This is a genomic window from Streptomonospora sp. PA3 (assembly GCF_009728995.1).
Classification (GTDB): domain Bacteria; phylum Actinomycetota; class Actinomycetes; order Streptosporangiales; family Streptosporangiaceae; genus Streptomonospora.
The window spans coordinates 230686-346028 of the sequence record NZ_VTZW01000008.1 but is presented as its reverse complement, the minus strand read 5'-3'; the positions used below and the strand labels follow the sequence as shown (position 1 = coordinate 346028).

The 115343-nt window shown below is 72.2% G+C and carries 96 protein-coding genes (2 of these 96 only partly in view); 53 read left to right on the top strand and 43 right to left on the bottom strand.

Annotation, left to right across the window (positions count from 1 at the left end; all coding sequences use genetic code 11):
- The 3 genes in view from FZ103_RS07385 to FZ103_RS07375 are tightly spaced (each overlapping or abutting the next) and all read left to right on the top strand, a layout consistent with a single transcriptional unit that may run on beyond the window.
- Window positions 1-204, top strand: the end of a protein-coding gene (locus tag FZ103_RS07385; RefSeq protein ID WP_186355960.1) for an ABC transporter permease. 687 nt of this gene lie to the left of the window's left edge; the window shows 204 of its 891 coding nt (coding positions 688-891); its start codon lies beyond the left edge, outside the window; its stop codon occupies window positions 202-204.
- Window positions 201-1430: an ABC transporter ATP-binding protein gene (locus FZ103_RS07380; RefSeq protein ID WP_186355959.1), complete on the top strand. Its 1230-nt coding sequence runs from the start codon at window positions 201-203 to the stop codon at window positions 1428-1430. Before FZ103_RS07385 ends, FZ103_RS07380 begins: the two co-directional genes overlap by 4 nt.
- Window positions 1430-2458, top strand: a complete 1029-nt coding sequence (locus FZ103_RS07375) for an ABC transporter ATP-binding protein (protein WP_155999833.1) — start codon at window positions 1430-1432, stop codon at window positions 2456-2458. The genes FZ103_RS07380 and FZ103_RS07375 overlap by 1 nt, the downstream gene beginning before the upstream one ends.
- 25 nt (window positions 2459-2483) lie before the next feature.
- On the opposite strand, the gene FZ103_RS07370 is transcribed toward FZ103_RS07375, so the two are convergent.
- On the bottom strand, window positions 2484-3755 hold the full coding sequence (locus tag FZ103_RS07370; protein WP_155999831.1) for a cytochrome P450: 1272 nt from the start codon (window positions 3753-3755) through the stop codon (window positions 2484-2486).
- A 453-nt stretch (window positions 3756-4208) separates the two neighbouring features.
- Here FZ103_RS07370 and FZ103_RS07365 point away from each other — a divergent pair, with 453 nt between their 5' ends.
- Window positions 4209-4799, top strand: coding sequence for a hypothetical protein (locus FZ103_RS07365; protein WP_343233422.1), 591 nt, complete (start codon window positions 4209-4211; stop codon window positions 4797-4799).
- A 78-nt stretch (window positions 4800-4877) separates the two neighbouring features.
- Here the strand turns inward: FZ103_RS07365 and FZ103_RS07360 are convergent, their stop codons facing one another.
- Window positions 4878-5075 (bottom strand): hypothetical protein, encoded by a 198-nt coding sequence (locus FZ103_RS07360; RefSeq protein ID WP_155999827.1) that lies wholly within the window; start codon window positions 5073-5075, stop codon window positions 4878-4880.
- A 114-nt stretch (window positions 5076-5189) separates the two neighbouring features.
- On the opposite strand from FZ103_RS07360, the gene map reads away from it, so the two are divergent.
- From map to npdG, 7 genes are all read left to right on the top strand, one after another.
- Window positions 5190-6041 (top strand): type I methionyl aminopeptidase, encoded by an 852-nt coding sequence (map, locus tag FZ103_RS07355; protein WP_155999825.1) that lies wholly within the window; start codon window positions 5190-5192, stop codon window positions 6039-6041.
- A gap of 41 nt (window positions 6042-6082) precedes the next feature.
- Entirely contained in the window at window positions 6083-6916 is an 834-nt protein-coding gene (locus FZ103_RS07350) for a M55 family metallopeptidase (protein ID WP_186355958.1), read from the top strand.
- Window positions 6917-6980: 64 nt separating this feature from the next.
- Window positions 6981-8378 carry a M20/M25/M40 family metallo-hydrolase gene (locus FZ103_RS07345; RefSeq protein ID WP_155999823.1) on the top strand — a complete coding sequence of 466 codons (1398 nt, stop codon included), beginning with the start codon at window positions 6981-6983 and terminating at the stop codon, window positions 8376-8378.
- A 119-nt stretch (window positions 8379-8497) separates the two neighbouring features.
- Window positions 8498-10507, top strand: coding sequence for a prolyl oligopeptidase family serine peptidase (locus FZ103_RS25995; RefSeq protein WP_186355957.1), 2010 nt, complete (start codon window positions 8498-8500; stop codon window positions 10505-10507).
- Window positions 10504-11472 carry an LD-carboxypeptidase gene (locus FZ103_RS07335; RefSeq protein ID WP_186355956.1) on the top strand — a complete coding sequence of 323 codons (969 nt, stop codon included), beginning with the start codon at window positions 10504-10506 and terminating at the stop codon, window positions 11470-11472. Before FZ103_RS25995 ends, FZ103_RS07335 begins: the two co-directional genes overlap by 4 nt.
- Before the next feature lie 775 nt (window positions 11473-12247).
- Window positions 12248-12619 (top strand): peptidoglycan-binding protein, encoded by a 372-nt coding sequence (locus FZ103_RS07330; RefSeq protein ID WP_155999821.1) that lies wholly within the window; start codon window positions 12248-12250, stop codon window positions 12617-12619.
- A gap of 144 nt (window positions 12620-12763) precedes the next feature.
- Window positions 12764-13450: an NADPH-dependent F420 reductase gene (npdG, locus tag FZ103_RS07325; RefSeq protein ID WP_155999819.1), complete on the top strand. Its 687-nt coding sequence runs from the start codon at window positions 12764-12766 to the stop codon at window positions 13448-13450.
- 118 nt (window positions 13451-13568) lie between these two features.
- Here the strand turns inward: npdG and FZ103_RS07320 are convergent, their stop codons facing one another.
- Together FZ103_RS07320 and panB are read right to left on the bottom strand one after the other, a co-directional pair.
- Entirely contained in the window at window positions 13569-14606 is a 1038-nt protein-coding gene (locus FZ103_RS07320; RefSeq protein ID WP_155999817.1) for an LLM class F420-dependent oxidoreductase, read from the bottom strand.
- A gap of 189 nt (window positions 14607-14795) precedes the next feature.
- Window positions 14796-15638, bottom strand: a complete 843-nt coding sequence (gene panB / locus FZ103_RS07315; protein WP_155999815.1) for a 3-methyl-2-oxobutanoate hydroxymethyltransferase — start codon at window positions 15636-15638, stop codon at window positions 14796-14798.
- A gap of 648 nt (window positions 15639-16286) precedes the next feature.
- Between panB and FZ103_RS07310 the strand changes: the two genes are divergently transcribed.
- Entirely contained in the window at window positions 16287-17009 is a 723-nt protein-coding gene (locus tag FZ103_RS07310) for a response regulator transcription factor (RefSeq protein ID WP_186355955.1), read from the top strand.
- 49 nt (window positions 17010-17058) lie between these two features.
- On the opposite strand, the gene glnA (FZ103_RS07305) is transcribed toward FZ103_RS07310, so the two are convergent.
- Window positions 17059-18420: a type I glutamate--ammonia ligase gene (glnA, locus tag FZ103_RS07305; RefSeq protein ID WP_186355954.1), complete on the bottom strand. Its 1362-nt coding sequence runs from the start codon at window positions 18418-18420 to the stop codon at window positions 17059-17061.
- A 227-nt stretch (window positions 18421-18647) separates the two neighbouring features.
- Here glnA (FZ103_RS07305) and FZ103_RS07300 point away from each other — a divergent pair, with 227 nt between their 5' ends.
- Window positions 18648-20426: an NAD+ synthase gene (locus tag FZ103_RS07300; RefSeq protein WP_186355953.1), complete on the top strand. Its 1779-nt coding sequence runs from the start codon at window positions 18648-18650 to the stop codon at window positions 20424-20426.
- A gap of 130 nt (window positions 20427-20556) precedes the next feature.
- Here the strand turns inward: FZ103_RS07300 and FZ103_RS07295 are convergent, their stop codons facing one another.
- Together FZ103_RS07295 and FZ103_RS07290 are read right to left on the bottom strand one after the other, a co-directional pair.
- Window positions 20557-23535, bottom strand: coding sequence for an AAA family ATPase (locus FZ103_RS07295; protein ID WP_343233421.1), 2979 nt, complete (start codon window positions 23533-23535; stop codon window positions 20557-20559).
- Window positions 23536-23664: 129 nt separating this feature from the next.
- On the bottom strand, window positions 23665-23946 hold the full coding sequence (locus tag FZ103_RS07290) for a hypothetical protein (protein ID WP_155999811.1): 282 nt from the start codon (window positions 23944-23946) through the stop codon (window positions 23665-23667).
- A gap of 1023 nt (window positions 23947-24969) precedes the next feature.
- On the opposite strand from FZ103_RS07290, the gene FZ103_RS07285 reads away from it, so the two are divergent.
- Entirely contained in the window at window positions 24970-25785 is an 816-nt protein-coding gene (locus FZ103_RS07285; protein ID WP_155999809.1) for a hypothetical protein, read from the top strand.
- 34 nt (window positions 25786-25819) lie between these two features.
- Here FZ103_RS07285 and FZ103_RS07280 read toward each other — a convergent pair whose 3' ends face one another.
- On the bottom strand, window positions 25820-26350 hold the full coding sequence (locus FZ103_RS07280; RefSeq protein ID WP_343233420.1) for a TetR family transcriptional regulator: 531 nt from the start codon (window positions 26348-26350) through the stop codon (window positions 25820-25822).
- Between the two features lie 29 nt (window positions 26351-26379).
- Window positions 26380-26703, bottom strand: coding sequence for a multidrug efflux SMR transporter (locus FZ103_RS07275; protein WP_155999807.1), 324 nt, complete (start codon window positions 26701-26703; stop codon window positions 26380-26382).
- Window positions 26704-26896: 193 nt separating this feature from the next.
- Between FZ103_RS07275 and FZ103_RS07270 the strand changes: the two genes are divergently transcribed.
- Both FZ103_RS07270 and FZ103_RS07265 read left to right on the top strand, forming a co-directional pair.
- A complete protein-coding gene (locus tag FZ103_RS07270; RefSeq protein ID WP_156000075.1) occupies window positions 26897-29908 on the top strand; it encodes a bifunctional [glutamine synthetase] adenylyltransferase/[glutamine synthetase]-adenylyl-L-tyrosine phosphorylase in 3012 nt (1003 codons plus the stop codon).
- A gap of 62 nt (window positions 29909-29970) precedes the next feature.
- The gene (locus FZ103_RS07265) at window positions 29971-31275 is read left to right on the top strand and encodes a transposase (RefSeq protein ID WP_394350083.1); all 1305 of its coding nucleotides are present in this window, start codon (window positions 29971-29973) and stop codon (window positions 31273-31275) included.
- A 58-nt stretch (window positions 31276-31333) separates the two neighbouring features.
- On the opposite strand, the gene FZ103_RS07260 is transcribed toward FZ103_RS07265, so the two are convergent.
- The 3 genes from FZ103_RS07260 to glnA (FZ103_RS07250) form a co-directional block, all read right to left on the bottom strand.
- Entirely contained in the window at window positions 31334-31672 is a 339-nt protein-coding gene (locus FZ103_RS07260) for a hypothetical protein (protein ID WP_155999805.1), read from the bottom strand.
- A gap of 113 nt (window positions 31673-31785) precedes the next feature.
- Window positions 31786-32049, bottom strand: coding sequence for a hypothetical protein (locus tag FZ103_RS07255; RefSeq protein WP_186355951.1), 264 nt, complete (start codon window positions 32047-32049; stop codon window positions 31786-31788).
- A gap of 257 nt (window positions 32050-32306) precedes the next feature.
- Window positions 32307-33731, bottom strand: coding sequence for a type I glutamate--ammonia ligase (glnA, locus tag FZ103_RS07250; protein ID WP_155999803.1), 1425 nt, complete (start codon window positions 33729-33731; stop codon window positions 32307-32309).
- A 360-nt stretch (window positions 33732-34091) separates the two neighbouring features.
- Here glnA (FZ103_RS07250) and FZ103_RS07245 point away from each other — a divergent pair, with 360 nt between their 5' ends.
- Entirely contained in the window at window positions 34092-34538 is a 447-nt protein-coding gene (locus FZ103_RS07245) for an RDD family protein (RefSeq protein WP_155999801.1), read from the top strand.
- A 93-nt stretch (window positions 34539-34631) separates the two neighbouring features.
- Here the strand turns inward: FZ103_RS07245 and FZ103_RS07240 are convergent, their stop codons facing one another.
- From FZ103_RS07240 to FZ103_RS07200, 9 genes are all read right to left on the bottom strand, one after another.
- Window positions 34632-35378, bottom strand: a complete 747-nt coding sequence (locus FZ103_RS07240; RefSeq protein ID WP_155999799.1) for a DUF4191 domain-containing protein — start codon at window positions 35376-35378, stop codon at window positions 34632-34634.
- Window positions 35379-35707: 329 nt separating this feature from the next.
- The gene (gene lipA, locus FZ103_RS07235; RefSeq protein ID WP_155999797.1) at window positions 35708-36649 is read right to left on the bottom strand and encodes a lipoyl synthase; all 942 of its coding nucleotides are present in this window, start codon (window positions 36647-36649) and stop codon (window positions 35708-35710) included.
- Window positions 36650-36706: 57 nt separating this feature from the next.
- Window positions 36707-37417 (bottom strand): lipoyl(octanoyl) transferase LipB, encoded by a 711-nt coding sequence (gene lipB / locus FZ103_RS07230; RefSeq protein WP_155999795.1) that lies wholly within the window; start codon window positions 37415-37417, stop codon window positions 36707-36709.
- 28 nt (window positions 37418-37445) lie between these two features.
- Window positions 37446-38333, bottom strand: coding sequence for a TIGR01777 family oxidoreductase (locus FZ103_RS07225; RefSeq protein ID WP_155999793.1), 888 nt, complete (start codon window positions 38331-38333; stop codon window positions 37446-37448).
- A gap of 323 nt (window positions 38334-38656) precedes the next feature.
- Complete coding sequence (gene sucB, locus FZ103_RS07220) at window positions 38657-40156, bottom strand: 2-oxoglutarate dehydrogenase, E2 component, dihydrolipoamide succinyltransferase (RefSeq protein WP_394350082.1); 1500 nt, start codon at window positions 40154-40156, stop codon at window positions 38657-38659.
- A gap of 75 nt (window positions 40157-40231) precedes the next feature.
- Complete coding sequence (lpdA, locus tag FZ103_RS07215; RefSeq protein ID WP_186355950.1) at window positions 40232-41608, bottom strand: dihydrolipoyl dehydrogenase; 1377 nt, start codon at window positions 41606-41608, stop codon at window positions 40232-40234.
- A 138-nt stretch (window positions 41609-41746) separates the two neighbouring features.
- Complete coding sequence (locus FZ103_RS07210; RefSeq protein ID WP_186355949.1) at window positions 41747-43264, bottom strand: leucyl aminopeptidase; 1518 nt, start codon at window positions 43262-43264, stop codon at window positions 41747-41749.
- A gap of 502 nt (window positions 43265-43766) precedes the next feature.
- A complete protein-coding gene (locus tag FZ103_RS07205; RefSeq protein WP_156000070.1) occupies window positions 43767-44519 on the bottom strand; it encodes an adenosylcobinamide-GDP ribazoletransferase in 753 nt (250 codons plus the stop codon).
- Between the two features lie 302 nt (window positions 44520-44821).
- Complete coding sequence (locus tag FZ103_RS07200) at window positions 44822-45865, bottom strand: bifunctional adenosylcobinamide kinase/adenosylcobinamide-phosphate guanylyltransferase (RefSeq protein ID WP_186356013.1); 1044 nt, start codon at window positions 45863-45865, stop codon at window positions 44822-44824.
- 322 nt (window positions 45866-46187) lie between these two features.
- On the opposite strand from FZ103_RS07200, the gene FZ103_RS07195 reads away from it, so the two are divergent.
- Window positions 46188-46394 (top strand): hypothetical protein, encoded by a 207-nt coding sequence (locus tag FZ103_RS07195; protein ID WP_155999789.1) that lies wholly within the window; start codon window positions 46188-46190, stop codon window positions 46392-46394.
- A gap of 106 nt (window positions 46395-46500) precedes the next feature.
- Here FZ103_RS07195 and FZ103_RS07190 read toward each other — a convergent pair whose 3' ends face one another.
- Both FZ103_RS07190 and FZ103_RS07185 read right to left on the bottom strand, forming a co-directional pair.
- Complete coding sequence (locus FZ103_RS07190; protein WP_155999787.1) at window positions 46501-47499, bottom strand: aldo/keto reductase family protein; 999 nt, start codon at window positions 47497-47499, stop codon at window positions 46501-46503.
- A gap of 84 nt (window positions 47500-47583) precedes the next feature.
- Entirely contained in the window at window positions 47584-48213 is a 630-nt protein-coding gene (locus FZ103_RS07185) for a DUF3043 domain-containing protein (protein WP_186355948.1), read from the bottom strand.
- A gap of 142 nt (window positions 48214-48355) precedes the next feature.
- On the opposite strand from FZ103_RS07185, the gene FZ103_RS07180 reads away from it, so the two are divergent.
- The 7 genes from FZ103_RS07180 (at window position 48356) to FZ103_RS07150 (ending at window position 54541) form a co-directional block, all read left to right on the top strand.
- Window positions 48356-49177: a PspA/IM30 family protein gene (locus FZ103_RS07180; RefSeq protein WP_394350081.1), complete on the top strand. Its 822-nt coding sequence runs from the start codon at window positions 48356-48358 to the stop codon at window positions 49175-49177.
- On the top strand, window positions 49174-49458 hold the full coding sequence (locus FZ103_RS07175) for a hypothetical protein (protein WP_155999783.1): 285 nt from the start codon (window positions 49174-49176) through the stop codon (window positions 49456-49458). The genes FZ103_RS07180 and FZ103_RS07175 overlap by 4 nt, the downstream gene beginning before the upstream one ends.
- Before the next feature lie 276 nt (window positions 49459-49734).
- Window positions 49735-50652 (top strand): zinc metalloprotease HtpX, encoded by a 918-nt coding sequence (gene htpX / locus FZ103_RS07170; RefSeq protein WP_186355947.1) that lies wholly within the window; start codon window positions 49735-49737, stop codon window positions 50650-50652.
- 91 nt (window positions 50653-50743) lie between these two features.
- On the top strand, window positions 50744-51343 hold the full coding sequence (locus FZ103_RS07165) for a hypothetical protein (RefSeq protein WP_155999781.1): 600 nt from the start codon (window positions 50744-50746) through the stop codon (window positions 51341-51343).
- Window positions 51344-51416: 73 nt separating this feature from the next.
- The gene (locus FZ103_RS07160) at window positions 51417-52571 is read left to right on the top strand and encodes a glycerate kinase (RefSeq protein ID WP_186355946.1); all 1155 of its coding nucleotides are present in this window, start codon (window positions 51417-51419) and stop codon (window positions 52569-52571) included.
- A 219-nt stretch (window positions 52572-52790) separates the two neighbouring features.
- Window positions 52791-53141 (top strand): iron-sulfur cluster assembly accessory protein, encoded by a 351-nt coding sequence (locus FZ103_RS07155; protein ID WP_155999779.1) that lies wholly within the window; start codon window positions 52791-52793, stop codon window positions 53139-53141.
- Between the two features lie 425 nt (window positions 53142-53566).
- Window positions 53567-54541, top strand: a complete 975-nt coding sequence (locus FZ103_RS07150) for a carbohydrate kinase family protein (protein ID WP_186355945.1) — start codon at window positions 53567-53569, stop codon at window positions 54539-54541.
- Window positions 54542-54768: 227 nt separating this feature from the next.
- Here FZ103_RS07150 and FZ103_RS07145 read toward each other — a convergent pair whose 3' ends face one another.
- The gene (locus FZ103_RS07145) at window positions 54769-55611 is read right to left on the bottom strand and encodes a DUF2470 domain-containing protein (RefSeq protein ID WP_155999775.1); all 843 of its coding nucleotides are present in this window, start codon (window positions 55609-55611) and stop codon (window positions 54769-54771) included.
- Between the two features lie 74 nt (window positions 55612-55685).
- Here FZ103_RS07145 and rpsD point away from each other — a divergent pair, with 74 nt between their 5' ends.
- Complete coding sequence (rpsD, locus tag FZ103_RS07140; RefSeq protein ID WP_155999773.1) at window positions 55686-56297, top strand: 30S ribosomal protein S4; 612 nt, start codon at window positions 55686-55688, stop codon at window positions 56295-56297.
- Window positions 56298-56400: 103 nt separating this feature from the next.
- On the opposite strand, the gene FZ103_RS07135 is transcribed toward rpsD, so the two are convergent.
- A complete protein-coding gene (locus FZ103_RS07135; RefSeq protein WP_155999771.1) occupies window positions 56401-56637 on the bottom strand; it encodes a sulfurtransferase TusA family protein in 237 nt (78 codons plus the stop codon).
- Window positions 56638-57143: 506 nt separating this feature from the next.
- On the opposite strand from FZ103_RS07135, the gene coxB reads away from it, so the two are divergent.
- The 4 genes from coxB to FZ103_RS07115 all read left to right on the top strand — a co-directional run bounded on the left by coxB (window position 57144) and on the right by FZ103_RS07115 (window position 61679).
- Complete coding sequence (coxB, locus tag FZ103_RS07130; RefSeq protein WP_186356012.1) at window positions 57144-58016, top strand: cytochrome c oxidase subunit II; 873 nt, start codon at window positions 57144-57146, stop codon at window positions 58014-58016.
- On the top strand, window positions 58016-59689 hold the full coding sequence (gene ctaD, locus FZ103_RS07125) for a cytochrome c oxidase subunit I (RefSeq protein ID WP_155999769.1): 1674 nt from the start codon (window positions 58016-58018) through the stop codon (window positions 59687-59689). The genes coxB and ctaD overlap by 1 nt, the downstream gene beginning before the upstream one ends.
- 15 nt (window positions 59690-59704) lie before the next feature.
- Window positions 59705-60130 (top strand): cytochrome c oxidase subunit 4, encoded by a 426-nt coding sequence (locus FZ103_RS07120; protein WP_155999767.1) that lies wholly within the window; start codon window positions 59705-59707, stop codon window positions 60128-60130.
- A 229-nt stretch (window positions 60131-60359) separates the two neighbouring features.
- A complete protein-coding gene (locus FZ103_RS07115) occupies window positions 60360-61679 on the top strand; it encodes an Ig-like domain-containing protein (RefSeq protein ID WP_186355944.1) in 1320 nt (439 codons plus the stop codon).
- A gap of 386 nt (window positions 61680-62065) precedes the next feature.
- On the opposite strand, the gene FZ103_RS07110 is transcribed toward FZ103_RS07115, so the two are convergent.
- Genes FZ103_RS07110 through FZ103_RS07095 form a run of 4 tightly spaced genes read right to left on the bottom strand, consistent with a single transcriptional unit; the run spans window position 62066 to window position 66367 of the window.
- The gene (locus FZ103_RS07110) at window positions 62066-63733 is read right to left on the bottom strand and encodes a cytochrome bc complex cytochrome b subunit (RefSeq protein ID WP_155999765.1); all 1668 of its coding nucleotides are present in this window, start codon (window positions 63731-63733) and stop codon (window positions 62066-62068) included.
- A 3-nt stretch (window positions 63734-63736) separates the two neighbouring features.
- A complete protein-coding gene (locus FZ103_RS07105; RefSeq protein WP_155999763.1) occupies window positions 63737-64867 on the bottom strand; it encodes a ubiquinol-cytochrome c reductase iron-sulfur subunit in 1131 nt (376 codons plus the stop codon).
- Window positions 64860-65795 (bottom strand): cytochrome c, encoded by a 936-nt coding sequence (locus FZ103_RS07100; RefSeq protein WP_186355943.1) that lies wholly within the window; start codon window positions 65793-65795, stop codon window positions 64860-64862. The genes FZ103_RS07105 and FZ103_RS07100 overlap by 8 nt, the downstream gene beginning before the upstream one ends.
- A gap of 17 nt (window positions 65796-65812) precedes the next feature.
- The gene (locus tag FZ103_RS07095; RefSeq protein WP_394350085.1) at window positions 65813-66367 is read right to left on the bottom strand and encodes a heme-copper oxidase subunit III; all 555 of its coding nucleotides are present in this window, start codon (window positions 66365-66367) and stop codon (window positions 65813-65815) included.
- 438 nt (window positions 66368-66805) lie between these two features.
- On the opposite strand from FZ103_RS07095, the gene FZ103_RS07090 reads away from it, so the two are divergent.
- The 3 genes from FZ103_RS07090 (at window position 66806) to FZ103_RS07080 (ending at window position 69204) form a co-directional block, all read left to right on the top strand.
- Window positions 66806-67246: a hypothetical protein gene (locus FZ103_RS07090; RefSeq protein ID WP_155999761.1), complete on the top strand. Its 441-nt coding sequence runs from the start codon at window positions 66806-66808 to the stop codon at window positions 67244-67246.
- Window positions 67247-67753: 507 nt separating this feature from the next.
- The gene (gene trpD, locus FZ103_RS07085) at window positions 67754-68821 is read left to right on the top strand and encodes an anthranilate phosphoribosyltransferase (protein ID WP_343233419.1); all 1068 of its coding nucleotides are present in this window, start codon (window positions 67754-67756) and stop codon (window positions 68819-68821) included.
- Window positions 68822-68988: 167 nt separating this feature from the next.
- Window positions 68989-69204, top strand: coding sequence for a hypothetical protein (locus tag FZ103_RS07080; protein ID WP_186355941.1), 216 nt, complete (start codon window positions 68989-68991; stop codon window positions 69202-69204).
- Between the two features lie 101 nt (window positions 69205-69305).
- On the opposite strand, the gene FZ103_RS07075 is transcribed toward FZ103_RS07080, so the two are convergent.
- Window positions 69306-71294: a DUF262 domain-containing protein gene (locus FZ103_RS07075; protein WP_155999757.1), complete on the bottom strand. Its 1989-nt coding sequence runs from the start codon at window positions 71292-71294 to the stop codon at window positions 69306-69308.
- 19 nt (window positions 71295-71313) lie between these two features.
- Window positions 71314-74739, bottom strand: coding sequence for a Swt1 family HEPN domain-containing protein (locus tag FZ103_RS07070; RefSeq protein ID WP_155999755.1), 3426 nt, complete (start codon window positions 74737-74739; stop codon window positions 71314-71316).
- 193 nt (window positions 74740-74932) lie between these two features.
- On the opposite strand from FZ103_RS07070, the gene FZ103_RS07065 reads away from it, so the two are divergent.
- The 4 genes from FZ103_RS07065 (at window position 74933) to FZ103_RS07050 (ending at window position 79947) form a co-directional block, all read left to right on the top strand.
- A complete protein-coding gene (locus tag FZ103_RS07065; protein ID WP_155999753.1) occupies window positions 74933-76297 on the top strand; it encodes a hypothetical protein in 1365 nt (454 codons plus the stop codon).
- A gap of 316 nt (window positions 76298-76613) precedes the next feature.
- Window positions 76614-77573, top strand: a complete 960-nt coding sequence (locus tag FZ103_RS07060) for a hypothetical protein (protein WP_155999751.1) — start codon at window positions 76614-76616, stop codon at window positions 77571-77573.
- On the top strand, window positions 77570-78754 hold the full coding sequence (locus tag FZ103_RS07055) for a hypothetical protein (RefSeq protein ID WP_155999750.1): 1185 nt from the start codon (window positions 77570-77572) through the stop codon (window positions 78752-78754). Before FZ103_RS07060 ends, FZ103_RS07055 begins: the two co-directional genes overlap by 4 nt.
- Entirely contained in the window at window positions 78751-79947 is a 1197-nt protein-coding gene (locus FZ103_RS07050) for a hypothetical protein (protein WP_155999748.1), read from the top strand. Before FZ103_RS07055 ends, FZ103_RS07050 begins: the two co-directional genes overlap by 4 nt.
- Here FZ103_RS07050 and FZ103_RS07045 read toward each other — a convergent pair.
- Complete coding sequence (locus tag FZ103_RS07045; RefSeq protein WP_155999746.1) at window positions 79901-80320, bottom strand: hypothetical protein; 420 nt, start codon at window positions 80318-80320, stop codon at window positions 79901-79903. The genes FZ103_RS07050 and FZ103_RS07045 overlap by 47 nt on opposite strands.
- A 189-nt stretch (window positions 80321-80509) precedes the next feature.
- On the opposite strand from FZ103_RS07045, the gene FZ103_RS07040 reads away from it, so the two are divergent.
- Together FZ103_RS07040 and FZ103_RS07035 are read left to right on the top strand one after the other, a co-directional pair.
- On the top strand, window positions 80510-81331 hold the full coding sequence (locus FZ103_RS07040) for a helix-turn-helix transcriptional regulator (RefSeq protein WP_186355940.1): 822 nt from the start codon (window positions 80510-80512) through the stop codon (window positions 81329-81331).
- Entirely contained in the window at window positions 81318-81500 is a 183-nt protein-coding gene (locus tag FZ103_RS07035) for a DUF397 domain-containing protein (RefSeq protein ID WP_155999742.1), read from the top strand. The genes FZ103_RS07040 and FZ103_RS07035 overlap by 14 nt, the downstream gene beginning before the upstream one ends.
- A 43-nt stretch (window positions 81501-81543) precedes the next feature.
- Here FZ103_RS07035 and FZ103_RS07030 read toward each other — a convergent pair whose 3' ends face one another.
- From FZ103_RS07030 to FZ103_RS07010, 5 genes are all read right to left on the bottom strand, one after another.
- Entirely contained in the window at window positions 81544-84408 is a 2865-nt protein-coding gene (locus FZ103_RS07030) for a DUF1156 domain-containing protein (protein ID WP_222936542.1), read from the bottom strand.
- Window positions 84405-87935 carry a helicase-related protein gene (locus FZ103_RS07025; protein WP_155999740.1) on the bottom strand — a complete coding sequence of 1177 codons (3531 nt, stop codon included), beginning with the start codon at window positions 87933-87935 and terminating at the stop codon, window positions 84405-84407. Before FZ103_RS07025 ends, FZ103_RS07030 begins: the two co-directional genes overlap by 4 nt.
- A 203-nt stretch (window positions 87936-88138) precedes the next feature.
- Window positions 88139-88417, bottom strand: coding sequence for an Lrp/AsnC ligand binding domain-containing protein (locus tag FZ103_RS07020; RefSeq protein ID WP_186355939.1), 279 nt, complete (start codon window positions 88415-88417; stop codon window positions 88139-88141).
- Between the two features lie 55 nt (window positions 88418-88472).
- Window positions 88473-89234, bottom strand: coding sequence for a rhomboid family intramembrane serine protease (locus FZ103_RS07015; protein WP_155999738.1), 762 nt, complete (start codon window positions 89232-89234; stop codon window positions 88473-88475).
- Window positions 89235-89292: 58 nt separating this feature from the next.
- Entirely contained in the window at window positions 89293-91041 is a 1749-nt protein-coding gene (locus tag FZ103_RS07010; RefSeq protein WP_186355938.1) for a DEDD exonuclease domain-containing protein, read from the bottom strand.
- Window positions 91042-91450: 409 nt separating this feature from the next.
- Here FZ103_RS07010 and FZ103_RS07005 point away from each other — a divergent pair, with 409 nt between their 5' ends.
- From FZ103_RS07005 to FZ103_RS06985, 5 genes are all read left to right on the top strand, one after another.
- On the top strand, window positions 91451-92851 hold the full coding sequence (locus FZ103_RS07005) for an NYN domain-containing protein (RefSeq protein WP_155999736.1): 1401 nt from the start codon (window positions 91451-91453) through the stop codon (window positions 92849-92851).
- 330 nt (window positions 92852-93181) lie between these two features.
- Window positions 93182-94177, top strand: a complete 996-nt coding sequence (locus FZ103_RS07000) for an NlpC/P60 family protein (protein WP_155999734.1) — start codon at window positions 93182-93184, stop codon at window positions 94175-94177.
- Window positions 94178-94661: 484 nt separating this feature from the next.
- Window positions 94662-95669, top strand: a complete 1008-nt coding sequence (locus tag FZ103_RS06995) for an NlpC/P60 family protein (RefSeq protein ID WP_186355937.1) — start codon at window positions 94662-94664, stop codon at window positions 95667-95669.
- 137 nt (window positions 95670-95806) lie between these two features.
- Window positions 95807-96070 carry a hypothetical protein gene (locus FZ103_RS06990; protein WP_155999732.1) on the top strand — a complete coding sequence of 88 codons (264 nt, stop codon included), beginning with the start codon at window positions 95807-95809 and terminating at the stop codon, window positions 96068-96070.
- A 199-nt stretch (window positions 96071-96269) separates the two neighbouring features.
- Window positions 96270-97421, top strand: a complete 1152-nt coding sequence (locus FZ103_RS06985; protein ID WP_186355936.1) for a glycosyltransferase family 4 protein — start codon at window positions 96270-96272, stop codon at window positions 97419-97421.
- A 180-nt stretch (window positions 97422-97601) separates the two neighbouring features.
- On the opposite strand, the gene FZ103_RS06980 is transcribed toward FZ103_RS06985, so the two are convergent.
- Entirely contained in the window at window positions 97602-99398 is a 1797-nt protein-coding gene (locus FZ103_RS06980) for a long-chain fatty acid--CoA ligase (protein WP_186356010.1), read from the bottom strand.
- Between the two features lie 237 nt (window positions 99399-99635).
- Between FZ103_RS06980 and FZ103_RS06975 the strand changes: the two genes are divergently transcribed.
- The 3 genes from FZ103_RS06975 to FZ103_RS06965 all read left to right on the top strand — a co-directional run bounded on the left by FZ103_RS06975 (window position 99636) and on the right by FZ103_RS06965 (window position 101956).
- Entirely contained in the window at window positions 99636-100073 is a 438-nt protein-coding gene (locus FZ103_RS06975) for a hypothetical protein (RefSeq protein ID WP_155999728.1), read from the top strand.
- A gap of 116 nt (window positions 100074-100189) precedes the next feature.
- The gene (locus FZ103_RS06970; RefSeq protein WP_155999726.1) at window positions 100190-101140 is read left to right on the top strand and encodes an ROK family glucokinase; all 951 of its coding nucleotides are present in this window, start codon (window positions 100190-100192) and stop codon (window positions 101138-101140) included.
- Window positions 101141-101218: 78 nt separating this feature from the next.
- Window positions 101219-101956, top strand: a complete 738-nt coding sequence (locus FZ103_RS06965) for an endonuclease/exonuclease/phosphatase family protein (protein ID WP_186355935.1) — start codon at window positions 101219-101221, stop codon at window positions 101954-101956.
- Between the two features lie 133 nt (window positions 101957-102089).
- On the opposite strand, the gene FZ103_RS06960 is transcribed toward FZ103_RS06965, so the two are convergent.
- Together FZ103_RS06960 and FZ103_RS06955 are read right to left on the bottom strand one after the other, a co-directional pair.
- A complete protein-coding gene (locus FZ103_RS06960) occupies window positions 102090-103973 on the bottom strand; it encodes a carbohydrate-binding module family 20 domain-containing protein (RefSeq protein WP_155999724.1) in 1884 nt (627 codons plus the stop codon).
- A 706-nt stretch (window positions 103974-104679) separates the two neighbouring features.
- Window positions 104680-105588 carry a lysophospholipid acyltransferase family protein gene (locus FZ103_RS06955; RefSeq protein WP_186355934.1) on the bottom strand — a complete coding sequence of 303 codons (909 nt, stop codon included), beginning with the start codon at window positions 105586-105588 and terminating at the stop codon, window positions 104680-104682.
- A gap of 317 nt (window positions 105589-105905) precedes the next feature.
- Here FZ103_RS06955 and FZ103_RS06950 point away from each other — a divergent pair, with 317 nt between their 5' ends.
- The 5 genes from FZ103_RS06950 to FZ103_RS06930 all read left to right on the top strand — a co-directional run bounded on the left by FZ103_RS06950 (window position 105906) and on the right by FZ103_RS06930 (window position 111389).
- Window positions 105906-106673: a carboxylesterase gene (locus FZ103_RS06950; RefSeq protein WP_155999722.1), complete on the top strand. Its 768-nt coding sequence runs from the start codon at window positions 105906-105908 to the stop codon at window positions 106671-106673.
- Window positions 106670-107515 carry a hypothetical protein gene (locus FZ103_RS06945; RefSeq protein ID WP_155999720.1) on the top strand — a complete coding sequence of 282 codons (846 nt, stop codon included), beginning with the start codon at window positions 106670-106672 and terminating at the stop codon, window positions 107513-107515. Before FZ103_RS06950 ends, FZ103_RS06945 begins: the two co-directional genes overlap by 4 nt.
- A gap of 124 nt (window positions 107516-107639) precedes the next feature.
- A complete protein-coding gene (gene macS, locus FZ103_RS06940) occupies window positions 107640-108902 on the top strand; it encodes a MacS family sensor histidine kinase (protein ID WP_186355933.1) in 1263 nt (420 codons plus the stop codon).
- A 149-nt stretch (window positions 108903-109051) separates the two neighbouring features.
- Window positions 109052-109681, top strand: coding sequence for a TetR family transcriptional regulator (locus FZ103_RS06935; RefSeq protein WP_155999719.1), 630 nt, complete (start codon window positions 109052-109054; stop codon window positions 109679-109681).
- A gap of 139 nt (window positions 109682-109820) precedes the next feature.
- Window positions 109821-111389: an FAD-dependent monooxygenase gene (locus tag FZ103_RS06930; RefSeq protein ID WP_155999717.1), complete on the top strand. Its 1569-nt coding sequence runs from the start codon at window positions 109821-109823 to the stop codon at window positions 111387-111389.
- A 21-nt stretch (window positions 111390-111410) separates the two neighbouring features.
- On the opposite strand, the gene FZ103_RS06925 is transcribed toward FZ103_RS06930, so the two are convergent.
- Window positions 111411-112013: a molybdopterin-dependent oxidoreductase gene (locus tag FZ103_RS06925; RefSeq protein WP_155999716.1), complete on the bottom strand. Its 603-nt coding sequence runs from the start codon at window positions 112011-112013 to the stop codon at window positions 111411-111413.
- A 335-nt stretch (window positions 112014-112348) separates the two neighbouring features.
- Here FZ103_RS06925 and aroF point away from each other — a divergent pair, with 335 nt between their 5' ends.
- Window positions 112349-113389: a 3-deoxy-7-phosphoheptulonate synthase gene (gene aroF / locus FZ103_RS06920; protein ID WP_155999714.1), complete on the top strand. Its 1041-nt coding sequence runs from the start codon at window positions 112349-112351 to the stop codon at window positions 113387-113389.
- A 99-nt stretch (window positions 113390-113488) separates the two neighbouring features.
- Here the strand turns inward: aroF and thiI are convergent, their stop codons facing one another.
- Both thiI and FZ103_RS06910 read right to left on the bottom strand, forming a co-directional pair.
- Window positions 113489-114763, bottom strand: a complete 1275-nt coding sequence (gene thiI, locus FZ103_RS06915) for a tRNA uracil 4-sulfurtransferase ThiI (protein ID WP_186355932.1) — start codon at window positions 114761-114763, stop codon at window positions 113489-113491.
- A gap of 196 nt (window positions 114764-114959) precedes the next feature.
- Window positions 114960-115343 carry the 3' end of a 6-phosphofructokinase gene (locus tag FZ103_RS06910; protein ID WP_155999712.1) on the bottom strand. Its footprint extends 642 nt past the window's final position, so 384 of the gene's 1026 nt are visible here — the last part of the coding sequence; the start codon falls outside the window, past its right edge — the gene reads right to left on this strand; the stop codon is at window positions 114960-114962.

The following is a 115343-nucleotide window of genomic DNA, read 5'->3' as shown; positions in this document are numbered from 1 at the left end:
GCCTTCCTCGGGCTGGGCGATCCCGGCACGATCTCCTGGGGCGGCATCATCCAGGAGGCGCGCAACGCCGGGGCGATCAGTTCGGGGATCTGGTGGTACATGGTCCCGCCGGGGATCGCCATCGCCGTGGTCGCCCTGTCCTTCACCATGTGCGGGCGCGCCCTCGAAGGCGTGCTCAACCCCCGCCTGCGGGAGCGCCCATGAAACCCACACGGCCGACGAACCCCGGCGCGGCGGGCGAGCCGTCCGCGGACGTGCGGGAGACCGGCCCGCCCGGGGGCGGCGCGGAGCGGCCCGGTGCGGCCGGGCCGGGCGGCGCCGCCGGAAGCGCCGAGCACTACCTGGAGGTCGCCGACCTCAGCGTCGCCTACCGCACCGCCGGCGGCGAGATCCCCGCCGTGCGCGGGGTCTCCTTCGGCCTGGAACCGGGCAGCAAGCTCGGCGTCGCCGGCGAGTCGGGATGCGGCAAGTCCACCGTCGCCCTCGCCCTGCTGCGGCTGCTGCCGGCCTCGGCGCGCATCAGCGGGCGGGTGCTGCTGGAGGGCGAGGACGTGCTGGCCATGCGGTGGGGCCGGCTGCGCGCCGTGCGCTGGGCGGGGGCCTCGATCGTCTTCCAGGGGGCGATGCACTCGCTCAACCCCGTGCACCGCATCGGCGACCAGATCGCCGAGCCCCTGCTGCTGCACGACCGCGCCGGGCCCGCGCAGGCGCGGGCCCGGGTGGCCGAACTGCTGGAGCAGGTGGGCCTGCCCGCCTGGCGGGCGCGCTCTTATCCCCACGAGCTCTCCGGCGGCCAGCGCCAGCGGGCCATGATCGCCATGGCGCTGGCGTGCCGGCCGCGGCTGATCATCGCCGACGAGCCCACGACCGCGCTGGATGTGATGATCCAGGCGCAGATCCTGCGGCTCATCGACGAGCTGGTCACCGACCTGGGCATCAGCATGCTGATGATCAGCCACGACCTGACGGTGCTGGCCGACACCTGCGACCGGCTCGCCGTCATGTACGCCGGGCGCATCGTCGAGGAGGGCCCGGCCGACGACGTCTTCGCCGCCGCGCGCCACCCCTACGGCGCGGCGCTGAGCGCGGCGTTCCCCCGCGTGGGCGACCCGTCCTCCCGCCGCGCGCCGCGCGGGCTGCCCGGCGACCCGCCGGACCCGGCGGCGCTGCCCTCCGGCTGCGCCTTCCGCCCGCGCTGCCCCGAGGTCCAGGAGCGCTGCGCCGAGGTCGACCCGGTCCTGTGGCCCGCCGGACCGCGGCGCAGCGCCGCGTGCGTGCGGGTGCTCTCGCCCGAGCAGGCCCGGGCGGCCGGTGTGCCGCCCGCGCCTGCCGAGGAGGCCGGGACCGGTCCGGCGGCGGAGGGGGAGCCGCGGGCGGATCGCGATCCGCAGGCGGCCGCCCGGCCGCAGCCCCAACCCGAGGAGATGTGATGAGCGCTCCCGCCGACGCCCCCCGCGACACCGGGGCGCCCGCCGCTCCCGTCCTGGGCGCCGCCGGCCTGCGGGTCGCCTTCGCCGGGCGCGCCGGACGCGGCACGGCGCGCGCCGTCGACGGCGTCGACCTGGACATCGGCGCCGGGGAGATCGTCGCGCTGGTGGGCGAGTCCGGCTGCGGCAAGTCCACCCTGGCCCGAGCGCTGCTGGGGCTGGTGCGGCCCACGGAGGGCCGGGTGGTCTTCCGCGGGCGCGCCCTGGGTCACCGTCCCCGCGAGCTCAAGGAGCTGCGCAGGCGCGTGCAGCTGGTCCTGCAGGACCCCACCGGCGCGCTGAACCCCCGCCACACCGTCTACGACGCGGTCGCCGAGGGCCGGCGCATCCACAGCGGCAGCACCGCCGACGAACAGGAGCACGTCGCCGAGGCGCTGGCGCGCGCGGGCCTGCGCCCGCCCGAGCGGTTCTTCCTGCGCTACCCCCACGAGCTCTCCGGCGGCCAGCGGCAGCGGGTGGCCATCGCCGGAGCGCTGGTCCTGCAGCCCGAGGTCATCGTCGCCGACGAGCCCGTGGCGTCCCTGGACGCGTCGGTGCGCGGGGAGATCCTCCAACTGCTGCTGCGCCTGCGCGACGACTACGGCCTGGCGGCCCTGGTGGTGACCCACGATCTCGGCCTGGCCTGGAACATCGCCGACCGCGCCGCGGTGATGTACCTGGGCCGCGTGGTGGAGACGGGCCCGGTCGAGGACGTGCTCTCGGCACCGCGCCACCCCTACACCAGGGCGCTGCTGTCGGTGCTGCCCGAGTCCGGCTCCGGCGAACCCCAGGTGCTCGCGGGCGAACCCCCCGACCCCACCCGCATCCCCGGCGGCTGCCGCTTCCACGTGCGCTGCCCGGTCCTGGCGTCGGGCGCCGCGGCCGCAGCGGGGGTGGCCGAGCGCTGCCGCGGCGAGGAGCCGGGCATGCTCAGCGGGTCGGGCGCAGCCCAGGTCGCCTGCCACTGGGCGCACGCGCCCGAACGGGTGTGAGCGGGCCGGCCCGGCCCGCTGCCGCTCACCGGGACGGGACCCGGATGACGCAACCGCTGCGCGGCAGGGCCGGCAGGCGCTTCATGTCGACGGCCATGTCCTGGCGCGGCACCTCGTAGCGCAGCCGCGCCAGTCGGCGCGAGACCGCGGCGATGAGAGCGACCGCGATCGGCTCGCCGGGGCAGCGGTGGTGCAGGCCGGGGTCGCCGGCGCCCTGGGGGACGAAGCCGTAGCGGTCCCACTCCCAGCCGCGGAAGCGCTCGGGTCGGAACTCCTCGGGCTCGGACCACAGCGCGGGGTCGTGGTCGATGCCGTAGAGGTCGAGCAGGACCCTGCGGCCGCGGCCGATGCGCTGGCCGCGCAGCACCATGTCGTGGCGGGCGCGGGCGGCCACGAGCGGGAAGAACGGGTAGAAGCGCCGCACCTCCTGGGCGAACAGCTCCGCCTGCGCCCGGCCGTCGGGGTCCCCGTCCGCGCCGCAGCCGTCCTCCGCGGCGATCGCGCGCGCCCAGTGGGGGTGGTGGTGCAGCGCATGGGCGGCGAAGGCGAGGAAGACCGCGACCGCCACCGTCGGCCGCAGCACGTTGAGCAGCTCCACCGCCGCGGTGTGCTCGTCCAGCAGCCTGCCCTCGGGGTCGCGGTGCCAGGCGACGGCGTAGGCGGCGGTGTCCTCGGGCGGTTTGATGCGGCCGGTGCGGATGCGGGTGACCACGTCGGCGGCCCACCGGTCGGCCGCGCGCCGGGCCAGCCGGGACCGCCAGTGGCGGGGGCCCACGCGGCCGGCGCCGTCGTAGAGGGCGGTGAGCTGGGCGGTGCGCCGCCGGGCGTCGGCGGTGACCAGCGGTACCCCGGCCCAGGCGCACACCGCGCGCGTCAGCATCCCGCGGAACTCGTCATAGAGGACGACCCGGCCGCGGTCCCGCCACGCGAGCGCCGCACGGTCGAACTCCCGCTCGGTCAGCGCCGCCAGCTCGGCGACCCGGTCCGGCGCCATGAGGGAGATGAACAGGCGCTTGCGGTGCCGGTGGGCGCTGCCGTCCAGGCCCTGGACGCCGCCCCGGCCGAAGAGCGTCTTGGTGATGCGGGCGGGCGCCGCACCGCGGCGCGAGAAGTGGCTCTGGTCCTGGAAGACCGCCGCGGCCTGCGGCCCGGTGACGCACACGGTCGGCTGCAGCAGCAGCCGGGTGGCGAAGGCGTCGGTGCCGCGGCGCCGGCAGCGGCGCGAGACGAACCGGTAGGGGTCGCGCAGCAGGGCCGCCGTCCGGTCCCACAGAGCGCCGTCCGACCTGGGAGCCATACTCCTCCCTCCACGCCGTCCGCCCGAGAGGCCGTGCGGCTCGGCGTCCGCGTGCCGAGGCCGTCGCGACGGCGACGGCGATGTGCCCGGTCCCGGCCGCGCCGCCGCCACCCGTCCGGCTACCCCCGCCCGGACAGGGAAAACCGCACGAGCGGGCCGAAGGGGTGCGGCGCCGTCTGGACTGACGAGCGAGGGAGCGAGGAACGAGCGACTGAGCGAGGAGGGAAGACGGCGCGTCGAAGCACCCCGAAGGCCCGCGGAGAACACAGTGCGGGCCGAAGGGGTGCGGCGCCGTCTGGACTGACGAGCGAGGGAGCGAGGAGGGAAGGCGGCGTGTCGAAGCACCCCGCAGGTCCGCGGAGAACACAGTGCGGGCTGGTGCGGCGCGTCGAAGCGCTCCGAAGCCCGCGGGAAAACGCGGCGCCGGGCGGCCGGATGAGGCACCATGGGAGCGTGGACGCCCAACACGTAGCTCTCTTGCGCGAACTGCTGGCCTCGACACCGTGGCTGGAGCGCACCGAGGACTTCGCCAAAGCTCTCCGCCGTACGCGCGACCCCGGCGGGCTCATGCTGATCGGCACGCCCGAGGACGAACCCTGGCACCTGGCCGCGCATCTCGACGACGAGGCGCGCTACAGCGGCCTGCCCCAGCTCGCGCCCAGCCTGGTGCGCTGGCAACCGCCGCCCGACGCCCCCGACCACCTGCGCATCGGCCTTGACCGGCTGGAGCAGGCGCGGCGCGGCGAGACCCTGTTCGTGGTGAACTCCGAGGAGCAGGCGCCGGTCCCGCTGCTGGAACGCGTCGACGACGCCCGCCGCACCGGCGCGACCGTCCTCTCCCTGGACCAGGGCGACCGCGAGCTGACGTCGCTGGCCCACGACTCCATCAGCCTGCGCCCCGATCGCGAGCCGCTCACCTTCGAAGGGCTGCAGCACCTGGTCAGCAGTGCCGCCGGGCAGGCCGGGGCCGACCGCAAACCGGGGCTGCGCGAGCGGCTATCGCGGTTCCTCGACGTGGTCAGCGGCCCGCGGGTGCTCGACTGATCCGCCGGCGCCGTTGCGCGCCCGGGGGCTCCGCGGCGCCGCCGAGCCCCCGGGCGCCGACAGGTCGCCGCGGGGCTGCTATTCGCGGTCCTGCTCGTCCCAGGCCTCGTTGCGTTCGGCGACGATGTTCAGCGCTGCGGCGGCCGTGGCCTCGTCGGGGTAGGGGCCGAGCCGGTACTTGCCCGGGCACCCCGGCCCCTGCTCGGGCTTGCTGTGTCTGAGGCAATACCACCACTGCCGGTCCTCATCCGGGGTGGTGTGCTCCCGGTCGCTCATGGTCGGCTCCTGCTGATTCGTCCGGCTTTGCTTGCCTGCTTCCCGGCTCTTACCCGCGTGTCGGCATCCCGACGCGGATCGGCGCCCGCCACCCGCGAAGTAGAATGAGCAGACATGACTACTCCGCTTGTTCCCGGGCGGGTCTCGCCGCCCCGATCGGTCCCCTCCCACATCGCGCGTCCGGAGTACGTCGGCAAGAAGCGCCCGCTCGAAGGCGTGCTCGGTGACGTGCAGACGCCCGAGACCATCGAGGCCATGCGCGTGGCCGGGCGGATCGCGGCCCAGGCGCTGCGCGAGGTGGGCGAGCACGTGGCGCCCGGCGTGACCACCGACGAACTCGACCGCATCGGCCACGAGTTCCTGTGCGACCACGGAGCCTACCCCAGCACCCTGGGCTACAAGGGTTATCCGAAGTCGCTGTGCTCCTCGCTGAACGAGGTCATCTGCCACGGCATCCCCGACGACACCGTGATCGCCGACGGCGACATCGTCAACATCGACATCACCGCCTACATCGGCGGCGTGCACGGCGACACCAACGCCACGTTCCTGGCGGGCGACGCCGACGAGGAGTCCCGGCTGCTGGTGGAGCGCACCCGCGAGGCCACCATGCGCGCCATCAAGGCCTGCCGCCCCGGGCGCCAGCTCAGCGTCATCGGCCGGGTCATCGAGTCCTACGCCAAGCGTTTCGGCTACGGCGTGGTGCGCGACTTCACCGGGCACGGCGTCGGCCCGGAGTTCCACTCCGGCCTGGTGGTGCCGCACTACGACGACCCGCGGGCGACCACGGTGATGCAGCCCGGCATGACCTTCACCATCGAGCCGATGATCACTCTGGGCACCATCGACTACGAGGTCTGGGACGACGGCTGGACCGCCGTCACCGCCGACCGCAAGCGCACCGCCCAGTTCGAGCACACTCTGGTCATCACCGACGACGGCGCCGAGATCCTGACCCTGCCCTAGCGGGCGGCAGGCGGGCGGAGCAGGCGAGGGGAGCGGACGCGGTGCGGATCCTGATCTCGGCCGACATGGAGGGCGCCACCGGCGTCACCTGGCCCGCCGACGTCACGCCGGGCACCGAGCAGTGGCAGCGCTGCCGTGCCATGTTCACCTCCGACGTCAACGCCGCCGTCTCCGGGTTCTTCGCCGGCGGCGCGACCGAGGTGCTGGTCAACGAGGCGCACGCGACGATGCGCAACCTGCTGCTGGAGCGCCTGGACGAGCGCGCCGCCATGATCACCGGGCGGCACAAGGATTTGTCGATGGTCGAGGGCCTCCAGCGCGGCGACGTCGACGGCGTGGCGTTCCTCGGCTACCACAGCGGCGCCGGCGCCGAAGGCGTCCTCGCCCACACCTACCTGCCCAACTCGGTCACCGGAGTGTGGCTGGAGGGCGAGCCCGCCGACGAAGGGCGCCTCAACTCCTACGTCGCGGCCGAGTACGGCGCCCCCGTCCTGCTGGTCACCGGCGACGACCGCGCCTGCATCGACGCCGCGGCCTACGCGCCCGACGCCCACACCGTCGCGGTCAAGCAGTACGTCTCGCGCTATGCTGCCCTGTGCCGCCCGCCCGGCGCGACCGCCGCCGACATCTCCGAGGCCGCCGAGGCCGCGGCGGCCGAGGCCGGGCGAATCGAACCCGAGCACCGCGGCCCCCTCACCGTGGAGGTCGAGGTCGACGCGGCCCACCTGGCAGGCGCGGCCGCCCTGGTACCCGGTGTCGAGGCCGTCGGCCCCCGGCGTGTCCGCTATACCTCGCCCACGGCCTTTGAGATGATCCGCTGCTTCAAGGCCGTCACCACCCTCATCGGCAACGCGGTCGAGGCCGACTACGGCTGAGCGGGGCGGGGCCGACGGCATCCGGCGAGCCGGCCAGCGGACCGGCGGGCACAGACGGGAAGGCATGCACGAGGCAGAGCGCACCGGCACGGCATCGGACACCGCGGCGGCCCTGGAAACGGGGGAGGGGCTCGACCGGCTGGACGAAGAGGCGGTGCGGTTCACCTCCGAGCTGATCCGCATCGACACCACCAACCGCGGCGGCGGCGACGGCCGCGAGCGGCCCGCCGCCGAGTACGCCGCCGAGCGCCTGTCGGACGCGGGCCTTGCGCCGCGCCTGCTGGAGTCGGCGCCCGGGCGCGCCAACGTGGTCGCCCGCATCCCCGGAACCGACCCCGATGCCCCCGCCCTGCTCGTCCACGGCCACCTCGACGTGGTGCCGGCCGAGCCGAGCCGGTGGAGCCGGCCCCCGTTCAGCGGCGAGGTCGCCGACGGCCTGGTCTGGGGCCGCGGCGCCGTGGACATGAAGGGCACCGTCGCGATGGTGCTCGCGCTGGTGCGGTTCTGGGCGCGCGGCGGACTGCGGCCGCGCCGCGACATCGTCGTCGCGTTCACCGCCGACGAGGAGGACAGCGCCGCCTACGGCGCCGAATGGCTGGCCCGCGAGCACGCCGAGCTGTTCGCGGGCTGTACAGAGGCCGTGGGCGAGTCCGGGGGCCACACCGTGCACGCCCGGGCCGCCGACGGCACGCCCGTGCGGATCTACCCCGTCGGCGCGGGCGAGCGGGGCACCGCCTGGCTGCGGCTGAGCGCCCGCGGTACGGCCGGGCACGGCTCCAAGACCAACACCGACAACGCCGTCAGCGCCCTGGCCGCGGCGGTGGCCCGCATCGGCGCCCACACCTGGCCCGTGCGGCTCACCCCCGTCACCCGCGCCGCCCTCGACGGCGTCGCCGCCGCGCTGGGGGTGGACGCTCCCGCCGCCGGTTTCGACCCCCAGCGCGACACCGACGCGCTGATCGACGGTTTCGGCGCCGCCGCCGAACTGGTGCGCCCCACCGTCCGCTGCAGCAGCGCGCCCACCGTGCTGGAGGCGGGCGGCAAGGTCAACGTCGTCCCCGACCGGGCGAGCGCCGGGATCGACGGCCGGGTGCTGCCCGGCGCCGAAGAGGAGTTCGCCGCGACTCTGGACGAGCTCACCGGCGACCGGGTGCAGTGGGAGTACCAGCACCGCTCCCGGCCGCTGCAGTCGCCGGTGGACGCGCCCGTCTTCGCCGCGATGCGCGAGGCGCTGCTGGCGTTCGACCCCGGCGCCCACGTCGTGCCCGTGTGCCTGACGGGCGGCACCGATGCCAAGCAGTTCGCCGAGCTGGGCATCGCCGGCTACGGCTTCTCGCCGCTGCGGCTTCCGCCCGGCCTGGACCACGGGGCGCTCTTCCACGGCGTCGACGAGCGCATCCCCGTCGAGGCGCTGCGCTTCGGCGCGCGGGTGCTCGACCGCTTCCTGCGCGGTCCGAGCTGACCCCCCACCCGCGCTCGGCCCCCCGCGGCCGCGCCCGGGCGCACGTCCCGCCATCGCCTACGCACCGCACCCGCGTGCGCAGACATCCGCCACCGAGTCGACGAGGAAGGCCCACGGCAGTGAACGACGGCCCCACCTGCGGATCCTGGCCCTCACCCATCAGCGCCGAGAGCGTGGCCGACCACGCCGGGGCGCCGAACTGGCCCGCCGCGCTGGGCGACGACGTGTGGTGGACCGAACCCCGCCCCGCCGAGGGCGGCCGGGTGACGCTCTGCCGCACCCGGCTGGACGACCCGGCCGCGCGCCCGCGCGGCGAGCTGCCCGCACCCTGGAACGCGCGCAGCCGCGTCCACGAGTACGGCGGCCGCCCCTACGCGCTGCTGCCCGCGCCGACCGGCACGGCGGTCGCCTTCACCGAGTTCGCCGACCAGCGCCTGTACCTCTGGCACCCGGGCGGCGAGCCGGTACCGCTGACCCCCGAACCCGAGCGGCCCGGCGCTCTGCGCTACGCCGAGCCGGTCCTCTCGCCCGAGGGCCGCGAGATCTGGTGCGTCCGCGAGCACCACACCGGCCCGGCCCCAACCGACCTGCGCCGGGCGGTCGTCGCGGTACCCCTGGACGGCTCGGCCGCCGACGACCCCGAGGCCGTGCGCGAGATCGCCGCCGGCCACCGGTTCCTCGCCTGCCCGCGCGTCTCCCCCAACGGCCGCCACCTCTCCTGGATCGGCTGGGATCACCCGGACATGCCCTGGGACAGCACGGTGCTGCACGTGGCCGAGCTGGGGCCGGAGGGACGCGTCGCAGACGCCCCGCAGACCGTCGCCGGCGGCCCCGGCGTCTCCGTCGTCCAGGCCGAGTGGGCCGAGCCCGACACGCTGTACTTCGTCGCCGACTCCGGCGGCTGGTGGAACCCCTACCGCATCACCGCCGCCGGCGGATCCTGGAGCGAGCCGCAGCCCGCGGCCGCCGCCGAGGAGGAGTTCGGCGGCCCCCTCTGGCAGCTCGGCTACACCTGGCTGGCCGTGCCGCCGCGCGGCCCCCTCGCCGCCGTGCACGGGCGAGCGACCACGGCGCTGGGCCGCATCGACCCCGGAACCGGCACGATCGCCGACGCCGACACCCCCCACACCGAGTGGTGGGGCCGGCTGGTCGCAGGCGGCTCCGGCGGCGACACCCTGATCGGCCTGGCCGCCTCCGGCGACATCGCCCCCGAGATCGTCGCCGTGGGCCCCGGCGGCTCCTGGCGCTCGCTGAGCGCCCCGGACCGCCACCGCACCGGGGGCGCCGGGGGCGACACCGACGCCGGCCACCTCCCCGTGCCGCGGCCGCGGGTTTTCACCGGACCGGACGGCCGCGAGATCCACGCCAACCTGTACCCGCCGCGAAATCCGCGGGCCCGGCCCGCTTCGGGCGAGCTTCCGCCGTACGCGGTCTGGGCGCACGGCGGGCCCACCGGGCGCGCGCCGATGATCCGCGACCCGGAGATCGCCTACTTCACCAGCCGCGGGATCGGGGTGGTGGAGGTCAACTACGGCGGCTCCACCGGGTTCGGCCGCGCCTACCGCGAACGCCTCCGCGGCAACTGGGGCGTGGTCGACGTCGAGGACTGCGTGGCCGCCGCCCGCGCGCTGGCGGCCGAAGGTCTCGCGGACCCCGGCCGCATCGCCGTCCGCGGCGGCAGCGCCGGCGGGTGGACCGCCGCCGCGGCGCTCGCTTTCACCGACGTCTTCGCCTGCGCCGCCATCCTGTATCCGATCGTCGACCTCGCGGGCTGGCGCACCGGCGAGACCCACGACTTCGAATCGCAGTATCTGGAAAGCCTCGTGGGCCCCTGGCCCGAGGCCGCCCAGCGCTACGCCGACCGCTCGCCCGTCAACCGCGCCGCCGACATCAGGGCGCCCTTCGTGCTGATGCAGGGCCTGGAAGACGAGATCTGCCCGCCCGCCCAGGCCGAGCGGTTCCTGGCGCGGGTGAGCGGCGTCCCGCACGCCTACCTCGCCTTCGAGGGCGAGCAGCACGGCTTCCGCCGCAAGGAGACCATCCAGCGGGCGCTGGAGGCCGAGCTGTCGCTGTACGCCCAGGTCTTCGGGTTCTCCGCGGACGCGCCGACGCTGGAGCTGCGCCCGTGACGGCCCGCCCCGGAACACGCGGGCCGCGGCTGCGGCCCGGCGACGCCGTCGGAGTCGTCGCCCCCTGCAGCCCCGTCGCCGGGGAGCTGCTGGATGCGGGACTGGACGTCCTGCGCGGGTGGGGACTGGAGGTCGTGGAGGGAGAGCACCTGCGCGGGCACCACCCCCGGCTGCCCTACCTGGCCGGCACCGACGCCGACCGCGCGGCCGACCTCCAGCGGGCCTGGCTGGACCCGCGCACCGCGGCGGTGTTCTGCGCGCGCGGCGGCGACGGCGCGCACCGCGTCCTGGACCATCTGGACTTCGCCGAACTGCGGCGCGCGCCCGCCAAGACGCTCGTGGGATTCAGCGACGTCACCGCGCTCCACGAGGCCTTCGCGGTGGAGCTGGGCGCCGCCACGCTGCACGCCCCGGTGCTGGCGCTGGAGTCGTTCACCGAGGACACCCGGGCGACCGAGCACCTGCACACCACCCTGTTCGAGCCCGAGCGGGCGACCGTCCTCACCGCGCCCGGCGGGGAAGCCGCCGAGACCCTCGTGCCGGGGACGGCGCGGGGGGTGACCATGGGCGGCAACCTCAGCGTGCTCAACGACAGCCTGGCCGCGCCGCACAGCCGCCCCTCGGCCCGCGGCGGCCTGCTGCTGCTGGAGGACGTGAACGAGGACGTGTCCCGGATCGACAGGATGCTCACCCAACTGCTGCGCAGCGGTTGGCTGGAGGGCGTCGCGGGCGTGCTGCTGGGGTCGTGGCAGGGCTGCACCCCCGATGCGGCCACCGTGCGCACGCTGATGCTGGAGCGCCTGGCCCCGCTGGGCGTTCCGGTGGTGGGCGAGTTCGGCTTCGGCCACCGCCCCGCCCAGATCACCGTCCCCCTGGGCGCCCCCGCCACCGTGGACGCCGATGCCCGCACGCTGACGCTGGACAGGCCGGCCCTGGGCCCGCCCGTCACCCGCCACCGCCCCTGACGGAGGCGCTGATGCGCCGCGTCCTTTTCCGCCCGTCACCCGCCACCGCCCCTGACGGAGGTCGCGCGGAAAAGGCCCGCGCCGACAGCCGTCCAGGGGGTGGGCTGCGGCAGCGGGGCTGGGTTGCGCGAAGCGCTGTGCGCCGGCTTGCCGCCGAGCGCACGGCGCACTTTTGTGCTGGAGGCCCGCCACCGGTGGTGCGGCTCCATCTGAGAAGGCCTGCGTGCGCTCGGCGGCAAGCTGCGACCGCGCTTCGCGAGGCGCGCCCATTGCCGCAGCCTCGGTGGTGGCTGCTCCGGGTGGGGTCCGGTTGGTTCCTGGGAAGCGGTGCCCCTGCTGTTCTCGAACACGCTGATGTCCAGTTCGAGTGGTCGGTCACCACAGGAGGTTGCGGCAATGGGGCTGGGTTGCGCGCAGCGCTGACGCCGGCTTGCCGCCGAGCGCACGGCGCACTTTTGTGCTGGAGGCCCGCCATCGATGGTGCGGCTCCATCTGGGAAGGACCGCGTGCGCTCGGCGGCAAGCAAGCAGGTGACGCGCAGCGTCTCCGTTGGGGTGGCGGCGGGCTGACGGGCGGGCCGCGCTTCGCGAGGCGCGCCGATCGTCGGGGGTGATGCGGGACCTCCGGCGGAGGGCGGTGCGGTTCGGATCGACCTTCGTGCCAACCGGATCCCGAACCCGCGCATGATGTCCGCCAACCCCGGGGATGCCGATACTGGAGGCGAGCACACGGGTGTCACCAGGAGACACCGAGTCACCCGGGTGAGGAGGCCGGCATGGTCCCGACCGCACTGCAACTCCACCGGCGCCGGCGGCAGGCCGCCGGGCGCATATCCGCCGGTTCCGCCATCGGCCGTTTCGGGCCCCGCCGCCTGCTGTCGGCCGTGCTGCCGGCACTCCAGGCGGCGATCGACGCCCGGGGCCTGGTGCCCGAGCCCGACCCCGGGCGGGTACGCGCGATGCTCATCGAGATCGGCGAACTCGACCCCGCCGCTCCGCCGCAGGAGCGCCGCCGAGCGCTCGCGGCCTTCCAGCGCGCCAACGGGCTGCCCGACGACGGGGTCGCCGACGGCCGCACGGTCTCCATGCTCTCCCGCGCCTGGCGGGAGTGCCGCGAGCTGCGCGAGACCGGGATCGGGGACTGCTGACCGCGCACCGCGCCCGCGGCGGCCGTCCCCGCCCGGCCCGCACCGCCCCGCCGGAGGAGGCGGTCTCCGCCCGCCGCCGCGGAGTGACCCGCCGGACACCGCGTCGGGCTCGGGATGGCGGCGGTCGCCTGGGATGATCGGGACATGGCAGAGCAGAGATCCCCACACGACCTTCCCGACGTCTCCGGCCTGTCCGTCGCGGTGCTCGGCGGCACCGGCGACCAGGGCCGCGGCCTCGCGCTGCGGCTGGCGATGGCCGGGCACCGGGTGGTCATCGGCTCGCGCAGCCGCGAGCGGGCCGAAGGCGCCGCCGGCGAGCTGGGCGAGGGACTTCCGGTCAGCGGCGCCGAGAACGCCGAAGCCGCCCGCGGCTGCGACGTCGTCATCGTGGCGGTGCCCTGGGACGGCCACCGCGCGCTGCTGGAGTCGCTCGCGGCCGACCTGGCGGGCAAGCTCGTGGTCGACTGCGTGAACCCGCTGGGCTTCGACGGCAAGGGCCCCTACGCGCTGGACGTGGAGGAGGGCAGCGCCGCCCAGCAGGCCGAGGCGCTGCTGCCCGACAGCCGCGTGGTCGCGGCCTTCCACCACGTCTCGGCGGTGGTGCTGCTCGATCCCGAGATCGACCACGTCGACCTGGACGTCCTGGTGCTCGGCGACGACCGCGAGGCCACCGACACCGTGCGCGCGCTGGCCTCCCGAATCCCCGGCGTGCGGGGAATCTACGGCGGACGCCTGCGCAACGCCCACCAGGTCGAGGCGCTGACCGCCAACATCATCGCGATCAACCGCCGCTACAAGGCCCACGCGGGACTGCGCATCACCGACGTCTGACCAATCAGGAGCACGGCGAGGACGGCGGGAGACCGGGGCCCGCACCGATGGGCGCGGGCCCAGGCCTCCGCTCGTCCTCGCCGCCCCGCGGCGCGCGGCGGCGGCCGCGGTGCGGCCGCTACAGCATGGTGCGCAGCTTCTCCACCAGCTTGACCGGGTCGTCGCCCACCGGAGTGACGTTGAGGTGGGTGACGCCGGCCGCGCGGAAGGCGGCCACGCGCTCGCGCACGTAGGACTCCGGCCCCACGAGGTTGGTCAGCTCCACGAACTCGTCGGGGACGGCGGCCGCCGCCTCCTCCTTCTTGCCGTCCAGGTAGAGGTCCTGGATGCGCTCGGCGGCCTCCTCGAAGCCGTAGCGGCGGGCGACGTCGTTGTAGAAGTTCTTGCCCTTGGCGCCCATGCCGCCGACGTAGAGCGCGATCATCGGGCGGGTGAAGTCGGCGAGCTTGCGGGTCTCCTCGCCCTCGCCGATGGCCAGCAGGCCGCCCGCGCAGATCTGCAGCTCGCCCAGCGCCGGGTCGCGCTTGGCCTTGCCGCGCGCCAGGGCCTCGCCCCAGACGGCGTCGGATTTCTCCGGAATGAACAGGTGGGGCAGCCAGCCGTCGGCGATCTCGGCGGTCATCGCGACGTTCTTCTCGCCCAGGGAGGCGACGAAGATCGGGACGCCGCTGCGCACCGGGTGGTTGATGATCTTCAGCGGCTTGCCCAGTCCGGTGCCCTGCTCGGGCGGCAGCGGCAGGGTGTAGGCGCGGCCGTCGTGGGTGAGGCGCTCCTCGCGCGCCCACACCTTGCGGCAGATCTCGACGATGTCGCGCGTGCGCCCCAGCGGCTTGGTGTAGGGGACGCCGTGCCAGCCCTCGATGACCTGGGGCCCGCTGGCGCCCAGGCCGAGTACGGCGCGGCCGTCGGAGAGGTAGTCGAGGCCGGCGGCCGTCTGCGCGATCAGCGTGGGGGTGCGCGTGTAGACGGGCAGGATCGCCGACCCGATGTTCACGCGCTCGGTGCGTGCGGCGATGTAGCCCATCAGGGTGGGACTGTCGTAGCCGTAGGCCTCGGCCACCCACACGGTGTCCAGCCCGGCCTTCTCCAACTCGACGACCTGGTCAACGGCCGGCTTGGCCTCGCCGGCGTATTGCAGCGGCATGGAGATGCGCATGTTGCCTCCCTTGACTCGCGCGGCGGGGCGCGCACGGTTGCCGCAACTCTACTACCGGGTAACTTAGCGCGGCGCCCGCCGTTCCGGTGCCGAGCCGCGCACTGGGAACCACCCGGCCCGATATGCGCGCGCCCGCCGGAGGCGCTGCTCCGGCGGGCGCGGGCGGTCAGTGCGGTCAGGCGCGCGCGGTCACCTGTAGGAGTGCTCGGCGTCGGGGAAGGAACCCTGCACGACCTCGTCGGCGAAGTTCCGCGCGGCGGTGGAGAGCGTCTCGTTGAGATCGGCGTAGGCCTTGACGAACTTGGCCACGTGCGGGCTGAGCCCGGCCATGTCCTGCCACACCAGCACCTGGGCGTCGGTGTCGGGGCCGGCGCCGATGCCGATGGTGGGGATGGACAGCTGCTCGGTGACACGGGCCGCCAGCTCGCTGGGCACGCACTCCAGCACGACGGAGAACGCCCCCGCGCGCTCCAGCTCCTTGGCGTCGGCCAGCAGCGCGGCGCCGGCCTCCTCGCCCCGGCCCTGCACCCGGTAGCCGCCGAGGGTGTTGACCGACTGCGGCGTGAGCCCGATGTGGCCCATGACGGGGATCCCTGCGGCGACCAGCGCCTCGACCTGGTGGGCGACGCGGTGCCCGCCTTCCAGCTTCACCGCCTGGGCGTGGCCCTCCTTCATGAACCGCGCGGCCGCGTCCAGCGCCTGCTCGGGCGATCCCTGGTAGGAGCCGAACGGCAGGTCGGCGACGACGAGGGCGCGCTTGGTGGCCCGCGAGACGGCCGCCGTCAGGGGGAGCAGGTCGTCGACCGTGACGGGCAGGGTGGAGTCGTAGCCGTAGACGACCATCGCCGCCGAGTCGCCCACCAGCAGCACGGGGATCCCGGCCTCGTCGAAGACGCGGGCGGTCAGCGCGTCGTAGGCGGTGAGCATGGGCCAGCGCTCCTGGCGCTCCTTGGCCTGCAGGATGTCGCGGACGCTGACCCTGCGGCCCGTGGCGCCCCCGTAGAGGGCGGGGGCGGATGCGGTAGTGCTCATGGTGCTCTCCTCCGGTGTCTCGAAGCGCGGCTGCGGCGTCTCCGGACGGTGTCGGACAGGCTCGGCGGCACTGGGCGCCGTCGGCTGATTCATCATCCCATAGCGGGATTCACGGCTTTCATCGTGTCCCAACCTTGCGGCGCGCTCGGATCATCCCGGCAGGTCGTCGCACCGGAGCCGGCGGCCCGGTGGGCACGGGGGAGGGCCGGAGGTGCGGGCGCGGCGGCGGCGTTCCGCCTCGCCGCCGCCGCGCGGGCGCGCGGGCGAGTTTCGGCACCGCGGGCCGCCCGCGGAACGACGAAAACGCAATCCGATCGCCGCCGAACCGCGGTATGCGCTGCATGCGCGCCGCGAATGAATTCGCGCGGTCGGCGGAAAACGAATCCCCAGAATTAGGCCATCGGCGTGCGCAGCCGGATATATTGTCCGATGGCGCCGCAGAGTCCGGTAATGCGGGCGTGGACGCCGCTGCGGCACGCGGGCGCGGGCGCTGTCAATGCGCGCGGCAATGCCATAAACTGTCCCGCACAACGGCCTGACGAAACCGGGCATCCCACCCCCTGAGACGGCGATCCGTCCCGGGTTTCGCCGGCCGCGGAGCCGAATAGCAGATACCCGGCCACCTCGCGCCAGGAAGGAATTTCCGTTGTGAGTGGGCACCCCCCCGCCCCGGACGCGGCCTACGCCCCGCGGTCCGCCACCCAGGCGCCGCCCATCAAGGTGCTCGTCGTCGACGACCACGCCTTCTTCCGGCGCGGGCTGGTGTCCGTGCTGGACGACGAACCCGACATCGACGTCGTCGGCGAGTCCGGCGACGGCGAGCACGCGGTGCGCACGGCCGCCGACCTGGCGCCCGATGTGGTGCTGATGGACGTGTGGATGCCGGGCAGCAACGGCATCGACGCCTGCACCGGCATCAAGGCCATGGTGCCCGGCGCCAAGATCGTGATGCTCACCATGAGCGACGAGGAGGACGACCTCTTCGAGGCGCTCAAGGCGGGCGCCACCGGCTACCTGCTCAAGGAGATCTCCGTCGACGAACTGCCCGCCGCCGTGCGCGCCATCGCCAGCGGGCAGTCGTTCATCACGCCGTCGATGGCCACCAAGCTCATCGGTGAGTTCACCGCCCTGGCCAAGAAGGACGGCGGCCGCACCCGCCGGGTCCCCGCGCCCCGGCTGACCGGACGCGAGACCGAGGTGCTGCGCGGGGTGGCGCGCTGCCTCAACAACAAGGAGATCGCCGACGAGCTGTTCATCTCCGAGCACACGGTCAAGAACCACGTTCGCAACATCCTGGAGAAACTCCAGCTCCACTCCCGCACCGAGGCCGCCGTCTACGCGGTACGCGAGAAGTTCCTCGACGGCGAATAGGTGTCCCGGCCGGCCGGGGCGGCCGCGCCCCGGCCGGCCGGTGCCGCGCCTACAGCGTCGGCAGGTAGCGCTGCAGCTCGTAGGGGGTGACCTGGCGCCGGTAGGACTCCCACTCCGCCTTCTTGTTGCGCAGGAAGAAGTCGAAGACGTGCTCGCCGAGCGTCTCGGCGACCAGCTCGCTGTTCTCCATCGCCCTGATGGCCTCGTCCAGGCTCTGCGGCAGCGGCGCTATGCCCAGCGCCCTGCGCTCGGCGTCGGTCAGCGCCCACACGTCGTCCTCGGCGCCGGGAGGAAGCTCGTAGCCCTCCTCGATCCCCTTCAGCCCGGCGGCCAGGATCACCGCGTAGGCGAGGTAGGGGTTGCAGGCGGTGTCGACCGAGCGGAACTCGATCCGGCTGGAGTTGCTCTTGTTGGGCTTGTACATCGGCACCCGCACCAGCGCCGAGCGGTTGTTGTGGCCCCAGCACACGTAGGCCGGCGCTTCGCCGCCCGCGCCCGCGGAGGCGGCGGCGTTGTCCCACAGCCGCTTGTAGGAGTTCACCCACTGGTTGCACACCGCGGTGATCTCGGCGGCGTGGCGCAGCAGCCCGGCGATGAAGCCGCGGCCGACCTTGGACATCTGGTATTCCGCGCCGGGCTCGTAGAAGGCGTTGCGCTCGCCCTCGAACAGCGACATGTGGGTGTGCATGCCCGAGCCCGGGTACTCGGTGAAGGGCTTGGGCATGAAGGTGGCGTAGACGTCCTGCTCCATCGCCACCTCCTTCATCACCAGCCGGAAGGTCATGATGTTGTCGGCGGTGGTGAGCGCGTCGGCGTAGCGCAGGTCGATCTCCTGCTGGCCGGGGCCGCCCTCGTGGTGGCTGAACTCCACCGAGATGCCCATGGCCTCCAGCATGTTGATCGCATTGCGCCGGAAGTCGTGCGCGCTGTTGTGCGGCGTGTGGTCGAAGTAGCCGCCGGAGTCGTTGGGCTCGGGGAACTCGCCGTACTCGGGCTTCTTCTTCAGCAGGTAGAACTCGATCTCGGGATGGGTGTAGAAGGTGAACCCGAGGTCGGAGGCCTTGCTGAGCTGGCGCTTGAGCACGTGGCGCGGGTCGGCGTAGCTGGGGCTGCCGTCGGGCATCAGGATGTCGCAGTACATCCGCGCCGTGCCGTGCGGCTCGTTGCGCCAGGGCAGCACCTGGAACGTGGCGGGGTCGGGCTGGGCGAGCATGTCGGCCTCATACACCCGCGCGAAGCCCTCGATGGCCGAGCCGTCGAACCCGATGCCCTCGGTGAAGGCGGCCTCGAGCTCGGCCGGGGCGACGGCGACCGACTTGAGGTAACCGAGCACATCGGTGAACCACAGTCGGACGAACCGGATATCGCGCTCCTCAAGAGTACGGAGCACGAACTCCTGCTGTCGGTTCACGCCTCCACCTTCCTCGTCGTGGTGCGTCGTGGTGCACGCGGTCCTGTCGTCCGCCGCGATGGGCACGGTCCTACCCGCCAGTGTGCACGGCCCAGGTTTCCGCCGCATTAACGCAGCTCGCGCCCTGCGGCCGTGGCCACAGTCTACGCAGCCGCACATCGCGGCCGCTCCGCCGCGGGCGGGGAGCCGGGCGGCGCGTGCGGCGCGCCACCCACTAGTCTCGAAGGGTGGCCCAGCTCAGAATCGCGATGGCGCAAGTGAACCCGACCGTCGGCGACCTCGACGGCAACTGCCGGCTCGTTTTGGACTACGCCCGGCGCGCACACGAGGCGGGCGCCCACCTGGCGGTGTTCCCCGAACTCGTGGTGACCGGCTACCCGGTCGAGGACCTCGCCCTGCGCAACTCGTTCGTCTCCGCCTCGATCAAGGCCGTCGCCGCGCTCGCCGAGCAGCTGGCGCAGGAAGGGCTGGGCGAGCTGCCCGTGGGGGTGGGCTACCTCAGCCGCCGCGTCGGCGTGGGGGAGCGCTACGGCCAGCCCGCCGGCGCGCCGCAGAACGCCTTCGCGCTGCTGTACCGGGGACGCGTCGAGGTCACCTCGGCCAAGCACCACCTGCCCAACTACGGCGTCTTCGACGAGTTCCGCCACTTCGTGCCCGGCGAGGCGCTGCCCGTGGTGCGGCTGCACGGCGTCGACGTGGCCTTCGCGGTGTGCGAGGACCTCTGGCAGGGCGGCGGACCGGTGGCCGCGGCCCGGCGTGCGCGCGCGGGCCTGCTGGTGACCGTCAACGCCTCGCCTTATGAGCGCGACAAGGACAACGTCCGCCTGGAGCTGTGCCAGCGCCGCGCCCGCGAGATCGGCGCCGCCGTGGGTTATGTGAACATGAGCGGCGGCCAGGACGAGCTGATCTTCGACGGCGACTCGCTGATCGTCGACTCCGAGGGCGAGCTGGTCGCGCGCGCCCCGAAGTTCGCGGAGGACCTGTTCGTCACCGACCTGGCGCTGCCCGCCGCCGCGGATTCCGGTGAAGGGCCGGTGTCCGAGGAGCCCGCCCAGGCCGTGGACGGCGTGCGCGTGGTGCGCCACCTGCTCTCGCCCGAGCCCGTGGCGGCCTACGCGCCGGATCCGCCGGTGCTGACCCCGCGCGCCGACCCCGCCTCCGACGTCGGCGAGGTCTACCGGGCATTGGTGGTGGGGGTACGCGACTACGCGCGCAAGAACGGCTTCGCCTCGGCCGCCGTCGCGCTCTCGGGCGGTATCGACTCCGCGGTGAGCATCACCGTCGCCGTGGACGCGCTGGGCCCCGATCGCGTCCACGCGCTGCTGCTGCCCAGCAAGTACTCCAGCGAGCACTCGGTCTCCGACGCCGAGGAGCTGGTCAAGCGGCAGGGCATCAGCGCGCGCACCGTGGCCATCGCGCCGATCGTGGCGGCCTTCGAGGAGAGCATCACCCTGGAGGGCCTGGCCGCCGAGAACCTGCAGGCGCGGGTGCGCGGCACGCTGCTGATGGGCCTGTCCAACCAGGAGGGCCACCTGGTGCTGGCCACCGGCAACAAGAGCGAGCTGGCCACCGGTTACTCCACCCTCTACGGCGACTCGGTGGGCGGGTTCGCGCCGATCAAGGACTGCTGGAAGTCGCTGGTGTGGGAGCTGGCGCGCTGGCGCAACGCCGCCGCCGAACGCGCCGGCGAGGTCCCCCCGATCCCGGAGAACTCCATCGCCAAGCCGCCCAGCGCCGAGCTGCGGCCGGGCCAGCTCGACACCGACTCGCTGCCCGACTACGACCTGCTCGACGGGCTGCTGGACGCCTACGTCGGCACCGATCAGGGCATGCGCGAGCTGACGAGCGCCGGCTACGACCCCGAGCTGGTCCGCAGGGTGATCCGGATGGTCGACCGCGCCGAGTACAAGCGCCGCCAGTACCCGCCCGGCCCCAAGATCAGCTCGCGCAACTTCGGCCGCGACCGCCGCCTGCCGATCACCAACCGCTGGACCCCGCCGGACTGAGCGGCTCCCTGCCCGGCTCCCAGCCTTCCCGCCCGCCGGTCGCGCTGCCGGCGCCGCCCTGCCCGGCGAGGCGCGGCGGTGGCTATGAGATCGGCGGGACGACGGGGCCGGTGAAGGCCGGCCGGCGGTACTAGGCGAGACCGAGTTCGCGGGCGCGGGCTCCGGCGCTGGCGCGGTTGGGCAGGTCCAGCTTGGCCAGGATGTGCGACACGTGCACGCTGGCGGTCTTGGGCGCGATGAACAGCTCCGCGGCGATCCCCGCGTTGGTGTAGCCGCGGGCCAGCAGCCGCAGCACCTCGGCCTCGCGCGCGGTCAGCCCCGCCGGCGGCCCGGCCGGGGCGCCGCCGCCGGAGCCGGCGTCCAGCGCCACCCCGGCCCGCCGCGCCAGCTCGCGGGCACCGGCCTCCAGCACCGCGGCGCCGTGCTCGGCGGCGAGCTTGGCGGCCTCCCGCAGCCGGTCGGCCACCTGTGCGCCGCGGTCGGCGGCCAGCGCGGACTCCGCCTCCAGCAGCAGCGCCTCGGCGCGGTGCAGCGGCATGGTGACCTCGTTCCACGCCTCCACCGCAGCCGACCAGGCCGCGGCCGCGTCGGCGGGCCCGGTATCGGCGGAGGCCAGCCGGGCGCGCACCGTGCTCCGCTGCGCAGCCTGCACCGGTCCGTCGGCCCGCAGGTTCGCGGCGAGGGCGGCGGCGCCGGCGCGCACCTTTGCCGCCTCGTCCGGACCGCCGCCGGGAAGCTCAGCGGCCTGCCGCAGCGCCTCGGCGATGCGGTCCAGCACCACCCACCCGTAACCCGGCGACCGGTCGAAGTCGATGCGCTCCAGGACCCGGTCGGCCATCTCCAGCGCGCGGGCGAGGTCGCGTTCGGCCACGTGCAGGTCGATCAGTGCGGCGGCGCTGAGCTGCATGGTGTGGATGCGGAAGTTGCCCAGGACGCAGTCGGGGTCGAGCTCGGCGGCACCGCGCCGGGCTCCCTCCAGGTCGCCCTGCGCGAGAGCGGCGCGCACGTCCACGGCGATGAGGTAGAGCCGGTGGGCGGGGGAGGGCGACCAGGCCAGGCTGTGGCGCACCTTCGCCCGGCTGCCCGCGAGGTCGCCCAGGTCCAGGCGGGTCTCGGCGATGTTCAACGCGACGAAGGGGCCGTTGGCGCTCATCAGCCCGAGATCGCGCAGCCGGTCCATGGCGGTGCCGAGCTGGGCGAGGGCCTCTTCGTGCATGCCGCGTTCGCGCATGTAGTGGGCGAGGTTGGCCATGCCGCGCGACTCCAGGGACGGGTCGGCCAGCTCGCGCGCCAGCTCCAGACCGCGCTCCAGGGTGGCCCGGCCCTCGTCGAAGCGCCCCTCGTTCATCTGGGAGGTGCCCAGGGTCAGCAGGGCGTCGGCCTCGGCGCAGGTGTCGCCGCCCTCCCGGGAGCGGCGGATCGCCTCGGTCGCGAGCTCGGTGGCGCTCAGCCAGGTCGGCGCGCCCGTTGCCAGATGGTCGGCGGCGAACGACTCCTCCTGGTGCAGCATCGCCTCCCGCGCCAGCAGCGAGAGCACGAACCCGTAGCCGGGATCGTGGGGCGGGTGGATGGCCATGGCCTTCACCAGGTCGGAGATCCCGTCTCCGTCGGAGAGCTGGGTGCGGGCCTGGCCGCGGCGCCGCAGCAGCCTGGCGCGGTCGATGCGGCTCTGCTCGTCGTCGGCGTCCTCGCCGATCTCGTCCAGACCGGCGTCGCACAGCGCCCGCGCGCGGAAGAAGTCGCCGCTCTCCAGGGCGGCGGCCGCGGCGCGGGACACCACCTGCACGTGGCTGCGGCCCTGCACGCGCTCGACGGCGTCGGGGACCTTCTCCCAGTATTCCAGGATCCTTTCGAGCATGCGCAGTTCCTCGGCGAAGGCGAGGGTCTCGGCGGCGCGCACCGCCGCCCGCCACGCGGCGCTCAGCGCACGCGGCAGGTCGTGGCCGGAGGAGAAGTGGTGCGCCTGTTCGGCGGCGAGGCGGTGGAAGGGGACGGCACCGGGCAGCGCGTCCAGAGCCTCGGCGAAGCGCAGGTGCAGTCGGGTGTGCTGGCCCGGCAGCAGTTCGTCGTGGACGGCCTCGCGCAGCAGCGCGTGCCGGAACCGGTAGCCGGTGCCGTCCACACGCAGCACGTTGGCGTCGACCAGCGCACGCAGCGCGGTGTTGAGCTCGTCCTCGCCGATCCCCGCGACGTGGGCCAGCAGGTCGTGCTCGATGTGGGCGCCGCTGACGGCGCCGATCGCGGCCACGCGCAGCACCTGGCGGTGCGCATCGTCGAGCCCGTCCAGCGAGGCCAGCAGGAGTTCGCGGGGCCGTTCGGGCAGCCCGGCGCCGACGAACCCGTTCTGGCCCGCCAGCGACTCCACGAACAGCGGGTTGCCGCCGGTGCGGTCGAAGAGGGCCGCCGCCTCGTCGGGGCCGAGGTCGCGGCCGCGGATGGCCGCCGCCTGCTCGGCGGCCTGCTCGAAGGTGAGGGGATCCAGCTCCATGCGGGTGACCGAGGGCAGCCGCTCCAGTTCCAGCAGCAGGCGGCGGAGCGGGTGGCCGCGGTGGAGGTCGTCGCTGCGGTAGGTGGCGACGATCTGCACGGCCGCGGTGTCGAGGTTGCGCAGCAGGAATACCAGCAGGTCGCGGGTCGCGGTGTCGGCCCAGTGCAGGTCCTCGATGACCACGGTCAGCCCCTCGGTGCCGGCGACCGAGGTCAGCAGGCGCAGCACCTGCTCGAACAGCAGCCCGCGCGCCTCGCGGCGGTCCTCGGGAGGCGCGCCCAGCTCGGGCAGCAGGCGGGCCAGTTCCTGGGTGCCGCCCGGGGCCAGCGCGTCGAAGGCCGCGCGCCCGTGGTCGCGCAGGATGTGCCGCAGCACCGTCACGAACGGGGCGAAGGGCAGGCCGTCGACGCCGAGTTCCAGGCATCCGCCGGTGACGACGCGGCCGCCCGCGACACGCTCGGTGAACTCCGCGATCAACCGGGACTTGCCGACTCCGGCGTCGCCCCCCACGAGCACGGTCGCCGCACCGGCGCCGGAGCGCGCGCTGTGCGCGTGGTCGATGAGGGAATGGAGTTCCTGCCTGCGCCCGATGAACACGGGACTGGAGCCGACCGGCATCATCCGCCCAGTATGCCCGCAAACGGGGTGTTCGGGCTATTGCGTTTCCGGTTGCAGCCCCGCGGAGCAGGGCGGGGGCGGGACGGCGGAGCGACCGGCCGTGAAGCGCCGGCCGCCCCGGCCGGGTGCGCGTCAGCACCCGGCCGGGACGCCCTGGGCGGCGGAGGCCTCGGGGACCGCGTCGGGCACGGGGCGCGGAGCGGGGGCGCCGCTCTCCGGGGGCTCGGGCGGCAGGGAGCGCGGCCGCTCGGCCGGGGCGTGGGCCCCGCCGCCGGGGTCCTCGTCCCGGGACCGGCGCTTCCGGTCGCGCTTGCGCGCCTCGCGCAGCGCGCGCCGCAGGGAGCTGCGCCGCGCCTCTTCCCGGAATCGGGAGATGCGCTGGTCGACGGCCGCGTGCAGCAGGTCGGGATGCATGGCGATGCCCTTCTTTCGGTGATTCCGGTCGGCTCCGGCGGCGCGAGGCCCGGTGTTGCGGTGCTCCCCGCCGCCGTGATGACCACTCTCCGGCTAAGACGCGGGCGCGCACATCGGGTGAAAGCCTTATCCGCACGCCGGAACGGGCCTGCGGGCGATGAGACGCCAGGCCGCGCGGATAAGACGGGCTAAGACCGACGGCGTTCGGCCGGCTCCGCGGGGATGACGGCGAAGGCGGCACCGAGTCCGGCTGCGCCTGCCGCGTCCGCCTCCCCGGTCGGTCGTGCGGCGGGGTTGGCGAGGGCGGCGGGGCGCTCGGGGCGGCGCGGATCGGTGGGGGTGCTGGAGGGCCGGGCATGCGACGGGGCGGTGACGGCGGCTGATGGCCTGGGTCGGCGGTAATCGGTTCCGGGGCCGTTCGGTTGGGAGTGTGGCGAGGGCGGCGCGGACCGGTGGACGGTGTAGCCCGCGACCAGCGGTTCCGGTGCCCGCCGGCCGAGCACGCGGCGAGGGCGGCGACGGCCGGCGGGGGCGGGGGCTGGGCGACCACCGGTTGCTGCGGGCGGGCGGCGATGGCGTCCGACGGGGGCGTCGAGGCCGACGGAGGGCTCGGGCCTGCGGGGATCGGTTCGGGTGGGCGCCGGTCGCGCACCCGACGCGGGCGGCGCGGCCTAACGCCGCCCGCGTCGTCGCGCCGTGCCCTCGCCGCCCCAGCGGCGGCCGGAGGGCGCGGAATATCCGGGGTCCGTGTCCGGCTCCCCCGTCGAGGGTGTCCGTGGGGCCACTCTCGGCACCGAGAGTGGCCCCACGGACACCCTCGACGCGACCTGGGCAGGGCTCGGTGGGCACCCGGACCGCTGGTCGCGGGCTAAGCCCTCCGCGCCGGCCGCGGCCCGCCCGGCCCCCGGTCCCCGTCCGCCGATGTGGCGCTCCATGGGCGTGGCACTTTCCGTGATCACGCGCATGCGCGTAGTTGTCTCGGTGTGGCCGCTCGATAACGGGAGCGGCGTCAACCATCGGGGGTTGGTGATCGTGGCCGACGGAATCGGTAACTGGGGCCGTCGTTGCACGGCGGGTGCGGCGGCGGCCGTGCTGCTGGCGGCGGGGGCGAGCGCGTCCGCGTCGGCGGCCTCGCCGGGGCAGGACGGCGACGCGGCGCCGCGCGCCGGGGGAGGGGCGCCGCTGCCGGCGGTGTGGTCAGGCGACCCCGACCCCGCGTCCGCCGCCTACGCACCCGGCGTGCCGCCCTCGGTCGCCGCCGCGCTGGCTCCGACCGACCCGGCGGGCGGCGAGCGCGCTGCGGCGATGGAGGAGGCGTCGCTTTCCATGGCGGTCAGCGACGACCGCGACACCATCGCGGCCGGCGAGGAGGTCGTCTACACCCTCACACTGCGCAACGAGGGCGAGGAGGAGAAGGAGGCGGTCCTCTCCCAGCGGGTCTCGGCGGAGGCGCGGTTCGTCGACGTCGGAGCCGACGGCATGGCGACGGGCGGCGTCGCCACCTGGCGGGTGGTGGTCGGCCCCGGAGAGCGGATCGAGCGCACGGCCCGGGTGCGGCTGGGCGAGCCGGGCGAGCGGCTGTGGCGCGTGGCCACCACCGCCTGCGCCCAGACCGAGGCGGGCCGGCCGCCGGTGGCCTGCGCCTCCGACACCAACCGCGTCGACACGGCGGCGCGCGCCGGTGCGTCGGCCGTCTCGGCCCCGCAGCGCGTGCTCACCGTGACCAGCATCCTCACCGGGGTCCTGATCGTCCTCGCGACGGGCGCGGCGGTCTTCGTGCTCTGGTTCCGCCGGCCGGCCTCCCGCAGAAGGACGCTCCGCCGGGAGGACGCCGAGTGATGCCGCAGGGGATCCGCGCCTTTCAGTTCGCGGCTCAGCAGCCCTCGCCGAGGATGTGGGTCAGCACGTCGCGGATCTCCGCGGCCGAGATGCCGCGTTCGTCCAGCAGGCCCTGCAGGAACAGGCCGTCGACGGCCGCCACCGCCGCGCGCACGGCCACGGGGTCGCCGGTGCAGCGGGCCACCGCCTCCGAGAGCGCCCGCAGGTAGCGGTGCACCACCGGCCGCAGGACGGGGCGGCGCACCGCCAGCAGGGTCAGTTCGCATTCGGCCAGCGCGCGGTGCCGGTCGGGTCCGGTGCCGTCGGCGACCAGGGCGGCGAGTGCGGCCGGGATGTCGCGGCGCCGCTGCGCGACGGCGCGCAGCTGCTCGACGTAGGCGTCGGTGGCCGACGTCAGCGCGGCCACGAGCAGGTCGTCGAGCGTGGCGAAGTGATACACCGCCGAGCTCGCCGGCACCCCCGCCGCGCGCGCGACGGCGCGGTGGGTCACCCCGGCCACCCCCTCGGCCTCGACCACGCGCAGGGTCGCGGCGATCAGCGCGGCGCGCCGGCGCTCGCCGCGCACCCGGCGGCCGTCGGCACTCTCCCCGGCGCTCAGTGCGCCCCTCCCAGCTCCAGGGCGAGCACACCCGCGATGACCAGGACGATGCCGCCCGCCTGGACCCAGGTGAGGCTGTCGCCCAGGAACGCCGCGCCGACGACCGCCACCAGCGACACGCCCAGGGCCGCCCAGACACCGTAGGCCACCCCGATGTTCATGCCGCGGTTGAGCACCTGGGCCAGCAGCCACAGCGCGGCGCCGTAGCCGGCCAGGGAGATCAGCGACGGCACCAGGCGGCTGAACCCGTCGGAGAAGCGCAGTGCGATCGTCCCGGTGACCTCGGCGGCGATCGCGCCCAGCAGCAGCAGCCACGTCATGAGCGGACTTCCTTTCCTGCCCGCCCGCACGCGGCGGGCGTGCGTCGGGTCCGGCGGCACGGGGAGAGGGCGCGGGAACGGGCGCCCGCCGCACCCGCCGCACCGAAAGTTGAACAACAGTGCAACTACTTCAGCCTACCGGGGGCCGCGGGCGGCGGCTACGGTGATCAGCGTGGCTCGGGAGACATTCACCATGACGGCGGGCGCGCTGGCCAGGCGCGGCTTCGGCGACGGCGAGCGGGCCGTGCGGCTGCTCAGCGAAAGCGGGATCGATCCCGCCCGGCACTCCGACATCGTCGGCGAACTCGGGGCCGCCCCCGATCCCGACCAGGCGCTGCTGGGGCTCTGCCGCATCCTGGAGGCCTGCGGCGAGCCCGCCGAGCTGCTGGACGCGCTGTGCACCGACCCCGACCTGCGCGCCCGGCTGGTCAAGGTGCTGGGGGCGAGCTCCGCCCTCACCGACCACCTGGTGCGCCACCCCGGCGACTGGCGGGAGCTGCGCGGCGCCGACGCGGCGCGCGCCCCCAGCTCCGCGGAGCTGCGGGCGAGCATGCTGCACATCGTCGGCGCCGATCCCCACTCCGCCGCCCCCACGGCCGCCGAGAAGGTCGACGACCCCGACGGCCCCGCGCACGCGCTGCGGGTCGCCTACCACCGGCGCGTGCTGCGGCTGGCCGGGCGCGATCTGACCGGCGCCGCCGACCTGGAGGCAGTCGGAGCCGAACTCGCCGACCTGGCCGCGGCCGTCCTGGAAGCCGCACTCGCGGTCGCGCGGGCCGAGGACCCCGACCAGGCCGCCCTGTGCCGCCTGGCGGTGATCGGCATGGGCAAGTGCGGCGGGCGGGAGCTGAACTACGTCAGCGACGTCGACGTCGTGTTCGTCGCCGAACCCGCGGAGGGCGTCGCCGACGACCAGGCGGCGATGCGCGCGGCCGCCCGCCTGGCCGCGGCGATGATGCGCATCCCCGGCGAGACCGGTCGCGAGGGCACGCTGTGGCAGGTCGACGCGGCGCTGCGCCCCGAGGGCAAGAACGGGCCCCTGGTGCGCCCGCTGTCGGGGCACGTCTCCTACTACCGGCGCTGGGCCAAGACCTGGGAGTTCCAGGCGCTGCTCAAGGCCCGCCCGATCGCGGGCGACACCGAGCTGGGCGCCGCCTACGCCGCCGAGATCGAACCGATGGTGTGGCGGGCCGCCGGCCGCGACAACTTCGTCGACGACGTGCAGTCGATGCGCCGCCGTGTGGTCGCCCACATCCCGCCGGCCGAGTCCGAGCGCGAGATCAAGCTCAGCCGCGGCGGGCTGCGCGACATCGAGTTCTCCGTGCAGCTGCTGCAGCTCGTGCACGGCCGCGGCGACCCGGCGCTGCGCTCCGGCAACACCCTGGCCGCCCTGGAGGCGCTGTCGGCGACGGGCTACGTGGGCCGCGAGGACGCCGCCGGGCTCGCCGAGGCCTACCGCTTCCTGCGCCGCGTCGAGCACCTGCTCCAACTGAACCGGCTGCGCCGCACCCATCTGCTGCCCGACCCCGACAGCCCCGACGGAGCCGAGCAGCTGCGCCGGCTGGGGCGGGCGCTGGGCTACACCGCCAACCCCGTCGCCGAGTTCACGGCGGCCTGGCGGCGGGTCGCCGCCGACGTGCGGCGGCTGCACGAGAAGCTGTTCTACCGGCCGCTGCTGCACGCCGTGGCCCGCCTGCCCGAGGGGGAGGCGCGGCTGACCCTGGAGCAGGCCGGCGAGCGGCTCGGCGCCCTGGGCTTCGCCGACCCGGCCGGCGCGCTGCGGCACCTGGAGGCGCTGACCTCCGGAGTCTCGCGGCGGGCGTCGATTCAGCGCACGCTGCTTCCGGTCATGCTGGGCTGGTTCGCCGACGCCCCCGATCCCGACGCCGGGCTGCTGGGCTTCCGCCAGGTCAGTGAGGCGCTGGGCGGCACGCCCTGGTACCTGCGGCTGCTCCGCGACGACGTGCGCGTGGCCGAGCGCATGGCCTGGGTGCTGGGCACCAGCCGTTACGTGACCGAGCTGCTGCTGCGGGCGCCCGAGGCGGTGGCGGTGCTGGCCGACGACGCCGACCTCGTGCAGCGTCCGCACCAGGCGCTGGCGGCCGAGGCCGACGCGGCCCTGCGCCGCCACGGCACCGCCGAGAACGCCGTGGCCGCCGTGCGCGCACTGCGCCGCCGCGAGCTGCTGCGCACGGCACTGGCCGACCTGCTGGAGGTCTCGAACGTCGACGCGGTGGGCGACGCGCTCACCGACATCACGGCGGTGACGATCCAGGCGGCGCTGCGCACGGCGCGCGCGCGGGTGGCCGCGCAGCGCGGCGAGGAGCCCCCGACACGGCTGTGCGTGGTGGCGATGGGCCGTTTCGGCGGACGGGAGCTGACCTATGCCAGCGACGCCGACGTCCTGTTCGTCCACGACCCGCTGCCCGGCGCGGACCAGGAGGCGGCGACCCGCAGCGCCGACGCGATGGTGCGGGAGCTGCGGCGGCTGCTGGAGATGCCGGCGGTGGACCCGCCGCTGCACCTGGACGCCGACCTCCGCCCCGAGGGCCGCAGCGGGGCGATGGTGCGCACCCTGGACTCCTACGCCGCCTATTACCGGCGCTGGTCCTCGACCTGGGAGAGCCAGGCGCTGCTGCGCGCCGCCCCCGTCGCCGGGGACACGGAGGTGGGCGCGCGGTTCACCGAACTCATCGATCCACTGCGCTATCCCGCCGAGGGTGTCGACGACACCGCGGTGCGCGAGATCCGCCGCCTCAAGGCCCGAATGGAGGCCGAGCGGCTGCCCCGGGGCGCCGATCCCGCCCTGCACACCAAGCTCGGCCGGGGCGGGCTCTCCGACGTGGAGTGGGTCGCCCAACTGCTCCAGCTGCGGCACGCCCGCGAGGTGCCCGGCCTGCGCACGACCGGCACGCTGGAGGCCCTGCGGGCCGCGGTCGCCCACGGGCTGCTCGACGCGGACGACGGGGCGGTCCTGGAGGCCGCCTGGTGCGCGGCCGCCCGGGTGCGGGGGGCGATCATGCTGGTGCGCGGCAAGCCCTCCGACTCCATCCCCACGTCGCTGCGCGACCAGGCCATCCTGGCGGGCGCCCTGGGCTACCGCGACGACGAGGAGGAGGGCGCCGTCGGGCGCATGGTCGAGGACTACCGCCGGGTCACCCGCAGGGCGCGCGCGGTGATGGAGCGGGTCTTTTACGACGACTAGATCGTTGATGGGAGTTTTGCGGAACTCCTGCGGGCACGACGAAGGGCGCCCATGCTCAAGCTGTGAACACGAACCTGGACGCCCTTCTGATCGCACTCTATGTCCACCTGGACGACCACGTCCTGCCCTCGAGCAGGAAACCGGGAAAACGCGGCCCCAAACGGCTGCTCACCGACGCCGAACTGGTCTGCGTGGCCATCGCCCAAGTCCTGCTGCGCTGCGACTCCGAGCGCCACTGGATGCGTACCGCACCCGCCCGGATCGGCCACCTCTTCCCCCGCCTGCCCGGCCAATCCGAGTACAACCGCCACCTGCGCGATGCGGCCCCCGCCCTGCTCGCCGCCTCCATGTGGCTGGCCCGCTCGGTTCCGACCTGGCAGGAGAACCTGCGGCTGATGGACGGCACCCCGCTGCGCTGCGGCGCCTCCCGCGTCACGGTCAACCGCTCGGGCCTGGGTGAGATCGCCGGCTACGGCGTGGACAAGTCCCACCACGCCTTCTACTGGGGCGCCAAACTCATGCTCGTCACCACCGCCGAGGGGGCGGTGTGCGCCTTCAGCCTGGCCCACCCCAAGGAGCTGGACGAACGCAAGCAGGCCCTGCACCTGCTGCACGTCCACCAGGCCGCGCCCGGCCCGGGCCCGATCGTGTGCGATAAAGGCTTCGCCGGCGCCGGCATCGAGTCCGCCGTGGCCGCGACGGGACATACCATCGTGCGCCCCGCCCTGGAGTCCGAGAAGCAGCGCGGACACGGCCCCCGGCACTTCCCGGGCTGGCTGCGCCAGCGCATCGAGGCGGTGATCTGGACGTTGAAGAACCAGCTCGGACTGGAGCGCCACGCCGCCCGCACCGCCGAAGGGCTCTGGGCGCGCACCTGCCAGCGCATCTGTGCGCTCAACGCCGCGATCTGGCACAACTGGCTGATCGATGCCCCCCGTCAAGCGGTCGCTGATCGCCTACGACCACTGACCAGGACACACAACAACCCCCATCAACGATCTAGTCCGTGGTTAAGAACGGCGAGGGCTCCGCTTTCCAGGAACCCACCGGGTACCCCCTGGGGCGGTCACGATCGGGGTTGCGGCAATGGGTGCGCTTCGCGAAGCGCGATCCGCCCGCCCGTCAGCCCGCCGCCACCCCAACGGAGACGCTTCGCGCCACGTGCCCGCCCGTCAGCCCGCCACCACCCCAACGGAGACGCTTCGCGTCACGTGTTTGCTTGCCGCCGAGCGCACGCGGTTCTTCCCAGATGGAGCCGCACCATCGGTGGCGGGCCTCCAGCACAAAAGTGCGCCGTGCGCTCGGCGGCAAGCCGGCGCACAGCGCTTCGCGCATCACAGCCCCATTGCCGCAACCTCCTGTGGTGACCGACTTCTTAAACGGGACGTAGTCGGATAATTGGTTCAGACCAGGCAGGTGGGGTTCTCAGGACACGAACACGGCCACGGCCACGTTCACGACGGTCAGCGCGCCGGCGGTGATGGCCAGCGGGTTGCCGGGCTTGCGGACGTTGAAGATCGCCACGGCCGTCACCGCGATCGCCACGGCCAGCTTGATGCCGAACTTGACGTGGTTGACCGGGTCCTCCCCCATCTCGGCCAGGCCGAGCAGGAGCAGACCGGTCACCAGCTGCAGCAGCGAGCTGTGCAGAATGCTCTTGGGCCCCGAGGCGTGCCCGGTGATCAGCTGGATCATGAACCCCGCGAGGATGCCCGCCATACCGAGCAGGTGCAGGAAGACCAGTACCGAGTTGATGAAGTCCATGCCCCGACGTTACTACAGCCTGTAGTAGCAAGGGTCGCCCGCCTGACACATCGCAATCACGATCACGCGGCGCGAACTGCAGACGACCGCTGCCGGTTCCCCCGGTCGCCTCGTCACTGCGGGGATGGCGTGTCGGTGACCGTGCCGCGTTCGGCCCGGGCCGCGTCGCGCGCCGCTACAGCATCCTCGGCGGTGACGCCCGAACCGGGTGTCCAGTCGGCGAGCTCGTCCAGAAGTCCGATGTTCGTGTCGCAGGAGGCCTCACGTACCACGAGGGCGTGTAGGTAGGCCTGGAGGGACTGTCCGTTCCTGTGCGCCCGGTCAGCGAGGATGTCCCGCACCTCTTCGGGGACATCGCGGATTTGCAGAGCGACCACGCACGCAGTCTAGTGCCAGGAGTTCAGCACGGTGGGGGCTTCTGGCCGGGTTGCAAACTCACCTCTTGACCAGGCGGAGCGGGCGCTGGACACGATCCCGCGAACGGTGGTCACCACCGGTCGACCCGTTCGCAGGTGGGCGAGGGCGCCATCGAGCCGATCTCATGGGAAACCGCCGCCCGCACCCCCTGCCAGGTGCGGGCGGCGGCCCGTATGCGGCGCGGATCAGGGCCTGGGCGTGCTGATCCGCAGCGGCATCAGATGTCGTAGTACAGCTCGAACTCGCGCGGGTGCGGGCGCAGGCGCAGCGAGTCGATCTCCTCGGTGCGCTTGTAGTCGATGTAGGTCTCGATCAGGTCCTCGGTGAAGACGCCGCCCTCGACCAGGAACTCGTGGTCGGCCTCCAGGGCCTCCAGGGCCGCGTCCAGCGAGGCGGGGACCTTCTCGATGGCCTCGGCCTCGGCCGGCGGCAGCTCGTAGAGGTCCTTGTCGACCGGCTCCGGCGGCTCGATCTTGTTCTTGATGCCGTCGATGCCGGCCATGAGCATCGCCGAGAAGGCCAGGTAGGGGTTGGCCGAGGGGTCGGGCACCCGGAACTCCAGGCGCTTGGCCTTGGGGTTGGACCCGGTCAGCGGGATGCGGATGCAGGCCGAGCGGTTGCGCTGGGAGTACACCAGGTTGATCGGGGCCTCGTAGCCGGGCACCAGCCGGTGATAGGAGTTGATCGTCGGGTTGGTGAAGGCCAGCAGCGCGGGCGCGTGCTTGAGCAGGCCGCCGATGTAGTAGCGCGCGGTGTCGGACAGCTGCGCGTAACCCGACTCGTCGAAGAACAGCGGGGCGCCGTCCTTCCACAGGCTCATGTGGCAGTGCATGCCCGAGCCGTTGTCGCCGAAGACCGGCTTGGGCATGAAGGTGACCGACTTGCCCTCGGAGTAGGCCGTGTTCTTCACGATGTACTTGTACAGCTGCACGTGGTCGGCGGACTTCAGCAGCGTGTCGAACTTGAAGTCGATCTCGGCCTGGCCCGCGGTCCCCACCTCGTGGTGCTGGATCTCGACCTGCATACCGGCGTCGATCAGGTTGCGCACCATGGTCGAGCGCAGGTCGCTGTAGTGGTCGACCGGCTCGACGGGGAAGTAGCCGCCCTTGTAGCGCGGCCGGTAGCCCAGGTTGGACTGCCCGTTCTGCGTGCCGGTGTTCCAGGCGCCCTCGATGGAGTCGATGTAGTAGAAGCTCGCGTTCTCCTGCGTCTGGAAGCGCACGTCGTCGAAGATGTAGAACTCGGCCTCGGGACCGACGAAGACGGTGTCGGCGATGCCGGTGCTGTGCAGGAACGCCTCGGCCTTGCGGGCCACGTTGCGCGGGTCGCGGCTGTAGGACTCGCGCGTGAACGGGTCGTGCACGAAGAACGTCAGGTTGAGCGTGCGGTGCTGGCGGAACCGGTCCACGACCGCGGTGGACAGGTCCGGCAGCAGCAGCATGTCGGACTCGTGGATGGCCTGGAAACCACGGATCGACGAACCGTCGAACATCAGGCCCTCGTCGAAGGTTCCCTCATCGACGTGCTCGATGGGGAGCGTGAAGTGGTGGGTGGCCCCGAACAGGTCCGTGAACCGGACGTCGAGGAACTTGATGTCCTCGTTCCGGGCGAAGGCCAGAAGTTCTTCGGCGCTGCTGAACAAGAGTTACCTCCGTGCAGGTGAAAGAGGCCGCGGGCCCGGTGCCCCGCATCTTTGCGGTATCGCGCTCCGGCCACGCAACCTCCCGGCTACGGCAACGACGCTAGGAGCAGGCGATTTCCGGTCCATGTCTCCAATGTTTCCTGCGCGTTACGGAGCTCGGCGTTCTCCCTGCCCATCGTGCACCAGCAGATGCCGCGAGAGAAGCTTCACGGCGCGGAGCGCCGCCGCCGAGGGCGGGCGGGGCGCTCGGGGGAGAGCGGACCCGCCCGCCGCGGCGGGGGCCGCCGCGGCCCACCGCGGCCCGGCCGGAGCCGCCCCGCACACCCGCGGGAAAAACGAGTGACCCGATAGCGTTGTTCCATGGCCAACACCGAAGGCGCCGAGCAGGCGCAGTTCCACCACCGCGGCAGTCGGCTGGGCATGCCCGAGCACGGGCCGGGATCGGTACCGGGCCTGGGCAGGCGGCTGGCGGGCCTGTTCCTCGACTGGCTGATGTGCGCCCTGGTGGCCTCGGCTGTCACCGGCGGGCCCGGCGAGGATCCCGCGGCCACGACCTTCACCTCCGGCGCGGCGCTGCTGCTGTTCGCCGTCTACACCGCGCTGATGCTGTCGGTGTTCGGCACCACGCTGGGCAAGCGGATGGTGGGCATCGAGGTCGCCTCCACCGGCGAGCGCCCGCTGCCGTGGCCGGTCGCGATGGTGGTGCGCACCGTCCTGCTGTGCCTGGTGATCCCGGCGGTGGTCTACGACCGCGACCACCGCGGCCTGCACGACCGCGCCGCCGGCACCATCACCCGGCGGATGTGACCGTCCGCATCCGGGCGCGCCGCGGGGCCCCGTCCGATCGCGCCGGCCCGCCGCACGGCGCCGCCGGGCCCGGCTCCCGCGCCCGGCGGGTCCTCAGCGGCCGCCGCCCGGCGACTTGGGGACCTTCGGCATCTTCGCGCCCTTGGGCATGGGGCCCTTGGGCATCTGCATCCCCGCGGGCAGCGCCTTGAGCCGGTAGCGCAGCTCGGCGACCTCGCCCTTGTCCAGGTTGCGGGGCAGGCGGACCAGCTCTCGCTGCAGCCGCGAGATCGGCACCTGGTTCTCGCCGTTGCCGACCTGCACGTCGTAGATGGGCGTGTTGTAGGCCACCCGCGCCACCTTCTTCTTCTCGGCGGCGATCAGCCCCTTCAGCCGCGCGGGCTCGCCCTCGCCGACCAGCACCACGCCGGGGCGCCCCACCGCGCGGTGGACGACGTCCATCTGCCGGTTGGCGTTCACGCCCGGCTCACTGGTCCAGTCGCCGCGCATGTTGTCCAGCACCGCCATCGCGGCGCCGAGCTGGCCCTCCAGCATCTGGTACTGGAGGCGCTGCGTGGCGCGGGTGAAGTAGAAGAAGCCGGCCAGGAACGCCACCCCGAAGCCGAGCGGGCCCCAGTACAGCCACCCGCCGAAGACGATGCCGCCGACCACGGCCAGCGCAGCCACCGCCAGGAAGATCCCGACCGCGATGGGGATGGTGCGCGGGCTCTGCCGGTGCACCACCCGGACGACCATGCCGAACTGCTTGAGCCTGCCGGGCTGCTTCTGCGTGCCGTTCTGGCCCGTGGCGCCGGCTGCCGGGGCCGCGGGGGCCTTGGTGTCCTTGGGCTTCTTCGCCATTGTCTTTCCAGGCAGGGTGCACCGGTGGTGCACCGACGGGAGTAACCCCTCTCCTGCCCGTCCTCCTATCGGTCGAACCCTGCTCTTCGGGCCGCGCCCCGGTCGCCTCGGGCGCGCGCCGCCGCTCGTCTGGCCGGTGCGGGGCGCCGCCGGCCGCCTGGACCGGGCGGGCGGTGACTGGCCCCGCCCTTTTCACAGGATATGGGCCGGGGGCGAGCGGACGGGAGACGGCGGCCCCGCGACCGCCGTCTCAGCTTGGTTACGTTGTCCGCCCGAGCCCGCAACCGGCCCCGCACGGGCCTCGCGGCGCCGCGGCGGGGCTCCAGGGCTCAGCGGCCCGCGGCGATCCGCTCGCGCTTCTCGGCGGCCTGCTGGTACAGGCGGCCGGCGCGGTAGGAGGAGCGCACCAGCGGCCCCGACATGACCCCCGCGAACCCGATCTCCTCGGCCTCGGCCGACAGCTCGACGAACTCCTCGGGCTTGACCCAGCGGTCGATGGGGTGGTGCAGCTTGGAGGGCCGCAGGTACTGGGTGATGGTCAGCAGGTCGCAGCCGGCCTCGTGCAGGTCGCGCATCGCCTGGCTGATCTCGGCGCGCTCCTCGCCCATGCCCAGGATCAGGTTGGACTTGGTGACCAGCCCGTCGGCGCGCGCCTTGCTGATGACCTCCAGGGAGCGCTCGTAGCGGAAGCCCGGGCGGATCCGCTTGAAGATGCGCGGCACGGTCTCGATGTTGTGCGCCAGCACCTCCGGCCGGGAGCCGAACACCTCGGCGAGCTGATCGGGGTCGGCGTTGAAGTCGGGGATCAGCACCTCGACGCCCGTGCCCGGGTTGAGCTCGTGGATCTTGCGGACGGTCTCGGCGTAGAGCCAGGCCCCGCCGTCGTCGAGGTCGTCGCGTGCCACACCGGTGACCGTGGCGTAGCGCAGCTCCATCTTGCGGACCGACTCGGCGACCTTGGTGGGCTCCATGCGGTCCAGCGGGCTGGGCTTGCCCGTGGCGATCTGGCAGAAGTCGCACCGCCGCGTGCACTGGTCGCCGCCGATGAGGAACGTGGCCTCGCGGTCCTCCCAGCACTCGTAGATGTTGGGGCAGCCGGCCTCCTGGCAGACCGTGTGCAGGCCTTCGCGCTTGACCAAGGAGTGCAGCTCGGAGTACTCCGGCCCCATCTTCGCCTTGATCTTGATCCAGGGCGGCTTCCTCTCGATGGGCGTCTCGCTGTTGCGGGCCTCGACCCGCAGCAGCTTGCGGCCCTCAGGAGCGACGGTCAACGCGGACCCTTCCTTTCCTGCTTCCCTTGTGGGGATTCGGTGTGCGGCGGGGCGCCCTCAGGCGCCGGCCGGCTCCGCCTCGCGGACCGGCTCGGGCGCCTGGTCCACGTGGCGGTAGCCCGTGGCGCCCAGGACCGCGGCCAAGTGGCGCTCGACGGCGGGGACGGCTTCGGCGACGGCGACGTCGCGGCCCAGTTCGGCGGAGAGCGAGGTGACCCCGGCGTCGGTGATGCCGCAGGGCACGATCCGGTCGAACCAGGAGAGGTCGTTGTCGCAGTTCAGCGCGAACCCGTGCATGCCGACCCCGCGGGCGATCCGGCAGCCGATGGCGGCGATCTTGCGTTCAGGCAGACCGCGGGCGGGATCGGCCGCCAGCCAGACGCCGGTGCGGCCCTCGACCCGCGTGCCGACCAGCCCGAACTCGGCGATCGCGCGGATGAGCGCCTCCTCCAGCATCCGCACGTAGCCGACCACGTCGATCGGGTCGGGCAGGCGCACGATCGGGTAGACCGTGGCCTGGCCGGGACCGTGCCAGGTGATCTTGCCGCCGCGGTCGATGTCGACGACGGGTGCGCCCGGATCGGTCAGCGGCCGGTCCCAGGGGCCGGTGCGCTTGCCCGCCGTGTAGACCGGCTCGTGCTCCAGCACCAGCACGGTGTCGGGAACGCGGTCGGCGACGCGGTCGGCGTGCACCCGCTTCTGCAGGTCCCAGCCCTCGTGGTAGGGGACGGGGGCGTCGGCGAGGCGGACGAAGACGAGCTCGCTCATAGATCCCACCATATGCCCCGGGCCGAACTCAGACGATGTCGGATAGGGCACCGGGCAGGCTCGGGAACCGGAAGGAATAACCGGCCTCCAGCAGGCGTTCGGGCACGGCCCGCTGGCTGACGAGCGCGGCCTCGTCGGCGAAACCGCCCAGCGCCGCGCGCATCGCGAAACCCGGCACCGCCAGCACGGCGGGGCGGCGCACCGCCCGCGCCACCTGCGCGGTGTAGGCGGCGTTGGTCACCGGCTCGGGCGCGACCAGGTTCACCGGGCCGGCCACGTCGGGCCGCTCCAGCAGGAACCGCAGTGCCCCCACCTCGTCGGCCAGCGCGATCCACGAGACGTACTGCCGGCCGCTGCCCAGCCGCCCGCCCAGCCCCAGCCGGAACAGCGGCAGGAGCGTGCCCAGCAGGCCGCCCGAGCGCGCCAGGACCACGCCCGAGCGGGCGTGCGCCACCGAGACGCCCGCCTCCTCGGCGGGCGCGGTCGCCGCCTCCCAGTCGGCGACCAGCTCGGCCAGGAAGCCGCGGCCGCGCGGGCCGTCCTCCCCGGTGGGCCGGGTTCCGGTGTCGCCGTAGAACCCGACCGCCGAGCCCGAGACCAGCCGGGGCGGCGGCGACTCCATGGCGGCCAGGGCGGCGGCGAGCGTGCGGGTGCCGCGGATGCGGCTCTCGCGCAGCGTGCGCTTGTAGCGGCGCGTCCAGCGCGCGGGGCCCAGCGGCGCGCCGGCCAGGTGCACCACGGCGTCCGCACCGGCGAGGCGGTCGGTGTCCACGCGGCCGCCGGGCTCCCAGCAGACCTCGGCGGCGTCGCGCGCGGGGCGCCGCACCATGCGCAGCACCTCGTGGCCGTCCTCGGTCAGGGAGCGGGCCAGGGCGCCGCCGATGAGTCCCGAGGCTCCGGTTATCGCGACTCGCATGGTGGCGAGCCTATCCGGACGAGCGTGCGGAACACCTCGCGCGCCAGGGTCCGGGCGCGGCGGGTGGCGGCTCCGGCGCACGATTCGATTGGCCGGTTTCCGCCAAACGGCTGCGACCACTCGCCCGGGGCAATACCGTAGTGTCAGTATCGCGGGACTCAACGTAACCGGCGAGTCCCGCGATCGGGCGGTGCCCCGCGCGGGGTGCCGCCGGCGCAGACCTTTGGTGATGGGGATCACCAGGGGGATGGTGAATGGTGGGGTAAAAGCGGGGCGGCACCCGGGACCGGGTGCCGCCCCGTTCCGCTTCCGGGGGTTCGGGGCTATGCCAGGCCCACCTCGGCCTCGAACGCGCCCTCTTCGAGGCGCTCGCGGATGTCCTGGAGGAACCGGGCCGCATCGGCGCTGTCGATGAGGCGGTGGTCGTGGGTCAGCGCCATGTACATCATCGACCGGACCGCGATGACCTCGCCCAGCTCGGGGTCGTCGACCACCACCGGGCGCTTGACGACGGCGCCGGTGCTGAGGATGCCCACCTGGGGCTGGTTGATGATGGGCGTGTTGAACAGCGCGCCCACCTCTCCGGTGTCGGCCAGGGTGAAGGTGCCGCCGCTCAGTTCGTCGGGGTTCAGGCTGCCCGTGTGCGCACGCTCGCTGAGGTCGGCGATCTTGCGCGCCAGTCCGCCCAGGTTGAGGTCGCCGGCGTCCTTGATGACGGGCACGAGCAGCCCCGGATCGGTGTCGACGGAGATGCCGAGGTTCTCGATGCTGTGGTAGGTGACCTCGTAGGTGCTGCTGTCGATGACGGCGTTGAGCTTGGGGTGGGCCTTGAGCGCCTCGACGGTGGCCAGCGCGATGAACGGGAAGAAGCCCAACTCCACGCCTTCGCGCTCCTGGAACTGCGGCGCGGCGTGTTCACGCAGTCGGGCGACCCCGGTCATGTCGACCTCGACGACCTGGGTGACCTCGGCCGAGATCCGCAGCGACTCGGCCATCTGGTCGGCGATGGTCTGGCGCAGCCGCGACATGGTCTCGGTGGTGCCGCGGAGCCTGGTGTCGGCGGTCGCGGCGCGGGCGGTGCGCGCGGGCGCCGGAGCGGCGGTGCCGCCGCCGGCGGGGGTCTCGCGGCGCTTGCGGGCGGCCTCCTGCACGTCCTGCTTGCGGATGCGGCCGCCCACCCCGGTGCCCTGCACCGTGTTGAGGTCCACCCCCTCCTGGGCGGCGAGCTTGCGCACCAGCGGTGTCACGTAGGCCTCGGTGACGGCGTCGGTGCCCGCGGAGCGGCCGGTGCCGCTCAGCGTCTCGACGTCCACCGGCGGGGTGACGTCCTCGCGGCTGGGACGCGGCGCGGCCGCGGGTTCGGACGGAGCGGAGCGCTGCGGCTCGGGCTGGGGGCTGGACTCGGCCGCCGGCTGCGGGGCGGGTTCGGGTGCCGGCTCGGGCTCGGGTTCGGGCGCCGGCTCCGGTGCGGCCTCCTCCGCCTGGGGTGCGGCGCTCTCGGCCGGATCGGAGGCGGGCTCCTCGGGCGCGGGCTCGGCCGGGCGCGCGGTGGCGCTTTCGCCTGCGGCCTCGCCGGCGCCCTCCTCTTCCCCGCCGATGATCGCGATCTCCGCGCCGATCTCCACGGTCTCGTCCTCGGCGACGAGGATCTTGGTCAGCACCCCCGCCGCGGGGGACGGGATCTCGGTGTCGACCTTGTCGGTCGAGACCTCCAGGAGGGGCTCGTCGACCTCGACGGTGTCGCCCTCCTGCTTCAGCCACTGGGTGACTGTGCCCTCGGTGACGCTTTCGCCCAGCTCGGGCATTGAAACGGAAGTCGGCATGGTTCCTCTTAAATGGACGTGCGGAACGCGGGGAAAGAAAAGCGGGGCGAGCCCCCTGCCCGCCCCGCGGTCGTCTCATTCGTGGACGTGCAGCGGCTTCCCGGCCAGTGCCAGGTGCGCCTCGCCCAGCGCCTCCGACTGGGTCGGGTGCGGGTGGATCAGCTGGGCCACCTCGGAGGGCAGCGCCTCCCAGTTGTAGATGAGCTGGCCTTCGGCGGTCAGCTCGCCCACGCGGGAGCCGATCATGTGCACGCCCAGGACGGGCCCGTCCTTCTGGGCGATGACCTTCACCGAGCCCTGCGTCTGCAGGATCTGGCTCTTGCCGTTGCCGCCGAGGTTGTAGTCGAGCTCGACGATGTCGTAGCCGCGCTCCTTGGCCTTCGCGGAGGTCAGCCCCACCGAGGCGACCTCGGGCTCGGAGTAGGTGATGCGCGGGACGCCGTCGTAGTCGATGGCCGGCGGGTTGTGCCCGGCGATCTGCTCGGCCACGTAGATCCCCTCGGCGAAGCCGACGTGGGCCAGCTGCAGGGTGGGGATGAGGTCGCCCACGGCGTAGATGTTGCCCACGCCGGTGTGCAGGTTCTCGTCGACCTTGACGAAGCCGCGCTCCAGCTGGATCCCGTTGTCCTCATAGCCCAGGCCCTCCGAGACCGGCGCCCGGCCGATGGCCACCAGCAGGACCTCGGCCTCCAGCGACTTGCCGCCCTGCAGGGTGACGCTGACCCCGGAGTCGGTGGTCTTGACGCTCTCGAACGGGGTGGCCAGCTCGTACTTGATGCCGCGCTTGCGGAACGCCCGCTCCAGCTGCTTGGAGGTGGACTCGTCCTCCAGCGGGAGCAGGTGCGGCAGCGCCTCGACGATGGTGACCTCGGCGCCGTAGGAGCGGTACACGCTGGCGAACTCGACGCCGATGACGCCGCCGCCCAGCACCACGACCGACTTGGGGACGCGGTCCATGGTCAGGGCCTGCTCGCTGGTGATGACCTTCTGGCCGTCGATGTCCAGACCCAGGGTCTTGGGCGCCGAGCCGGTGGCCAGCAGGATGTTGGTGCCCTTGTAGACGGTGTCGCCGACGGTGACCTCGTCGCGCCCGGTCAGCCGCCCCTCGCCTTCGACCACGGTGATGCCGTGCGACTTGATCAGGCCGGTAAGCCCGCGGAACATGCGGTTGACGACCTTGTCCTTGTAGGCGTTGACGCCCGCCATGTCGATGCCGTCGAAGCTGGCCTTCACGCCGAAGGTCTCGCTGTCGCGGGCGGCGTCGGCGACCTCGGCCGAGTGCAGCAGCGCCTTGGTGGGGATGCAGCCGACGTGCAGGCAGGTGCCCCCGAGCTTGTTCTTCTCGATCAGGGCGACCTTCATGCCCAGCTCGGAGGCGCGGATGGCGGCGGCGTAGCCACCGCTGCCGGCTCCCAGGATCACCAGGTCGAAGGTGCCGCCGTTCTCACTCACGGGAAGGACACTCCTTGATGTGGATGTGAATGTTCGTCTGGATCGGACGCGTCCGCGCGGCCGGGCCGGGGTGTGCCCGGCCGCCGCTATTCAGTTCTCGCTCGCTCGCGCCGCCGCCCGCTGCTCGCGGTCGTCACGTCAGCTCGCCCGCGCCGCGCGGTTCTCCGCGATGCTCTCCGCGACCCGCACCAGCGTGCGGGTGGCGGCACCGGTGCCGCCCTTGGGGGTGTAGCCGTAGGGCCCGCCCTGGTTGAACGCGGGGCCGGCGATGTCCAGGTGCGCCCACTGCACGCCTTCGGCGATGAACTCCTTGAGGAAGACGCCCGCGGTCAGCATGCCGCCCCAGCGGTCGCCGGCCACGTTGGCGATGTCGGCGACGGCGGAGTCCAGGCCCTGGCGCAGCTCCTCGGGCAGCGGCATCGGCCAGGCCTGCTCGCCGGCGGCGGTGGCGGCGGCCACGACGTCCTCGCGCACCCGGTCGTCGTTGGCCATGACGGCGAAGACACGGGTGCCCAGCGCGACCAGCTGGGCTCCGGTGAGGGTGGCGACGTCCACGATCAGGTCGGGGGAGTCCTCGTGCGCGCGCACCAGCGCGTCGGCCATGACCAGGCGGCCCTCGGCGTCGGTGTTGAGGACCTCCACGGTCTTGCCGCCGTAGATGGTCAGCACGTCCGAGGGGCGCTGGGCGCTGCCGCCGGGCATGTTCTCGGCGATGGCGAGGTAGGCCACGGCGTTGACCGAGGGACGCAGCAGGGCGATGGCGCGCATCGCGCCCAGGACCGCGGCCGCGCCGCCCATGTCGGACTTCATCCAGTCCATGGAGGAGGCGGGCTTCAGCGAGAGCCCGCCGGAGTCGAACGTGATGCCCTTGCCCACGAACGCGACGGTGCCGGCGGCCTCGGGGTGGGTGTACTCCAGGCGGACCAGCCGCGGGGGGTTGTCCGAGCCCTGCCCCACGCCGATGATGCCGCCGTAGCCGCCCTCGGCCAGCTGGTGCTCGTCCAGCACCTCCACGCCCAGGCCGTTCTCCCGGGCCACTTCGGCGGCGATGCCGGCGAGGTCCTCGGGCACCAGGTCGGCGGGGGAGGTGTTCACCAGGTCGCGGGCGAGGCCGACGGATGCGGCGACGGCGTTTGCGCGCTCGGCCGCCTCCCGGGCGCCTGCGGCGGTACTGGCGACGATGAGCTCGGTGGCGGGGGTGCGGGTGTCCTCGGCGGTGCGGTAACGGGTGAAGGAGTAGTCGCCCAGCAGCGCACCGAGCGCGGCCGCGTGGACGAGTTCGGGGGTCTCGGCGGGCAGGGCCAGGGCGACGCGCGACTGCGCCGAGCCGCGGGAGCGCAGGGCCGCGCCGGCGGCTCGGGCGACGGTATCGGGGTCGAGCGCCTCGCCGGAGCCCGGCGGCGCGCCGAGGCCCACCGCGATCACCACCGGCGCGGTCAGCGCGCCCTGCGTGGGGACCCTGTGCACCTCCTCGGCGGCACCGGTCGCCCCGAGCAGCGACAGCGTCTTGGCCAGGCTGCCCGGGAAGGCGGCGTCGACGGCGCCGGCACCGGCGGCGGGCCGGGGGCCGTCGTCCGCGGAATGGTAGCCGACCACCACCGCGTCGACGTCGAGCGAAGCGGGGGATTCCGTATTAACTGACAACGACGTGCTCACGCCCCCGATGCTAGCCCTTGTGACGTGCCCCCGGGCACCTCGCCCGCGGCGTGGCCGTCCATGTGCCGGGGATCGGCGGTTGCGGGCGTTCCGCAGGCCTGCGCACTCCTGCGGGGGCGCGGCGGCGGGCGCGGGCGGGCGGGGGAGCGGGCGCGCGGCCGCAACGGCGCCTGCGCGCGGCGATGGCGGCGGGACCGCTCTTCGCGCCGCCGGCGGGGCTCCGGCCGGTACCGCCCGTGCCGGGTCGCCTGCGGTCGGCGGCGGGTGAGCGTGCAGGCGCCGAAGCCGCGACCGGACGGGCCCGGCGGCCCGCACCGCGGGACGCGGCCGGAGGCGCTCGGGCGCGTGTGCTGTGAAGAAATGTGACGATGCCAACACGGTTACTCACCGGTATTCCGCGGCGGGTCTGCCGGCGTTGCGGCGGCGGGCGGGCTCCGCCCGCTGTGCGGACGCGGGGATCGGGCCGGCGCCGGTCCGGCTCGCGGAAGCGGCCGGCCCGGGGTCACACCGCTGCGGCGGCGACCACCAGGGCCGCGGTGGCCGCGGTCTCGGACAGGGCGCCGAGGGTGTCTCCGGTGATGCCGCCGGTGCGGCGCACCGCATGGGCGAGCAGGACCGCGGCGGCGCCCAGGCCCCCGGCGGCGGCCGCGGCGCAGGCCAGGGCGAACGGCGCGCCGACCGCCGACCCGGCCAGCGCAGCGAGCAGCAGGACCGCCACCGTCGCCGCCCCGGCCGCCCAGTGCGGCACGGTGCCTGCCACGAACGCCCCCAGGCCCTCCGGGCGGGCCGAGGGCACGCGCGGGGTGCACGCCCAGGTGATGGCCAGCCGCCCCGTCGCGCTCGCGGTGACCAGGGCGGCGGCACCGGCCGGGAGGGAGGCGTCGGCGAGTGCGCCCAGCGCCGCCGCCTGGGCCAGCAGCATCAGCACCAGCGTGATCACGCCGAAGGGGCCGATGTCCGAGCGCCGCATCACCTCCAGCGCGCCCTCGGCCGGGCGCCCGCTGCCGAGGCCGTCGGCCAGGTCGGCCAGCCCGTCCAGGTGCAGGCCGCGAGTCAGCAGCGCCAGCGCGGCGAGGGCCGGCACGGCCGAGGGGAGACCGGGCAGGCCGGCCAGCCAGGCCGCCGCCAGCACCGCCGCCCCGGCGGCGCCCAGAGCCGCACCCACCAGCGGCGCCAGTGCCATGGCCCAGCCCGCGGCGGTGCGGTCGACCCGGGGCGCCGCGACCGGCACCGCTGTCAGCGTGCCCGCCGCCATTCGCAGGCCGTCGACGGCATTGCGCGCCGCGCCGCCTGCGGGCCGCCCGGCACCCGAGCCGGCGCTTCCGGGGCTCGCCGAGTCCGGGCCGTCTGCGGTGGGCATCGTGCTCCCTACGTCGCTATCCGTGTGCTGCGGCCATGGGGGCGGGATGCGCGCAGCGGTGTGCGGCGCTTCCCCAAGCGCACTCATCGCCGCGACTCTGCGGCTCCCGGCTCCGGACGGTTCCCGGCGGGTCCCCGACCACCGGGAGCGCGGCGCCCCGGCGGACGTGCGCCGCCGGACCGGCCGTGCCCCCGGTCTCAGGGCAGCTCGACCACGCGCCCCGCCGTCGCCAGCAGGACCTCCTCGGACTGGGCTCCCAGCAGCTGGTTGACCCGGCCCAGCCAGTCGCGGAAGAGGCCGCCGCTCACCGTCGCCGGCACCACACCCGACCCGACCTCGTTCGTCACGGCGACGACGTAGGCCGGGCAGCGGCGCCAGACCTCCAGCAGTTCGGCGACCCGCGCCGACAGCTCCTCCTCGGCACCGGCCGGCGGGCGCTCCTCCCACAGGCCGCAGGACTCCATCGCACCGGCGAGCCAGGTGCCCACGCAGTCGAACAGCACGGCGCCCCGCGCCTCGCGCAGCACCGCGGCGGCGTCGGAGGTCTCCTCGGTCTTCCACCAGGAGGGCCGGCGGGAGCGGTGCAGCGCCACGCGGCGCGCCCACGCCTGATCACCGCCGGGATCGGGACCCGTGGCCAGGTAGGTGACATCGGGCTCGCCCAGCAGCCGCCGCTCGGCCTCGGCCGACTTGCCCGACCGGGCGCCTCCGGTGATCAGCACCCGGTGCGGCCCGCGCGCCCGCTCGGGGGGCCACGCGGCCGGAGGGCACCACAGCTCCTGGCCGTCGACCGGGGCCGAGGCGCCCCACAGCCGTGCCCGGCGCTCGAACTCCGCGGGGGAGTGCACCCGGTGATCCCCGCCGACGGCCAGGACCGCGGTCGTGGTGGTGACCACGCCGGCGCGGCGCAGCGCGCCGATCGCCGCCGCCGACTCGCCCACGTCCACGATCGCGACGTCGACCTGGTGGGCGGGCGCCGTGGATGCGGAGGCGGCATGCGCGGTCCAGGTTTCGGCGTCCGCGCCGCCGCCCCGGTCGGCGGAGGCGGGCGGCGGCGCGCCGATGTCCGGGGGAGGGGGCGGGTCGGCCGGCGCGTCGGAGCGGGCGAGGAGCAGGCGCCCCCCGCCGGGGCCCTCGACCCGGGTGCCGTAGGGGGTGACCTGCACCGCGTATCCCGGCGGGGGAGCCGAGACCGGACCCGCGCCGGGCTCGCGGAGCGTCAGCGCGTCGTCGACCGCGATCCGCACGGGGACGCGGCGGTTCTCGGCGGCGCGGTTGCAGGAGGCGCAGCGGCACTGGGGGGCGGGCCACCCCTCGGAGCCGGAGGTGCCGGAGAGTCGGATTCGCACGTTGGCCAGTTAACAACATCGGGGGCGGGGGAAGCGGGGCGAACGCCCTGGTGGGTCCGCGGAGCCGAGTCGGCGGGCCGGCGGGCCGGCCGCGGCCGCGGGTCGGGCGGTTTCGCTTTGCGGGCACAGCCTATGCTCGGAAAACCCCCGCTCCCGGAGCCGGGAGCGGGGCCGCCGGAGCGAGTCGGACGCGAGCAAGGAGAAGGGGCGTGCCATGGCCTGGAGTTGGCGGTACGAGACCGAGCAGGGCAAGCCGCTGGACGACGGCTCCCTGCCGGCGGAGCTGTTCTCCTCGCGCGGCGACGCCGAGAGCTGGCTTGGGGAGACCTGGCGCGACCTGGTCGACGGCGGCGCCTCCCGCGTCACGCTGCTGGAGGACGACCGGCCGGTGTACACCATGAGCCTGGACGACCCCGCCTGAACGCCCCCGCGATCCGCCCGGCCGGGGACGAGCCGGCTGCGCCGGGGCCGGGGCCCGGCCGCTCCCGCGGATGCCGCGGAGGCGGCCGGCGCCCCGGCGGAGCGGGTCAGGGACGCTGCTCCGGGCTGACCGTCAGCGCCGGGTCGCGGCGGATGCTGTCGCCGAGCACCTCGTCGATGCGGCGCATCAGGTCGGCGTCCAACCGCTTGCCGGCCGCAGCGGCGTTGTCGCGCACCTGCTCGGGGCGCGAGGCGCCGATGATCGCCGCCGAGACGGCCTCGTTCTGCAGCACCCAGGCCACCGCGAGCTGGGCCATGGTCAGCCCCGCCTCCTCGGCCAGGGGCACCAGCCGCTGGACGCGCTCCAGCACGTCGTCCTCGAGGAAGCGGCTGATGAACCTGCCGCCGGTCTCGTCGGTCGCGCGCGAACCGGCCGGGGCCTCCTGGCCGGGCCGGTACTTGCCGGTGAGCACGCCCTGGGCGATGGGGGAGAACACGATCTGCCCCAGCCCGCCGCGCCGGCTGGCGGGGATGACCTCGGACTCGATCACCCGCCACAGCATGCTGTACTGCGGCTGGTTGGAGACGATCCGGTCCAGCCCCATCTCGTCGGCCAGCTTCAGGGCGCGCTCGATCTCGTCGGCCCGCCACTCCGAGACGCCGATGTAGCAGACCTTGCCCTGGCGCACCAGGTCGTCGAAGGCCCGCAGGGTCTCCTCCAGCGGGGTCTCGTAGTCGAAGCGGTGCGCCTGGTAGAGGTCCAGGTAGTCGGTGCCCAGCCGGCGCAGGCTGGCCTCGCAGCCGCGCACGATGTGCTTGCGGGACAGGCCCCGGTCATTCTTGCCCGGACCCACGGGCCAGTAGACCTTGGAGAGGATCTCCAGGCCGTCGCGGCGCTGGCCCTTCAGCGCCCGCCCCAGGACCTCCTCGGCGCGCCCCTGGGCGTAGACGTCGGCGGTGTCGAAGGTGGTGATCCCCTCGTCCAGCGCCGCGTGCACGCACGCGGTGGCGGCGTCCTCCTCGATCTGGGAGCCGTGGGTGAGCCAGTTCCCGTAGGCGATCTCGCTGATGACCAGACCGCTGTTTCCAAGATGCCGGAATTCCATGCCGAGCACCTTACGCCGGGCCGGGGCGGCCGCCCGCCCGCAGGGTGGGCCGACGCGCCGCCCCGATCGCGGGCCGGCGAGGGGTCAGCGCCCGGGCGCGGGTACGGGGTCGCCCGGCTTGACCTTGGGCTTGGGCAGGCGCAGCCGCCGGATCTGCAGCTGGCGCATCGCCGCGTACATGCCCGCGCCGCGCACGGAGGCGTCGCCGGGGAAGAGCTCGCGCGCCTGGCGCTTGACGCGGTTGCCGACGTACATGCCCTCGGCGATGATCGTGACCATCATGGCCGGCCAGACCACATAGGTGACCACGGCCTGGAACTCCGGGGAGGGCAGGAACAGCAGCACGATGACGGCCAGCGAGAAGTAGAGGAAGAACTCGCTGACGCTGCGCCGGGAGTCGACGACGTCGCGCGCGTAGGCGCGCACCGGCCCGAGGTCCTGCGGCCGGTAGTGGCGCTCTTCGCCCGGAGGGCCGCCGCCCTTGCGGGCCGGGCGGGGGGAGTTGAGCGAGCGGCGTTCGCGGTAGGCCCGGAACGCCTCCTTGCGGGTCCGCGGCGCGCTTACCGGGCGCCGCAGCGGGACCTCGGATTCGCGGCGCTTGGGAGTTGGCGCGCCCTTCTTGGGGGTATATCCCTTAGGTTGGGTGGCCTCAGCAGTGCCAGGGCCGGACGCGGCCGGATCTTCGGTTGCGGGAACGGAGCGACGTCGGAACACGTCTACCAGGGTAGCCGGTCCGAGCTTCATGGCGACCCTTCGCGCGAGCGCGTAGGGTTGAATGCAGCGCCCGCCGGGAACAGCCGATACACGGACCGAGAAGGGGACGGCCACGCCGATGAGCGTGTTTCAGCGACTTTCCATGATCTTCAAGTCCAAGGCCAACCGGGCACTGGACTCCGTCGAGGACCCGCGCGAGACCCTCGACTACTCTTACCAGAAGCAGCTCGAACTGCTGCAGAAGGTCCGCCGCGGCGTCGCCGACGTCGCCACCTCCCGCAAGCGGGTCGAGTTGCAGGTGCAGCAGCTGGAGCAGCAGTCGGGCAAGCTGGAGACCCAGAGCCGCCAAGCGCTGCAGCAAGGCCGCGAGGACCTGGCGCGCGAGGCCCTCACCCGCCGTTCCGGCCTGCAGTCCCAGATCGACGGCCTGCGCCAGCAGCACGAGCAGCTGCAGGGCGAGGAGCAGAAGCTGACCCTGGCCGCCCAGCGCCTCCAGGCCAAGGTCGACTCCTTCCGCACCCGCAAGGAGACCATCAAGGCCACCTACACCGCAGCCCAGGCCCAGACCCAGATCAGCGAGGCGTTCTCGGGCATCTCCGAGGAGATGGGCGACGTCGGCATGGCCGTGCAGCGCGCCGAGGACAAGACCGCCGAGATGCAGGCCCGCGCCGGCGCCGTCGACGAACTGCTCGAATCGGGCGCCCTCGACGACGTCAGCGGCACCTCCAAGGACGACATCCAGTCCGAGCTGGACCGCATGGCCAGCAGCAGCGGCGTGGAGCTGGAACTGGAGCGGATGAAGCAGGAGCTCGGCCAGGGCTCGGCCGCCGCACCGCAGATCGAGAAGGGCGACTCCTCCGGCTCCCAGAGCGGCGCGGGCAACACCGGCGGCAGCGCCGGAGCCAACGGCAGCAGCGCCGACGGCAGCCAGACCCAGCCCTACCGGCAGGGGGAGGGCGCATGATCGTCCGCATCATGGGCGAGGGCCAGGTGGACCTCTCCGAAGCCGACCTCGACCTGCTCAACAGCTTCGACAAGACGCTCGAAGAGGCCCTGGAGTCGGGCAGCGAGGAGACCTTCCGCCAGGCCCTGCACGATCTGCTTGAGCGTGTGCGCGAGGACGGCAAGCCGCTGCCTCCCGACTCCCTGGAGCCCTCGCAGTTCATCCTGCCCCACGCCGACGCGACCATGGACGAGGTCCGCGCGATGCTCGGCGACGAAGGGCTCCTGCCCGACCTCGCCTGAGCGTCGGAGCACCCTCGTTCGCACGTCGTCGCGTCCCGGTCGGCTGTCACGGTGGCCGCCGCGCTCCGCGCGGCGGCCACCGTCGTGTCCGGGCCCGCTCCCGGCGCCGGGTTCGTCGGCGCGCCCGCCGCCGCACCCAGGGCGCGGCGGCCCGCGCTGAATAGACTGCAGGTGACCGGCCGGATCCGGTGCCGCCTCGCCCGCGGCGCCCGCCGGCCGGCGGGGACCCGGCGCAGCCGGGGCCGAACCGTGCAAGCGGACGACGGGAGCGCGGCAGTGGCTGGTTCGAAGTTCATTCCCGATCGCGGGCTGACCACCCGGATGGTCGCCACCATGTCCCTGCTGGGGATCCTGTACGTGGCCTTCGTCATCGCGCTGTACCTGGTGGGCATGCCGCTGTGGCTGCTCGTGGCGGTCGTGCTGGGCGTCGCCGCGTTCCAGTACTTCGCCTCCGACAAGATCGCCCTCTTCTCCATGGGCGGCCGCGAGGTCTCGCCCGCCGAGGCCCCCGAGCTGCACGCCGTCGTCGACCGGCTCTGCGCCATGGCCGACATGCCCAAACCCAAGGTCGCCATCGCCCGCACCGACGTCCCCAACGCCTTCGCCACCGGCCACAACGGAAAGAACGCGGTGATCTGCGCGACCACCGGCATCATGCGCCGGCTCGACACCGCCGAGCTGGAGGCCGTCCTCGCCCACGAGCTCTCCCACGTCGCCCACCGCGACGTGATGGTCATGACCATCGCCGGCTTCCTCGGGATCGTGGCCGGCTTCCTGACCCAGATGGGCCTGCGCTTCGCCTTCATCAGCGGCGGAGCCCGCAACAACAACGGACCCGCCCCCGCCGTCGTCGCGCTGCTCGTCGTGCTGGTCAGCGCCGTGGTGTGGGCGCTGAGCTTCCTGCTGACCCGGGTCCTCTCGCGCTACCGGGAACTCTCCGCCGACCGCGCCGCCGCCTACCTGACCGGCCGCCCCTCCTCGCTGGGCAGCGCGCTGACCAAGATCAACGGGGACATGGCCCGCATCCCCACCGACGACCTGCGCCGGGCCGAGCCGTTCAACGCCTTCTTCTTCACCCCCGCGGTGTCCAAGAAGGGCTTCAGCCTCAGCAAGCTCGTCTCCACCCACCCCAGCCTCGACCAGCGCCTGGCCCAGCTCTCCGACATCTCCCGGCAACTGGGCACCGGCGCCTGAGGGCGCGCGGCCCCGGGCAGCGACGCCCGCACGCCCGGGCTCACCCCAGGCGCGGCCGCACGACAAGCCGAACACGAAGAGGACCTCCGCCATGAGTTTTCTGCGCGCCCTGCTCGGCCGCTCCAAGCCGGCCCAGCCCGATCTCGACGCCCTGTTCGGCCTGCCCTCGGCGGCCATCACCCTGCAGGCCACCTCCGGCCTGCGCCCCACCGGTACCGGGTCGGTGGCCTTCCGCGCCGCCGAAGGCCGCGCGTTCAGCGAGTTGCAGCAGAGCGTCACCGATCTGCTCAACACCGACGACGGGCCGCGCGTCGAGGCGACGGCCGACGAGTACGGCTACACCTGGCTGGTGCTGGAGGCGCCGGCGGCAGCCCAGGAGGACCCCGGCTCCGGCGGCGGCATCAGCGACCTGGTCACCGACATCCACGCGGTCAACTCCTCCCTGGAGGCCCACGGCTTCGGCCCCTCACTGCTGTGCTCGCTGGTCGCGTTCGCCGACGAGGCGGGCGAGCGCCGGGTGGCCCTCGTCTACCTCTACAAGCGCGGCACCTTCTACCCGTTCGCGCCGCTGGCCGGGCAGCGCCGCGACAACGCGCTGGAACTCCAGGTGGAGGCCGCCATCGGCAACGACCTCGCGATCGAGAAGGACAAGGGCCGCTGGTTCCCCGTCTACGGCGCCCCCGGACTGTGACCCGCAGCCCGGCCGTCCACAGCCGGCCGGGCCCGGCTCGCCGGTGCGATGAGGGGCAGGGCACACTGGTCGGGTGCGTATCGTTATCGCTCCCGACAAGTTCGCCGGAACCCTCAGCGCCGTCGAGGCGGCCGAGGCGATCTGCGAGGGGTGGCTCCGGGCCGACCCCGGCGCGCAGACCCGCCTGCTGCCGCTGTCCGACGGCGGTCCCGGCTTCGTCGAGGTCCTGCACACCGCTTTGGGCGGCACCCTGCACGACACCGAGGTGACGGGGCCGCTGGGCGGTTCCGTGCCCGCCCGCTACCTGGTCTCGGGCGCCACCGCCTACATCGAGAGCGCCCAGGCCTGCGGACTCCATCTGGTCCCCGAGGACCGGCGCGACCCCGGCCGCACCACCAGCCGGGGCGTCGGCGAGCTCATCGCCGCGGCCGCGGCCGCGGGCGCCCGCAGCATCGTTGTCGGCCTCGGCGGCAGTTCCACCAACGACGGCGGCGCCGGCATGCTCGCGGCACTGGGCGCCGAGCCCGCCGCGGGGCTCAGCGGCGGCGGCGCGGGGCTGAGCGCCCTGGACTCCCCGGTCGACCTCGCCGCCGCGCGCGCGGCGCTGCGCGGCGCCTCCCTCATCGCCGCCACCGACGTCGACAACCCCCTGCTGGGCCTGCACGGCGCCAGCGCGGTGTTCGGCCCGCAGAAGGGCGCCGACGCCGACCAGGTGCAGCGGCTGGACGCCGCGCTCGCCGCCTTCGCCGAGGCCACCGACCCCGGCGGCCTGCGCGAGGCGCCCGGCGCCGGCGCGGCCGGCGGGCTGGGCTACGGCATGCTGCTCCTCGGCGGCGCGGTGGAGTCCGGAGTGGCCCGCGTGCTGGGGGCCGTGGGCCTGGCCGAGGACGTCGCGGCGGCCGATCTGGTCATCACCGGCGAGGGCTCCTTCGACACCCAGTCGCTGCGCGGCAAGCTGCCCCACGGCGTCGCGCGCGCGGCCGCCGACCAGGGCGTGCCCTGCATCGTGCTGGCGGGCGCGGTCGCGGTGGGCCGCCAGGAGGCCGCGGCCGCCGGGATCACCGAGACCTACTCGCTCGTGGAGTCGGCGGGCTCCACCCAGGCGGCGCTGAGCCGCTCGGCCGAGGAGCTGCGCAAGCTCGCCGCGGGCGTCGCACGCCGCTGGTCGGGCGGCCGCGCCGGCGCCGACACCGGCGCCGACCGGGGCGACGACCGGTCGGCGCGCTGAGCCGCGGCGGGCGCGTCGGCGCACGTCCGCGCGGACCCGCACCGTCCCCAGAGAGGATCACCGATGATGGCGGCGACCCCGGCGAGCGCCTAGTCTGGACAGCGGCAGCATTGCGCGTCCCCGCCACGGGCAGGAATGCACCAGCGGCCGTGGGCGTTGACCAGTTCGGGTCGACCAGTGCCAGTGGCGGCCGCCACGCTTTTACGGAGGAGCTAGCAGATGACGGTACAGAGCGAGGCCCCCGCGCAGGGCATCATCCTGACGGAGAAGGCGTCGAGCAAGGTCAAGAACCTCCTTGAGCAGGAGGGGCGCGACGACCTGCGGCTTCGTGTCGCCGTGCAGCCGGGCGGCTGTTCGGGGCTCCGCTACCAGCTGTTCTTCGACGAGCGCGAGCTCGACGGCGATGTCGTGCGCGACTTCTCCGGCGTCGAGGTCGTCACCGACCGGATGAGCGCCCCCTACCTGATGGGCGCCACCATCGACTTCGTCGACACGATCGAGAAGCAGGGCTTCACGATCGACAACCCCAATGCCACGGGTTCCTGCGCCTGCGGCGACTCCTTCAACTAAGGCGCGTGCCTTCGGCTGCCGGTGCCCCGCGGCGGGGCCGCGGCGGCGCGGCCGGGTATCGCCACGCAGACCGATCGAGGGTCCGCACGCCCCCATCCGGGCGCGCGGACCCTCGTCGTCTGCCGTCCCCTAACCCGGCGCGGTTTTCCCCGCCCGGGCCGAGTGCACCGGGCGTATTACGGAACGGAAAGCGCGTCGCGAAACAATGCCGTTTCGCAAATCGCCGCAGGGGGCGGAATTCCGCCGCCGCGCCGAGAACCGGCCCGGTCCGGCCGGCGATTCGCGGACAAGCCGCACGCCGGCCGAAAAACCCGTGCTGACCAGGGGATACGTAGAGCCCTGGGCGGGCGCCTGCAGCGGGCGAAACCGGCATGGGTAGGCTTGAGGACCGTCCATTCTCCCCACTACCCAAGGAGCCCTCTGCAGTGCGCATCGCGGTTACCGGATCGATCGCCTCCGACCATCTGATGACCTTCGAGGGACGGTTCTCCGAACAACTCATCGCCGATCAGCTTGAGCAGGTGTCGCTGTCGTTCCTGGTGGACGAGCTTGAGGTGCGACGCGGCGGCTGCGCCCCCAACATCAGCTTCGCCATGGGGGTCCTGGGTCTGAGCCCCGTCCTCGTGGGCGCAGCGGGGGCCGACTTCGACGAATACCGCTCCTGGTTGGAGCGCCACGGGGTGGACACCTCCGGCGTGCACATCTCCGAGCTCCGCCACACGGCGCGCTTCGTCTGCACCACCGACAAGGACCACAACCAGATCGCCTCGTTCTACCCCGGCGCGATGGCCGAGGCCAAGAACATCGAGCTGAAGCCGCTGTCGGACGCGGCCGGCGGTTTCGACCTGGTGCTCGTCAGCGCCAACGACCCCGGCGCCATGACCCGCCACAGCCAGGAGTGCCGCGACCGCGGCCTCGCCTTCGCCGCCGACCCCTCCCAGCAGCTGGCCTTCATGGACGGCCCGCAGGTGCGGGAGCTGATCGAGGGCGCCACCTACCTCTTCACCAACGAGTACGAGAAGGCCCTCTGCGAGCAGAAGACCGGCTGGAGCGAGGAGGAGATCCTCGACCGAGTGCAGACCCGCGTGACGACGCTGGGCGCCAAGGGCGTGCGCATCGACCGCAAGGGTGAGCCGCCCATCAACGTCGGCCCCGCCGCGGTCAGCGAGAAGGTCGACCCCACCGGCGTCGGCGACGCGTTCCGGGCCGGCTTCCTGGCGGGCCTGTCCTGGGGCCTGTCCCTGGAGCTGTCCGCCCAGGTCGGCAACGCCATCGCGGTGCACTGCCTGGCGGTCAACGGCCCGCAGGAGTACGACCTGACTCCGGCGAGCCTGCTCGACAAGATCACCGAGTCCTACGGCGAGGACAGCGCGCGCGAGATCAAGCCGCACCTGTCCTGAGGCCGTACCCGGCTTCCGGGCCCACCGGCGCCGCCCCGCGCGGCGCTGCGGTGGACGGGCCTTCCCGGCGGAACCGCGGGCGTCTCGGCCCGCTCGCGACTCCCGCCGGGGAGGCCCTTTCGTCTTTCCGCGAGGCCCCCCGGCGGCGCTCATCCTGTACGTGCGTGCGGTCACTCGTGAACGCGCACGATGACCGGGTACACGATCGGCGCCCAAGAGGGCGGGGATCAGTCGGTGCGGTGGCGGTGGGCACGCCGGCAGGGGCGGCCGCGGACCGGACTGGTGCCCGCGTCGGCGCCGGACTCGGCGCCTCCGTCGGCGAGGAAGCCGAACAGCGCGCGCTCCAGCCGGCAGACGGTCCGCGCCGGGGCGCTCCAGGGCACGCGCACCAGAGCGGCGTCGGCTCCGCCGGCGACGTCGACCCACACCGTCGCGCCGCGGGCGTCCAGCTCCCACAGCCACGCCCGGCCCTGCGGAGCCCCCGGCAGCCGGCACGCGGCCCGGGTCAGCTCGTCGCGGTAGCGGTCGTTGACCCGCTCGACGATCTCCTCGGCCGGCTTGGCGACCGGATCGGGGCGGGTCAGCGTGAACGCGGCGCCCTCGACCACCCCGGCCGCGTCGTAGGTGTGGTAGAAGACACGGCGCGGCGCCATCCGCAGCAGTACCGGCGCATCGGGCTCGGGCCGGAGCGCGGCCGCGGCGAGCAGTCCCTCGTCGGGGTGGCGCTCCCACACCGTGAGCGCCGCCGAGCGCCGCTCGTGGGCGGGCACCGCCTCGGCCCTGCCCTGGCACCACAGCCGAGCGCGTACAGTAGAGGTGCGACCCACACGCCGGATCGCGGACAGATCGACACCGACCTCAGGGCCGGGATCTGCGCGCCGCCCCTCCCGCACCGCCTCGTGCAGCGGGTGGTGCGCCGCGACCCACAGGACTACGCGCCCGGCGTGATCGACCGCCCCGGCAACGTTGAAAGGCGTGTCGGGATTGTCTGCCAACGCCGCTGCGGTGGGGGTCGCCGTGGCGGCAAGGGAGCGGACCCGTTCGGTCTCGGACGGGCTGGGCTGTCGCATGGCACCTCCTAGACTTAGGCAAGCCTTACCTAGGACTCCCGTTTTTGCAAGTGACTCATAGACGGAGGACGTGAATGCGCTACACCGGACCTAAGGTGCGGTTGTCCCGGCGCGCGGGTACCCCGCTGACCCGTAAGGCGGTCAGCTACTTCGAGAAGCGGCCCTACCCCCCGGGTGAGCACGGCCGCCGAGTCCGGCGCTCGACCAGCGACTACGCGGTCCGCCAGGCGGAGAAGCAGAAGCTGCGCTGGTACTACGACCTGTCGGAGAAGCAGCTGGCCCGCACCTACGAGACGGCCAAGAAGCGCCCCGGGCGCACCGGTGAGGAGCTCATCGCCGAGCTGGAGACGCGGCTCGTCTCGGTGGTGCTCCGCTCCGGGCTCGCGCCGTCGATCTACGCGGCGCGCCAGTACATCAACCACGGCCACATCACCGTGGACGGCAAGAAGGTCGACATCCCCTCGTACCAGGTCAAGCCCGGCCAGGTCATCAGCGTGCGCGAGAAGTCCCGCCAGATGGTGCCCTTCGTCGAGGCCGCCGAGGGCGTGCACGCCGACGAGAAGACCGCGGGCTACCTCGCCGTGAGCCACAAGGACCTGCGCGTGGCGGTCGTCGACCGCCCCAAGCGCGAGCAGGTTCCGGTGCCCTTCGACGAGCAGCTCGTCGTGGAGTACTACGCGCGCTGACCCCGGCGCTTCGCGTGCCTGATACGGGCCGTGCGACCCCGGATTGCCGGCGGTCGCACGGCCCGCTGCTTTGCGATGCCGCCGGCGCCGGCCGGGGCGGCCTTCAGTACATCCGCCGGATGTGGAACGCGCTGCCCTGCGCCAGCGGCACCTCGGCCACGAACTCCTGCATCTTCATCCGGCACCAGGACGGGATGTCGGTGCGAGCGGCCGGGTCGTCGGCCGTGACGGCGATGACCGAGCCGATCGGGACCTCCCGGATCCGGCCGGCGAGCATGATGATGGGGATCGGGCACTTGCGCCCGATCGCCTCGACGGTCACCAACGGCTCCTCCGCCAACGGAGCTCCTCTCACGGTTGCGCGTACTCCATTCTTTACCCGAGGACGCGGCTAACCGGCACCCGGTTAAGGGGTCGGTAAACACAGCGGTACTCTCGCCTTAGTCCGCACGCGACCGCCGCATCCGCAAGACTCCGGCGGCCGCGGCAGCGGACCGGGCGACACACCGCTCCGCCGGGCCGCCCCGCAACCCGACCGCCCCTGGGCGGGCGGGGCCGCGGGCGGGCGCGCGGCCGCGCGCCTTCGAGGGGCGCGGCCAACACGCTGATCAGGCATGCCCCTGAACAGGGGGCCCGGCGGAGCGCGCTAGTGTTTCCCCCGAAAAGCTTTGGAATACGACCGCCCGCGCACCGCGGGCATCACCGCTGGGAAGGCAATCCGTGAGTCCGACCCGCCATAGGAATCGGCGCCCCGCGCTGCGCCGATGGGCACCGCGCGGCGCCGCGCTCGCCGCGCTGGGCCTGGCCGCGACCGGCTGCGCGTCGAACCAGTACACCCGCTTGGGCATCCCGGAGCCGATCACCGAGCAGGGCGAGCGCGTCCTCACGCTCTGGCAGGGGTCGTGGGTGGCGGCGTTCGCGGTCGGCCTTCTGGTGTGGGGCCTGATCGTCTGGTCGATCATCTTCCACCGCAAGCGCTCCGAGCAGCTCCCGCCGCAGGTGCGCTACAACATGCCCATCGAGGCGCTCTACACCGTCCTGCCGATCGTGATCATCTCGGTGCTCTTCTACTTCACCGCGCGCGATCAGACGGCGCTGCTGGCCACCGACGAGAAGGCCGACACCAACATCGAGGTCGTCGCCTTCCAGTGGAGCTGGCAGTTCAACTACCTGGACAAGCCCCTGCCCGAGTCCGGGGAGAGCGCGGCCCAGCCGCGCTTCTCGGTGGTCGGCACCCCCACGCACCGGCCCACCCTGGTGCTGCGCGAGGGCGACGTGGTGCACTTCGACCTGAACTCCCCCGACGTCATCCACTCGTTCTGGATCCCGGCCTTCGCCTTCAAGCTGGACGTCATGCCCGGCCGGACCAACGAGTTCCAGGTCAAGGTGCAGGAGGGCACGGCGGGCACCTACGCCGGCCGCTGCGCCGAGCTGTGCGGCGTCGACCACTCCCGGATGCTGTTCACCGTCAAGGTGATGGAGCCCGCCGCCTACGACGCCTGGGTGGCCGAGCAGGAGGCCAAGGCCCAACAGCAGCAGCAGGAGACCGCCGAGCAGCTGGAGTCGGGCGAAGCCGACTCCGGGACCATCGACATGCCCGGTCCCGAGGGCGAGGGCCCCGAGGACGCGGTGACCGACGAGGAGCCGGCGGCAGACGAACCGGCCCCGGCCGACGAGGCGGGCGTTCCGGCGGCGGCGAACGAGGAGGCAGGGCGCTGATGGCGACCGTGACGCACACCCCCGATGCGGCCGCGCCCGCGGCGACCCCCAAGGGGTCGGTCCTCGTCAACTGGATGTCGTCGACCGACCACAAGATCATCGGGTACATGTACCTGATCACCTCGTTCGGCTTCTTCGTCTTCGGCGGCATCCTGGCGCTGCTGATGCGCGCCGAGCTGCTGTGGCCGGGCATGCAGGTGGTCACCCACGAGCAGTTCAACCAGCTGTTCACCATGCACGGCACGATCATGCTGCTGATGTTCGCGACCCCGCTGTTCGTCGGGTTCACCAACATCATCATGCCGCTGCAGATCGGCGCGCCCGACGTGGCCTTCCCGCGCCTGAACCTGTTCGGGTACTACCTGTTCCTGTTCGGCAGCCTCATCGCGGTCGGCGGGTTCCTCACCCCCGGCGGCGCGGCCAGCTTCGGCTGGTTCGCCTACACGCCGCTGTCGGACGCCGTGCGCTCGCCCGGCCTGGGCGGCGACCTGTGGATCCTGGGCCTGGCCGTCAGCGGTCTGGGCACGATCCTCAGCGCCGTCAACTTCATCACCACCGGCCTGTGCATGCGCGCGCCCGGCATGACCATGTTCCGCATGCCGATCTTCACCTGGAACGGCCTGCTGACCAGTGTGCTCGTGCTGATCGCCTTCCCGGTGCTGACCGCGGCCCTGATCGCGCTGGGCGCCGACCGGATGATCGGCACCCACGTCTTCGACGCCGCGCACGGCGGCGCCATCCTCTGGCAGCACCTGTTCTGGTTCTTCGGCCATCCCGAGGTCTACATCATCGCGCTGCCGTTCTTCGGTATCGCGACCGAGGTGCTGCCCGTCTTCAGCCGCAAGCCGATCTTCGGCTACAAGAGCCTGGTGGCGGCCACCATCGCCATCACCGGCCTGTCGGTGACCGTGTGGGCCCACCACATGTTCCCCACCGGCGCGGTGCTGCTGCCGTTCTTCTCGTTCATGACGTTCCTCATCGCGGTGCCCACAGGGGTGAAGTTCTTCAACTGGGTCGGCACCATGTGGCGCGGCCAGCTGGTCTTCGCCACCCCGATGCTGTTCACCGTCGGGTTCCTGGTGACGTTCCTGTTCGGCGGGCTGACCGGGGTCATCCTGGCCTCGCCGCCGCTGGACTTCCACGTCACCGACTCCTACTTCGTGGTGGCCCACTTCCACTACGTGGTGTTCGGCACCGTGGTGTTCGCGATGTTCGCGGGCTTCTACTTCTGGTGGCCCAAGTTCACCGGCAAGATGCTCGACGAGAAGCTCGGCAAGGCGCACTTCTGGCTGCTGTTCTTCGGCTTCCACGGGACCTTCCTGGTCCAGCACTGGCTGGGCGCCGAGGGCTTCCCGCGCCGCTACGCCGACTACCTGCCCTCCGACGGCTTCACCGCGCTGAACGTCTTCTCCTCGGTCAGCTCCTTCGTGCTGGGCGCCTCCACCCTCATCTTCTTCTGGAACATGTGGGTGACCCACCGCAGGGCCCCCAAGGTGGAGGTCGACGACCCGTGGGGCTACGGCTGCTCCCTGGAGTGGGCCACCTCCTGCCCGCCGCCGCGCCACAACTTCACGTCGCTGCCGCGCATCCGCTCGGAGCGCCCGGCCTTCGACCTGAAGCACCCGCACGCCGCCGCACCCGGTGCGGCGCCCGCACCCGCAACCGCGAAGTAGGGGAGCGAGTTCACCATGAAGATGCAGGCTTACCTGTTTATGGGCGTCTCGACCTTCTTCGGGCTGGTCGCGGCCCTCTACGCCTACTGGGCCTGGGTCGTCGAGGGCGAGATCGAGTGGACGGGCACGGTGGCGCTGGTCGTCTCCATCGCCTTCGGCTGGATGATCGGCTTCTGGCTGTGGCAGTCGGCGCGGCGCAGCGAGCGCTACCACGGCCTGGCACCCGAGGAGCGCCTCGACGGCGAGATCGCCGAGAACGCCGGCGAGTACGGGTTCTTCAGCCCGCACAGCTGGTGGCCGCTGTTCACCGCGATGGCGGTGGCGTTCCTGGCGATCGGCGTGGCGATCGGCTGGTGGATGGTGTTCATCGGCGCACTGGCCGTCATCCTCACCGCCATCGGCTGGGTGTTCGAGTACTACCGGGGCCAGTTCAGCCACTAGAAGCGCGCTCGCGGCCGGCCCGGCCCAATCGCAGACCCCCGGTGGGGGCGGTGAACCGCCACCCGCCGGGGGTATTGTTCTATCGGCGGCCGGCATCCCCCGCCGGTGCGGTGCCGGCTTCCCCGCGGCCGCCCCTGACAGTCCACAGCGGACACTCGGCACTGTGCGGCGCCTCCCCGGGTAGTGGGACCGCCGATCACAGGCCCCCTTCGAGACTGGAGGTCGCAGGGTGAAGGGCAGTGCACTCCCCACGGCGGTCCGCGGTGCGGGCGCCGGCCTGACCGGACTGGTCCTGGTCCTGGCCACGGCCTGCACCGGTGGGGACCCCACCCCTCAGACGACGGGCGGCGAGGCCGAGGAGGCCGCCGACGTCCGGATCACGCCCGAGGACGGCGCCGACAAGGTCGAGCCGAACGTGCCGGTGACCGTCGAGGCGGCCGAGGGCACCATCACCGACGTCCGCATCGAGCAGAGCGGCGCCGCCGGAGGCCAGGGCGCGTCCGGCGCGAGCCCGAGCCCTTCAGACAGCGGGGAGTCCGAGGTCGACGCCGTCACCGGCACTCTCAGCGAGGACGGCAAGACCTGGGTCAGCGATTGGAACCTCGTGCCCGGCTCCGACGTCACCGTCACCGCCGCCGTCGAGACCGGCGACGGCGAGCAGGCCGAGGTCGTCAGCAAGTTCAGCACCCTGCCGGCCGTCGAGGGCAAGCGCCTGGAGCTGCAGTCCAACTTCCCCACCAGCGGCCAGACCGTGGGAGTGGGCATGCCGGTGATCGTCAACTTCGACCTGCCCGTCGAGAACAAGGCGCAGGTGGAGAACTCCATGGAGGTCACCTCCGAGCACCCCGTCGACGGCGCGTGGAACTGGTTCGGCGACAAGACCGCCGTCTTCCGCCCCGAGGAGTACTGGGAGCCCTACCAGAACGTCACCGTCGACATGCACCTGGCCGGGGTCGAGGCCTCCGAGGGCGTCTACGGCATCGAGAACCACCAGCTCAACTTCGCGGTGGGCCGCGAGCAGATCAGCACGATCGAGGACTCCGAGCACACGATGACCGTCGAACGCGACGGTGAAACCATCAAGAACTTCCCGATCAGCAACGGCCGCGGCGACATCCGCAAGTACACCACCACCAGCGGCGTCCACCTGACCATGGAGAAGTACGAGCACCTGGTCATGGACTCCTCGACCACGGGCATCCCCGTGGACAGCCCCGAGGGCTACAAGCTCGACGTCGACTACGCCGTCCGCTTCTCCAACAGCGGCGAGTTCACCCACGCCGCACCGTGGAACGGGCGGCTCGGCGAGTCCAACGAGAGCCACGGCTGCACCAACATGAGCAACGCCGACGCCAAGTGGTTCTACGAGGAGTCGCTGATGGGCGATCCGCTCATCATCAACGGCACCGACCGCGAGCTCGAGGTCGACAACGGGTGGGGCTACTGGCAGCGCCCGTGGGAGGAGTGGCTGGCCAACAGCGCCACCGGCGAGCCCGACACCACCGACGGCGAGGGCACGCCCGGTGGCGTCCACGGCGAGGACGGCTGACCCGGCCGCACCGGGCCGGCCGCACCGCGCCGGGCACGCGCCCGCCCGGAGGCCCGCCCCGGAAGCAGGAGGGGGCTGCGGGGCCGCGGAGCCGCTCTCTGCGGCCCCGCAGCCGTGAGTTCGCCCGATCATGCGTCGCGGCAGGTCCAGACGCGCACGGGGCCGCTCAGCGCCGCCCGGCCTCCGGCCCCGTGCCGGCCGGCGGCGCCCCGTGGCGCCGGCACCGGTGCGGGCCCGAGGCGGCGCCGCGGGCGCCGGCCCGCGCCCCCCCCGCAGCGAGAGCGCGGATCCGCCGAAGGCGCCCTGCACACAGCACGACGGCCCGGTACCCCCGCGGGGGTACCGGGCCGTTCGCATCGGCACCGCGGCCGGGGCGGGCCCCGGGCCTAGGTGGTCGCGGCCTCCTCGCGGTCCTGCGGCGAGAGGTTGTCCTCTCCGTGCGCCCCGTGGCGCAGGTGGTGGCCGGTGTGCGGCTCCACGCCCTCGAAGGACACGTTGTCGCGGGTGTACCACTCGGCCAGGCGCAGCCGCAGCCGGCCCATCAGGCCGCGCGAGGACGGCGCCTCGACGCCGTTCTCGTCCAGCGCCCGCACATCGATCCGCGAGACCGGCTCCTTGCTCTCCAGCACGTGCACGACGTCCTCGGAGGACTCCTTGTGCACCTCGATGAACTCCCCGCTGGGCAGCTGCTGGATGGTGCCGCTCTCGTAACCGTGCTCCAGCTGCTCGCGGTCGCGCCGCTGCAGCCCCAGGCACGCGCGCTTGGCGATGATGAAGCCGATGATGGGCCCGACGATCACGGTGATCCGGAAGAACCACGTGGTGGCGTAGAGGGAGATGGAGAAGGTCTCCGACAGGATGTCGTTGGACCCCGCCATCCACAGCAGGCCGTAGAAGGTGATCCCGGCGACGCCCATGCCGGTGCGCACCGGGGCGTTGCGCGGGCGGTCGGCGACGTTGTGGTGCCGCCGGTCGCCGCTGATCCACGCCTCCACGAACGGCCACAGCGCCATCGCACCGAACACCAGACCCGGCACGACCAGGCCCGGAACCAGCACCGCCGTGGGGATCGAATAGCCCGCCACGTCGATGTCGAACCAGTTCGGGAAGATCCGCAGCGACCCCTCCATGAAGCCCATGTACCAGTCGGGCTGCAGCCCGGAGGTGATGGAGGTGGGCGTGAACGGCCCGAACAGGTGGATCGGGTTGATCTGCACGAACCCGCTGAGGGCGGTGATGACGGCGAACACGAAGAAGAAGAACGCGCCGCCCTTCACCGCGAAGGCAGGCAGCATCGGCGTGCCCACGACCCGCTTCTCCGTGTGCCCCTTGCCGGGGTACTGGGTGTGCTTCTGGTGCCACAGGATCAGGATGTGCGCCCCTACCAGGGCCAGCAGGATGCCCGGGATCAGCAGGATGTGCAGCATGTACAGCCGGGGGATGATGTCCTCGCCGGGGAACGCGCCGCCGAAGAGGAACATCGACGCATACGGCCCCACGATCGGCAGCGCCATCATGACGCCCTGCAGGATGCGCACGCCCATGCCCGAGGGCAGGTCGTCGGGCAGCGAGTAGCCGAACAGGCCCTCGACCATGGCCAGGGCGAACAGCGCGATTCCGATCAGCCAGTTGATCTCACGCGGCTTGCGGAAGGCTCCGGTGAAGAAGACCCGCAGCATGTGGATCAGCATCGCGGCGAGGAAGATCAGCGCCGCCCAGTGGTGGATCTGGCGGATCAGCATGCCGCCGCGGACCTCGAAGTTGATGTAGAGCGTCGAGGCGTAGGCCTCGCTCATCGTCACGCCCTGCATCGGCTCGTAGGCGCCGTCGTAGACGATCTCGGCCATGCTGGGCTTGAACCACAGGGTCAGGAAGACGCCCGTGACGAGCAGGATGATGAACGAGTACAGGGCGATCTCGCCCAGCATGAACGACCAGTGGTTCGGAAAGACCTTGCCCAGCTGCTTCTTGCCGGTCTTGGCGAGGTGGAACCGGTCGTCGATGTAGTTGCCGGCGTTGCGCAGCGCCTTGGGCGCCTGGGTTGTGCGCGTCATCGCCTATTTCCCCCTCTGCGCGTCCCAGAAGGTCGGCCCGACCGGCTCGGAGAAGTCGCCGTCAGCCACGAGGTAGCCTTCTTCGTCCACTGTAATCGGCAGCATCGGCAGCGGCCGGTTGGCCGGCCCGAAGACGACCTTGGCGCCGTTGGTGGCGTCGAAGGTCGACTGGTGGCACGGGCACAGGATCCGGTGCGACTCGCTCTCGTACAGCGCCGCGGGGCAGCCCACGTGCGTGCAGATCTTGGAGTAGGCGACGATCCCGTTGTGGGTCCAGTTGCGCTGTTCCCGGGTCATCTCCTCGCTGAACTCGCGCTCGTGCATCTTGATCAGCAGGATGACCGTCTGGGCCTGGTCGTTGAGGCTCAGGCCGTGCGGGTGCTCGGCGTCGGGCTCCACGTAGGGCAGCGCGCTGATCATGCCGCCGGGAGTGAGGTCGTCCTCGTGGATCCAGCCCTCCTCGCCGTGGCGGGCGGCGCCCTCGACGACCATGTGCATGCCCGGCTCCCACAGCGTGTGCCGGAGGGTGTCGCGCGGCAGGGGACCGGTGTCGCGCAGCAGCACGATCGGCGCCAACCCCAGCGGGGCCATGGCCAGCAGCAGCGTGCGCCGCATCAGCGGCCGCTTGGTGAACCCGCTCTCGTCGGCGCCGCGCATGAAGAAGTCGCTGAAGGAGCTCTTCTCCTCCGGCGGCGACGGCAGCTCGTCGTAGTCGTTGGCCACCTCGTAGTGCGGCATGATCTGGCGCGCCCACACCGTCATGCCCGCGGCGATGCCGAACAGCGACAGGGCGAGCGTGCCGCCCATCAGCATGTTCGACCACTGGCCGATCAGCGGGCTGGCGATGGAGGGGTGCCCCTCGGCGTCCGGCGGGAACAGGAAGTAGGACACCAGGAACCCCACGCCGCCCAGGAACGCCAGGGTGAACCACATCGCGGCGGTGCGCTCACCCTTGCGCTGCAGCTCCTCGGGGCGGGTGTGGGTCTCCTCGGGGGAGTAGGCGCCCTCCTGGCTCGCGTCGCCCTGGGGGTTGTCGGCGATCACCCGGCTCCCCGCGGCGGAGGAGGGGGTGCCGATGACCCGGTCGGGGCCTTCGGCGCCGTCGTTGTCGTGGTTGCGGTTGGTATCAGTCATGGGTTCGCTGCTTCGCGGTGATCCAGATCGCGCACGCGACGATCAGGGTGAGACCGACTGTCCAGGCGATGAAGCCCTCGGCGACCTGCGCCACGCGGTTGAGGTCGAAGATACCGCCGGCGTTCGGCTCGGCCTGGAGGTCCTTGACGTAGGCGATCAGGTCCTGCTTCTCGTCCGGGGTGATGACCTTGTCGCTGAACTCGGGCATGGTCCCGGGGCCGGTGATCATCGCCTCGTAGATCTGCAGCGGTGTCGCGTCCCCGATCTCGGGCGCCCACCGGCCGCCCGTCAGCGCGCCGCCCTGGCCGGACCAGCTGTGGCAGTGCGCGCAGTTGGCGAGGTAGAGCTCCATGCCCGCGTTGGGGTTCTTGGCGCCCTCGATGTAGTCCTCGTACTTGGCCTCCCACTCTTCGAGGGCCTCCTCGTAGGCCCCGTGGTCCTCGAAGTCCGCGCGCTTGGGGGGCTCACCGGGGATGTCGGAGGAGGGCACGCCGGGCGCGCCGGGGTCGCCGAGCTCCGCGTTGTAGTACGCGAGCAGGTCGTCGATCTCCTCCTGGTTGAGCACCGGCGGCTTGCGGGGCATCTGCGCGTCGGGGTTCATCGACGGCATGCGGCCGGTGCTGACCTGGAAGTCGACGGCGGCGGCGCCTTCACCGGTGATGTCGGGGCCGGTGTAGCCCTCGCCGGCCTCGCCGTTGGGGCCGTGGCAGCTCGCGCAGGTCTTGTTGTAGATCTCGCGGCCCTCGGCCACGTCCTCCGCGGTCGGCTGCTCCTCGGCCGCGGCGGCCTCGGCCGCCAGCGTCTGCGCCTCGGCCCGCTCCGCGCCGGGCGCGATGACGGCGTAGCCCACGCCGAAGAGAGTGAGCGCGAGTGTGACGACGACATACCCCGCAAGGGGATGCCGTCGCCGCGCGGTAATCCATTTCACGGTTTCCCCGTTTCGGGTCACTGAAGGAAGTAGATGGTTGCGAACAAAGCGACCCAGACCACGTCGACGAAGTGCCAGTAGTAGGACACGACGATCGCGCTGGTCGCCTGCTGGTGAGTGAAGCGCTTCGCGGCGTACGTGCGTCCCAGCATGATCAGGAACGCGATCAGACCACCGATGACGTGGAGACCGTGGAACCCCGTGGTGAGGTAGAACATCGAGCCGTAGGCGCTGGACTGCAGGGTCAGGCCCTCGTGGTAGATGAGCTCGTAGTACTCGTATGCCTGGCCCAGTACGAAGACCAGGCCCATGAGGAACGAGATGAAGAACCACAGACGGAGCTTCCGGACGTCACCGCGCTCGGCGGCCCAGACGCCTGCCTGCGCGGTGAAGCTGGAGGCCACCAGAATGATGGTGATCGTCAGGGCGTAGCCCACGCTCAGATGAGCGTCCGGCCAGTCTCCCAACTCGGGGTTGCCCATGGTCACCGATCGGATGGTGTAGTACATCGCGAACAGCGCAGCGAAGAACATGAGCTCGTTGGCAAGCCACACGATGGTGCCAACGCTCACCAGGTCAGGTCGCTGTGCCGCACCGTGCAACGGTGTCGGTCCTGTTGGTTGATTCGCGGTTGCTGTCGCCACGGGAGCATTATTACGGCATCCCGCGAAGGCTGGTGCACGACCCCCCGAAAGGCGCCCGATCTGCCGCGGCACCGGTATCGGCTCGTGATGGCCGTGCGGCGGCTCGGGCCCGGAAACAGGCGCGATGATGAGCATAGCGCGCCCGGCGCCCGCAGTCACGGATTCGCACGGCTGCGCAGGCGGCCGCGCCCGCACGTGCCGCGGGGGCGGGCGGCGGGCGCCCGGATGGCCAGGGGCGCGGCCGCGGTGGCATGCTGAGGTGGCGAAGGTCTCAACTCGGCGGCCGCAGGGCATAGGCTCGGACACCCCGGTGCATCCCCAGCCGCACCGGCCGGCCGCGACGTACAGGGATGGTGACGGTTGACCATGGCGACCAACGGCCCCGGCTCCGCGGAGTCCGCTGCGCGCATGCGCGTGCTCCTCTACAGCGACAAGCCCGACACCCGCGAGCAGGTGCGTACGGCGGTGGGGCGCAGGCCGGCCGCCGACGTCCCCAAGGTCGAGTTCGTCGAGTGCGCGACCGCCCCCGGCGTGCTGGCGCGCCTGGAGGACGGCGGTATCGACGTCTGCATCTTCGACGGCGAGACCGCGCCCGCCGGCGGCATGGGCGTCTGCCGCCAGGTCAAGGACGAGATCTACCGGTGCCCGCCGGTGCTGCTGATCATCGGGCGGCGCGACGACGGCTGGCTGGCCGCCTGGTCGCGCGCCGACAAGGTCGTCAGCCACCCGATCGACCCGGTGGCGCTGGCCGAGGCGCTGGCCGAGCTGATGCGCGAGCAGGCGGCCCGTACCGCCGCCCTGGGGTAGTCTCCGACTCAAGCGGCGCCACCGCACAGCGGCGCCGCGCCATCCGCCGCCGGGCCGGCTCCGGGTGCGAGCGCGAGCCCGCGGCGGGCGGATCGATCCCGGCCGAGCGAGAGACGTTGCCGATGGTGCACAGCGCAGGTGACAGCGGCCGCGGCGAGGCGCCGCGGCCGCTGTTCGGCGCGTCCTTCCCCGGAGCGGCCACAACCGGCCGCGCGGCGGCGCCCTCCGGCGGTGGGGATCGGCGCGGGACCGGCGTCGGCCGGGAGACCGATGCGCGCTCCTTCGACGGGGCGGGCCACCGCGGGGCCGACGTCCGCCGGGGGCCGGAGGCGCGGTTCTTCGGAGGAATGGGCCGCCACGGGGCTGACGTCCGCCGGGGGCCGGAGGCGCGGTTCTTCGGAGGAATGGGCCACCACGGGGCCAACAGGGCGCGATGGCGCGCCTGACCCTCCTGCTCAGCCCATCGCCCCAACCCGTCCGCGCACGCATCCCCCGAGGAGCACCCACGTGAGCACCACCGAACGCACCTGGCCCGATCTGATCACCGCGCTGCTGGAGGGCCGTGCGCTCTCCGCCGAGGACACCGGCTGGGCCATGAACGAGATCATGTCCGGTTCGGCGACCGACGCCCAGATCGCCGGCTTCGCCGTCGCGCTGCGCGCCAAGGGCGCCGAGGTGGCCGAGGTGACCGGTCTGGCCGAGGGGATGTTCGCCCACGCCGTGCGGATCTCGGTGCCCGGCAGGACCGTCGACATCGTCGGCACCGGCGGCGACCGCGCCCACACGGTCAACATCTCCACCATGGCCGCGATCGTGGCCGCGGCGGCGGGGGTGAAGGTCGTCAAGCACGGCAACCGCGCCGCCTCCTCCTCCTGCGGCACGGCCGACGTGCTGGAGCGGCTGGGCGTGGTCATCGACCTGGCGCCCGAGCAGACCGCCCGGGTCGCCGAGGAGGCCGGGATCACCTTCTGCTTCGCCCCGCTGTTCCACCCCTCGCTGCGCCACGCGTCCAAGACGCGCAAGGAGCTGGGGGTGCCCACGGTGTTCAACTTCCTGGGTCCGCTGACCAATCCGGCCCGGCCGGCCGCCGGAGCCGTGGGCGTCTTCGACGAGGGCATGTGCGAGACGATCGCGGGCGTGTTCGCCCGGCGCGGCACCTCGGCCATGGTCTTCCGCGGCGACGACGGCCTGGACGAGCTGACCACGACCACCACCTCCCGGATCTGGTCGGTGCACGACGGCGCAGTGACCCACGAGCGGATCGACCCGGCCGACCTCGGCATCGAGCGCGCCGCCCCCGGGGCGCTGCGCGGCGGCGACGTCGAGTACAACGCCCGCGTGGTACGGGACCTGGTCGAGGGCGGACCGACCGCCGACGGCGCCGTGCGCGGCGCCGTACTGCTCAACGCGGCGGCCGCGGTGGCCACCACGCTGCCCGGATTCGGTTCGGCGAGCGCCACCGAGATCCTGCGCTCGGCACTGGAGGTCGCCGAGAACGCACTGACCAGCGGAGCGGCCGCCCGGCTGCTGGAGAACTGGGTGGAGACCAGCCAGGCCTGCGCCAAGCGGGCCTGAGCGCCGCACACCCGCGGCCGCGCCGCCGCCCCCGCGGCCCGGCGCGGCCGCGCTCGGGGGAGGCGCGCGCGGTCGGCACAAGGGTGGTGACATCGCGCCGCAGGCGGGTAGGGCAGGGGGCACACCGGCAGTGCCGCAACCGACCCCCTTCCCCCGAGGAGGCAGCAGTGCGCGGAAGAGTCCTCATCCCGGTGGTCGTGGTCCTGTGGCTGCTCATCGGCCTGGCAGCGGCGATCCAGCGCGGCTATCTCAGCACCGACGAGGCCAACTGCGCGTCGATCGGCAGCACCCTCGTGACGATCGCGGCCGGGCCGCTGAACTACATCGGGGTCAACCCGACCATCGAATGCCCGGACGTGGAGGTGCCCCAGCCCTCCGAGTGACGGCGCGGCCGCGCCCCCTCCCGCGATCACGGTTGTTAAGACCGGGAGGGGGCGGCTCTACCAGCGCCCCGCCGTGGTTCGGGAAGGGAGTACCCGTACCGTCAGTCGACGGCAGCGACCGGGAAGGAGACCCGGGGGGCTCTCCACGGTTCGGAGTCCGCCTTTTGGAACTGCGACAGCGGACGTGCCTCCTCCTTCTCCCGGATCAGGATCTCCTGCCAGGTTTCGGGTTTTCCGGTCACCAGGAACGGCCCGATGGGCACTTCCACGACATCACCGTCGCTGCTGAGGGAAAACGTCTCGCCGCAGACCTCCAGATCCGCGTCCAGACCGCTGCTGACAGCATCCAGAGCCTCTTCCAGTTCCGGTAGGCCGATGTCGCCTGTCCAGGCGTGTCCGTCGTAGTGTGCGCGGACCGTGATTCGGCCGCGGTCCCAATCGCTGTCGTACACTGCGAACTCCAGGGCGGTTCCCGATGTCGCGTCGGGCTCGGCCGCGATGTCGTCCAGCCACTCCGGGCGGAACTCCTCCAGCAGATCGTTCATCCGTGCCGCGAGGAGTTGTCGCCGTGCCGCGAGGAACTCGCGATAGGACTCGGCCCTGCGGAGGTTCTCCTGGATGGGAACGCAGTGTGCCCGCAGGTCTCCCGGATCCAGTTCCGGGAAGTAGTCGGCGGGGGACCGCCGGGCGATCCGGCTATTGGCGTGCCCGGAGATGAAGGCCAGATTGGCCAGGTCGTTGATCTCGTTCTTGGCGTAGCGCCCCGACGGCACTGTCAAGGTGGCCTGCGGGTGAATGTGGTGGCATTCCAATCGCTGGTCGTGCTCGCCTGCCGCGGAGATGACCACGCTGCTCCACCAGTCGGTGGCGCCGGCACGCCGACACACCAGGAAGCTGAGCAGGAAGAACGGGCTGTTCCGGTTTTTTCCGGCGAGCGTCTGCGCGGTGATCTGCATACGGGCACTGCCGATGCCCAGGTTTTCGAGTAGAGCACGTACCGGCGCGGGTTCGCGCACCGCGGGAATGTCGCGGCCCAACACGGTGTCGGTGGAGCCACTGTAACGGGCGCGCACCGTGGCGGCGAGGAACCAGTAGAGAATGCCGTTGGCGGTCCCTTTGTCCATCTGCTTGTCCCGCGGGTACTCGCCCAGGAGCACCACCAGCGGAATCAGGGTCACCATCGAGGGCAGGAGCGAACTGTGCGTTATGCCCAAGTTCTCCTGAAGGAGCGGTACCAATCGGCGTAGGCCCCGCTGTACGGTGGTCCAGCCGCGGTCGAGTTCGGCGTCGCTGGAACTGACCAGGCGTGCGTGGGCCCCGCTGCTCAGCCCGCGCCCGAGGACCGCACCCGTCAGTGCGCGAGTGAGGAACGTCACATCGATGTGCTTGTAGCTTCGAGCCGTCCAGAACTCCTGCTCGGTCTCCATGCGACGGAGAATCCCCGGCCAGCGGGCGGACAGCGTGGACTGGGCCAGGTCGACCGTCTTGAGGTTGCGTCCCCCGCTGTTGACCCGGGTGAAGATTTGGGTGACCTCTTCGTAGCTGAACCCGGAGAGGACCTCCATGTGGAAGTCGTGCTTTACGACTGCCGCGAGCTGGTTCAGGCGGGTGCCGATGTCCTTGGACTCGACGGGTATACCGGCCTGCAGCAACGCGCTGCGTACATCGAAGAGGTCGGTGTCAGGGTGGACGATGTCGTAGACTCGCACCCAGCGCGCATCCTGGCGTGTGGCCGCGCTCTGGTTCTGGAACGCTTGGGTTTCGACGTTAAACACGATCTGGGCCTCGGGATGCCCGGACAGCACCCGGTGCAAGGAGGTCAGGCGCTGCTGGCCGTCGAGCAGGTACAGCGGGCGCACCGCCGGTTCGGCGACGTCGGAGGTTGCGGCATCGCGCGTGGCCGGAGCCTCATCGGTCTCCCAGAACAGGAGAGAGCCCGTCGGGTACCCCCGGTAGAGGGATTCCACCAGCCGAGCGACTTGCGGTGGCTTCCACACGTAGGCGCGTTGGATCTCAGGCAGCTTGATCTCCCCGCGCGAGATCTGCTTGGCCAGTCCCTCGACACTGTTCGCGGTCTTCTTCACGGGCATGGGGGGCGCCTTACCTAGCTCATTCGTCGGCGAAGCCGGCTTCGTCGAACTTCAACGTGTTCGCGTTCTCCGAGACCACTCTGACGGTGTCCTCCGCAAATCCGCCGTCGTGGGTCGCCTTGATCTCGACGCTGATGGTCACATCCGCCCCCTCCACTGCGACGAGGTGGCGCAGCACCTCTTGAGCCAGGTTGGTGAAGTCGCGGCCGTAGCGGCCGGGGTCGACGGTGTAGCTGCCGTAGAAGCGGGTGTTGGCGGGACGCTGCGGCTGCTGCGGGCTCGGCGCGGACGGCTGGCCCTTGCGCGAATCCGGGGTGGGATGTGTGCCTTCGGCTTGCGCGGTCCCGCCCGGATCCGCACGGGTTGCGTCGTCGATGGATGGGACCTGTGCGGCTTCGCGCGCCGCCTTCTCAGCCTCGCGCTGGGACACCGCCAGGTCCGGTCGCACCAGCAGCATGGCGTCGCTGATGTGGGCCGGAGCGGGGTCCTCCATCGGCAGCAGCAGACCGCTGAAACGCCCCTCGCCCTCGTCGTAGGACTCGGCAAGGGCGAATCCCTCGTGTTCCCAGGTCACCCCGCGGTCGAAGCATGCGCGGATCGCGTCCTCGAGCACGTGGCGGCCGGTCAGCCGCGGCAGGTAGGCGTACTTGCAGCAATAGCCCCACAGGTCGCCGAATGTCAGGTAGCCCTTGCCCCACGCCTGTTCCGAGCCGAGCTTGCTATCGAGGTCGCGCCGCACAGCCGGGGCGGAGATCTCGCTCAGCAGCTGGGCGTTGGCGCGCAGTTTCTCGGTGACGCGCTCGGCGAGCCCGTCGGGACCGCGGTCGGCGCGCAGCTCCTCCCACTGCAAAGGCCGACCGGGGCGCTGCATCGGCGCGAAAACCCAGAAGTACGTCTGCGGGATCCGCCCGGCAACAGCCTCGTCGGCGGAGGCGAGCTTGCCCCGTGCGTGTGCGGCCTGCTGGGGGGACAGCTCCAGTTCGTCAAGGCGATCGACGATGCCCTTCCAGGCAATGTGATCGCGGGCGGCTTCGGTGAGTTCGGCCAGCCGCCTCTCGTCGGGCGCGAGGAACACCACCATGTTGCGGTTGGTGCGCTGCGCACTGCCGCACTGGCGCAGCACGGAATCGGCGAACTCGCGTGCGTCGGAGGAATCGTTGCGACGGGTGTGGGCGTAGCGGGGGTGGAGGATCACCAGGCTGGCGACGTCTGTATCGCGGACCTCGTTGGTGTGTTCCACTGCTACGTTGACGGCCGCGAACGCGCCGCGCCGCCGCCGCTCGGGCTGAAGCCGTTCCCGCAAGTAGGCCCACACGTCCTCTGGGTGTTCGCGGAGCCGCTCCGCGTGGTCGCGCGCGAGGCGGGTGACCGAAGGCTGGGTGTCGTACCAATAGCGGGAGCCGTCGGAGTAGAGGTAGTGGGCCCGGTCCGACAGCAGGTGCAGCGCCCCGCCGAAGTTGCCCACAGTGTCTCCGGGGATCGCCGTGCCCAGCCAGATCCGCTGCTGGTCGATCCCCTTGTTGCTGCCCTTGAGTGTGGGCGCGGAACCGAAGAAGATGGTCCGCGCCAACCGCGTGGTGAGTCTGCGCTGTCCGTAGAGCGTGCGCTCGGTGTCGATCCGGTTCGGAGTGGCGTCGGCGCCGTCGATGTCGGCGTCGATCACCGGTTTGAAGTTGTCCTCCAGGTACTGGCTGATCTCGGTGCGGACCCGGTGGGCGTCCAGCGGGATCGACCCGGGCATGATCAGCGGGGCGGGGTCCTCGTCCCGCCACAGCTCATGGATGACCACACTCATCAGGCGAAGCACGCCGCGGGTGCGTTGGAAGCGGTCCAAAGCGGACCAGTCGTCGTAGAGCCGTTGGAACAGTTCCGGATGGATCGGGTAGGTCGCTTTGATCCGCTTCTCGTAGTCCAGCTCCGCAGAGCCGCTGGGGAACTCGTCGCGGTGCTTGGCGTAGAACTGCAGATAGGCGCGGGCGGTTGCGTCGATGGCGCTGCGCGCCCGGCTGTCGGGCTCCTGGAAGAGTCGGCGTCGCACGATCTCGAACGACTCGTGGCTACTGGCGGGACGCCACTGGTCGGCCTTGCGCCGGATGGCGTTCTGCAGCGATTGCAGCGCGGCTCGGCCGTTGGCGCCGCCGGTCTCCAGCTCGTTGGAGGAGTCGTCGGAGCCGTCGGTGGACTCATGCGATGCGGGAATGGACACCACCAGCATGGATCCGGGGATGCCGGAGACCACCTCGGTCAGGGTCTGGGCGAAGGTGAACTGGGTGGCGAAGGAGCCGCCGGGAAGGTCGTCGCGGTCGTAGAGCTGCCGGGCGTAGGCCACCCATTCGTCCACGAGGATCAGGCAGGGCGAGTATGCCTGGATCAGGTCGTTGAGCGCGGAGGCGGGGTTGCTTCGTGTACGGTCGGCCTCGGCGACGATGTCGTAGGCTTCGCGGCCCCCCAGCTGCCAGGCCAGCTCGCCCCACAGCGTGTGTAGGACAGTTCCGTCGGCCATCGTTCGCGCCTCGCCGGCGGGGATGTGGTTGCCGACCAGCGCGACTCGCCGCACACGCCCGCCGAGCTCTTTGATTCCCCGTCCGTCCAGCAGTTCCTGGAACTCCTGCGGATATTCCTGTTCCCCGTGCTCACCGGAGAACAGGTGCCACAGCGAGAGCATGGAGTGTGTTTTGCCGCCGCCGAAGTTGGTCTGCAGGTTGACGATGGGCGGCGCGTTGGTGTCGCCGCCGATACGCCGCACCGCCCAGGTCAGCAGGTCACGGAGACCGTCGGTGAGATAGGTGCGCTGGAAGAACAGCATGGGGTCGGCGTACTCGGCCGACGACGTGCCGTCTCCGAAGGCGACACGGTGCAGGTCAGCGGCGAACTCGGCCGCCGCGTAGTTGCCGGTTGCGATGTCGGTATGCGGGTGGAGCACCTCGCGCCACGGTTTGAGTCCGTGGCCGTCCTGGGAACCGGGAACGCTGACCGGGGTCTCGGCGGCCTTGGCGTTGCGCTTGGTCTCGGCCTCGTAAGTGGCGCGTTGCAGGTCGATGCGCATCTTGCGTACCCGCTCGGCCTGCTCGGTGGCACCGACCGCGCTGAGTAGCCGCTCTGTAGTGTCCAGGGCGCGGTAGGCGTCGTCGAAGGAGAACGGCGCGTTGTGCGCCCATTCGTTGCGTGTTTGGCGGAGTTCGCTGGCCAGGCTGGATTCGGCACGGGACAGGTGGTCCTTGAAGACCCGCCATTCTTCGGTGAGGATGCGCAGCAGAAGCTGGGGGTCGTCCTTGGAGTAGGTGTAGCCGGAACCCGAACGCTTCTCCTCGCGGCGCTTCCAGAACTCCAGCCAGTCCTGCCCGGACGGCGCGGCGGCCGACATTCGGGTCTCGACGAACGGCTTGAGTCCTTCGGCCAGAATCTCGAAGCCCTGCCCCACGCGATCGCGGTTGCTCGCCGCCATGGTGTCCGTCCCTCCCGCGTCGTCCCGTTGCGACATCGATGAAATCAGACCACGACGACAGCGGCGAATGCGGCGGTTTGCGGACTGGAGGCGGCGCTCTGCGGGCGCGGCCGGGCCGTCCGGATCCGGCCAGGGGCGTACTCGGCTTTCGGCTCCGTTGCCCGATGGCGGTGGACTGGTTACTGTCCGTGCGGTGGTATACGTCTTCTCGCTCACGGCCCACCAACGCAGGTCCACCAAAGTAGCGCTGGACCTCGACCAGGTGCTCACCGCCAACGTGCCCGACCCTCCGCCCTCGGGTCCGCACGGAGGGCAGGTGGCCCTGGTTTTCGTTCGCGGCGAAGACCAGGGCCAGGCCGAGCATGTGCTGACTCACATGGGCATTGTGCAGCGGCCCAGCGGGACCAAGGTGGCCTCGGTAGGGCGGCGGGTGAAAGTGGAGTACCTGCGCGGCACGGGTGCACTGGGCGCGACCGCTGAAGGTCTGGCCCTGGGGTACGCGGCGCGAGAGGATCTGCGATCGGCATTGCGCTACCCCGCTCACCCGTTGCAGGAGGATTCCGGCGGCGCCGTGTTGGGTGCGCTGCGGCAGCAGCACCCGTATTTCGCCCGGCTCATCGAATGGCTGAGCGGAATCCTGAACTCGGCACGGCTCGATAACGCACGCCCCGCGGACCGATTGTGGCGGCAGGAACGCGACGCCTTGCACGTGGCGCTGCGCATCTCCGGGTTCCCGGCGGAAGCAGTCGATGCGTGGCAGCGGCCGGCCGAGGGTGAACCTTATCTGGCCGGGCTCATTCCGGACCCGACCGAGCAGAGCCTGATCGAACACGATGTCCGTGCGTCGGTGCCCGACGGTTGGGCGAGGGACTCGGCCAACCGCACCGACATCACCGTCGCCACCGATGGGCAACGGCGGCTGGAGGTCACCAACATCAACGCCACGCCGGTCGAGGCCCGCTTGGGCGCCGACCTGCTGTACTACCACGAGAACACGAGAAGTTTCACTCTGGTGCAGTACAAGAAACTGAACCGGGACAAGTTCGTCCGTGTCGACGACCGGCTGCTCAGCCAGGTGGATCGTCTGGCCGATGTGGCCGGGCGCAGTCGGCAGGCGGCGACCCCGGAGGAATGGCGGCTGGGCACCGACTCCTGCTTTGTGAAACTTGCGCACTGGCCGGATGGGGGCGCTGCCGAGCAGCGGCTTGCCCCGGGTATGTACCTTCCGGTGAGCTACCTGCCGCTCCTGTTGGAAGATCCGCGGCTGCTTGGAGAGGGCGGAGGCCGACGCCTCGGCTACGACACGGTACCGCGTTATCTAACCAATTCCCAGTTCATCGACCTCGTCAAGGATGGCCTGGTCGGTACGGTCGGAACAACGGCAGAGAACCTCCGCGACCTTGTGCAGCGGCGCGCGCAGCAGGGGTTCGGCGTCGTCGTGGCGGCGGAGCGGGGGGTGGAGACCGCCGAACAGCGTCAGGAGCGCAACCGCGTGCGCAGCCAGCGTCGGCGCTCCTCGGCTGCCGACCCAGTCCGCGGCCAGGAGCGACTGCTTTGACTTTCCGGCCGCGACTGAAGGCGAATTCCGTGTCTGATGGTTCCGAGCGCAGGCGGGTCAGATAGTCGGGAAACGGAGGGCGAATCCGGGCGGTCTTGTGCATCACCGTGCACGAACATGCGAAATGCGCCTCGGGCTGCGCTGGCCGAATCCTTCCCGGTAAGGTACTCGTGGCCGTAGAGCGGATTTCCAACGCCGAACCGCGCGATTAAGCTTGCGGCATCGGACGGCGTATACGATCCACGGAGCAGACCAGGAGGTAACCATGGGCGGCGGTAGCGACGACGGCGGTGGCGGCGGCCCCGGATAAGGGACGATGATCGCAACGGACGGGCCGCGACGTGACACGTGGACGCTGAAGACCGCGTTGCGGCCCGATTTCTATGCCTATTTCCCGCGATTCTCGCCCGAGGAGCTGGATGCCCGGCTGGATCGCCTGCCGTTCTGCCGCGCGACCCTGCTTACCGAATGGAACATCCGGCGGGCCCGCGCCGCGCACCCGGCCGCTGAACGCGGGTTTGCGCAGTTCGTGGGCAGTGCCGCCCGCGAGCAGCGCCACCGGTTGGCCGATGTGCTGTCGTCGGTGGGGATCAGCGCGAGGACGGCCGCCGCCGTGGCGGCCGTCCCCCGCCACCGCTATGTCCCAGCGCGCTCGCAACACATGGCCTACCTGAACGTGCACGTGCCCACCGGGACGGGCAGTTGCCTCACGCCTCCCGGCCTGGTGGCGGTGATGCTCGACCTGCTCGGCTGCGACAGCGGCGAAACCGTCGTGGAGTTCGGCGCGGGGTCCGGTTACCACCTGGCATGCGCGGCACACATCGTCGGGAGCCGAGGGCGGGCGGTTGGGGTGGACCTGCGCTTTCCGCGGGGATCGTCGCGTACTCCGGTATCGGCGGGGTTGGTGCGCGGCGACGTCGCCGCCGCCCCGCTGCGCCCGGGCTGTGCCGACGCCGTTTACGCGACCTGCTTCACGCGGCGGCCCGCAGACACGCTCGCCCACCTCATCCGGGCGGGCGGCCGCGTTCAGTTCGCCGGGCCGATCACCGCTTCCGAATTCGGCGCCGAGCCCCACCGCAGTTGGCTGCGCTCCACGTTCACCGACCACAGGTCCTATCTCGCAACGGAACCGCAGCGTTTCGCCTGTTTGCGGACCTGGGTGAAACCGGTGTCCGAGGAGTTGGCGCTCCGGCATTCCCTCTATGATGTCTCCTTTGTTCCCGAAGCACGGCCGAATTCCCCGTCCCCCGATATCCGAAAGCCGCGGTTGACATGACCAGCATCGAAACCGGTACCGAGGAACTCCCCCTGTCCGGAGAGGACGTGCTCTGGTCCGCCTGGTACCTCGGCGGTAGCGAGTGCACCCTGCCGGGTCGGCTGCTGCCGTACTTTCCTGCAGACATCCGCAACGAGCGGTTCGATGTTCCGGGAGTAGCCGCGGCGCTCGCCGATTTCGCGGGTTCGGTTCCGGAGGGCGACCAAGGCGAGGCCCGCGCGATCGCGCTGCTCGCCCGAAGGGAGGCGAGCCGGATGGCCGGGGTGCTGGACGATGCGGATGCACGCGCCCTCATCGGCCGGCACGCCGACATCGACGCCGGCATCAGGCACGCATTGGCCAACACCACCGAGTTCCTCGGTTCCTACGGGGTCGACGTCGGCGCCCCCGTGGTCCGGGTCGTGGACGCGTTTCCCGAGCCCTACCAGGACCGCCGCTACGCGATGCTCACCGCCGACGCCGGAGACCAGCGAAAGTACGGCGTTGCCCCCGGCGTGTACCTGCGGCGGGCCGCGGTGCGTCCGCTGTACTCGGAGGCGCTGGTATGCCATGAGCTGATCCACGTCGCCCTGGGACACCAGGACCCCGACCTGATGGGGCGCGGGCTGGAGGAGGGTATCGCTGAACTCGTCGGCAGCATCATGCTCAGCGGCCGCCAGGTCGGTGTGGTGCCCACGTATTGGATCGAGGTCTTCAACCGCCGCAACCATGTCTACGACACCGTCTGGGAGCACTACAACGAGTTCTTGCGGATGACCTACATGCTGTACCGGCGCATCGGGATCGACGGATTGATGAGCCTCGTCGCCGCCGGACGCGGTCGCATCAAGGAAGTCGAACGCGACATCGTCAGGGGAGTGGACGCGGTGCCGGACATCGAGACGGGGTGGTTCGACTTCGGTCCCGAGTTCGATCGCATCGCCGAGCGCCTGGTCATGGGGTTTCCCCGATCGATGGTGGTGAGTCCGGTCGCGCGCGTGGTCGCCGACCACGCCCAGCCGGGCACGACAGTGCGCGAGATCGCCGCCGCGACCGGTCTGGAGGAGGAAGCCGTCAGCGAAGCGGTGCGTGAACTTACCGAAGAGGCCACCGTAATCGGCCGTCGTGCGGACGGGTTGGTGGTCACCTCTTCCGATCTTGACATCTACCTGCCCGCGGGCATGTTGAGGTACCGGCTGTGACGGCCGCGAGCGGCGGTTCTGCCGCCGCGGCGCGGCGCTACCTGCGGCGCATCGTCGCGTTGCGCGTCGAGTTGGTCGTGGTCAGTCTGCTGCTTGCGAGCCTGGTGCTGTTCGCGCTCGACTACCTCGGTGCCGAGCGGGGATGGGTGTGGAGCGGGACGGTCCCCTTCGGCGAATTGGGCGCGGCCACCCTGTCGACGGGCATCATCGGTGTGGTCTGGGAGTGGTTCATCCGCACCGACGCATCCGAGCAGTTGCGCCGCACACTGCTGGAGGTGGGAGACCAGCAGCGCCCCGCGCTGGCGCGCGCTGCGGCCTCGGCGGTGCTGGACGACGAGCGGCTACTGGACAGCCTGTTGGCCACCGACAGCACCGACCGGGTCCTGCGCGCCGCCTTGGCGTCGACCACCGGGAGCACGGACCTTGCCGAAGGGCTGCGCGGTGTGATCGCGGACCGCGCGTTGAGAGAGGAGCCGTGGGAGAACTACCGCGCGAGGATCTACATCGCGGACTCCGCCGATCCGCCGGGAGCCGACGGGATCGATCCGTTCTTCGATTTTACGGTCGAGATCCGCTACGAGGCGGTCCTGCGCAAGTCGGTATTCCGGTTCGGTGCCTCGATGTCGGCCGCGGGGTACGCGCAGATGGTGCAGGACCGCGCCTTCGACGGCTGCTGGCAGATCGCGGGTTCTCGGCGGTTCGCCCCTGAGTTGCACGAAGGTCTGTTCAGCCTGCGCCACATGCGCGTGGCGGGTATCGAGATGGACGTGAGCAAGCGGAGCGAGTCCGACCGCCTCGTCTACACAGCCGAGTCGGCGGACGTCGGAGAGCACATCGGTTCGCGGGTGAGCGTCGAGTACCGCTACATGATGAAGTTCGACAAGCGGGGGCACAGCTACGTCATGCAGACGCGCGTGCCGACGCGGCGGGCTGAGTATGAGATCGACTATTCGCAGTCGAGCATCGTGCACGTCAACGTGTTCCCGTTCCTCGTCTCCAGCGCGGCCCCGACCATACGCACGGGCGACGCGGCTCCTCGTCGCGGGATCGTCCAGGTCGACGCGGAGGGATGGGTGTTCCCTCCTGGCGGGGTCGCGTTCGCCTGGGTGCTTGCTGCGGAGCACGAGGAGGGGTACCTGCACCGGATCAGTGCCGCTTCCGAGCAGTCGGCCGGCGGTCGGCCGGAGAAGTAAGGTCGGGGATGTCGGGAGCGGCGTCGGTGCGGTGACGGGTGTCCGTTTTCTCCTCTTCGGCCTGCTCTTGCGGATCCTCGTCAGGGGTGGACGCGGCGAGAGCGCGGGCGAGCAAGCTGACGGTGTCGGTGCGGAGGTTGCGCGGCGGGTGGGCACCGCTGGTGTGTCGGGGGCGGGCGGTATAGGGAGCGATACGGCACAGCGGTTGGTAGCTGATCACCCACCACGCGCCGTATTCCTCGTGCAGGGGGAGCAGCTCCTCGGGCAGGTCGGGGCGGTCGGGAACACCCGGGTGGCCTGCGTCGAGGATGGGCGGGGGTGGCGGTGGCCCTGCGGTGCTGTGGGTGGTGGTGGGTACGGCTGGGTCGGGCATCGGTACGAGTCCCCTCCGTGGTTTTCTGATGCCGCTCCCGCTCGCGGATCGTTGTTGTCCACAGTTCCGCGGAAGCCATGCCCCAACCATGCCCGGGTCCGTATGGTCGTTCTATGGCCATAGCTGACGAGCGAAAATGCGTGCCTGGTTGCGGTCGCAGGCGATAATCGGGCGGTAGGAGGCGGCAAGGTGGCGGTATCGCGTAAGTCCGCGCGGCTTCGGTTCGGCTATGAGGTCCGGCGGCGCCGCCAACGAGCAGGAATGACGCAGCAGCAGGTGGCGAAGGCCCTGCATATTTCGCAATCGCACCTGTCCGATGTCGAGGCAGGAAAGAAAGGGCTTGGGACAGAGCAAATCCCCCGACTGGACAGCGTCCTTAACGCCGGTGGGACACTGGCGAAGCGATGGCAGGATCTCCATCAGGAGGACGGATATGCCGAGTGGTTCCGCGATGTGGTGACTCTCGAACAGGAGGCGAGCGAGATCCGGCTCTACCAGTCGTCGGTCGTTCCGGGCCTGCTCCAGACGCCTGCCTACGCTCGGGAACTCATCCGGCTTGGCAACCCCGGCGCTGCGAGCGCGGCGATCGACGAACAGGTGGATGCGCGCATCCGCCGACAGAAGATAGTCAGGGGCGACCAAGGGCCGGTGGTGATGGTCGTGATCGAGGAGCACGTGCTGCGAAGGCCGATCGGCGGTGCTGCTGTAATCGCGGGCCAGCTCGACCAGCTATTGGAGCTTGCCAGCCCACCGCGGGTGACACTGCAGGTGGTGCCGATGGACACACCTGAGCACTACGGTATGGATGGGTCGTTCGGGCTGTTCGCCGTACCGGACAGGGGGCACCTCGCCTACACCGAATCCCGTCTCTCCAGCGATCCGCGGGATGACCAAGCAGCCGTGAACGCCTATATGGGTATATTCGGTGACCTGCGCGGGGTCGCCTTGGCTCCCCACGCTTCGCGCGCACTCATTCAGAAGATCAGGAGAGAGCTCGATGCTCCAGCGTGAGTGGACGAAGTCCAGTTACTCGCAAGGTGGGATGGACAACTGTGTGGCTGCTCGCAGCGCCCTGGGCGATGGGGTCGATGTGTGTGACTCCCAGAACCCGGAACTGGGACACCTCACCTTCGACACTGTCGAGTGGGGGGCGTTTGTGAGCGAGGTCGAGCAGCTCTGAGCGGGACTCCCGCGCTCGGGAGTCCCGCTCATGGGCCGCATTCCTAGACGTCCTCGGAATCCTCGACGAGGTCGTCTAGTGCCCCTTGCACCGGGGCAGGTGTGCGGATCTCCGCCGCCTGCGACAGGCCCTCCAGCTCGTTCCAGGACGTGCCGAGGCTGTTGAACAGCAGCGCGTGCTGTGCCCAGCCGCGCTGCTCGGCGATGGAGTAGAGCAGATAGGCGAGTTCCTTCGCCGAGTCCAGGTCGACCCCCTTGGCCTGAGCGGCGGCAACCAGCCGCGCCGCCGCGTTGACGCCCTGCTCCTCCAACCGCTTGGCGAGGTGCATGACGGTCTCCCATTCGGAGATCCGGGTGTCCGCAGTGGGGTCGTAGTCGGCCAGCAGCTTCGCGGGGGGAAGAAGGGTCACCTTTCCGCCGCCGGATTGGATGACGCCGGCGCGCTTCAGGCCCTCGACGGAGACGTTCTTGGCCCGGGAGAGGGTTTCGGCGGTGCCGTAGTCGTGCTGATCGAAGCCGTAGGACTTGAACCAGTCGATGCACCAGCGGGTCGTGGCGTCGAAATCGCCCTCCTGCTCGGAGAGGACTTCGGCAAGGATCTGGTTGATCAGGCGAAGTGCTTCGCGCACGCGCATGGCGGAACCGTCGGGTTCCTCGACGCGGGAGTAGCGGGAGAACACGGCCATCCCGGGACCGATGGCGGCTTGGGCCATGTCGACGGGAGGGATGGAGCCTTGTTGGAGGTCGCGGAGTGCGAGGGGAAGTTCGTCGCGCAGTTCGGCGATGAAGTCGCGTTTGTTGATACTTCCGGTGTTGTCGCGCCGAGGGCGACAGGCGAGAACGATCGATGACGCCAACGCATTCATATCGTGGCTCATCATACGATTCCCCAGCTCGGTGCGGAGGGGCCAAGTCGCAGTGATCGCCCAGCCCGACCGGATCATCCCCTCGAGCAAAGTTTCCCAGCCTGTAGAAGCTTCACCGTTCTCATCTTTTTCTGACTGCTTGAAAGCGTAAAAAATGGTGGTTGGAAACTTTTCAGGCGAACCCGCGTTGATTTGATTGAACGTCTCTTGAAACCCGTCCTCGAAAAATTTCGTGGCGGATTCTCTTCCGCCATGACGATAGTTGTTTGCCACTAGTTCTGATGTTTTTGGTGTGAGTAGAGTGCTTAGCAAATTTGGAAATACTGCATTGAGTGAATGGCGTAGCCAAATGTAAAAAAAGTCTGCGAGGTTAGAATAGATTATGTTGTCGTAGTATGGTGGGTCCGTAGATACCAGAAGGTTCTGATAGCTCCGTGTCGAGGCATCTCCTTGAACTGCGACTCCATGCTTGCTGGTGGGCACTGCTTCAATTGATTTGACGAGGTTTCCGAGACTAATCAAAAATCCGCCAGCGGCATTTCCAAATGGCTGTGTCTCGGCGAAATCCCAAACCATGGGAATTGCTTGCCGTCCGAAAAGGTTCCGTACTTGAGTTTTAGTGTTCTCCCAGCGACATAGAGCATTTGATATGTCGGTGAGTCTGCTTATTCCCAATGTCAAGTACGTGGCAATGGATTCTGAATATGCTCTTGCGCCGTTTCCGCCTTCAGCTAAAGGGCCTCCGTTTGGCAGCGACGCATTTGCACGTTTGAATGCATGGTCTCGGGCATCATCTATTAATTCACTGAACGTAACAAGTGAAGTCAACTGGCGATTTGTAAAAAGATCCGTGAAATCTTTCATTCCGTAGGTTAGGGCCTTGTTGTCTCGCGGATAATAGGCCAACTCTCCATTGGGAGTGTTTGGAGGAAAGGGTGTTTCCGCTGCCATTTCATGTTCTGGTGTGGGTGCTATGTAACTGCGGAGGCGATTGTTCTCTGCGGCAATGGCCATCAGCTTTTTTCTGATCTTTTTCGCTTTGCCTTCGTTTCGGATGTAGGAAAGTGGAACGGGGGTGTCGCAAATCAGGCAAGTTGCTCCCTTGCGTCCAACTGTTCCCTCTCGAGGGCTTCCCTCCGGTCCCATTATCTCGAACCGAACCTTGCCATCCTCAACGACTGGCTCGATGTACCGCTCTTTTCCCTTCTTCTTCCCCAGCCAGAACGACCGCACCAGCGGCATCTCCCCCTGGCAAGCCGGATTCGGACACGTCACCGTCCGCGCCCAAATCCAGGCAATAACGTTGGCCTCTTCCCCGTTCTCCAGCTTCGCCTTCGGATACAGATGCCCGATGCGCTTCTCCGCCTCGTCGCGCATCCACTTCCCGTAGCGCCGCACATCCTCCGCGAGCCCCGTAGCCCCCGGCCAATCCGCGCGCTGGTCGGCCGCTCCCGGAAACACAGGCGGTTGTCCCGCCCACTTCGGGGGAATCTCGATCAGCGCCTTGTTGATCAGCACAGCTACCGGGTTCAGGTCCGACGCATGCGCCTCCAGGCCCAACCGCTGCGCCTCCAGCGGAATGGTGCCGCCCCCCGCGAACGGGTCCAGGATCGGCGGCGGATTCCCGTCCGTCGATTTCAGGATCTCCGCATACGCCTCCTTGTAGAGGCGGGTGTCGTGGATGTTGTCCCATTTGACGAGTTCCTCGATTATCCCGAACAGCCGCTTCCGCTCGGCGTCCTGTTCCTCGGTCGTCGGGAACTCCTCCGGTCGGCTGGACGGATCATCCACCAACTGTGCGAACAGCACCGCCCGCGCCGCCGCAAGCGGCCGGCGCGCCCACCACAGGTGCAGGGTGGACGGGTGCCCGTGCCGAATGGACTTCTCCCGGGCGGACTCCCGGTTGATCGCCTCCAGCGGCAGAGACACCTCGATGAGCTTCTTGCGGTACCCGCCGCCCTCGGCCGTATCGGCCGTGTTGGCTGAGTCGGCCGCATCACTCATGTCGGCCGTACCGGGGGTACCGGCCTCACCGGTCGTCATACGGGGTCTCCTCCTCGTGCCCATTCCACGGCCCAGTCGCCTTCCATACCGGTAAGGCGGAAATCGCCGGGGTTGAAATCCTTGAACGGATCGACGGTGTAGCGCACCCTGTCGGCATCCGGGCCGTCCGGGTGCACCTCCACCAGCGCCAGCCGGAAGTCGGCGGCGAGGTTCTTGCCTTTGAGGGCCTCGGTGCGGGTGACCCAGAACGCCGTCGCGCCGGTCCTGCGCCCCTTGACCTCCAGGTAGACCCAGCGATCGTCCGCCGTGCGCGACCGGATGTCAAAACCGGGGTTGCTGTGCGGCATCTCCTCCGGATCCCTCCCCAGCAGCCGTTCCGCCCGCAGCACCGCTGCGACGGCCCGCTCATCCGTCTCCCGCGTGTCGTCGGCATACCGGTCGGGTCTGGCCGGGCGGCCCAGCATGCGGTCCAGCGTGCTGCGCGGCACCACCAGCACCGCGCCCGCGATCAGGGGGGATCGGGTGTTGAGCCGCTGTTCGCGATCCAACTCCAGCAGCCGCGCATCAAGCCTCTTCTCCAACTCGCTAGCCGTCCGGCGGGCGTAATCCGGGCTCTCCTTTACCGGTTTTCCCTCCGCCTCACGCGTGGTCAGCTCCAGATAGCGGGTGTCCCAGTGGTTGATCTGCCCGGTGAGCCGCTCCTCGACCAGTTTGCGCACGTGCCGCACGTTCGCCGTGACGTCGCTCTCGATCTCCTCGCGGTGCTGGGGCAGGGTGTGCTGCACGCTCCACGACAGCGCCAACTGCTCGACGCCGGATTGCAGCCACGGTTCCTGTGCCAGCCCCAGAGCCGCCGCGTACTCCTCATCCTGCGGAGCCCGGTAGTCCAGGTAGCGGGCCTCTCCCGCCGTGCTGCCCGAGCCGTCGGCGTCCAGCTCCACGAAGTCGAACCGCTTGCTGACCGTGCGGGGCGGGTCGGCGGAGTCGGTGATCTCCTGGAGTAGCGCCACAAGCAGCCGGGGCCGGGCCTGTGGATCGGCGCCGGCGGGTGTGTCGTCGACCAGCAGGGTGCCCTCGCGGAGCAGCGGACCGTAGTCCTCGGTGACGATGTCGACCACCGCGTCGAGCAGCGGATGACCGGGTGCCAGCAGGTCGGCCGGTTTGCGCTCGGCCGTGCCGCGGACCAGGTCGCGGTCGAAAACCACCCGCACGTAGCGCTCGGGCAGGCGTCTGCCGGGGCGGGCTCCGCGGAAGTGGTCGCGTACGCGCGCGGGAACGCGGGTGACCTCGTAGCGACCGGTCTCGCGCTCGCTGATCCGGCCGCGCAGCCGGGCGAACGCCTCCAGGAAGAACTGTCGCACGTAGTGCGGTTGCAGGCGGCGGGCGCGAGCCTCGTCCATCCGCCTGCGCAGTTCGGCCACGTCGGCGTCGGCGAGCTTGTCGTGCTGGGCGGAGCGCTCTTCCAGCAGCTCCGCCAGCCCTTCGCCCACCTGCTCGTCGATGACCTGCTCGAGGCGGCTGCGGACCTCGGGCTGCTCGCCGTAGCGGATGGCCTGCATCAGCAGCGACCGCAGCGGGGTCTCCTGGAACGCCTCGCCCAGGACGTCGAATACCCGGCCCTCGTACGCCTTCTGCTGCTGCTGGACTTTCGCGAGCAGGGTTTGGAACACCTGACCCTCGCGGGTGTCGGGCGCCACCAGGTTCCACAGGTGGCATACCTCGCTCTGCCCGATCCGGTGGATGCGGCCGAACCGCTGCTCGATCTTGTTCGGGTTCCACGGCAGGTCGTAGTTGACCATCAGGTTGGCGCGCTGGAGGTTCAGGCCTTCACCGGCGGCGTCGGTGGCGACCAGCACGCGGCACCGGCGGTCCTGGGTGAAGACCTCGGTGGTCGTCCGGCGAATGTCGCGAGCCATGCCTCCGTGGATGGACACGACCGCCTCGTCCTGGCCGATCCGGTTGCGAATCTGCTCCACCAGGTAGTTCAGGGTGTCGCGGTGCTCGGTGAAGACGATGAGCTTGCGCGGCTCGCCCCGGGGGTCGCGGATGTGCTCGCTGTCCAGCAGGGCGGCGAGCTCTTGCCACTTGCGGTCCACCTTCGCGGCGAAGACGTCGCGGGCCTGGCGGACCAGACCATGCAGGCTCTCGATCTCCTTGTCCAGCTCCGGGATGGTGCGGGCGGCGGTGGCCGCGTCGACGACCTCGTCCTCCAGCTTCTCCAGCTCGGCGCCGGGGAGCTGGTCGTCCAGATCGTCGGGGTCGCCGACGTCGGTGGTGAACTCGGTACCGAAGCCGTTGGCGTTGTCCAACGCCTGCTGCATCTCGCGGCGGCGCCCGTCCAGCCGGTCGCGTCTGCGCTCCAGCGACCGCAGGATCGCCTGCGGGCTGGAGGCGAGCCTGCGTTGCAGGATGGTTAGAGCGAATCCGACCGTGTTGCCCCGGCGGGTGTCGCCGGCGTGTTTGAGCTTGTCGGCCTGGTTCATCTCGTGGCGGACGTAGTCGGTGACCGCCTCGTAGAGGTCCTGCTCAGGCGGGCTCAGCTCGTAGCTGATAGTGCTCGCCCGCCGCTCGGGAAACAGCGGCTTGCCCTCGAACGTGAGCAGGTCCTCCTTGACCATGCGCCGCATCAGCCCGGTGGTGTCGGCGCGGTTGTGCACCTTGGCGTCGTAGCCGCCCTCGAAGCGGTCGCGGTCCAGCAGCCGCAGGAAGAGCTGGAAGTCCTCCTCCTTTCCAGCGTGCGGAGTGGCGGTCATGAGCAGGAAGTGGCGTGCGGTGGTGCTGAGGACCTCGCCCAGCCGGTAGCGGCCGGTGCGCTCCACCTTGCCTGCCGACATGCGCGCCGACATGCGGTGGGCCTCGTCCACCACCGCCAGGTCCCAGGAGGCATCCTGCAACTGCTCGATGAAGGGCGGACGCTTGACCTGGTCCATGCGGGCGATGAGCAGGGGGCAGTGGTCGAATACGGTGCCGTCGTTGATCGCCTCTGCGCGTTCGCGGGTGAGGATCTCGAAGCTCAGGCCGAACTTCTCCAGCAGTTCGTCCTGCCACTGCTCCACCAGCGCGCCGGGCGCGACGATCAGGCAGCGGTTCAAGTCGCCGCGCAGCTTCAACTCCTTGATGTACAGCCCGGCCATGATGGTCTTGCCCGCGCCCGGATCGTCGGCGAGCAGGAACCGCAGCGGGGTGTGGCGGGCCAGCATGTGTCCGTATACCGCCTGGATCTGGTGTGGCAGCGGCTCCAGCGAGGACGTGTTGATCGCGGGCATCGGGTCGAAGGATGCGGCCATACGGATACGCATGGCCTCGGCGGCAAGCTTGAACTCCTCCGGATCGGCGGTGAAGGAATAGGAAGTGTCCTCGGCGATGGCCAAGCGCGGCTCGTCCTCGCGCGTCAGGACCGTCTGGTCGAGCTGGTTGTCTCCGTAGGAGTAGACGAGGGTGACCGCGTCGGGGCCGTGCGGCATGGTGGCCACGACCTTGACGGCGGTACCCGGAGTGATTCCCGTGACAAGCGTTTCGGGGGTGAGGTCTTCCAGCTTCACGCCGGGGGATCGGCCGTCGTCCATCGCCGTATGCTCCCTTCACCGGAGGATGGCTCACCAACGTAGCGGCCGTGAAGGACAGAAATCAGTGGAGTCGCAGGGTTTGTCGACAGCGCTCGTGCGGCCGGTTCCGGTCCTGGGACGCTCACCGGGAGGTGGCTCATCAGATCCGGCCGGTCGAGAACCGGGAAGTGTGGCGCCGGCTGGCTGCCGGGCTCTTGGGGACCTCACTCCATGCCCAGCGAGAACGCCGCCTCCAGGTCGTGGTTGGAGTAGGCGTGGAAGGCGATGTGGGTATCGGAGGAGAGCACGCCGGGGACCTTGTTGACGCGGCCGGGGATGACCTCGGCCAGGTCCTCGTGGCCGCGCACCCGCACCATCGCGATCAGGTCGACGCCGCCGGTGACCGAGTAGACCTCGCTGACGCCGTCGATGTCGGCGATCGCCTCGGCGACCTCGGGGATGCGGGCGACGTCGGCCTTGATCATGACGATCGCGGTGATCACGGGGCTTCCTCCTGGTTTCGGTGGGCCGGCGGTGCCGCGCCGCCGCGGCGCGCCGTCAGTAGACGTCGGAGCGGCGGGTGCCGGAGCGCCAGCGTATGCGGTGCATCAGCAGCGCCCCCAGCATTCCGGCGATGAAGCCGTAGACGTGGGCGGCGTAGGCCACGCCGCTCTCCGCGCCGGGATAGGCGGACATGCTGATGTAGAGAAAATACTGGAGGATGAAATAGGTGCCCACGAGCGCCCATCCCGGCAGGCGCACCGGCACCACGATGAACACCAGGGTGACGACCCGGCTGCGGTGCTGCACCAGCAGGTAGGCGCCCAGCACCCCCGAGATCGCCCCCGACGCGCCTACCAGGGGCACCTCGGCCGAGGCCTGGGTCAGGGCGAAGGCGTAGGTGGCCACCAGGCCGCTGACGAGGTAGAGGCCGAGGTAGCGCAGCCGTCCCAGCCGGTCCTCCACCACCGGTCCGAACACGAACAGGTAGACCATGTTGCCGACGAGGTGCAGCGCGCCGCCGTGCATGAACATCGACGTCAGCGCCGACACCCAGGCGACCTTGGTGTGCCCGGGATCGGGGCACGACCCCGACCCCTCGACCTGCGCACCGCCCAGCAGCTCCACCGGAACGGCCGCCCAGCGCAGGAAGTAGTGCTCGACCGCGCACTCGCGCGGCAGGTCGGCCGTGCCGTACCAGACGGCCAGCAGCGACAGCGGCGAGAGCAGGTAGGCGAGGACGTTGGCGGTGATGAGCGCGTAGGTCACCGTGGGCACGCGCCGCACCGGGTAGTCGTCGCTCAGCGGGATTCCCGCCATCTGCACTCCCTCGGGCAGGCTCGTGTCAGTGCGGGCGAGTGGCCGTCCGCCGCCCGGCTCAGCGGTGGGAGAGCGCCGACAGGCCGCCGCCGCGCTCCCAGTCTGTCAGGTGCCGGTACTTCTCCGCCCCATTGACGGGGCATGTCCAGCCTTCGGCGGATTCGGCCAGCCGGACGCCCGGGGACTCCAGCCACCGCAGCACGCACTCCATCTCCCAGGCGCTGGCGCACGGGGCGGGGCCCGGGCCGGGAAAGACCGACTCGGCGGTGCTCACCAGCGCCGCGACGAACTCCGCGGGGTCGTCGCCGGGCCGCATGAACCCGCTGTTGGCCAGGCGGCCGCGGCGCACCACGTGCACTTCCCAGCCGGGCCGCACGGCGCTCTCGGGCCCGCGCGCGGGCGCGGCGGCGACCAGCTCGGGGATGGCAGACAGGGCGGCGAGGCGCTGGCTGCGGGCGGCGGCGGTGAGGAAGGCGGCCAGCCGGTCGCGGTGGGCGGCGGCCTCCTCGTAGCGCAGGTCGGCCGAGAGCTCGCGGATCTGGGCGGTGATGCGCTCGACCACGGCCGCGGGATCGGCGGTCATGGCTCCCGCAGCGGCGCGCGCGTGCACCGCGTAGTCCTCGGCGGACTCCGCACCCGAGCAGGGGGCGCCGCACCGGCCCAGCTCCGCCAGCACGCAGGCGGCGGTGGGGTTCTTCGGCGTGATCCTGCGGGTGCACTGGCGCAGGGGGAAGGACTGGTGCAGCGCCTCCCGCGCCAGCTCGGCCTCGCGCGCCGAGCGGAAGGGCCCCAGGTAGGGCGCGCCGTCGTCGCGCACGGTGCGCACGATCGACAGGCGGGGGAAGTCCTCGGCGGTCAGCTTGAGCCAGGGCGCGCGCTCGGGGTTGCGCGAGCGCCGGTTGTAGGGGGGCTTGCGCTCGGCGATCAGCCGCAGTTCGCGGACCTCGGCCTCCAGCCCGGTCTCGCACACGATGGGTGTCACGCCCTCGACCAGGCCGGCCATCTCGCGGATGCGGCCGCGCTTCTCCGAGCCGGTGAAGTAGGAGCGCACCCGCCGGCGCAGGTTGGTGCTCTTGCCGACGTAGAGGGCCTCGCCCTTGGCGTCGGTGAAGACGTAGACGCCGGGGGCCTCGGGCACGCCCTCGGCGATGCGGCGCTTGGTGCGCTGCGCGGCGGTGGGCGCCGAGCGGAACCGGCGCAGCTCCTCGGCCGTGCCGACGCCGAAGGAGCCCAGGCGCTCCAGCAGGCCGTGCAGCACGCCGACGGTGGCGCGGGCGTCGTCCAGGGCCCGGTGGGTGGGCTGGTCGGCCACGCCGAAGAAGCCCGCGAGCGTGCCCAGCTTGTGATTGGGCACCTCCTCGCGGGTGACCACCCGCCGGGCCAGGGCGACGGTGTCGACGACCTGCGGCGACGGCCAGGGGTAGCCGTACTCGGCGCAGGCCGCCTTGAGGAACCCGACGTCGAAGGGGGCGTTGTGGGCGACCAGGATCGCGCCGCGGTCCAGCGCGGCGAACTCCAGGAAGCCGGGCAGCACCGCCTCGACGGGGGGAGCGGGGGCGACCATGGCCTGGGTGATCCCGGTGAGCAGCGTGATGAACGGCGGGATGGGCAGACCGGGGTTGACCAGGGTGGAGAACTCGCCGAGGACCTCGCCGCCGCGCACCTGCACCGCGCCGATCTCGGTGATGCCCGCGGAGTCGGCGCGTGTTCCGGTGGTCTCCAGGTCGACGACCGTGAAGGTGGTCTCGGCCAGGGGTGTGCCCAGGTCGTCGAGGGTGCCTTGGACGGGGGTGTGCTGCTCGGCCACCCGGACAGGGTAAACGGGGGCTGCGACGGAATCCGCGGCCGGGCCGGGGGTGCGGGCCGGCGTCGGTGCAGGTGGACGCGTGTGCAGCCGCCGTCGGGCGCGCCCGGTGCGAGCGGTTGGGCCGGTTTCCGCGTCGATCACCGTGGAAAGATGGCCCAGACTCCGCGCGAGGCCGGGCCGCGGCGGTCGGGGCGGGGCAGCCGCGACCGCCGCGGCGCGGTCTGGGCGCGCTGCGAAGCTTCAGGCTGGAGTGCAGGAGGTCGGAGGAGATGGCTGTGCGAAACCCGGTCCCGCCTTGGCGCGGGCGGCGCGCTCCCGGCGGCCCGATCCGGCGGCGCCTCGGCGGGCGCGGGGCGCGCCTGCGCGCCGCCCCGGGCCGCGGCTCGGGGCCCGCACCGGCGGTGCGGGCATGACCTCCCAGGCGGGAGGGAGTCCCGAGCCCGGCGGCCCCGCCGACGAACCCGCGGGCCGGGCCTGCGGCGGCGAGAGCGGCTCCGGAGGCGGCGGGGAGGACCTGCCGCGTCCGCTGCCGGAGGCGGTACGCGCACGGGTCGTCGAGTACGGCTCCGACGTGCTGGGCGGGATGCGGATGGCCGACCTGCCGCCGGTGCTGCGCCGGGTCGCCAAGTTCGAGCCGCGCCGCCGCGCGCGGCTGGCCGGGCCCCAGATCGCCGCCCAGCTGGAGTCGGACGCCGGCTTTCGCGCGCAGGTCGCCGAGCGCGTCGAGCAGGTCTGGCCCGAGCTGGCCGGCGAGCTGCGCCGCGGCGTCGTCCCTCCGGCGGCCGACCCCGTCGCCGTGGCGGCGGCCGCCTATCTGCTGCGCCCCGAAGGCTGGCGCGACGTCGTCGAACGCGTGCGCGGCGAGCTGGACCGCCGGGAGAGCGCCAAGGAGGCGGACGAGGCGGCCGACACCATCGCCGACCTGCGCCGCAGGCTGGAGGAGGTCAAGAACGACCAGCGCGAGGAGCTGGCGCGGCTGCGCGCCGAGCTCAAGGACCAGCGCAGCACCATCGCCGACCTGCGCCGCAGGCTGCACACCGAGCGCGAGCGCGCCAGAGAGGCGGCGAGCGAGGCCGAGCAGGCGATCGCGGAGGCCGAGGAGCGCACCGCGACCACCACCGGCCAGGTCAACGCGGTGGAGGCGGAGAACCGCCGGCTGCGCCACCGCCTCTCCGCGGCCGAGACGCAGGTGGAGAACGCCCGCCGCGCCGCCCGCGCCGGCCGCAGCGCCGACGAGGCGCGGCTGCGCGTCCTGCTGGACGTGCTGCTGGAGGCCGCCCACGGGCTGCGCCGCGAGCTGGCGCTGCCCAGCTCCATCGAGAGCCCGGCCGACCTGGTCGCCGAGCAGCCCGCCGACCAGGACGCGCCCGTTCCCGGCCAGGGGCTGCCCGACGACGACCCCGGCCTGGTCGACGAGCTGCTCCGGCTGCCGCGGATGCACCTGCTGGTGGACGGCTACAACGTCACCAAGACCGGGTACGGCACCCTGCCGCTGGCCGACCAGCGCAGCCGGCTGCTGTCGTCGCTGGAGGGGCTGGCCAGCCGCACCAAGGCGGAGATCACCTGCGTCTTCGACGGTGCCGACGTCGGCACGCCGCCGGTCCTCTCGGCGACGCGCCGGGTGCGGCTGCTGTTCAGCGAACCCGACGAGACCGCCGACGAGCTGATCGTCCGGCTGGTGCGCGCCGAGCCCCGGGGGAGGCCGCTGGCGGTGGTCACCTCCGACCGGGAGATCGTGACCGCGGTGCGCCGCGAGGGCGCGCGCACGGTCTCCTCGGCACTGCTGCTGCGCCGGCTCGGGGGTGCTTGAGGCGTCCGAAACCCCGTGTGCAGCGGGTGACGCGAGCGCCCTCGTGGTTGAGGCGCCCTGTCCGGTCCGCTAAGTTCTATCCGGAGCTTGACCGGCTTCCCGCGCAGAGCGAGGGTCGCACCGGCGTACGCGGCGAGCGGCCGCCGGGTTTCGCGCTCTGCGGGAGGCCTCCCGGTGCGGCGGCGCTCTCCCGCCGCCGCGCCGACCGGTGCTCCGGCACACCGCCCGCGGTTCCCGCTCACCCGGCACCGTGCCTGCGCCCGGTCGCACCGCCCCGCCATCCCCCCTCATCCGAGCATGTGGACTGACCCGTAAGGAGCGTGGACCGCCATGACGAGCACAGGTGGTCGGCGCACGGCCCGCCGGATCGCGACCGGTTTCGGGGTCGTGGCCGCCGGAGGCCTCATCGTGCCCTCCGGGGTGGCCTACGCCGAGCCGACCCAGGAGGAGGTCGAGGCCAAGCTCGACGAACTCCAGGAGCAGGCCGACGGCATCGTCCAGGACTACAACGAGGCCAAGCAGGACTACGAGGCCGCCAAGGAGAAGGCCGACGACCTCAAGGACGAGGTGGGCGACGAGAAGGAGCGCTACGAGAAGCTGCGCGACGAGGTCGCCCACTTCGCCAGCGCCGCCTACCAGGGCACCGACCTGGACTCGCCCGCCAACGTCATCAGCGTCGACAACCCGGAAGACCTGATGGCGCAGTCGGCCGACGTCGGCTACCTCTCGGAGAACCAGAAGGAGAAGCTGGACGACTTCAGCGACTCCGCCGAGCGCCTGTTCCGGCTGAAGGACGAGGCCGACGCCGCCCTTGAGGAGGCCAAGGACAAGAAGGAGGAGATCGAGGAGAAGAAGGAGAAGGTCGAGGACAAGATCGCCGAGCAGGAGGACCTGCTCGCCGAGTTCCCCAGCGCCGACCCCGCCTCCGGCGGCGACGACACCGCCGGCGCCTCCTACACCGGTCCCGCCTCCGGCGACGCGCGCGCCGCCCTCGACTTCGCCTTCGCCCAGGTCGGCAAGCCCTACGTCTACGGCGCCACCGGTCCCGACGGCTACGACTGCTCCGGCCTGGTCATGCGCGCCTGGGGCGCCGCCGGCGTGAGCCTGCCCCGCACCACCTACGCCCAGGCCGAGGTCGGCCACCGCGTCACCCGCGACCAGCTGCAGCCGGGCGACATCGTGTTCTTCTACGGCAGCCTCGGCCACGACGGCCTCTACGTCGGCAACGGCCAGATGGTCCACGCGCCGCGCACCGGCAAGAACGTCGAGGTCGTGTCGATGTCGGGCTACTGGGACAGCCAGTTCCAGTTCGGCGTCCGCCCGTAGCGCCCTGCGCCCGCCCCGGTCGGCGGGGCGGGCCGGTGCCGCTGGTCACACCCGGCGCGATCCGGCCCGGCCCGTATCGGCCCGATTCGGGTCTCCGCGGGCCGGTCAGGCGCTCCGGCGCACCGATCGGGGCAGACCGGAACAGGAATACGGACATGCAGTAAAGAGCCGGAAATCGTAACGAATCGGTTGAGTATGGTGCTTGGGATGCACTAGTGTTCCTCGCCGAGTCCGGTCGTCGGTAATTGCCATCAGAAGGGTGGCAGCGGCCGGCTCCCGCCGAACTCCGCCCACGGCCGCCCCACTGCTCGGTCGGCGGAGCCGGGAAGCCCCCCTGCGGCACCTCCCCCCGCGTGCCGCACGCGCAGTCCCCGGGTGCTATCAGCCATCAAGCGGCGCCGACGGCTCCACGCGGCCTGCCGCGTCCGCCCGCCCCCGGGGATCTCCCGGCGGCGGCCCCCTGGCAGAAAGGTGTGCCACCATCGTGGATGATCGCCATGAACGTGGCTCGTTCCGCCGGCATCTCGCGACCGTCGGCTTCGTCGCCGCAGGCGCTCTGATCCTGTCCTCCAGCGCCGCGGTCGCCGAGCCGACCGCCGACGAGGTGCGGGCCAAGATCGAGAAGCTCCAAGAGGAGCACGCGAAGCTCGCCGAGAAGTACAACCAGGCGAAGCAGGACCACGACGCCGCCAAGGAGAAGCTTGAGGACCTGCGCGAGGAGAAGCAGGACACTCAGGACAAGATCGACGGCATGCAGGATGACATCCGCGGGCTGGCCAACGCGGCCTACACCAACGCCGACTTCGGCTCCCCCGCCTACCTGCTGAGCTCCACCGGCCCCGAGGAGGCCCTGGAGCAGGCGGCCGACCTCGGCTACCTGTCCGAGAACCAGCGCCAGAGCCTCATCGAGTACACCGAGCAGCAGGAGAAGCTCGAGGACCTCACGGCCGAGGCGAAGGACACCAAGTCCGAGGCCAAGGACAAGCTCGAAGAGGCCGAAGAGGCCAAGGACAAGGCCGAGAAGAAGATCGACAAGCAGCAGGACATCCTCGACGACCTCACCGCCGAGGCCGCGGCGGCCGCCAACGCCGGCGTCGGCACCGGGGACACGGGCGCGAGCTACACCGGCAGTGCCTCGGGCAGCGCCGCGGTCGCCCTGGACTTCGCCTACGCCCAGATCGGCGACTCCTACAGCATGGGCGCCACCGGCCCCGACGTGTGGGACTGCTCCAGCCTGATGCAGGCCGCCTGGGCCGAGGCCGGTGTCAGCCTGCCGCGCACCACCTACGACCAGGTCAACGCCGGCACACCGGTCTCCTGGGACGCGATGCAGCCCGGCGACTTGATCTTCTTCTACGACGGCCCCAGCCACGTGGGCATGTACGTCGGCAACAACAAGATGGTGCACGCGTCCAACCCGTCCAAGCCGGTCGCCGAGGTCGAGCTGAGCAGCTACTACCAGAGCAACTTCCACTCGGCGGTACGGCCCTGACGCCACCGGCGCGGTCGGCGGTCACAGCGGCGCTCGACGCCGAGGTCCGCGCGCCGGCGCCCGTCCCGAACGGGCTCACCGGCGCCGACGCGCAGCGTCCCACGCGCTGCGCACCCTGGGACGTCCTGGCTCTGGCCGTGCACACCGCCGGGGCGCCGGTGCGGGGCGCCGACGCCCTGAAGGGCCCGCGCCCTCCGGCGGCGGAGGCCTCCGCAGCGCAGTACTACCGGGCCGACACCAGGTTCTCGGCCGAGGTCGACGGCCGGCGGATCGCCGACGCCCTGGAGCGCGACGCCTGGACCGCTCCGCCGGCTCTGGAGGCCGTCGCCGAGCTGCTGTTCGCGGGTGCGGCCCGCCCGCCCGCACCGGGCATGGACACGCTGGAGGCCCCGAGGACCTGAAGGGGACCGGCGCGCGCTTCCCGGTTCTCGGCGGAGCGGCCCCCGGGCACACCCGGTCGCAGGAGGCGCCCTAGCGGGCACGGGGACGCGGCGAGGAAGCAGGCGGGAGGCACCTCGGGCGGCCGGATGCGCAGGCGCCGGGAGGGCGCCTGCGGGCCTCGCCGGTCCGCGGCGCGGACGAGGATCTAGACTCGGCCGCGTGCCGCGTACGCTGATCATCACCAACGACTTTCCGCCCCGCCCCGGGGGCATCCAGGCCTTCGTGCACGAGCTCGCGCTGCGCAGGCCCGCCGACTCGGTGGTCGTCTACTGCTCCACGCCGGGGCGGAAGGGCTCGGCGGCATGGGGCCGGGCCGCCGACTTCGATCTGGGGCTGCCGTTCCCCGTCGTCCGCGAGCGGACCCCGGTGCTGCTGCCCACCCCCGCCGTCCGGCGGCGGGCCGAGCGGATCGCCGCCCTGGAGGAGTGCGATTCGGTCCTGTTCGGCGCCGCGGCCCCGCTGGGGCTGATGGCCGGCGGCCTGCGCCGCGCCGGAGTGCGCCGCATCGTGGGGCTGACCCACGGCCACGAGACCGGTTGGTCGGCGCTGCCGGGCGCGCGCCGGGCGCTGCATCGCATCGGCGAGGAGACCGACACCCTGACCTACCTCGGCGACTACACGCGCGCCCGCCTGGCGCGGGCGCTCTCGCCGGCGGCCGCGGCGCGCATGCGCCGGCTGGCGCCCGGCGTCGACGCCGAGCGGTTCCGTCCCGGAGCGGGCGGGGAGGGCGTGCGCGAGCGCCACGGCCTGACCGGGCGCCCGGTGGTGGTGTGCGTGTCGCGGCTGGTGGCGCGCAAGGGCCAGGACACGCTGCTGCGGGCCTGGCCGCGGGTCCTGGCCGACGTCCCCGGCGCGGTGCTCCTCCTGGTGGGCGGCGGCCCCTACCGGCGGCGCCTGGAGGCGATGGCGCGCGAACAGGGCATCGCCGACTCGGTGTGCTTCGCCGGCGACGTCCCCGCCGCGGACCTGCCCGCCTACTACGACGCGGGCGACGTGTTCGCCATGCCCTGCCGCACCCGCAACGGCGGCCTGGACGTCGAAGGGCTGGGGATCGTCTACCTGGAGGCCGCGGCCTGCGGCCTGCCGGCGGTGGCCGGGCGCTCGGGCGGCGCACCGGACGCGGTGCGCGACGGCGAGACCGGGCTGGTGGTCGAGGGGACCCGCCCGGGCCCGACGGCGCGAGCCCTCATCCGGCTGCTGTCCGACCCCGAGCAGGCTGCCGCCATGGGCCGGGCCGGGCGCGCGTGGGTGCGGCGCGAATGGACCTGGGACCAGGTGTCGGCCCGGCTGGGGGAACTGCTGGAGGGCTGAGCGCCGATCGAGCCGGCGGCATGCGCCGGGAAGGGCGCGCACCTGCGGCTCCGGGCGGTTGCCGGCGGCTCCCGGCCCGGAGGTGGGCGCCCGGGTCCCCGGGGGACGGGGCAGGCCCTGCCGCGGCCCTCGGTGGAGGCGGCCGGCCCGCGGACGCGCCTCCACCGGAGAACCCGCCGCTCAGCTGCTGTAGAGGCGCTCGATCTCGTCGCTGAACTGCTTGGCCACCACGTGCCGCTTGACCTTGAGGGACGGGGTCATCTGGCCGCCCTCCTCGGTGAAGTCGACCGGCAGGACGGTGAACTTGCGCACCGACTCCGCGCGCGAGACCGCCTTGTTGGCGTCGTCGACGGCCTCCTGCACGGTCGCGACCAGGTCGGGGTCCTCCACCAGTTCGGCGATGGTCCCGCTCTTGCCGTGCTGCTTCTTCCAGAACTCGAAGGCCTCGGGGTCGATGGTGATCAGCGCCGAGACGAAGTTGCGGTTGTCGCCGACCACCATGCACTGGCTGACGATGGCGTGGCCGCGCAGCCGGTCCTCGATCACCGCGGGCGCGACGTTCTTGCCGCCGGCGGTCACGATGATCTCCTTCTTGCGGCCGGTGATGGCGAGGTAGCCGTCCTCGTCGAGCTTGCCGAGGTCGCCGGTGCGGTACCAGCCCTCGGCGTCGAACGCCTCGGCGGTGGCCTTCTCGTTCTGCCAGTACCCGCGCATCACGTGGTCGCCCTTGACCAGGATCTCGCCGTCGTCGTCGATGCGGTGGGCGACTCCCGGCAGCGGCGGCCCGACCGTGCCGATCTTGTTCTTGGAGGGGCTGTTCACCGAGGTGGGGGCCGAGGTCTCGGTGAGCCCGTAGCCCTCGATGATGGTCAGGCCCACGCCGCGGAAGAAGTGGCCCAGCCGCTCGCCCAGCGCGGAACCGCCGGAGACGGAGTAGCGGGCCTGCCCGCCGACCGCGGCCAGGATCTTGCCGTAGACCAGCCGCTCGAACAGGGCGTGGCGCAGCCGCAGCGACAGCGGGACGCGGCCGGTGTCCAGCGCGCGGCTGTAGGCGATCGCGGTGTCGGCGGCGGCGCGGAAGATGCGGCCGCGGCCCTCGGAGACCGCCTTCTGCTCGGCCTTGTTGTAGACCTTCTCGAACACCCGCGGCATCGCGAGCAGGAAGGTGGGGCGGAAGGACCCCAGCGCGTCGATGACCTCGGGCCCGGTGGTGGGGAAGTGCCCCATCACCGTGCGCGACTCCACGCAGCCGACCTGGATGACGCGGGCGAAGGAGTGGGCCAGCGGCAGGAACAGCAGCGTCGACCGGCCCTCGATGGAGAACACCTCGTGCAGCGGCCCGTGGATGGCGTTGAGGATGGTGAAGAGCAGGTTGCGATGCGTCAGCTCGCAGCCCTTGGGGCGGCCGGTGGTGCCCGAGGTGTAGATGAGGGTCGCCAGTTCGTCGGCGGTGCCGGCCTTGCGCCGCTCCTCGACGACGGAGTCGGCGACCTCGGCCCCGCCCCGCTGGAACTCCGCGAAGCCGGGCCCCTCGATCTGCCAGACGTGGCTCAGCTCGGGCAGGTCCGCGCGCACGGACTCGATGCGGGCCACGTGCTCGGCGGACTCGGCGAACACCGCCCGGCTGCCGGAGTCGCTGAGGATCCAGGAGATCTGCTCCTCGGAGGAGGACTCGTAGATCGGGACCGTCACGCCCCCCACCGACCAGATCGCGTAGTCGATCGTGGTCCATTCATAGCGGGTGCGCGACATCAGGCCGACCCTGTCGCCGTGCTCGACGCCGGCGGCGATCAGCGCCTTGGCGATCGCGGCGACGTCGTCGCGGAACTGCGCGCAGGTGACGTCGCGCCACTGGCCCGCCTCCTGGCGGCGGAACGCGACCGCGTCGGGCTCTTCCTCCGCCCGTGCAAAGAGCGTGTCAGGCAGCCGCGACTCGGCCGCGACCTCCACCTTTACCGGACTGCTGTATTCGCGCACGTCATTGCTCCCGGACATCTGCTTCCACGAGGGGACAGCAACGACGGTAACAACTTTCCCTACCCACGGGTAGAACACGTTCTCACCTGGTATCCGAAAGTGATCCGCGCCGGTGTGCGCGGGCCCCGGCGGGGCGTACGCTTCCGGATTTCCCCGGGCGCGCCGCCACCCTCGGACCGCGGGCGGCTAACGTGACGGGCAAGAGCTCGAAGCACACGGAAGCGGGGCGAGTGCACCATGGCCGAACCCGATCGCGACGCCGACCGCACCGACAGCGGTTCGCAGGACATCATCGACGACGCGCTGCGCATGGTCGACTCACTGCAGCGGCGCCTGCTGGTCGCCGGAGTGCGCCGCGGAGCCACCGCGGCCTCGGCGCCGCCGCGCAAGGGCGACGTGTGGGAGGAGGCCCTCAAGTACGAGCAGCCCCAGCCGCAGCCCTCCCCGCTGGAGGAGCTGATGGGCATCGCGCGCAAGAAGGGGCCGGAGGTCGCCGGCCACCTCGGGCGGGCCGGTATCGCCGTGGTCGGCGCGGTGGGCGAGACCCTGGGCGTGGTCGAACGCGCCCTGGAGCGCCGCACCCCCGACCCCGAGCAGTACTCCTCCCGGCGCTCGGAGACCGAGCAGGGCAGTGTGGAGGCACCGCGGGAGATCTCCGGGGGCGGAGGACACTAGACTCCGGCGCGGAATGGTTTAGTCCAATCGCCGCGCCGTCCCCGCTCCCGCCCTTCGTGCCGCGAGCGCGTCCGGCGCCGCGTGCGTCCGGAGACCAGCAGGAGGAGGAACCGCCCATGGGGATGACGATCGGCGTGGACATCGGCGGCACCAAGGTGGCCGCGGGGATCGTCGACTCCGGCGGGCGGATCCGCGACGTCGTCAAACACCCCACCCCGTGGGGTGACGGCGAGGCACTCGCCGACACGGTCGGCGCAGCCGTGCGCGAGCTGCGCGGCAGGCACGCCGACGGCGCCATCGCCGCCGTCGGCGTGGGCACCGCGGGATTCGTCGACGCCGACCGGGCCACCATCGTGCTGGGCGCCAACCTCGGCCTGCACGAGGAGCCCTTCACCGAGCGCCTGCGGCGGCGCGTGGACCTGCCCGTCGTGGTGGAGAACGACGCCAACGCCGCCGCCTGGGCCGAGGCCCGCTTCGGCGCCGGCCGCGACAGCGAGCACGTCGTCTGCGTCACCCTGGGCACGGGCGTGGGCGGCGCCATCGTGATGAACGGCGAACTCCAGCGGGGGCGCTACGGCGTGGCCGGGGAGGTCGGCCACTACCGGGTCGTGCCGTTCGGGCGCCGGTGCGGATGCGGCAACCACGGCTGCTGGGAGCAGTACGCCAGCGGCCGCGCCCTCGTCGGCGAGGCCCTCGACCTCGCCCGCGCCGAACCCAAGCGCGCCGAGCGGATGGTGGAGCTCGCCGGAGGCAGCGCCGCGGACATCCAGGGCAGCGCCATCACCCGCGCCGCCCAGGAGGGCGACGAGGGCGCCCTGGCCTGCTTCGCCGCGGTGGCGGAGTGGGTGGGCCTGGGCCTGGCCGACCTCGCCGCGATCCTCGACCCGGAGCTGTTCGTGATCGGCGGCGGGGTCTCCGACGCCGGCGCCATCCTGCTCGACCCGGTCCGCGACTCCTTCGCCCGACACGTCACCGGACGCTCCACCCGCCGCCTGGCCGACATCCGCATCGCCGAGCTGGGCTCCCAGGCGGGCATCGTCGGCGCCGCGGACCTCGCGCTGCGCTGACGCCGCCGGACGCGGAAGACTGGGACGGGCGCGGGGCCGGGCGGCTATCGGACCGCGCGGCGCGGGTAGTCAACGGATGTGTCGAACTCCGAGATCCGCGTGCTCTCCTACAACGTGCACGCCCTGCGCGACGACGCCACGGCGGTGGCGCGGGTGGTGAACGCCTGCCGCCCCGACATCGTGTGCCTGCAGGAGGCGCCGCGGCTGCTGCGCTGGCAGTCCCGGCGGCGCCGGCTGGACCGCTCCATCGGCATGGTCCCGGCGATCAGCCGGCGCACCGGCGGGCTCGCCATCCTGTGCCGCCCGGGCATCGAGGTGCACCGCATCGGCCACCGCGTGCTGCGGCGGTACCCCGGCCTGCTCGTGCGGACGCTGTCCATGGCCGCCCTGCACGTCGAGGGCCACCCGCTGCTGGTCGCCTGCACCCATCTCGACCTGCACGCGGGAGCGCGCCTGCACCACGCCGGCGAGGCGGTGGACCACCTGGCCGCTTTCGCGGTGGAGAACCCGGGGCCCGCCGTGCTGGCCGCCGACGCCAACTGCGTCCCCGGCAGCCCGGCCTGGCGGCTGCTCACGGCCGGACTGCGCGACGCCGCCGGCGAGCATCCGTGGGGTGAGGAGGCGACCTTCCCCGCGCGCGACCCGCGCAGGCGCATCGACGGGATCTTCACCTCGGGCGACGTGAAGGTCCTGCGGGCCGGGGTGCCGGTCGGGCCGGCCGACCCCGCCGACATGGCCCGTGCGAGCGACCACCGCCCGGTGCTCGCCGACATCCTGCTCCCCGGTGAGCCCGAGGAGGGGCCCGAGGGGAACTGACGGGGCGGCAGGGGCCGCAAAGGGCGACGACGCGAAGGCGGGCGGCCCGCGGAGGGGAGCGGGCCGCCCGCCGGTCAGGGGCCTCGGCCGGGCCGCCGCTCGGCGGGCCTTCGCCGGGGCGGGGCTCCGGCCCTCAGCGCCACCGGGCGGTGAAGACCGCGGCGCAGTCGGTACCGGGGGAGTCGGCGGAGGCGGCGCGGTTGGCGCCCGACTCCCAGGTCACCGTGCCGTCGGGATCGACCTTGACCAGCTTGTACTCGAAGTCGGTCCCCGCGGGCAGGTCGACCGCGCCGCTCCAGGTGGGATAGCTGGAGTCGTCGGTGGACAGCCGCAGCCCCTCGTCCGGGTTCCACGAACCCAGCTCGGGGACGGAGCCCACCACGCGCACGTTCTGCCCGTACCACGTATCGGCCTGGACTAAGAACTCCGCGGAGACGGCCGCGCACTCGTCCCCGCCGTCCGGGGGCGGTGCGCCGCAGTCCTGCCCGTCGGCGCACGCGGCGCCCGTGTGCAGGGCGACCGCGCCTTCGGCGGGGACGGTGACGCTCACCTCGCCGCCCGCGACCTCGTAGGCGGCCGATTCGCACTGCCCCGAGGCGCCGAGGGTGCCGTTGGCGACGTCGCAGTAGGTGCCGTCGGGCAGGGCGGTGGGCGCGGTCAGCGTCCAGGGCGCGCCCGTCGCGTTGAACGCCGCGAACCCGGCCTCGCCCCGGTCGAAGGCGATCCGGGCGCCGCCGTCGCGCGCCCGCTCGGTCGCCGGCGCGTCGCCGACGGCGTTGGCGAAGGTCGGCATGGCGTTGAGGTCGCGGTGCTCGCACAACCACTGCTCGCGGCCGCAGTCGGTGGGCGCGGTGAGGGCGCCGGCCGGGTCGCCCGCCTCGGTGCCGGTCGTCGGCGGCCCCTGGTCGGCGGAGTCGAACCGGTAGCTCGACATCACCTTGGCGGTGCCGTAGGGCTGGGCGATGGTGAGCGCCTGGGCCAGCGTGTGCCGCTGCCCCATGCCCTGGCGGCTGATGGAGGTGTCGTTGCGCTGGGTGTCGTGGTTGTCGACGAAGACCACCGCCTGCTCGCTGCCGACGGCCATGTCGTTGCGCACGGTCTCCAGCACGCTGCCCAGCCGCCCGTCGCGGATCTCAGCGGCCACGGTGCTGTGGTAGCGGGTGTCGGTGACGTCGCCCAGGTGGGTGTAGCCGGGCGGCCGGATCGACTCGGGCCCGCCGCCTTCCAGCACTTCCTGGAAGATGTAGGGCCGCCCCCCGAATACGGGGACGTCGTCCAGGCGCGCGAAGATCGCTTCCAGGTCCTCGGCGGGCATGTGCTTGGCGGCGTCGATCCGGAAGCCGGCGACGCCCAGGCCGACGAGGTCGTTCAGGTAGCCGGCGATGGTGCCGCGGACGTGCTCGGAGCCGGTGTCCAGGTCCGACAGGGCCAGCAGTTCGCAGTCGTGCACCTGCTGCGGATCGTTCCAGTCGGAGATGTCCGTGCGGCAGTCGCTGAAGTCGCCGTCGCCGTAGGGCACGTGGGGGTAGGAGTACTTCTCGTAGGTGTGCCCGGCGCTGCCCGGGCCGGCGCCGACCGAGCCCGTTCCGGTCATGTGGTTGATCACGGCGTCGACGTAGATCTTCACCCCCGCGTCGCGGCAGCGGGCGACCATGTCGGCGAACTCGGCGCGGGTGCCGCGGCGGGTGTTGTCGATGGAGTAGGAGACCGGCTGGTAGTCCTGCCACCAGGGATAGCCCTCGCCTTCCAGGACCACGTGCTCCTGGGGCGGTGAGACCTGCACGGCTCCGTAGCCGTTGGGGCCCAGGACCTCCTCGCACTCGCGTGCCACGGACTCCCAGCGCCACTGGAAGAGGTGGACGATGGTCTCGCGCTCGGCTTGGGCCGGGGCGGCCGCCGCGGGCCGGACGGGCGAGGGGGCGGGATCGGCCGCGGACGGCGCGGCCGGGACCGCGGCGCCCACCGCGGCCAGCACGGCGCACGCCGCCGCGGCGCCGAGTCGTCGGATCTGCTGCATCGCGCCTCCCGGGCGGATGGGGGACAGGGCGGGGGCCCGCATTCTGTTTCACGCAATTTCAGAAACCGTTTGCGGCGCAGGGGTCGAATGTAGCAAGCCGCCGTGCTCGTGTGAATGGGGTCATGCGGTGCGGGCAGCCGATCGCCCGGGCTTGCATCACCGCTTCCGCCTGCGGGTTCTCCTTCGCGCGGCGGTCCGGTTACGCACGGTGGCGGAGCGTGGCGGCGATGATCAGCGAGGATCGCGCTCGGTGAGATCGCGGAATTCCGCAAACGAACTGGAAGCTCTGCAATCCGTTGCAGGCGGACGCGGTCCGGCGGCCCGTAGCGGAGAATCCGGTCACCACAGCGGCTGCGCCAACGGGGCCGGGGTGCGCGTAGCGCCCGCCCGTCACCCGCCACCGCCCCTAACGGAGGCGCTGCGCGCCACGTACTTGTTCTGCGCCGGCTTGCCGCCGAGCGCACGGATCACCGTTGCGCCGGAGCCCCGCCACCGGTGGCACGGCTCCGTCTGACAGGTGCAGCGTGCGCTCGGCGGCAAGCAAGCACGTGACGCGCAGCGTCTCCGATGGGGTGGCGGCGGGCTGACGGGCGGGCGCATCGCGCTACGCGAGGCGCGCCCATTGCCGCACCGCCGATGGCGGCCGCCCCAGGCGGTACCCGGTGGGTTCCTCGAAAGCGGCGCCCCTACCGTTCTCAAACGCGGCTTAGGCGGCGGTGCCCGGGTTCTCGTTCTCGCCGGAGCGGGTGCCGCCTGTCTCCTGATCGGCGGCGGGGACGCCCTCGGGGTCGGTGTCGGCCTCGGCGGCCGGACGGCCGCGCCGCCGCAGGCGCAGGCGCTCGCGCCAGCCCTTGCCGTGCTTCTTGCGCTCGGCCCGCTCGGCGCGCTTGCGCTCCTTCTCGCCGGCGTGCTGCTCCTTCTTCTCCTCCTTGGCCGCCGCCTCCAGTTCGGCCTTGACCGACTGCGCGTAGCGGTCCACGTACTCCTGGCCCGACAGCTCCATCAGGGCGTACATGATCTCGTCGGTGACGGCGCGCAGCACCCGCGGGTCCTTCTCCATGCCGTAGTAGCGGGAGAAGTCCAGCGGCTTGCCGAAGACGACCTTGGGCCGGATGCCGAGCTTGGGGACGGTGCGCCCCGGCGGCATGATCTTGTCGACGTTGATCATGGCCATCGGGATCACCGGCGCCCTGGACTCCAGTGCCATGCGCGCCACGCCGGTGCGGCCCCGGTAGAGCCTGCCGTCGGGCGAGCGGGTGCCCTCGGGGTAGATGCCCAGCAGCCTGCCCTGCTTGAGCACCTTCAGGCCGGTGCGCAGGGCCGCTTCGCTCGCCTTGCCGCCGGAGCGGTCGATGGGGATCTGGCCGACCCCGGTGAAGAAGAGGCGGCTGATCAGCCCTTTCGGCCCGGTGCCGGTGAAGTATTCGGCCTTGGCCAGAAACGTGATCTTGCGGGGGAGGGGCAGCGGCCCGAAGAAGTGGTCGGAGAACGACAGGTGGTTGCCGACCATGATCGCCGGCCCGTGCCGGGGCACGTTCTCGACCCCTTCGGCGCGCGGCTGCCACAGCACCGCGAGCACGGGCCCCAGAATCGCCTTGACAACCCAGTAGAACACCGGCACTCACTCCCGCCCGCGCGGGGCGCGCCTGGACGAACTCGCCACGTCAGCCTTCCCGCTTCCACGAACAATCGCCGCCATCTTCCCATTGTCGGCGGCGCACCACCAATGTCGGAACAAGTTACCCGCAGGTAGTGGCGGTGGGGCGGCCCGAAACCGCCGCCGCGCGCCCGCGCCGGCCGCCGGAGGCCGCGGCCGCGGCGGTCCGCTTAACGGGGTATCCGGGCAGCGGGCCGCGTACTAATTTCGTAAAGTCGGTTCAGTAGTCCGCGGCCGCCCCGCCGCACCCCCATCGGAGTCGAGGAGGGCCCTCCATGCCGCCACTGCCCGGCGCCGAACCCTACCGCCGACCCGGGGGCGACGTGGGCGTGCTGCTCTGCCACGGGTTCACCGGCACGCCCCGCGCCCTGCGGCCCTGGGCCGAGCACCTGGCCGCGGCGGGGCTTGCGGTCGACGTCCCGCTGCTGCCCGGCCACGGCACCTCCTGGCAGGAGATGGCCGCGACCACGAGCACGCAGTGGCTGGCCGCGGTGGAGGGCGCGCTGCTGCGGCTGCACGACATGTGCCGCACCGTCTTCGTCATGGGCCTGTCCATGGGCGGGTGCCTGGCGCTGCGCCTGGCCCAACTGCACCCCGGCAAGGTCCGCGGTGTGGTGGTGGTCAACCCGTCGCTGGCCCTGGAGACCCCGCTGCTGCTGATCGCCCGGCTGCTGGCGCCGTTCGTGCCCACCACGCCGGCCGTGGGGGAGGACATCAGGAAGCCGGGCGTGGGCGAGGGATCCTATGCGAAGGTCCCCACGGCCGCCGCGGCGACACTCCCGAAGCTGTGGCGCGACACGAAGCGGGACATGGCTTCCATCACCGCCCCGGTCCTGGCCTACCGAAGTCCGCAGGACCATGTCGTGGGGCCGCGGAGTCTGCGTATCCTCACAAGTAGGGCGGTGAACGCGCCCTTGCGCGTGCACTCCCTGGACAACAGCTACCACGTGGCCACTCTGGACTACGACGCCTCCACCATCTTCGACGGCAGCCTCGCGTTCGTGCGCGAGCACTCCAGGAGCGGGGAAGGGACGAAGCGATGACTCATCGCCGGGGCAACGGCCTGCTCGCCGAGACCTACGTCCCGCTCATCGTGCTTCCCACCGACCTGGCCGACCAGATGCTCGACGCCCTGCGCGACTCCGGGATCGCGGCCTACGCCGTGCAGCTCGACGAGGGGCTGCTGGACGACACCGCCGAGCAGCCGGGCACCGACCACCTCTACGTCGACGCCCGCGAGCGCGCGGCGGCCGAGGCCATCCTCCGCGACCAGTTGCCCGACCTGGAGCACCGCGGCATCGACTCGGGCGGCGCCGAGCCCGCCGAATCGGCCGACTCCGCCGACGGCGCCCGCCGGCAGCCGCTGGCCGAGCGCGAGCCCGGCGCGGGCGGCCCCGCCGATGACGACGACGTGTGGGCCGACCTCGTCGCGCGCTTCTACGACTCCCCGGCCTCGACCGGGGCGGAGTGGCCCGACGCCGAGAACCTCGCCGCCGGCGAGCGCGCCGCCGCGGCCGACTCCGACGATCCCGACGCCGCCGACTCCGACCCGGACGAGGCCGGCGGGGACGACCGCGGCGACGCCGGCGGCTCCCCGCGCGCCCGCGTGGTCCGCCCGGCCGAGCCCGGCGACGACCACGAGCACTTCGTGCCCCCGCCGCCCCCGCCCCTGCCGCGCGGCGACCTCACCAGCCGCCTCTCGTGGGCCGGCCTGTTCGGCGGCCCGCTGGTGCTGCTGGGGTCGATGCTGCTGGGTATATCGCTGCCGGGCTGGCTCGCGTTCCTGGCCGTGGCCGCGTTCATCGCCGGGTTCGTCGTGCTGGTGGTGCGCATGGGCGACCGCCCGCCCGGCGACAACGGCCCCGACGACGGCGCGGTGGTCTGAGCCCGCACCGGCCCGGCGCGGAGGGCCGCCGCGCGGCCGGGCCGCCCTCCACCGCACCGCCCGCCCTCCGACACCCGCCCCGCGGCCTCGCGCCCGGATCCCGCAGCCGGTAGGACACCCCCTGATGACCCCCGAACCCCTCGACGCGGCGCGGGAGCCCGCCGCACCCCCCGCCGCCCGGCCCGCTGCGGCGGCCGCCGGCGCCGAACCGCCGGGCTTCTCCGCGCCGCTGTGGCGCGCCATCGCCGTCTTCCGCGCCGCGTCGCTGGGCTATGCCGTGTTCCTGATGGCCCAGCACCTGGAGCTGCTCGCGCGGCCGTGGGCTGCCTGGGCGGTGCTGGCCGCGATGGCCGCCTGGACCGCCGCCACGGCCCTGCTCTACGCGCGCCCCCGGCGCCGCACGCGCGGGCTGCTGGCCGCCGACCTCGCCGTCGCCTTCGGCTGCCTGGCCGCCACCGCGGTGGCGGTCCAGCCCGACTACCTGCGCATGGCTCCGCCGCTGACCACCACCTGGTTCGCGGGCGCCGTGCTGGCGGTCGCGGTGATGGGCGGGCGGCGCCTGGCGCTGGGCGCGGCCCTGGCCCACGGAGTGGTCGACATCGCGGTGCGGACCGTGCTCGGGCTGACCGTCACCGCCGCGGTTCCGCGCGGGGTGGTGCTGCTGCTCCTGGCCGGATACTCCGTGGGCTACCTGGCCAACTACGCCTCGGCCGCCGAGCGGCGCCTGGCCGAGGCCGTCGAGCTGGAGGCGCGCACCCGCGAACGCGAGCGGCTGGGCCGCTCGATCCACGACTCCGTGCTGCAGGTGCTGGCGATGGTGCAGCGGCGCGGCGCCGAGGCGGGCGGCGAGGCCGCCGAGCTGGGCCGCCTCGCCGGTGAGCAGGAGGCCAGGCTGCGGGCGCTGATCGGCGGCCGGCACGGCCCCGCGGCGGCGCCCGGCGCGCACGCGGGGCCCGGCGGGACCGCGGCCCCACCGGGCGTCCCGGCCGCGGCCGGGACGCCGGCCGCCGACCTGTCGGCCCTCCTCGACGCGCATGCGGGCGCGCGCGTGACGGTCTCGGCGCCGGCGACCGAGGTCGCCATCGCCCCCCAGGCGGCCCGCGAGATCGACGCGGCCGTGCGCGAGGCGCTGAGCAACGTCGAGCGCCACTGCCCGCCCTCGACGCGGGTGTGGCTGCTGGTGGAGGACGAAGGGGAGACCGTGACCGTGACGGTCCGCGACGACGGGCCGGGCATCGGTCCCGACCGCCTCGCCGAGGCCGCCGCCGAGGGCAGGATGGGCCTCGGCCAGTCCATCCGCGGCCGCATCGCCGACCTCGGCGGCACCACCGTGATCACCACGGCCCCGGGCCAGGGCACCGAGATCGAGATGCGCGTCCCGCGCTGAGCCGGCACCGGTCCGGGGATAAGCCGCCTCCTTTCCGGCAGTCGCCCGCCGCACGCCCGCGAACCCTGGGCGACCTGCGAAACCGCTTCGAAAAAAAGTTGCGCACCCAGAAACTTTTCCGAACGCGCAGGTTTTCGTAGCCTGGAGTCATGCACGGCCGAAGCGGCGAGCGCACCGGACTGCGCGAGCGCAAGAAGCAGGAGACCAGGGTCGCGCTGAGCTGGGCGGCGATCCGGCTCGCCGTCGAACGCGGCCTGGACGGCGTCCGGGTCGAGGACATCGCGGCCGAGGCGGGGGTTTCGGCCCGGACCTTCAACAACTACTTCGCGAGCAAGGGCGAGGCGATCGCCGCGCGCCAGTTCGATCGCGCTCGCGTGATCGCCGACAGCCTGCGCGAGCGCCCGGCCGAGGAGCCCCTGTGGGAGGCCATCAGCCACGCGGTGCTGGCGGAGTACGCCTTGGGTGCGCAGGCCGCCGGCCAGGCCGCCCCCGACCCGCACTGGCTCGCCGGAGTCCGCCTCATGGTCGCCGAACCCGCTCTGCAGGGCGAGATGTTCCGCGCCAACGCCGTGGCCCACGACCACCTCGCCGCCGCGGTCGCCGAGCGCACCGGCACCGACGCCGAGCGGGACATGTACCCCCAGCTCGTCGCCGGCGCGGTGGGTGCCGCCGTCCAGGCGGCCATGCGCCGGTGGCTGCACGCCGATCCCCCCGAACCCGTCGCCCCCTTGCTGCGCGAGGCCCTCGACCGGGTCCGCGCCGGACTGCCCGCTCCCTGACACCCCGCGGGCGGAACGACCGCCCACCGATCCGCCTCCGACGGCCGCCTGGTGCCGCCGGAGCGCTCCGCCGCGCCCTCGCGCGCCTCGTCGAGCCGCCCGCCGGGCGGCCGCCCGACCCTGCCGCAGGAGGAACTCCATGACCCACGACGTCGTCATCGCGGGAGCCGGGCCCAACGGGCTGATGCTGGCCTGCGAACTCAGCCTGGCCGGAGTGCGGCCGGTGGTGCTGGAACGCGAGCCCGAGCCCGGGGTCAAGCACCGCGCGAACGGCCTGGTGGGCCAGGTGGTGCCGATGCTGCACCGCCGCGGACTCCACGAGCGCCTGAGCGGCAGCCCCCAACCGCCCTCGCCCGCGCCGGCGTTCATGTTCGGCGCCCTCACACTCGACCTGCACGCCGTCGAGGACAACCCCCTCTACGGCCTCCCGGTCCCGCAGACGCGCATCGAGGAGGTGCTCGCCGAGCGCGCCGCCGAACTCGGCGTCGAGGTCCGGCGCGGCCACGAGCTCACCGGTCTGGCCCAGGACGCCGGCGGCGGCACGGTCGCCGTCGACATCGCGGCGCCCGAAGGCGCCTACCGGGTCTGCGCGCACTACCTGGTGGGCGCCGACGGCGGCCGCAGCCTGGTGCGCAAGCTCGCCGGCATCGGCTTTCCCGGAGTGACCGCCGACAACGGCGTGTCCCGCACCGCGCACGTCTGCGTTCCCGACCACCTGCGCGACCCGCACACCGGCGGGCTCGACGTCCCGGGCTACGGCCCGGTGCCGCCGTTCTCCCATCAGCGCACCGACCGCGGCCTCATCTCCTTCGCGCCGTTCTCCGCCGAGACTCCGCTGCTCAGCACCGCCGAGTGGGACGGCGCGGCCGCCGACCGCGACGCCCCGATGACGTTGGACGAGCTGCGGGCGAGCGTGCGCCGGGTCCTGGGGACGGACGTGCCGTTCACCGAGCCGCGGGGCCCGGGCCCGCACATGCTGCGCCGGGTGGTCGGCACCAACACGCGCCTGGCCGACCGCTACCGCGCCGGCCGGGTGCTGCTGGTGGGCGATGCCGCGCACGTGCACTCCGCACTGGGCGGCCCCGGACTGAACCTCGGACTGCAGGACGCCGTCAACCTGGGCTGGAAGCTCGCCGCCGAGGTCTCCGGCCGCGCGGTGCCCGGTCTGCTGGACACCTACGAGAGCGAGCGGCGGCCCGCCGCCGAACGGGTCAACATGCAGACCCGGGCGCAGTCGGTGCTGACGGGCCCCGGAGGCGACGTGACGGCGCTGCGCGAACTCTTCGCCGAGCTGCTGGCCGAACCCGGGAACGCGCGCCACATCGCCCGCACCATGGCCGGTGCCGACCTGCGCTATGACATGGGCGGGCACCGGGGGACCGGGGAGCACCCGCTGATCGGCCGGTGGGCCCCCGACCTCTGCCTGCGGGTCGGCGGCCGGCGGGTCCGGCTCGACGAGCTGGCGCGCGACGCCCGGCCACTGCTGCTGGACACGACCGAAGGCGGCACCCTCGCCGCGGAGGCCCGCCGCCACGGCGGGGTGCGCGCGGTCGCCGGATCCCCGGCCCAGACCCCCGCGCCGGCGGCCGCGCTGCTGATACGCCCCGATTGCTACGTGGCCTGGGCCTCGGCCGAGGCGCGGCCCGGCCGCGCCGAGCGCGAGGGCCTGCGTGCCGCACTGGAGCGCTGGTTCGGCCCGGCCGCCTGATCGCGCCCCGGCCGCTGCCGGCTACGCCAGCGGGGGACCGTCGCCGGGGGCCTCCTGGTAGGAGTAGCGCTGCTCCTTCCAGGGGTCGGCGAGGTTGTGGTAGCCGCGCTCCTCCCAGAAGCCGCGGCGGTCGGCGGTCAGGTACTCCACGGCGCGCACCCACTTCACGCTCTTCCACCCGTACAGATGGGGCACCACCAGGCGCACCGGGTGGCCGTACTCGGGGGTGAGGCGCTCGCCGTCGCGGTGGGTGGCCAGCAGCACGTCGCGGGCCAGGAAGTCGTCCAGGCGCATGTTGGCGCTGTAGCCGTACTCGGCCCACACCATCACGTGGGTGGCCGCCGGGGCGGGCGGGGCCAGCTCCACCAGGGTCTGGGTGGAGACACCGCTCCAATGCACACCGGGCAGGGTGAACCTGGTCACGCAGTGGAAGTCGGCGACGGCGTCGACGCGGGGGAGAGCGTCGAACTCCGGCCAGCTCCACCGGAACTCGCCCAGCGACTCGGTGAACCCGTAGACCCGCAGGTCCCATCTGTGCGCACGGAAGCGCGGCACGGGACCGTAATGCAGGGCGGGCCGGTCGCGCGGCACGTGCTGCCCCGGCGGCAGCGGCTGATCCGACAATCGCTCTCCTCGATGCGCCTCCCCGCCATCCTGCCAGTGCCCCGCCTCCGGCACGCTCGGCCCCTCGCCCGTACGCGCGGCCGCGCCGATGCGCTATAGTCGCTCCCATGCAGCAGAGCTTTTGGCGCTTTTATGGCTACCGGCCCACGGCTAGGACGGTCGCCCGCCAAGCGCTGCGCTGACACGGACGACTTGAGGAGCCCCGGGCCGGGATCGGCCCGGGGCTCTTTTGCTGCCCGGTCGAATCCGCCGCCCGGCCCAGGCTCCCGGTCCATCCGGCCGACAACCGCCACCGCGTCCGCGAACGGACCGCGACCGCCGAAGGGACAACGCAGATGGTCATCGTCATGGGGCCCGGAGCCACACCCGAACATATCGACAACCTCGTCGACCTCGTCGCCGGCGCGGGAGGCGAGGCGTATGTGACCCGCGGTGTGAGCCGCACGATCATCGGTCTGGTCGGCGACGTGCGGCAGTTCGAGACCCTGGACCTGCGCGCCATGCCGGGCGTCAGCGACGTGCTGCGCATCAGCGTCCCCTACAAGCTGGTCAGTAGCGAGAACCAGCCCGGCCGCTCCACTGTGCGGGTCGCAGGCGTGCCCATCGGCGGCGACCACATGACCGTGATCGCCGGCCCGTGCGCGGTCGAGACCCCCGACCAGACACTGGAGGCGGCGCGGATGGCCCGGGCCGCCGGCGCCTCGCTGCTGCGCGGAGGCGCCTACAAGCCCCGCACCTCCCCCTACGCCTTCCAGGGGCTGGGCGAGACCGGTCTGAAGATCCTCTCCGACGTGCGCGCCGAGACCGGTATGCCCATCGTCACCGAGGTCGTCGACGCCGCCGACGTCGAGCTGGTCGCCGGATACGCCGACATGCTGCAGATCGGGACCCGCAACATGCAGAACTTCGCGCTGCTCCAGGCGGCGGGGGAGGCCGGCCGCCCGGTGCTGCTCAAGCGCGGCATGAACGCCACCATCGAGGAGTGGCTGATGGCCGCGGAGTACATCGCCCAGCGGGGCAACCTCGACATCGTGCTGTGCGAGCGGGGCATCCGCACCTTCGAGAAGGCCACCCGCAACACCCTGGACATCAGCGCCGTGCCGGTGGCGCAGAGCCTGTCGCACCTGCCGGTGATCGTGGACCCCTCGCACTCCGGCGGCAAGCGGGAGCTGGTGCTGCCGCTGTCGCGCGCGGCGATCGCGGCCGGGGCCGACGGCGTCATCGTCGACGTGCACCCCCACCCCGAGACCGCGCTGTGCGACGGACCCCAGGCGCTGGTCGGCGAGGACATCGCCGAGCTGGCCGACATCGCCGCCACGCTGCCGCCGCTGGTGGGGCGCACCCTCACCGCCGCGCCGCAGCCGGCGGGCGTCTGAGGCCGCGGCCGCACGATCGGCGGCCGGCGGAGGTGTAGGGCCCCGGGGACCGCGGCCGGGCGGGTCGCCCGGGGCCGGCCGCGGTCCCGCGAGAGCCGGCTAGACCTTCGCGGGCGCGGCCTCGCCCAGGAAGCTGGGCCGGTGCAGCTGCTTGACCGTCAGCAGGTGCTCGGCCAGCTCCTCGGCGTCCAGCCGCTTCTCGATCTGGCGCAGATCGGGGATCTTGGCGGCGGTCTCGACCTGGCGCGGGGTCAGCAGCGTGCAGCAGTCCTCGTCGGGCAGCTCGGAGATCGACAGGGTGCCGATCCGCCGCGCCTGGTCCATGATCTCGGACTTGTCCATGCCGATCAGCGGCCGCAGTATCGGCAGGTCGACGGCGTCGTCCAGCGCGGTCAGGTTGGTCATGGTCTGGCTGGAGACCTGGCCCAGCGCGTCGCCGGTGATCAGCGCCTCGGCGCCCAGGTCGTCGGCCAGCGCCTCGGCGGTCTTGAGCATCAGCCGCCGCTGGGCGATGATCTGCAGCCGCTCGGTGCCGGAGCTCTTGAGCTGCTGCTGGGCCTTGCCGAAGGGGATGACGAACAGCCGCGAACCCACCTGGAAGCGGTCCAGCTGGCGCACCAGGCTGTAGGCCTTGTAGATCGACTCCGGGCCGGTGAACGGCATTCCGGAGAAGTGCAGGAAGTCGACCTTGAGCCCGCGGCGCATCATCCGGTGCGCGGCCACGGGGGAGTCGATCCCGCCCGACATCAGCACCAGCGCGCGCCCGCTCATGCCCACCGGCAGGCCGCCCTGGCCGGGGACGCCGTCGGTGAAGACGAAGACCTCGTCCTTGTCGACCTCGATGGAGACCGTGTTCTCCGGGTGCTTGAGGTCGACGGGCAGGCCGTGCGCCTGCTGGACGGCGGCGCCCACGTGCCCGGCGAGCTGGGAGGAGGTGAGCGGGAACCGCTTGTCGCGGCGGCGGGCCCGGACCGCGAAGGTGCCCCTGCGGTCGGCCAGCGCCTGCACCGCGGCCGCCGTGACGGTGTCGAGGTCCTTGGGCACCCGGCGCACCAGGTGCACCCACACCACGCCCATGACGTTGTGCATGCGCTCGGCCAGTTCGGCGACCTCCAGGTCGGAGGCGCCGGGCATGCGCAGGATGACGACGCCGGCGCCGCGCCGGGTCAGCTTGATCGGGCCCAGCCCGCGCGCGGCCGCCCGGATGTTGTTGTGCAGGCGGCGCTCGAACAGGCTGCGGTTGCTGCCCTTGAGCACGATCTCGCCGAGCTTCATCAGCACGCACAGCTCGTGCGGTCCGGACGGGGGCCCCTCCTGGACGGCGGCCTCGGCCTCGCGCCCTTCGACGGCCCCGGACTCGGACATGACGGCCATGACAGCGGCTCCCCAGATGTCGCGACGGATGGGGCGGGGACCGATGCGCCCCGCCGTTACCAGTATCGAACATCGCAACGACCGGTCGGGACGGCCGCATTCCGCAGACCCGGCGGACAGGCCGGAGGGCTCCCCGGCCGCCCGTCCTCGGCGGCCGGGGAAGGCGGCGCGGCGGAGCCGCAGCGCGCCCGGCCGGTCAGCCGAAGAAGACCTCGGCCTCCTCGAAGCGCTCGGCCGGAACGGTCTTGAGCTTGTCGGTGGCGGCCGAGAGGTTCACCCGCACGATGTCGGTGCCCTGCAGCGCCACCATCTTGCCGTACTCCTGGTCGTGCACGGCCTCGATGGCGTTGACGCCCAGCCGCGTGGCCAGCACCCGGTCGAAGGCCGAAGGGGTGCCGCCGCGCTGCACGTGGCCCAGCACCACCGAGCGGGCCTCCTTGCCGGTGCGCGACTCGATCTCCTCGGAGAGCCGCTGGCCGATACCGCCCAGGCGGACGTGGCCGAAGGCGTCCTTCTCGCCGGTGGACAGCTCCATCTGGCCGTCCTTGGGATGGGCGCCCTCGGCGACCACGAGGATGGG

Excerpts from the sequence above, each read along its gene's own strand:
- FZ103_RS07330 (WP_155999821.1), top strand. The coding sequence starts at position 12,248 with ATGGTCCCGACCGCACTGCAACTCCACCGGCGCCGGCGGCAGGCCGCC.
- FZ103_RS07105 (WP_155999763.1), bottom strand. The coding sequence starts at position 64,867 with ATGACTGATACCAACCGCAACCACGACAACGACGGCGCCGAAGGCCCC.
- FZ103_RS07165 (WP_155999781.1), top strand. The coding sequence starts at position 50,744 with ATGAGTTTTCTGCGCGCCCTGCTCGGCCGCTCCAAGCCGGCCCAGCCC.
- FZ103_RS07380 (WP_186355959.1), top strand. The coding sequence starts at position 201 with ATGAAACCCACACGGCCGACGAACCCCGGCGCGGCGGGCGAGCCGTCC.
- FZ103_RS07030 (WP_222936542.1), bottom strand. The coding sequence starts at position 84,408 with ATGACGACCGGTGAGGCCGGTACCCCCGGTACGGCCGACATGAGTGAT.
- FZ103_RS07175 (WP_155999783.1), top strand. The coding sequence starts at position 49,174 with ATGATCGTCCGCATCATGGGCGAGGGCCAGGTGGACCTCTCCGAAGCC.
- thiI (WP_186355932.1), bottom strand. The coding sequence starts at position 114,763 with ATGGCCGTCATGTCCGAGTCCGGGGCCGTCGAAGGGCGCGAGGCCGAG.
- FZ103_RS07320 (WP_155999817.1), bottom strand. The coding sequence starts at position 14,606 with ATGCGCATCTCCATGCCGCTGCAATACGCCGGCGAGGCCAAGCCGGCC.
- FZ103_RS07205 (WP_156000070.1), bottom strand. The coding sequence starts at position 44,519 with ATGGCGGCGGGCACGCTGACAGCGGTGCCGGTCGCGGCGCCCCGGGTC.
- FZ103_RS07260 (WP_155999805.1), bottom strand. The coding sequence starts at position 31,672 with ATGGACTTCATCAACTCGGTACTGGTCTTCCTGCACCTGCTCGGTATG.
- FZ103_RS07075 (WP_155999757.1), bottom strand. The coding sequence starts at position 71,294 with ATGCCCGTGAAGAAGACCGCGAACAGTGTCGAGGGACTGGCCAAGCAG.
- FZ103_RS07015 (WP_155999738.1), bottom strand. The coding sequence starts at position 89,234 with ATGGCGGGAATCCCGCTGAGCGACGACTACCCGGTGCGGCGCGTGCCC.
- FZ103_RS07270 (WP_156000075.1), top strand. The coding sequence starts at position 26,897 with ATGACGGCGGGCGCGCTGGCCAGGCGCGGCTTCGGCGACGGCGAGCGG.
- ctaD (WP_155999769.1), top strand. The coding sequence starts at position 58,016 with ATGGCGACCGTGACGCACACCCCCGATGCGGCCGCGCCCGCGGCGACC.
- FZ103_RS07035 (WP_155999742.1), top strand. The coding sequence starts at position 81,318 with ATGCTCCAGCGTGAGTGGACGAAGTCCAGTTACTCGCAAGGTGGGATG.
- FZ103_RS07090 (WP_155999761.1), top strand. The coding sequence starts at position 66,806 with ATGGCGACCAACGGCCCCGGCTCCGCGGAGTCCGCTGCGCGCATGCGC.
- FZ103_RS07375 (WP_155999833.1), top strand. The coding sequence starts at position 1,430 with ATGAGCGCTCCCGCCGACGCCCCCCGCGACACCGGGGCGCCCGCCGCT.
- FZ103_RS07005 (WP_155999736.1), top strand. The coding sequence starts at position 91,451 with ATGACCTCCCAGGCGGGAGGGAGTCCCGAGCCCGGCGGCCCCGCCGAC.
- FZ103_RS07110 (WP_155999765.1), bottom strand. The coding sequence starts at position 63,733 with ATGACGCGCACAACCCAGGCGCCCAAGGCGCTGCGCAACGCCGGCAAC.
- macS (WP_186355933.1), top strand. The coding sequence starts at position 107,640 with ATGACCCCCGAACCCCTCGACGCGGCGCGGGAGCCCGCCGCACCCCCC.
- FZ103_RS06975 (WP_155999728.1), top strand. The coding sequence starts at position 99,636 with ATGGCCGAACCCGATCGCGACGCCGACCGCACCGACAGCGGTTCGCAG.
- FZ103_RS07060 (WP_155999751.1), top strand. The coding sequence starts at position 76,614 with ATGATCGCAACGGACGGGCCGCGACGTGACACGTGGACGCTGAAGACC.
- FZ103_RS07070 (WP_155999755.1), bottom strand. The coding sequence starts at position 74,739 with ATGGCGGCGAGCAACCGCGATCGCGTGGGGCAGGGCTTCGAGATTCTG.
- FZ103_RS07120 (WP_155999767.1), top strand. The coding sequence starts at position 59,705 with ATGAAGATGCAGGCTTACCTGTTTATGGGCGTCTCGACCTTCTTCGGG.
- FZ103_RS07370 (WP_155999831.1), bottom strand. The coding sequence starts at position 3,755 with ATGGCTCCCAGGTCGGACGGCGCTCTGTGGGACCGGACGGCGGCCCTG.
- FZ103_RS06945 (WP_155999720.1), top strand. The coding sequence starts at position 106,670 with ATGACTCATCGCCGGGGCAACGGCCTGCTCGCCGAGACCTACGTCCCG.
- FZ103_RS07155 (WP_155999779.1), top strand. The coding sequence starts at position 52,791 with ATGACGGTACAGAGCGAGGCCCCCGCGCAGGGCATCATCCTGACGGAG.
- FZ103_RS06960 (WP_155999724.1), bottom strand. The coding sequence starts at position 103,973 with ATGCAGCAGATCCGACGACTCGGCGCCGCGGCGGCGTGCGCCGTGCTG.
- npdG (WP_155999819.1), top strand. The coding sequence starts at position 12,764 with ATGGCAGAGCAGAGATCCCCACACGACCTTCCCGACGTCTCCGGCCTG.
- FZ103_RS07045 (WP_155999746.1), bottom strand. The coding sequence starts at position 80,320 with ATGCCCGACCCAGCCGTACCCACCACCACCCACAGCACCGCAGGGCCA.
- FZ103_RS07245 (WP_155999801.1), top strand. The coding sequence starts at position 34,092 with ATGGCCAACACCGAAGGCGCCGAGCAGGCGCAGTTCCACCACCGCGGC.
- FZ103_RS07055 (WP_155999750.1), top strand. The coding sequence starts at position 77,570 with ATGACCAGCATCGAAACCGGTACCGAGGAACTCCCCCTGTCCGGAGAG.
- FZ103_RS06950 (WP_155999722.1), top strand. The coding sequence starts at position 105,906 with ATGCCGCCACTGCCCGGCGCCGAACCCTACCGCCGACCCGGGGGCGAC.
- FZ103_RS07275 (WP_155999807.1), bottom strand. The coding sequence starts at position 26,703 with ATGACGTGGCTGCTGCTGCTGGGCGCGATCGCCGCCGAGGTCACCGGG.
- FZ103_RS07240 (WP_155999799.1), bottom strand. The coding sequence starts at position 35,378 with ATGGCGAAGAAGCCCAAGGACACCAAGGCCCCCGCGGCCCCGGCAGCC.
- FZ103_RS07145 (WP_155999775.1), bottom strand. The coding sequence starts at position 55,611 with ATGCGACAGCCCAGCCCGTCCGAGACCGAACGGGTCCGCTCCCTTGCC.
- FZ103_RS06970 (WP_155999726.1), top strand. The coding sequence starts at position 100,190 with ATGGGGATGACGATCGGCGTGGACATCGGCGGCACCAAGGTGGCCGCG.
- FZ103_RS07190 (WP_155999787.1), bottom strand. The coding sequence starts at position 47,499 with ATGGAATTCCGGCATCTTGGAAACAGCGGTCTGGTCATCAGCGAGATC.
- FZ103_RS07225 (WP_155999793.1), bottom strand. The coding sequence starts at position 38,333 with ATGCGAGTCGCGATAACCGGAGCCTCGGGACTCATCGGCGGCGCCCTG.
- FZ103_RS07025 (WP_155999740.1), bottom strand. The coding sequence starts at position 87,935 with ATGGACGACGGCCGATCCCCCGGCGTGAAGCTGGAAGACCTCACCCCC.
- panB (WP_155999815.1), bottom strand. The coding sequence starts at position 15,638 with ATGAGCACTACCGCATCCGCCCCCGCCCTCTACGGGGGCGCCACGGGC.
- FZ103_RS07000 (WP_155999734.1), top strand. The coding sequence starts at position 93,182 with ATGACGAGCACAGGTGGTCGGCGCACGGCCCGCCGGATCGCGACCGGT.
- FZ103_RS06930 (WP_155999717.1), top strand. The coding sequence starts at position 109,821 with ATGACCCACGACGTCGTCATCGCGGGAGCCGGGCCCAACGGGCTGATG.
- map (WP_155999825.1), top strand. The coding sequence starts at position 5,190 with ATGACTACTCCGCTTGTTCCCGGGCGGGTCTCGCCGCCCCGATCGGTC.
- FZ103_RS07295 (WP_343233421.1), bottom strand. The coding sequence starts at position 23,535 with ATGATGCCGGTCGGCTCCAGTCCCGTGTTCATCGGGCGCAGGCAGGAA.
- sucB (WP_394350082.1), bottom strand. The coding sequence starts at position 40,156 with ATGCCGACTTCCGTTTCAATGCCCGAGCTGGGCGAAAGCGTCACCGAG.
- FZ103_RS07345 (WP_155999823.1), top strand. The coding sequence starts at position 6,981 with ATGCACGAGGCAGAGCGCACCGGCACGGCATCGGACACCGCGGCGGCC.
- rpsD (WP_155999773.1), top strand. The coding sequence starts at position 55,686 with ATGCGCTACACCGGACCTAAGGTGCGGTTGTCCCGGCGCGCGGGTACC.
- FZ103_RS07180 (WP_394350081.1), top strand. The coding sequence starts at position 48,356 with ATGATCTTCAAGTCCAAGGCCAACCGGGCACTGGACTCCGTCGAGGAC.
- FZ103_RS07290 (WP_155999811.1), bottom strand. The coding sequence starts at position 23,946 with ATGCATCCCGACCTGCTGCACGCGGCCGTCGACCAGCGCATCTCCCGA.
- FZ103_RS06935 (WP_155999719.1), top strand. The coding sequence starts at position 109,052 with ATGCACGGCCGAAGCGGCGAGCGCACCGGACTGCGCGAGCGCAAGAAG.
- FZ103_RS07195 (WP_155999789.1), top strand. The coding sequence starts at position 46,188 with ATGGCCTGGAGTTGGCGGTACGAGACCGAGCAGGGCAAGCCGCTGGAC.
- lipB (WP_155999795.1), bottom strand. The coding sequence starts at position 37,417 with ATGAGCGAGCTCGTCTTCGTCCGCCTCGCCGACGCCCCCGTCCCCTAC.
- aroF (WP_155999714.1), top strand. The coding sequence starts at position 112,349 with ATGGTCATCGTCATGGGGCCCGGAGCCACACCCGAACATATCGACAAC.
- FZ103_RS07360 (WP_155999827.1), bottom strand. The coding sequence starts at position 5,075 with ATGAGCGACCGGGAGCACACCACCCCGGATGAGGACCGGCAGTGGTGG.